General features: G+C 45.9%; 89 protein-coding genes, 1 rRNA gene, 1 pseudogene and 2 other annotated features (1 of these 93 running past the window's edge). Of the genes and pseudogenes, 54 read left to right on the top strand and 37 right to left on the bottom strand.

Annotation, left to right across the window (positions count from 1 at the left end; translation table 11 throughout):
• From secA to KI743_RS18985, 6 genes are all read left to right on the top strand, one after another.
• Window positions 1-2,677, top strand: the 3' portion of a protein-coding gene (secA, locus tag KI743_RS19010) for a preprotein translocase subunit SecA (RefSeq protein WP_032553124.1). Its footprint begins 50 nt before the window's first position; only the last 2,677 of its 2,727 coding nucleotides appear in the window; its start codon lies beyond the left edge, outside the window; the stop codon is at window positions 2,675-2,677.
• Between the two features lie 309 nt (window positions 2,678-2,986).
• Window positions 2,987-3,385: an 8-oxo-dGTP diphosphatase MutT gene (mutT, locus tag KI743_RS19005; protein ID WP_285467758.1), complete on the top strand. Its 399-nt coding sequence runs from the start codon at window positions 2,987-2,989 to the stop codon at window positions 3,383-3,385.
• A gap of 89 nt (window positions 3,386-3,474) precedes the next feature.
• Window positions 3,475-4,299, top strand: a complete 825-nt coding sequence (gene dapB, locus KI743_RS19000) for a 4-hydroxy-tetrahydrodipicolinate reductase (protein ID WP_285467757.1) — start codon at window positions 3,475-3,477, stop codon at window positions 4,297-4,299.
• Between the two features lie 482 nt (window positions 4,300-4,781).
• Window positions 4,782-5,921 carry a glutamine-hydrolyzing carbamoyl-phosphate synthase small subunit gene (gene carA / locus KI743_RS18995; RefSeq protein WP_032553126.1) on the top strand — a complete coding sequence of 380 codons (1,140 nt, stop codon included), beginning with the start codon at window positions 4,782-4,784 and terminating at the stop codon, window positions 5,919-5,921.
• A 16-nt stretch (window positions 5,922-5,937) separates the two neighbouring features.
• Window positions 5,938-9,168: a carbamoyl-phosphate synthase large subunit gene (gene carB, locus KI743_RS18990; RefSeq protein WP_285467756.1), complete on the top strand. Its 3,231-nt coding sequence runs from the start codon at window positions 5,938-5,940 to the stop codon at window positions 9,166-9,168.
• A 186-nt stretch (window positions 9,169-9,354) separates the two neighbouring features.
• Window positions 9,355-10,134 carry a TSUP family transporter gene (locus KI743_RS18985; protein ID WP_032553128.1) on the top strand — a complete coding sequence of 260 codons (780 nt, stop codon included), beginning with the start codon at window positions 9,355-9,357 and terminating at the stop codon, window positions 10,132-10,134.
• On the opposite strand, the gene KI743_RS18980 is transcribed toward KI743_RS18985, so the two are convergent.
• The 12 genes from KI743_RS18980 to gltB form a co-directional block, all read right to left on the bottom strand.
• Window positions 10,085-10,930, bottom strand: coding sequence for a LysR family transcriptional regulator (locus KI743_RS18980; protein ID WP_285467806.1), 846 nt, complete (start codon window positions 10,928-10,930; stop codon window positions 10,085-10,087). The genes KI743_RS18985 and KI743_RS18980 overlap by 50 nt on opposite strands.
• Window positions 10,931-10,990: 60 nt before the next feature.
• Window positions 10,991-11,563, bottom strand: coding sequence for a flavodoxin family protein (locus tag KI743_RS18975; RefSeq protein WP_285467755.1), 573 nt, complete (start codon window positions 11,561-11,563; stop codon window positions 10,991-10,993).
• A gap of 3 nt (window positions 11,564-11,566) precedes the next feature.
• Window positions 11,567-11,980, bottom strand: coding sequence for a VOC family protein (locus KI743_RS18970; protein ID WP_285467753.1), 414 nt, complete (start codon window positions 11,978-11,980; stop codon window positions 11,567-11,569).
• A gap of 217 nt (window positions 11,981-12,197) precedes the next feature.
• Window positions 12,198-12,818 carry a TRIC cation channel family protein gene (locus tag KI743_RS18965; protein ID WP_032553131.1) on the bottom strand — a complete coding sequence of 207 codons (621 nt, stop codon included), beginning with the start codon at window positions 12,816-12,818 and terminating at the stop codon, window positions 12,198-12,200.
• Between the two features lie 74 nt (window positions 12,819-12,892).
• Window positions 12,893-13,714 (bottom strand): vitamin B12 ABC transporter substrate-binding protein BtuF, encoded by an 822-nt coding sequence (gene btuF, locus KI743_RS18960; RefSeq protein ID WP_285467805.1) that lies wholly within the window; start codon window positions 13,712-13,714, stop codon window positions 12,893-12,895.
• Window positions 13,715-13,742: 28 nt separating this feature from the next.
• Complete coding sequence (locus tag KI743_RS18955; RefSeq protein ID WP_285467752.1) at window positions 13,743-14,696, bottom strand: cobalamin biosynthesis family protein; 954 nt, start codon at window positions 14,694-14,696, stop codon at window positions 13,743-13,745.
• 10 nt (window positions 14,697-14,706) lie between these two features.
• Window positions 14,707-15,402, bottom strand: coding sequence for a 5'-methylthioadenosine/S-adenosylhomocysteine nucleosidase (gene mtnN, locus KI743_RS18950; RefSeq protein ID WP_032553134.1), 696 nt, complete (start codon window positions 15,400-15,402; stop codon window positions 14,707-14,709).
• Between the two features lie 114 nt (window positions 15,403-15,516).
• Entirely contained in the window at window positions 15,517-15,945 is a 429-nt protein-coding gene (locus KI743_RS18945; protein ID WP_285467751.1) for a DUF1499 domain-containing protein, read from the bottom strand.
• A gap of 162 nt (window positions 15,946-16,107) precedes the next feature.
• Window positions 16,108-17,865 (bottom strand): sulfite reductase flavoprotein subunit alpha, encoded by a 1,758-nt coding sequence (locus KI743_RS18940; protein WP_285467750.1) that lies wholly within the window; start codon window positions 17,863-17,865, stop codon window positions 16,108-16,110.
• 137 nt (window positions 17,866-18,002) lie between these two features.
• Complete coding sequence (locus KI743_RS18935; protein ID WP_285467749.1) at window positions 18,003-23,453, bottom strand: glutamate synthase-related protein; 5,451 nt, start codon at window positions 23,451-23,453, stop codon at window positions 18,003-18,005.
• 511 nt (window positions 23,454-23,964) lie between these two features.
• Window positions 23,965-25,434, bottom strand: coding sequence for a glutamate synthase subunit beta (locus KI743_RS18930; protein WP_285467748.1), 1,470 nt, complete (start codon window positions 25,432-25,434; stop codon window positions 23,965-23,967).
• Window positions 25,434-29,981 (bottom strand): glutamate synthase large subunit, encoded by a 4,548-nt coding sequence (gene gltB, locus KI743_RS18925; RefSeq protein WP_285467747.1) that lies wholly within the window; start codon window positions 29,979-29,981, stop codon window positions 25,434-25,436. The genes KI743_RS18930 and gltB overlap by 1 nt, the downstream gene beginning before the upstream one ends.
• Window positions 29,982-30,512: 531 nt before the next feature.
• Here gltB and KI743_RS18920 point away from each other — a divergent pair.
• The 4 genes from KI743_RS18920 to KI743_RS18905 all read left to right on the top strand — a co-directional run bounded on the left by KI743_RS18920 (window position 30,513) and on the right by KI743_RS18905 (window position 36,246).
• Window positions 30,513-31,469 carry a TIGR01212 family radical SAM protein gene (locus tag KI743_RS18920; protein WP_150870935.1) on the top strand — a complete coding sequence of 319 codons (957 nt, stop codon included), beginning with the start codon at window positions 30,513-30,515 and terminating at the stop codon, window positions 31,467-31,469.
• An 81-nt stretch (window positions 31,470-31,550) separates the two neighbouring features.
• Window positions 31,551-33,323, top strand: coding sequence for a diguanylate cyclase (locus KI743_RS18915; RefSeq protein WP_032553141.1), 1,773 nt, complete (start codon window positions 31,551-31,553; stop codon window positions 33,321-33,323).
• A 126-nt stretch (window positions 33,324-33,449) separates the two neighbouring features.
• Complete coding sequence (gene arcB, locus KI743_RS18910) at window positions 33,450-35,795, top strand: aerobic respiration two-component sensor histidine kinase ArcB (protein ID WP_032553142.1); 2,346 nt, start codon at window positions 33,450-33,452, stop codon at window positions 35,793-35,795.
• Between the two features lie 7 nt (window positions 35,796-35,802).
• Window positions 35,803-36,246 (top strand): hypothetical protein, encoded by a 444-nt coding sequence (locus KI743_RS18905; RefSeq protein ID WP_285467743.1) that lies wholly within the window; start codon window positions 35,803-35,805, stop codon window positions 36,244-36,246.
• Window positions 36,247-36,370: 124 nt separating this feature from the next.
• Here the strand turns inward: KI743_RS18905 and arcA are convergent, their stop codons facing one another.
• Entirely contained in the window at window positions 36,371-37,087 is a 717-nt protein-coding gene (gene arcA / locus KI743_RS18900) for a two-component system response regulator ArcA (RefSeq protein WP_004741534.1), read from the bottom strand.
• Window positions 37,088-37,629: 542 nt separating this feature from the next.
• Here arcA and KI743_RS18895 point away from each other — a divergent pair.
• A complete protein-coding gene (locus KI743_RS18895; RefSeq protein WP_032553144.1) occupies window positions 37,630-38,115 on the top strand; it encodes a putative 4-hydroxy-4-methyl-2-oxoglutarate aldolase in 486 nt (161 codons plus the stop codon).
• Window positions 38,116-38,182: 67 nt separating this feature from the next.
• Here KI743_RS18895 and KI743_RS18890 read toward each other — a convergent pair whose 3' ends face one another.
• A complete protein-coding gene (locus KI743_RS18890) occupies window positions 38,183-38,650 on the bottom strand; it encodes a ribonuclease regulator (RefSeq protein ID WP_152468163.1) in 468 nt (155 codons plus the stop codon).
• A gap of 320 nt (window positions 38,651-38,970) precedes the next feature.
• Window positions 38,971-39,086, top strand: a sequence feature (Thr leader region).
• A gap of 31 nt (window positions 39,087-39,117) precedes the next feature.
• Here KI743_RS18890 and thrA point away from each other — a divergent pair.
• From thrA to KI743_RS18870, 4 genes are all read left to right on the top strand, one after another.
• Window positions 39,118-41,577: a bifunctional aspartate kinase/homoserine dehydrogenase I gene (thrA, locus tag KI743_RS18885; RefSeq protein ID WP_150870947.1), complete on the top strand. Its 2,460-nt coding sequence runs from the start codon at window positions 39,118-39,120 to the stop codon at window positions 41,575-41,577.
• Window positions 41,578-41,594: 17 nt separating this feature from the next.
• Window positions 41,595-42,551, top strand: a complete 957-nt coding sequence (gene thrB / locus KI743_RS18880) for a homoserine kinase (RefSeq protein WP_032553216.1) — start codon at window positions 41,595-41,597, stop codon at window positions 42,549-42,551.
• On the top strand, window positions 42,548-43,831 hold the full coding sequence (gene thrC / locus KI743_RS18875; protein WP_032553148.1) for a threonine synthase: 1,284 nt from the start codon (window positions 42,548-42,550) through the stop codon (window positions 43,829-43,831). Before thrB ends, thrC begins: the two co-directional genes overlap by 4 nt.
• A gap of 128 nt (window positions 43,832-43,959) precedes the next feature.
• Window positions 43,960-44,619: an NADPH-dependent FMN reductase gene (locus KI743_RS18870; protein WP_285467804.1), complete on the top strand. Its 660-nt coding sequence runs from the start codon at window positions 43,960-43,962 to the stop codon at window positions 44,617-44,619.
• Window positions 44,620-44,690: 71 nt separating this feature from the next.
• On the opposite strand, the gene grcA is transcribed toward KI743_RS18870, so the two are convergent.
• Window positions 44,691-45,068, bottom strand: a complete 378-nt coding sequence (gene grcA / locus KI743_RS18865) for an autonomous glycyl radical cofactor GrcA (RefSeq protein ID WP_150895821.1) — start codon at window positions 45,066-45,068, stop codon at window positions 44,691-44,693.
• 327 nt (window positions 45,069-45,395) lie between these two features.
• Between grcA and nfo the strand changes: the two genes are divergently transcribed.
• The 4 genes from nfo to KI743_RS18845 all read left to right on the top strand — a co-directional run bounded on the left by nfo (window position 45,396) and on the right by KI743_RS18845 (window position 48,066).
• Window positions 45,396-46,301: a deoxyribonuclease IV gene (gene nfo / locus KI743_RS18860; protein WP_150895820.1), complete on the top strand. Its 906-nt coding sequence runs from the start codon at window positions 45,396-45,398 to the stop codon at window positions 46,299-46,301.
• Between the two features lie 114 nt (window positions 46,302-46,415).
• Window positions 46,416-46,550 (top strand): hypothetical protein, encoded by a 135-nt coding sequence (locus KI743_RS18855; RefSeq protein WP_285467742.1) that lies wholly within the window; start codon window positions 46,416-46,418, stop codon window positions 46,548-46,550.
• A gap of 197 nt (window positions 46,551-46,747) precedes the next feature.
• Window positions 46,748-47,428: a uracil-DNA glycosylase gene (gene ung / locus KI743_RS18850; RefSeq protein ID WP_285467740.1), complete on the top strand. Its 681-nt coding sequence runs from the start codon at window positions 46,748-46,750 to the stop codon at window positions 47,426-47,428.
• Window positions 47,429-47,514: 86 nt separating this feature from the next.
• Complete coding sequence (locus tag KI743_RS18845) at window positions 47,515-48,066, top strand: hemerythrin domain-containing protein (protein ID WP_150870955.1); 552 nt, start codon at window positions 47,515-47,517, stop codon at window positions 48,064-48,066.
• Window positions 48,067-48,135: 69 nt separating this feature from the next.
• Here the strand turns inward: KI743_RS18845 and KI743_RS18840 are convergent, their stop codons facing one another.
• Window positions 48,136-48,324, bottom strand: a complete 189-nt coding sequence (locus KI743_RS18840) for a DUF3545 family protein (RefSeq protein ID WP_152468167.1) — start codon at window positions 48,322-48,324, stop codon at window positions 48,136-48,138.
• A gap of 709 nt (window positions 48,325-49,033) precedes the next feature.
• On the opposite strand from KI743_RS18840, the gene KI743_RS18835 reads away from it, so the two are divergent.
• Complete coding sequence (locus KI743_RS18835; RefSeq protein WP_285467737.1) at window positions 49,034-50,461, top strand: sodium:alanine symporter family protein; 1,428 nt, start codon at window positions 49,034-49,036, stop codon at window positions 50,459-50,461.
• Window positions 50,462-50,670: 209 nt separating this feature from the next.
• On the top strand, window positions 50,671-51,447 hold the full coding sequence (yaaA, locus tag KI743_RS18830; RefSeq protein ID WP_150870961.1) for a peroxide stress protein YaaA: 777 nt from the start codon (window positions 50,671-50,673) through the stop codon (window positions 51,445-51,447).
• 106 nt (window positions 51,448-51,553) lie between these two features.
• Here the strand turns inward: yaaA and srmB are convergent, their stop codons facing one another.
• The gene (gene srmB, locus KI743_RS18825; protein ID WP_032553156.1) at window positions 51,554-52,786 is read right to left on the bottom strand and encodes an ATP-dependent RNA helicase SrmB; all 1,233 of its coding nucleotides are present in this window, start codon (window positions 52,784-52,786) and stop codon (window positions 51,554-51,556) included.
• A gap of 108 nt (window positions 52,787-52,894) precedes the next feature.
• The gene (locus KI743_RS18820) at window positions 52,895-53,617 is read right to left on the bottom strand and encodes a tRNA1(Val) (adenine(37)-N6)-methyltransferase (protein ID WP_285467734.1); all 723 of its coding nucleotides are present in this window, start codon (window positions 53,615-53,617) and stop codon (window positions 52,895-52,897) included.
• A 312-nt stretch (window positions 53,618-53,929) separates the two neighbouring features.
• Here KI743_RS18820 and brnQ point away from each other — a divergent pair, with 312 nt between their 5' ends.
• Complete coding sequence (brnQ, locus tag KI743_RS18815) at window positions 53,930-55,243, top strand: branched-chain amino acid transport system II carrier protein (RefSeq protein WP_285467733.1); 1,314 nt, start codon at window positions 53,930-53,932, stop codon at window positions 55,241-55,243.
• 124 nt (window positions 55,244-55,367) lie between these two features.
• On the opposite strand, the gene fldB is transcribed toward brnQ, so the two are convergent.
• Window positions 55,368-55,889, bottom strand: a complete 522-nt coding sequence (gene fldB, locus KI743_RS18810) for a flavodoxin FldB (protein WP_150870967.1) — start codon at window positions 55,887-55,889, stop codon at window positions 55,368-55,370.
• A gap of 151 nt (window positions 55,890-56,040) precedes the next feature.
• Between fldB and xerD the strand changes: the two genes are divergently transcribed.
• The 9 genes from xerD to KI743_RS18765 all read left to right on the top strand — a co-directional run bounded on the left by xerD (window position 56,041) and on the right by KI743_RS18765 (window position 65,375).
• Window positions 56,041-56,955 (top strand): site-specific tyrosine recombinase XerD, encoded by a 915-nt coding sequence (xerD, locus tag KI743_RS18805; RefSeq protein ID WP_285467731.1) that lies wholly within the window; start codon window positions 56,041-56,043, stop codon window positions 56,953-56,955.
• Window positions 56,956-56,981: 26 nt separating this feature from the next.
• Window positions 56,982-57,761: a thioredoxin fold domain-containing protein gene (locus KI743_RS18800; RefSeq protein ID WP_032553161.1), complete on the top strand. Its 780-nt coding sequence runs from the start codon at window positions 56,982-56,984 to the stop codon at window positions 57,759-57,761.
• Window positions 57,762-57,835: 74 nt separating this feature from the next.
• On the top strand, window positions 57,836-59,572 hold the full coding sequence (recJ, locus tag KI743_RS18795) for a single-stranded-DNA-specific exonuclease RecJ (protein WP_150895813.1): 1,737 nt from the start codon (window positions 57,836-57,838) through the stop codon (window positions 59,570-59,572).
• 227 nt (window positions 59,573-59,799) lie between these two features.
• Window positions 59,800-60,898, top strand: a protein-coding gene (prfB, locus tag KI743_RS18790) for a peptide chain release factor 2 (RefSeq protein WP_150895812.1) whose coding sequence is annotated in 2 segments (ribosomal slippage) — window positions 59,800-59,874 and window positions 59,876-60,898 — 1,098 coding nt in all. Because the reading frame shifts where the segments join, the coding sequence is not laid out codon by codon here.
• A 50-nt stretch (window positions 60,899-60,948) separates the two neighbouring features.
• On the top strand, window positions 60,949-62,466 hold the full coding sequence (gene lysS / locus KI743_RS18785) for a lysine--tRNA ligase (RefSeq protein ID WP_152468170.1): 1,518 nt from the start codon (window positions 60,949-60,951) through the stop codon (window positions 62,464-62,466).
• 278 nt (window positions 62,467-62,744) lie between these two features.
• On the top strand, window positions 62,745-64,079 hold the full coding sequence (vpsR, locus tag KI743_RS18780; RefSeq protein ID WP_150895810.1) for a cyclic-di-GMP-binding transcriptional regulator VpsR: 1,335 nt from the start codon (window positions 62,745-62,747) through the stop codon (window positions 64,077-64,079).
• Between the two features lie 311 nt (window positions 64,080-64,390).
• Window positions 64,391-64,513 (top strand): hypothetical protein, encoded by a 123-nt coding sequence (locus KI743_RS18775; protein ID WP_263641666.1) that lies wholly within the window; start codon window positions 64,391-64,393, stop codon window positions 64,511-64,513.
• 107 nt (window positions 64,514-64,620) lie between these two features.
• Window positions 64,621-64,872: a hypothetical protein gene (locus tag KI743_RS18770; RefSeq protein WP_032553167.1), complete on the top strand. Its 252-nt coding sequence runs from the start codon at window positions 64,621-64,623 to the stop codon at window positions 64,870-64,872.
• 191 nt (window positions 64,873-65,063) lie between these two features.
• A complete protein-coding gene (locus tag KI743_RS18765) occupies window positions 65,064-65,375 on the top strand; it encodes a DUF6482 family protein (protein WP_032553168.1) in 312 nt (103 codons plus the stop codon).
• A 22-nt stretch (window positions 65,376-65,397) separates the two neighbouring features.
• On the opposite strand, the gene mutH is transcribed toward KI743_RS18765, so the two are convergent.
• Window positions 65,398-66,063, bottom strand: coding sequence for a DNA mismatch repair endonuclease MutH (gene mutH, locus KI743_RS18760; RefSeq protein WP_285467727.1), 666 nt, complete (start codon window positions 66,061-66,063; stop codon window positions 65,398-65,400).
• Window positions 66,064-66,677: 614 nt separating this feature from the next.
• On the opposite strand from mutH, the gene rppH reads away from it, so the two are divergent.
• Genes rppH through KI743_RS18735 form a run of 5 tightly spaced genes read left to right on the top strand, consistent with a single transcriptional unit; the run spans window position 66,678 to window position 71,984 of the window.
• Complete coding sequence (gene rppH / locus KI743_RS18755; RefSeq protein ID WP_032553170.1) at window positions 66,678-67,196, top strand: RNA pyrophosphohydrolase; 519 nt, start codon at window positions 66,678-66,680, stop codon at window positions 67,194-67,196.
• A gap of 2 nt (window positions 67,197-67,198) precedes the next feature.
• Window positions 67,199-69,448: a phosphoenolpyruvate--protein phosphotransferase gene (ptsP, locus tag KI743_RS18750; RefSeq protein WP_285467725.1), complete on the top strand. Its 2,250-nt coding sequence runs from the start codon at window positions 67,199-67,201 to the stop codon at window positions 69,446-69,448.
• An 8-nt stretch (window positions 69,449-69,456) separates the two neighbouring features.
• Entirely contained in the window at window positions 69,457-70,248 is a 792-nt protein-coding gene (locus KI743_RS18745; protein WP_285467723.1) for a sulfite exporter TauE/SafE family protein, read from the top strand.
• A gap of 53 nt (window positions 70,249-70,301) precedes the next feature.
• A complete protein-coding gene (gene lgt / locus KI743_RS18740; RefSeq protein ID WP_032553173.1) occupies window positions 70,302-71,123 on the top strand; it encodes a prolipoprotein diacylglyceryl transferase in 822 nt (273 codons plus the stop codon).
• Between the two features lie 9 nt (window positions 71,124-71,132).
• Window positions 71,133-71,984, top strand: coding sequence for a thymidylate synthase (locus tag KI743_RS18735; RefSeq protein WP_285467720.1), 852 nt, complete (start codon window positions 71,133-71,135; stop codon window positions 71,982-71,984).
• A 1,087-nt stretch (window positions 71,985-73,071) separates the two neighbouring features.
• Here KI743_RS18735 and KI743_RS18730 read toward each other — a convergent pair.
• Window positions 73,072-74,217, bottom strand: coding sequence for a Na/Pi symporter (locus tag KI743_RS18730; RefSeq protein WP_285467718.1), 1,146 nt, complete (start codon window positions 74,215-74,217; stop codon window positions 73,072-73,074).
• A gap of 388 nt (window positions 74,218-74,605) precedes the next feature.
• Between KI743_RS18730 and nhaR the strand changes: the two genes are divergently transcribed.
• Both nhaR and KI743_RS18720 read left to right on the top strand, forming a co-directional pair.
• Window positions 74,606-75,496: a transcriptional activator NhaR gene (gene nhaR, locus KI743_RS18725; RefSeq protein ID WP_032553176.1), complete on the top strand. Its 891-nt coding sequence runs from the start codon at window positions 74,606-74,608 to the stop codon at window positions 75,494-75,496.
• 104 nt (window positions 75,497-75,600) lie between these two features.
• A complete protein-coding gene (locus KI743_RS18720) occupies window positions 75,601-75,897 on the top strand; it encodes a metalloregulator ArsR/SmtB family transcription factor (protein ID WP_032553177.1) in 297 nt (98 codons plus the stop codon).
• A gap of 134 nt (window positions 75,898-76,031) precedes the next feature.
• Here KI743_RS18720 and rpsT read toward each other — a convergent pair whose 3' ends face one another.
• Window positions 76,032-76,292, bottom strand: coding sequence for a 30S ribosomal protein S20 (gene rpsT / locus KI743_RS18715; protein WP_032553178.1), 261 nt, complete (start codon window positions 76,290-76,292; stop codon window positions 76,032-76,034).
• Between the two features lie 251 nt (window positions 76,293-76,543).
• Here rpsT and murJ point away from each other — a divergent pair, with 251 nt between their 5' ends.
• From murJ to ispH, 6 genes are all read left to right on the top strand, one after another.
• Window positions 76,544-78,106 carry a murein biosynthesis integral membrane protein MurJ gene (murJ, locus tag KI743_RS18710; RefSeq protein ID WP_032553218.1) on the top strand — a complete coding sequence of 521 codons (1,563 nt, stop codon included), beginning with the start codon at window positions 76,544-76,546 and terminating at the stop codon, window positions 78,104-78,106.
• A gap of 70 nt (window positions 78,107-78,176) precedes the next feature.
• Window positions 78,177-79,112 carry a bifunctional riboflavin kinase/FAD synthetase gene (ribF, locus tag KI743_RS18705; protein WP_285467715.1) on the top strand — a complete coding sequence of 312 codons (936 nt, stop codon included), beginning with the start codon at window positions 78,177-78,179 and terminating at the stop codon, window positions 79,110-79,112.
• A 63-nt stretch (window positions 79,113-79,175) separates the two neighbouring features.
• On the top strand, window positions 79,176-82,013 hold the full coding sequence (ileS, locus tag KI743_RS18700) for an isoleucine--tRNA ligase (RefSeq protein ID WP_150871002.1): 2,838 nt from the start codon (window positions 79,176-79,178) through the stop codon (window positions 82,011-82,013).
• Between the two features lie 352 nt (window positions 82,014-82,365).
• Window positions 82,366-82,866 (top strand): signal peptidase II, encoded by a 501-nt coding sequence (gene lspA, locus KI743_RS18695; RefSeq protein ID WP_032553182.1) that lies wholly within the window; start codon window positions 82,366-82,368, stop codon window positions 82,864-82,866.
• A gap of 127 nt (window positions 82,867-82,993) precedes the next feature.
• Window positions 82,994-83,425 (top strand): FKBP-type peptidyl-prolyl cis-trans isomerase, encoded by a 432-nt coding sequence (gene fkpB / locus KI743_RS18690; RefSeq protein WP_150895804.1) that lies wholly within the window; start codon window positions 82,994-82,996, stop codon window positions 83,423-83,425.
• Between the two features lie 129 nt (window positions 83,426-83,554).
• Window positions 83,555-84,511: a 4-hydroxy-3-methylbut-2-enyl diphosphate reductase gene (gene ispH, locus KI743_RS18685; protein ID WP_084181922.1), complete on the top strand. Its 957-nt coding sequence runs from the start codon at window positions 83,555-83,557 to the stop codon at window positions 84,509-84,511.
• A gap of 99 nt (window positions 84,512-84,610) precedes the next feature.
• Here ispH and btsR read toward each other — a convergent pair.
• The 3 genes and pseudogenes from btsR to KI743_RS18670 all read right to left on the bottom strand — a co-directional run bounded on the left by btsR (window position 84,611) and on the right by KI743_RS18670 (window position 88,757).
• Window positions 84,611-85,342, bottom strand: a pseudogene (gene btsR, locus KI743_RS18680) (two-component system response regulator BtsR).
• 58 nt (window positions 85,343-85,400) lie between these two features.
• Window positions 85,401-87,071: a sensor histidine kinase gene (locus KI743_RS18675; protein WP_032553186.1), complete on the bottom strand. Its 1,671-nt coding sequence runs from the start codon at window positions 87,069-87,071 to the stop codon at window positions 85,401-85,403.
• Between the two features lie 198 nt (window positions 87,072-87,269).
• A complete protein-coding gene (locus tag KI743_RS18670; protein ID WP_285467708.1) occupies window positions 87,270-88,757 on the bottom strand; it encodes a carbon starvation protein A in 1,488 nt (495 codons plus the stop codon).
• Window positions 88,758-89,066: 309 nt separating this feature from the next.
• Between KI743_RS18670 and KI743_RS18665 the strand changes: the two genes are divergently transcribed.
• A complete protein-coding gene (locus KI743_RS18665; RefSeq protein WP_285467706.1) occupies window positions 89,067-89,417 on the top strand; it encodes a DUF2799 domain-containing protein in 351 nt (116 codons plus the stop codon).
• An 86-nt stretch (window positions 89,418-89,503) separates the two neighbouring features.
• On the opposite strand, the gene murQ is transcribed toward KI743_RS18665, so the two are convergent.
• Window positions 89,504-90,430, bottom strand: coding sequence for an N-acetylmuramic acid 6-phosphate etherase (gene murQ / locus KI743_RS18660; protein ID WP_150871016.1), 927 nt, complete (start codon window positions 90,428-90,430; stop codon window positions 89,504-89,506).
• Between the two features lie 31 nt (window positions 90,431-90,461).
• Window positions 90,462-91,577: an anhydro-N-acetylmuramic acid kinase gene (locus KI743_RS18655; RefSeq protein WP_285467704.1), complete on the bottom strand. Its 1,116-nt coding sequence runs from the start codon at window positions 91,575-91,577 to the stop codon at window positions 90,462-90,464.
• A gap of 99 nt (window positions 91,578-91,676) precedes the next feature.
• Here KI743_RS18655 and nagZ point away from each other — a divergent pair, with 99 nt between their 5' ends.
• The 3 genes from nagZ to tyrA all read left to right on the top strand — a co-directional run bounded on the left by nagZ (window position 91,677) and on the right by tyrA (window position 95,157).
• A complete protein-coding gene (nagZ, locus tag KI743_RS18650; RefSeq protein WP_285467702.1) occupies window positions 91,677-92,669 on the top strand; it encodes a beta-N-acetylhexosaminidase in 993 nt (330 codons plus the stop codon).
• 244 nt (window positions 92,670-92,913) lie between these two features.
• Window positions 92,914-93,987, top strand: coding sequence for a 3-deoxy-7-phosphoheptulonate synthase (locus tag KI743_RS18645; protein WP_150895798.1), 1,074 nt, complete (start codon window positions 92,914-92,916; stop codon window positions 93,985-93,987).
• A gap of 42 nt (window positions 93,988-94,029) precedes the next feature.
• Window positions 94,030-95,157: a bifunctional chorismate mutase/prephenate dehydrogenase gene (tyrA, locus tag KI743_RS18640; RefSeq protein ID WP_150871027.1), complete on the top strand. Its 1,128-nt coding sequence runs from the start codon at window positions 94,030-94,032 to the stop codon at window positions 95,155-95,157.
• A 157-nt stretch (window positions 95,158-95,314) separates the two neighbouring features.
• On the opposite strand, the gene KI743_RS18635 is transcribed toward tyrA, so the two are convergent.
• The 3 genes from KI743_RS18635 to ettA form a co-directional block, all read right to left on the bottom strand.
• Window positions 95,315-96,352 (bottom strand): M23 family metallopeptidase, encoded by a 1,038-nt coding sequence (locus KI743_RS18635; protein ID WP_285467699.1) that lies wholly within the window; start codon window positions 96,350-96,352, stop codon window positions 95,315-95,317.
• Window positions 96,353-96,390: 38 nt separating this feature from the next.
• Complete coding sequence (locus KI743_RS18630; RefSeq protein WP_285467697.1) at window positions 96,391-96,768, bottom strand: PilZ domain-containing protein; 378 nt, start codon at window positions 96,766-96,768, stop codon at window positions 96,391-96,393.
• Window positions 96,769-96,853: 85 nt separating this feature from the next.
• Entirely contained in the window at window positions 96,854-98,521 is a 1,668-nt protein-coding gene (gene ettA, locus KI743_RS18625) for an energy-dependent translational throttle protein EttA (protein ID WP_032553197.1), read from the bottom strand.
• 264 nt (window positions 98,522-98,785) lie between these two features.
• On the opposite strand from ettA, the gene sltY reads away from it, so the two are divergent.
• Together sltY and trpR are read left to right on the top strand one after the other, a co-directional pair.
• Window positions 98,786-100,735 carry a murein transglycosylase gene (sltY, locus tag KI743_RS18620; RefSeq protein ID WP_285467695.1) on the top strand — a complete coding sequence of 650 codons (1,950 nt, stop codon included), beginning with the start codon at window positions 98,786-98,788 and terminating at the stop codon, window positions 100,733-100,735.
• 141 nt (window positions 100,736-100,876) lie between these two features.
• On the top strand, window positions 100,877-101,170 hold the full coding sequence (trpR, locus tag KI743_RS18615; RefSeq protein WP_032553199.1) for a trp operon repressor: 294 nt from the start codon (window positions 100,877-100,879) through the stop codon (window positions 101,168-101,170).
• A gap of 103 nt (window positions 101,171-101,273) precedes the next feature.
• On the opposite strand, the gene yjjX is transcribed toward trpR, so the two are convergent.
• The 7 genes from yjjX to KI743_RS18580 all read right to left on the bottom strand — a co-directional run bounded on the left by yjjX (window position 101,274) and on the right by KI743_RS18580 (window position 110,027).
• Entirely contained in the window at window positions 101,274-101,798 is a 525-nt protein-coding gene (gene yjjX / locus KI743_RS18610) for an inosine/xanthosine triphosphatase (RefSeq protein WP_285467693.1), read from the bottom strand.
• Window positions 101,799-101,815: 17 nt separating this feature from the next.
• Window positions 101,816-104,164 carry an EAL domain-containing protein gene (locus KI743_RS18605; RefSeq protein WP_373417847.1) on the bottom strand — a complete coding sequence of 783 codons (2,349 nt, stop codon included), beginning with the start codon at window positions 104,162-104,164 and terminating at the stop codon, window positions 101,816-101,818.
• A gap of 188 nt (window positions 104,165-104,352) precedes the next feature.
• The gene (locus KI743_RS18600) at window positions 104,353-105,429 is read right to left on the bottom strand and encodes a PotD/PotF family extracellular solute-binding protein (RefSeq protein ID WP_285467691.1); all 1,077 of its coding nucleotides are present in this window, start codon (window positions 105,427-105,429) and stop codon (window positions 104,353-104,355) included.
• 125 nt (window positions 105,430-105,554) lie between these two features.
• The gene (pheA, locus tag KI743_RS18595; RefSeq protein ID WP_032553201.1) at window positions 105,555-106,730 is read right to left on the bottom strand and encodes a prephenate dehydratase; all 1,176 of its coding nucleotides are present in this window, start codon (window positions 106,728-106,730) and stop codon (window positions 105,555-105,557) included.
• A gap of 12 nt (window positions 106,731-106,742) precedes the next feature.
• Window positions 106,743-106,864 (bottom strand) — a sequence feature (Phe leader region).
• A 111-nt stretch (window positions 106,865-106,975) separates the two neighbouring features.
• Window positions 106,976-107,311 carry a ribosome hibernation-promoting factor, HPF/YfiA family gene (hpf, locus tag KI743_RS18590; protein WP_032553202.1) on the bottom strand — a complete coding sequence of 112 codons (336 nt, stop codon included), beginning with the start codon at window positions 107,309-107,311 and terminating at the stop codon, window positions 106,976-106,978.
• A gap of 424 nt (window positions 107,312-107,735) precedes the next feature.
• Window positions 107,736-109,157: a lytic transglycosylase F gene (locus tag KI743_RS18585; protein WP_285467690.1), complete on the bottom strand. Its 1,422-nt coding sequence runs from the start codon at window positions 109,155-109,157 to the stop codon at window positions 107,736-107,738.
• Window positions 109,158-109,298: 141 nt separating this feature from the next.
• The gene (locus KI743_RS18580) at window positions 109,299-110,027 is read right to left on the bottom strand and encodes an outer membrane protein assembly factor BamD (RefSeq protein ID WP_032553203.1); all 729 of its coding nucleotides are present in this window, start codon (window positions 110,025-110,027) and stop codon (window positions 109,299-109,301) included.
• 138 nt (window positions 110,028-110,165) lie between these two features.
• On the opposite strand from KI743_RS18580, the gene rluD reads away from it, so the two are divergent.
• The 4 genes from rluD to KI743_RS18560 form a co-directional block, all read left to right on the top strand.
• Window positions 110,166-111,140, top strand: a complete 975-nt coding sequence (rluD, locus tag KI743_RS18575) for a 23S rRNA pseudouridine(1911/1915/1917) synthase RluD (RefSeq protein ID WP_032553205.1) — start codon at window positions 110,166-110,168, stop codon at window positions 111,138-111,140.
• A gap of 2 nt (window positions 111,141-111,142) precedes the next feature.
• Entirely contained in the window at window positions 111,143-111,883 is a 741-nt protein-coding gene (gene pgeF, locus KI743_RS18570) for a peptidoglycan editing factor PgeF (RefSeq protein ID WP_285467682.1), read from the top strand.
• A gap of 116 nt (window positions 111,884-111,999) precedes the next feature.
• Complete coding sequence (gene clpB / locus KI743_RS18565) at window positions 112,000-114,573, top strand: ATP-dependent chaperone ClpB (protein ID WP_285467681.1); 2,574 nt, start codon at window positions 112,000-112,002, stop codon at window positions 114,571-114,573.
• 525 nt (window positions 114,574-115,098) lie between these two features.
• Window positions 115,099-115,343 (top strand): 16S ribosomal RNA (locus KI743_RS18560); the annotation flags it as partial.

The following is a 115,343-nucleotide window of genomic DNA, read 5'->3' as shown; positions in this document are numbered from 1 at the left end:
ACTGCGCCGCCTTAGAAAGATTGTAAAAGAAATTAATAACTACGAACCAACGTTTGAGGCTCTGTCTGATGAAGAGCTAAAAGCAAAAACTGTTGAGTTCCGTGAGCGCTTAGACAAAGGTGAAACACTAGACCAACTTCTACCAGAAGCATTCGCAACAGTACGTGAAGCATCTAAGCGTGTTTACGGCATGCGTCACTTCGACGTTCAGCTGATTGGTGGTATGGTTCTTAACGCTGGTCAAATCGCAGAGATGCGTACTGGTGAAGGTAAAACACTAACAGCGACTCTACCTGCTTACCTAAACGCACTTCCAAGTAAGGGGGTTCACGTTGTAACGGTGAACGACTACCTAGCGAAGCGTGATGCTGAGACAAACCGTCCTCTATTTGAATTCTTAGGCATGACCGTTGGTGTTAACGTACCAAACATGGCACCACCTGAGAAAAAAGCGGCTTACCAAGCGGATATCCTATACGGAACAAACAACGAATTCGGTTTTGACTACCTACGTGACAACATGGCTTTCCGCGCGGAAGATCGTGTACAACGTGAACGCTTCTTCGCAGTTGTCGATGAGGTGGACTCAATCCTAATCGATGAAGCTCGTACTCCTCTTATTATCTCTGGCCCAGCTGAAGATAGCTCAGATCTTTACACTCGAATCAACACACTGATTCCTCACCTGGAACTTCAAGATAAAGAAGATTCAGAAGAGTACCGTGGTGAAGGTCACTACACCATGGACGAGAAGTCTAAACAGGTTCACCTGACTGAAAACGGTCAAGAATTTGTTGAAGAGCTAATGGTGAAAAATGGTCTAATGGAAGAGGGCGACACGCTTTACTCTCCAACCAACATCAGCCTACTACACCACGTTAATGCAGCATTGCGTGCACACGTATTGTTCGAGAAGAACGTAGACTACATCGTTACTGAAGAGGGCGAAGTGGTTATCGTTGATGAACACACTGGCCGTACTATGCCTGGTCGTCGTTGGTCTGAAGGTCTGCACCAAGCGGTTGAAGCGAAAGAAGGCGTTAAGATTCAGAACGAAAACCAGACTCTGGCTTCGATCACTTTCCAGAACTTCTTCCGTCTATACGAAAAACTGTCAGGTATGACAGGTACGGCAGACACAGAAGCATTCGAATTCCAATCGATCTACGGCTTAGAAACAGTGGTTATCCCAACTAACAAGCCTATGGTTCGTAACGATATGCCTGACGTGGTTTATCGTACTGAAGCTGACAAGTTCAATGCCATCATTGAAGACATCAAAGAGCGTGTTGCTGCAGGTCAACCATCGCTGGTCGGTACGGTTTCTATCGAGAAATCTGAACTGCTATCGAACGCTTTGAAAAAGGCAAAAATTAAGCACAACGTACTGAACGCGAAGTTCCACGAAAAAGAAGCGGAAATCGTAGCGCAAGCAGGTACGCCAGGTGCAGTGACTATCGCAACTAACATGGCTGGTCGTGGTACCGACATCGTGTTAGGTGGTAGCTGGCAAGCAGAAGTTGAAAAACTACAAGATCCAACTCAAGAGCAGATCGACAAGATCAAAGCAGATTGGAAAGTGGTTCATGACAAAGTACTAGAGTCTGGTGGTCTACACATCATCGGTACTGAGCGTCACGAGTCTCGTCGTATCGATAACCAGCTACGTGGTCGTTCTGGTCGTCAAGGTGACGCAGGTTCTTCTCGTTTCTACCTATCAATGGAAGACTCGCTGCTGCGTATCTTTACATCTGACCGTATGGCTGGTCTTATCCAGAGCGGTATGGAAGAGGGTGAAGCTATTGAGTCTAAGATGCTATCTCGCTCTATCGAAAAAGCACAACGTAAAGTTGAAGGTCGCAACTTCGATATCCGTAAACAGCTTCTAGAATACGATGACGTAGCGAACGATCAGCGTAAAGTGGTTTACGAACTGCGTGATGAGCTAATGAGCTCTGAAGACATCAGCGAGATGATTGAACACAACCGTGAAGACGTGTTCACATCGGTTATTGATGAATACATCCCGCCGCAGTCACTAGAAGACATGTGGGATATCCCAGGTCTTCAAGACCGTCTGAAAAACGACTTCGACCTAGACTTTGATATTCAAGGTTGGTTGGACGAAGACGATAAGCTTTACGAGGAAGCGTTACGCGAACGCATCCTAGGCATGGCTGTTGATGTTTACAAACAGAAAGAAGAAGTGGTCGGTGAACAAGTTCTGCGCAACTTCGAGAAGTCTGTCATGCTACAAACTCTTGATGGTTTGTGGAAAGAGCACTTGGCGGCAATGGATCACCTTCGTCAAGGTATTCACCTACGTGGTTATGCACAGAAGAACCCGAAACAAGAGTACAAGCGCGAGTCGTTTGAGCTGTTTGAAGGTCTACTAGAAGTGCTTAAATCTGACGTGATTACTATCCTTTCGAAAGTTCGAGTTCAACAACAAGAAGAAGTAGAGAAGATGGAAGCACAGCGTCAAGCTCAAGCGGAAGAAGCAGCGCGCCGTGCACAAGCTCAACACGCTTCAGCTGAAAACCAACTATCTGATGGCGAAGAGTCAGCAGAAGGGCATCAACCAGTTGTACGTGATGAGCGCAAAGTTGGCCGCAATGAGCCATGTCCATGTGGCAGCGGCAAGAAGTACAAACAGTGTCACGGTAAAATCGCGTAAGTTTAATGAATCGTTGTTGTAGCGCATGATAGCTGCGTTGGTGGTACTCACTTACTATCGTAAGCTCCGTGCCACCGCCTCGCTCTCAGGCACTACAACTTAGCTTCATAAAACTGACAAATAGAATATAAAGAGTCGCTTAGGCGGCTCTTTTTGTATGTGAAAATAATAAGGTTTCGATAGCGTCATCCTCGAGAGTGAGGGACGAGCGAGTCGGGGATCTTTCGAACTAACAAAAGAGCAGATTCCCTATCTAATTCGTTCCTCATTGTAGGGAGTGACGGTAGAGACATAGAAGGAACACCATCAATGAAAAGAATCCATATTGTAGCGGGTATTATCTTCAATCAGGATAAATCGGAAATCTTTATTACTAAGCGTCCGAGTGATAAACACAAAGGCGGCTTTTGGGAGTTTCCAGGCGGCAAGGTTGAAGAGGGCGAAACCATTGAACAAGCCATGGTTCGTGAGCTAGATGAAGAGATCGGAATTACGGTGACAGAGCAGAGCTTGTTTGAACACCTAGAGTTTGATTATCCAGAAAAGTCTCTTAAATTTGATTTCATCTGTGTTACTGCTTTCGATCAGCAGCCTTATGGCAAAGAAGGACAGCAAGGGCAGTGGGTTGCTATTGAAGCATTGCCAAACTACGAATTCCCAGAAGCAAACGTGCCGATTTTACAGCGTGTAGTAAAAGAGTACTCGTAAGGGCTAGCCTGAGTCTGAGATTGTTGTTAGTTTAAAGAGATAGTGAACTTGAGTCGCTCTGCGAATATATGCAGGGGACAAACCAAACAATGGAGATAAATGCAGTGGTAAGAATTGCAATTGCAGGAGCAGCAGGTCGCATGGGCCGTAACTTGGTGAAAGCTACTCACCAAAACAAAAATGCGACGGTTGGTGCTGGTTCAGAGCGCCCAGAGTCATCGCTGGTCGGTGTCGATATCGGTGAGCTGTGTGGTGAAGGTCGTTTTGAGGTTGCCCTAGTTGATGATCTAGCAAAAGTGGTAGAAGAGTTTGACGTGATCGTCGACTTTACTGCGCCTGTCAGCACTCTAGCGAATATTGAACTGTGCAAGAAGCATGGCAAAAAGCTCGTGATTGGTACAACCGGCTTCTCTGAAGAAGAGAAACAAGTGATTGCCGCTGCGTCTAAAGAGATGCCAATTGTTATGGCTCCTAACTACAGTGTTGGTGTGAACCTAGTATTTAAGCTGCTTGAGAAAGCGGCAAAAGTAATGGGTGATTATTGTGATGTTGAAATTGTTGAAGCGCACCACCGTCATAAAGTCGATGCGCCATCAGGCACTGCGATTGGTATGGGCGAAGCGATCGCGGGCGCTATGGGTAATGATCTGAATGACGTTGCGGTTTGGGCTCGTGAAGGCATTACCGGTGAGCGCACTAAAGATGAGATCGGTTTTGCAACCATTCGTGCTGGCGACATCATTGGTGAGCACACAGCAATGTTTGCAGATATCGGTGAGCGTGTCGAAATTACCCACAAAGCAACGGATCGTATGACTTTTGCTAACGGTGCGATCAAGGCGGCGGTTTGGTTGGATAGCAAACCAGCAGGCTTTTATACCATGACAGATGTGCTTGGTTTGAACGAACTGTAAATAGATAATTATGCGCTGGCAATTGCCGGCGCTTTGTTTATTTAGCCAATTCTAATGATAATTAAACTTAACTAAGGTAGTGGAAATACGCTTAGTTTATTGTATTTTTTGTCTTGTTTTGGTTGTTTTTTGTTTGAGTTTGCCTTTATTTCTTGTTTTCGCTTGTTATTTAACGTTTGCGCTTTCTTATCAATATTTCTATCACTCTAACTTAGAGTGAAATGATACCGAGAGTTGAAAAAATCTCAATTTCCCCTCGTCACCCCTGTAAAACTAGTACTTTTGAAGCTTTAAAAGAGAAAGTTGGATAAGTGGCTACAAATGTTTAATTTCTTTTGCGTTAAATGTTGACACAAATCACGGGCATCACTAAAATACCGCCAATTTGTCTAATTTCCATAAACACGCAGTTTTGGGTGTTGCAGGAAGGTAGATTTGCAAATTAAATCAATTTTAATGCATTTTTATTTCTGGAGGTTGTCTTGAAAAAGTCAGCATTGCTAGTCCTAGAAGATGGGACAGTATTCCACGGTGAATCCATTGGCGCAGACGGTTCTGCTGTTGGTGAAGTCGTTTTTAATACCTCGATGACGGGGTACCAAGAAATCCTCACTGATCCTTCCTATTCTCAACAAATTGTAACTCTTACTTACCCTCACATTGGCAATACCGGAACCAATTCCGAAGACGAAGAATCCTCTTCAATCCACGCTCAAGGCCTTGTGATTCGCGATCTCCCTCTTATCGCTTCTAACTTCCGTAATGAACAATCCCTTTCTGATTACCTAAAGTCGCAAAACGTTGTTGGTATCGCTGATATCGATACTCGTAAGCTGACGCGTATTCTTCGCGAGAAGGGTGCTCAAAACGGTTGTATCGTAGCGGGTAACAACATCGACGAGGCTCTAGCGCTGGCTAAGGCTAAAGAATTCCCTGGCCTAAAAGGTATGGACCTTGCGAAAGAAGTTACAACAAAAGAAGCGTATCAATGGAAACAAGGTTCGTGGACGCTTACGGGTGGACTTCCTGAAGCGAAAGCAGACTCAGAATTGCCATATCACGTTGTTGCCTACGACTTCGGTGCAAAACGTAACATCTTGCGCATGCTTGTTGACCGCGGCTGCCGCCTAACAGTTGTTCCAGCTGAAACGTCAGCGGAAGAAGTTCTAGCACTGAACCCAGACGGTGTTTTCCTTTCAAATGGCCCTGGTGACCCAGAACCATGTACTTACGCGATTGAAGCGACAAAAGTATTCCTAGAGAAAGGTCTACCAATCTTCGGTATCTGTCTTGGCCACCAAATCCTAGCGCTAGCTTCTGGTGCTAAGACGGTGAAGATGAAGTTTGGTCACCACGGTGCAAACCACCCAGTTAAAGATTTAGATCGTGATGTTGTGATGATCACTTCACAAAACCACGGTTTTGCTGCAGATGAAGAGACGCTGCCTGAAAACCTACGTGCAACGCACAAGTCGCTATTTGATGGTTCTCTACAAGGTATCCACCGCACAGATAAGCCAGCATTCAGCTTCCAAGGTCACCCAGAAGCGAGCCCAGGTCCAGAAGACGCGGCACCGCTTTTCGACCACTTCATTGAACTAATTAAACAGCACACAGCGTAATTCGGAGTAGTAGACAATGCCAAAACGTACTGACATTAAAAGTATTCTAATTCTAGGTGCTGGCCCGATCGTTATCGGCCAAGCATGTGAGTTCGATTACTCTGGTGCTCAAGCTTGTAAAGCGCTTCGCGAAGAAGGTTACCGAGTTATTCTAGTAAACTCGAACCCAGCGACCATCATGACTGACCCTGATATGGCTGATGCAACTTACATCGAGCCAATCCAATGGGAAGTTGTTCGCAACATCATTGCGAAAGAGAAGCCAGACGCAGTTCTACCTACAATGGGTGGTCAAACGGCTCTTAACTGTGCACTAGATCTTGAGAAGCACGGCGTTCTTGAAGAGTTCGGTGTAGAGATGATTGGTGCAACGGCTGACGCTATCGATAAAGCAGAAGACCGTTCTCGTTTCGATAAGGCGATGAAGTCTATCGGCCTTGAGTGTCCACGTGCTGACACTGCGAAAACCATGGAAGAAGCTTACGCTGTTCTAGATATGGTTGGCTTCCCTTGTATCATCCGTCCATCATTCACTATGGGTGGTACTGGCGGTGGTATCGCATACAACAAAGAAGAGTTCGAAGAGATCTGTCGTCGTGGTTTAGACCTTTCTCCAACAAACGAACTTCTAATCGATGAATCTCTAATCGGTTGGAAAGAGTACGAGATGGAAGTGGTTCGTGACAAAGCGGACAACTGTATCATCGTATGTGCGATTGAAAACTTCGACCCAATGGGTGTCCACACGGGTGACTCAATCACAGTTGCACCAGCACAGACTCTAACAGACAAAGAATACCAACTGATGCGTAACGCATCTCTAGCGGTACTGCGTGAGATTGGTGTTGAAACAGGTGGTTCAAACGTACAGTTTGGTATCAACCCGAAAGATGGCCGCATGGTTATCATCGAGATGAACCCACGTGTATCTCGTTCTTCTGCTCTAGCTTCTAAAGCGACAGGTTTCCCAATCGCTAAGATTGCAGCGAAACTGGCTGTGGGTTACACATTAGATGAACTGCAAAATGACATCACGGGTGGCGCAACACCAGCATCATTCGAACCAACAATCGACTACGTAGTAACTAAGATTCCTCGTTTTAACTTCGAGAAATTTGCAGGTGCTAACGACCGTCTAACGACGCAAATGAAGTCTGTTGGTGAAGTTATGGCTATCGGCCGTAACCAACAAGAATCTCTACAAAAAGCACTTCGCGGCCTAGAAGTTGGCGCGACTGGCTTTGACGAAATGGTTGACCTAGATGCGCCAGACGCACTAACAACAATTCGTCACGAACTAAAAGAAGCGGGCGCAGAGCGAATTTGGTACATCGCGGATGCATTCCGTGCGGGTATGTCAGTAGATGGCGTATTCAACCTAACGCAAATCGATCGCTGGTTCCTAGTTCAAATCGAAGACATCGTGAAGCTTGAGCAAGAGCTAAAAGCAAAAGGCTTCGCTGGTCTAAACAAAGAAGAACTTAACAAGCTGAAGCGTAAAGGTTTTGCTGATGCGCGCCTATCTAAGATTCTAGGTGTAGCGGAAAGCGAAATCCGTCGTCTGCGTGACCAGTACGACATCCACCCAGTGTACAAGCGTGTTGATACGTGTGCGGCTGAGTTCTCTTCTGATACGGCTTACATGTACTCATCTTACGATGACGAATGTGAAGCGAATCCAACAGACAAAGACAAGATCATGATTCTTGGTGGCGGTCCAAACCGTATCGGCCAAGGTATTGAATTTGACTACTGTTGTGTACACGCGTCTCTAGCACTACGTGAAGATGGTTACGAGACTATCATGGTTAACTGTAACCCTGAGACAGTTTCAACAGACTACGATACGTCTGACCGTCTGTACTTCGAACCAGTAACTCTGGAAGATGTACTAGCAATCGCTCGCGTCGAGAAGCCAAAAGGCGTTATCGTTCAGTACGGTGGTCAAACACCTCTTAAACTGGCTCGCGCACTTGAAGCGGCTGGCGTGCCAATCATCGGTACTAGCCCAGATGCAATCGACCGTGCAGAAGACCGTGAGCGCTTCCAAGTTGCTGTTGACCGACTAGGTCTACTTCAGCCAGAGAACGCGACAGTAACAACAATGGAACAAGCGGTAGAGAAATCTCGCGAAATCGGCTTCCCATTGGTTGTACGTCCTTCCTACGTACTGGGTGGTCGTGCGATGGAAATCGTATACGACGAGCAAGACCTACGTCGCTACTTCAACGAAGCGGTAAGCGTATCGAACGAATCTCCAGTACTACTAGATAGCTTCCTAGACGACGCAGTTGAAGTCGATATCGATGCTATCTGTGACGGTGAGCGTGTGGTTATCGGCGGTATCATGGAGCACATCGAGCAAGCGGGTGTTCACTCAGGTGACTCAGCATGTTCTCTTCCTGCATACACGCTAAGCCAAGAAATCCAGGACGTAATGCGTGAGCAAGTTGAAAAGCTAGCATTCGAGCTAGGTGTTCGCGGTCTAATGAACACGCAGTTTGCTGTGAAGAACAACAAAGTATACCTAATCGAGGTGAACCCTCGTGCAGCGCGTACAGTACCGTTTGTATCTAAAGCAACAGGCGCTCCAATCGCTAAGATTGCAGCACGTGTTATGGCGGGTCAATCTTTAGAAGCTCAAGGCTTCACTAAAGAAATCATCCCACCATACTACTCTGTTAAAGAAGTAGTACTACCGTTCAACAAATTCCCTGGTGTTGACCCACTGTTAGGCCCAGAGATGCGCTCTACAGGTGAGGTTATGGGTGTTGGTGCAACGTTCGCAGAAGCATACGCAAAAGCAGAACTAGGCTGTGGCAATGTTTACCCTGAAGGTGGTCGTGCACTACTTTCTGTTCGCGCTGGTGATAAAGAGCGTGTTGTTGACCTAGCATCTAAGCTGTCTAAGCTAGGTTACCAACTAGATGCAACACACGGTACTGCGGTTATCCTAGGCGAAGCGGGCATTAACCCACGTCTAGTGAACAAGGTACACGAAGGTCGTCCTCACATTCTTGACCGTATCAAGAACAACGAGTACACCTACATCGTGAACACTGCAGCTGGCCGTCAAGCGATTGAAGACTCTAAAGTACTTCGTCGTGGTGCTCTAGCAGAGAAAGTGAACTACACCACAACGCTAAACGCAGCGTTTGCAACGTGTATGGCTCACACAGCTGACGCGAAAACAACGGTAACTTCAGTACAAGAGCTACACGCTCAGGTTAAAGCTTCTGAAGCATAATCGTTGTTAAACGGATATAAATGTCGCAAAGGCCGCTCAATTGAGCGGCCTTTTTTATGTGAGGTGTACGAACTAAGAGCGTGAAAGTAACGATGAAAAAATGGAATAGGTCACTGTCTTGTGTTTCGTTGTTTTCATTTTTATTTCAGTGGTAATTTGTGCTCTCAACGTTAAGGAGTGAGACACATGGACATTACCATTGAGATTCTAGCCATCTTGTTTTTTGTGGCGACAGCTGCAGGCTTTATTGATGCGATGGCTGGTGGTGGTGGACTGTTGACACTCCCAGCGCTTCTGGCCGCAGGCGTTCCGCCGACACAAGCTCTAGCAACTAATAAGCTTCAAAGCTCTTTCGGCAGCTTTTCCGCAAGCTGGTACTTCGTGCGTAACGGTATCGTGAGTATCAAGGAGATGCGTTTCGCCATCTTGTGTACCTTCATTGGCTCCGCGATTGGAGCCGAGTTAGTCCAATACATCGATGCAAGTTTGCTCACTAGCTTGATCCCACTGCTACTGATTGCGATCTCACTCTATTTCCTGTTAGCCCCACAAACTAAGACCAGCGAAGGGAAGCAACGTATCTCGGAGGCGATGTTTGCGCTGTGTGTTGGTGGTGGTGTGGGCTTTTATGATGGCTTCTTTGGACCGGGTACCGGTTCTATCTTCACGGTCTGCTTTGTCGCAATTGGTCACTTCTCTTTAGTTGACGCGACCGCGCGTACCAAAGTGTTGAACTTTACATCGAATATTGCCGCACTGATCTTCTTCATTATTGCTGGCCTACCAATTTGGGAACTCGGTTTAGTGATGGCTGTTGGTGGCTTTATTGGTGCACAATTAGGTGCCAAGGTAGTAGTGACTAAAGGACAAAAGTGGATTCGTCCTTTGGTGATTGTGATGTCAATGTTGATGGCTTCTAAACTGCTTTGGGAACAGCATCAACAATGGATTCTATCAGTGCTTTAACTCGCGGTGACTGGTAGCTATTTGGTCGCACACAGATGTGAATCGGGCGAATCAAATTTTTGAGCTCTTCAAAACTAAACAGATGCTGAGGGGTAATATTGAGGGTTTTGACGATTGATAGAGGAATCAGTGCAGGGCCTGTTCCACCAAGCGCCAGCTGTGCGGCTGCGGTATAAGCATCCATCTCCATTAGCGGCTTAACACCGAACTTCTCAAGCACCGATAATTGATAGCTATTGGCTGGGTTGGTCATGTCATTAGTGATGACACGCTCTGGTAGACATTCTAATTGTGTTGAACTCACAATGTAGAATGGCTCGTCGAAAAGATGAAAGGTCATCAACCCGTGATGAGGGGGAAGTACCCCGGCACACAACCCCAGAGTCGCTTTCCCTGATTGCACTCGTTCGATGATCCGTGGTGTGTGGTTGGTGGTGATGGTGATGTATTTATCATGTTGGATAAAGTCGCCCATCATCTTACCTAAGTAGCCGGCAATCAGTGATTTAGAGCTATCTAAGGTGATTAGCGTGGTGTCTTCTAGCTCTTGCTGTTCATAAATAAGTCCGCGTAATTCATTAAACGCAGGGCCGATACTCTCGATAAGAGCTACGCCATCAGGAGAGAGTTTAATCTGTCGCCCATTGGGTTCGATCAGCTTTTTACCTAACTTCTTTTCTAAATTAGCAATGCGTTTGCTGACTGCAGATTGACTGATGTACAACAAGCTACCAGTGCGGCTCATGGTTTTTGCTTTGCTGAGCACCAGCAGTGTTTCAATACCTTCAAGTAGCATAGGGTTATTGATGAAAGTTGGGAATAATACCCCCAACTTATCTCAATCAGACCTTGGGCTCTACTCTTTACTTGTCAGTTCTTGAACTAGCGTTGCGATTCTGCTGCCGTAATATCGAGCAGTGAGTAGGTCATTGCCATTAACGCTCTCCTCCCCATCATCGATACTCGACACCAAACCGATGTTAGAGCCTGTACGGTTGAGGCCTAAATCATCGGTATGCTTAGAGGCATCAAGTCCAATCCATAACATTCCATGCTGACACGCCAGTGTGAAGAAACTCAATAGTGTTTGTTGTTGCTCTCCATTGAGACTGCCGCCCGTGGTAAAGCCTGCGGCGAATTTATTGCGCCAAGCTTTAGCACAGTAGGGCTCACTGCTGGCGTCCATAAATGCCTTAAATTGCGCCGCTGGGCTACCCATGTAAGTTGGGGAGCCAAATACAATCGCATCGCACTCTCCAAGTTGCTCGAGCTTTTGTTCGTTGATGTAGCGACCCTCTACAATTTCACTGGGTAACACCTCAATCATGGTGATAGATTGAGATTGAGCCTCGACACCCTCGGCGAGGGCATGGGCGACAGCTTTCGTTGCACCACACTTAGAGAAGAAAACAATACCGATCTGATTCATTATTTAATCCTCGTAGCGATTTTTGTTTTCAGCATCCTGAGTAAGGTACTCAATGAACTCCCACTCAACACCGCTTGCATCGTAAAAATAGACGCGCTTGCGAAACGGGTTGTCCTCTCCGATATCGTTCTGTTCATAACCAGCAGCTAATAAGCGCTTCTGAACATGCTCAACGTCATCAACAACGATACCAATGTGATTGATGCCAACGTCTAGATAAGGGGAGCGATCGGTTTTCTCTCTTGCAACGACCTCTTGAAGTGCAATGTAGCTGTCGTCAGTACCGATATGGCACCAGCGATAATTTGTTTGTCCACGGTGGCGCTCTTTAAATTCAGGGATCGCGGTTTGGATAAATTGGACGGCGTCATCAATGTTACTGACGGTGATATTTGCGTGTTCAACATAAGCCTGCATGGGAACCTCCAGTGTTCTCTAATTAGTAAATAAATAACTTTATAAAGATATTTGTTTACTAATATAGTTCAAAAAATGACTAAGTAAATAAAAAACTTTATTTAATCTGCTTTTGTTTTGCTAAGAGCAAGTTTGAGTGACGGAAGAGGATCGACAGGCACAAAAAAGGCTCCGGAGAGCCTTTGATTTTTGTTATGAGGTTCAAGCGCTTAGAGCACTATTTGTTGAGGGCAAATGTTGGCAGAGATAGGTGCCATCGAATTGCTCCTAGACGAATCAATAGGGTAGAGAAGACACCGGCTAGGAAAGCTGTCTCGGAGTCTTGTCCCATGCTAAGAGCCGTTGTGTGGAATACACCACCGATGATACATGCTGTGGCGTACACTTCGCTTCGTAGGATCATTGGTACTTCTCGAGCCAGTACATCGCGGATAATACCGCCGCCACAGCCAGTAATCACACCCATGATTATCGCAACCAGTGCAGAGTCTTGATAGCTCAACGATTTATCTACACCAATGCCAACAAACACAGCCAAACCGATAGCATCACATACAGGCAGGATCCACCATGGGAGACGTTTCGGACGTCTTACGATGATCATTGTCAGCAGACAGGTAATAAGAATAACCCACAGATAGGTGGTATCGGTGATCCAGAATACGGGAGTAGCACCCAACGCCATATCGCGAATAGTACCACCACCAATAGCAGTCACACTGCCTAGAACGGCGACCCCAAATGGGTCCATTTTCAAGCGGCCAGCGACAAATACGCCAGAGATGGCAAAAATAGCCGTACCGAATAAGTCGATAAAGTAAAGCAGCATGGAGTCCATGATACTGATGCTCTTAAAGTTTAAATTGTAGGGACAGGTATACGGCGAATTGTACGAAAAATCGCATCAAATAGTTAGCGATTTTGACGTGCTTTATCAAAGTAATCGCACACCTGTTGGATAGCTTGTAGTGTTCGTGTTGTAGGGCGGTTTATCCAGTCAGAATTGAGTGACCAAATCTGCTCTTTTTCAACTGCTGGGATTTCATCACCCCAATCGCTCCACATGGTGCCGTTCTCAATGGCATGGCGAGAGGTGAAGATAACCTCAGGCTTTTTCAATACCACTTGTTCAATGCTCACTTGTGGGTAAGAGGTCGCAGCGTCTTCGAAAATGTTTTGGCCGCCACAGAAATCAAAGACTTCACTCGGCCAGTGACCTTGTGCGACAGTGATGATCGGTTTCTCACTCAACTGGTAGAAGTATTGAACTGGCTCGGCGTCTTGATACTTAGCCCTGAGCTGCTCAAGCTGTTCTCGATAAGCTTTGGCGTTGCTGAGTCCAACGTCAGGGTTGCTAGAATATTGACTGAGGTGCTCAATATTACTGGCGATGCTGTCTAGGCTCTTGGTTTGTGAGTAGTAGATCTCTAAGCCAAATTGTTTGAGCTTCGCAAGCTCTCTCGGTGGATTGCCTGCGGGCCAAGCCAGAATCAGATCGGGTTGAAGCGCGATGATCTTTTCGACCTTTATCCCTTGATAGTTGGCAACCTTGGGCAGCTTATCAGCTTCGGGCGGGTAGTCGCTTCTTTCGCTCACTGCAATCAAGTTGTCACCAAGTCCTGCACTGTAAGCCAACTCTGTGGCGTGCGGGGCAAGACTAACGACACGCTTTGCTTCGCTATGAGTTTCTGCCTGTGCATTGGATTGCCATAAACAGAGTGAAAGTGCAGAGATAGCTGCACAAGAGAAAGAAAACTTCACATTAAATCCCTTGGTGAATAATCAGTAATAGAGCACTTTGAATCAGTAGCCACGCCAATATCCGCCAAGCGAGCATTTTTTGCAGTTGGGCTAAGTGCAGCGCTGATGGTGCAATTCGACCACCCAATTTGGCTCTTACCGCTTTAACGTTGTCATAGATTGCTGGACCACCCAGGGATAGTTCGAGTTTATTGCCCGCTGAAGTGATAAGCCAAGCAGGGCCTGGCAGTGGCCAAGAACGACTCTGAGTCAGCATCATCGAGAAGGTATTACTTGCGTTGCGCCCAACCACAATCATCAAGGCAAACAGTCGTAATGGAATAAACTCTAGAACCGCGACAACTTTCACTACGCTGGAACCAAATGGAGCAAAGCGTTGTCGGCTTGGTGACCAAGCGCGCGCTAACTCTGCGGTCAAACGATACATGAGCGCCGCAATGCCTCCACCAATGGCGTACCAAAAGAGCACGCAGATGACGTTGCGACCGTAACCCATAATCAGAGTTTCGGCAGAGGCTTTTCCAAGTCCCAATGTAGACAGGGTATCGGTTTGGCGATTAACCACAGGCGCGAGCAGTTTGCGTGCTTGCGGCTTATTATCCCGACTGAGTGCGCGAATCAGTTGGCTTGCAAGCTTCTCGTTGTTGCGCCAATCGATGGCAAGCAACAGAAGGGCAAGTTCAAATAGTTGCGGCTGCCACATCAGAGGCTTGAGGGCGATAAGCAGAATGAGAGCAGGAAAACACATCAACAGCCAAGCTAAGGTTCCAGAGATTAAGCTCTGCGAGTAGTTGCGATTGTTGTTTACCTTGTCAGCGAGCAGTTCAGCGAACTTGTGCCAGAGAGTCACTGGGTGAGCGCTGTGAGGAATCGGTAAGATTAAATGAAAGAGCAGAGCCCCCCACATAACGAGGAGCACGCCATTTGCAAATACCTGATTAAACAGTGTTTGCATCTTGAGTGACTTATTTAAGTAGGTCTACCATCTTAATCACCATCTCAGAAGAACTCTTCGCTGCTAGCGGTAGGAACTCTTCAAAGCTCATTGGTGACTCTTTGTCTGCTACGTCAGAAATTGCGCGAACGACAACAAACGGTACTTCGAATTGGTGACAAGCTTGTGCGATTGCAGATGCTTCCATCTCAACCGCTACTACAGATGGGAAGTGCTTGCGGATGAACTCTTGGCGTTCAGCCGTGCAAACGAAAGCATCACCAGTACAGATTAGGCCGCGCACTGCGTGTGTGTCTTCCATTTGTGCTAGTGCTTTCTCAGCAACGTCCATTAGCTTTGCATCTGCTTGGAATGCCGCTGGTTGACCTGCCATTTGGCCGATCTCGTAACCAAACGCTGTCACGTCTGCATCGTGGTGACGAACTTCAGTAGAGATAACCACATCGCCTAGGTTAAGTGTTGAATCAAAACCGCCTGCAGAGCCAGTGTTTAAAACCACGTCTGGTTGATATTCGCTTAGTAGGATAGAAGTACCTACCGCAGCCGCTACCTTACCAATGCCAGATTGCAGTAACACAACATCAACACCATTTAACTGACCTGAGAAAAAGGTACAGCCGCCTTTTTTCACTTCTGTCATCTCTGTGATTGCTGATTTTAGGATCGCAACTTCTTGCTCCATTGCGCCAATGATGCCGATTTTCATGTGTAGTCTCTTAATAAGGTTGTTTTTACAATAGGGTGAAATTGTAGCATGGAAGAGAAGCATCAAGCGACAGCACTTGTGTACTTCTCTTCGGTATCACAACTGCTGGTATGATTACTCAATCAGCCCAGCTTTTGTCAGCTCTGCTCGTAAGGTATCCACGCGTTTGCGGTTCACGCCAAAATCCGAATGACCGGTACGAGACTCTGAACGAACCAAAAGGTTATTGCCTTCAACTTTGAGTTCTAAGTCATCGACAAAACGCATGATCTTGCTGGTAAATTCGACACGTAAGTAATCGTCATTCTTTACGGCTGTTTTGGTTCTAGGCTGTTGTAAGATGACCGCTTCAATCTGAGACAGGCTGACGCCATCAGCGAGAGTAAATGGAGCAATGCTGTGTTGCTCACGAGTGTCTTGAGTTGAGACACAGTTAGGCTTGTCGCCACATGGGTTTTTGGTTCTGTCTTCCATTGTTTGATTTCCTTGGCTACAGCCTGCGAGGCCGATAATAAGGGTGGAGAGCAAGACGACTTTTTTCATTGTTTTTTCCTTTGTCTTTAATGGGAGTATACGGCTTACCCCATTGATGATCGTCATAATACTAAGGGTTAATTATATGACTTAAAAAGGAAAAAGGATCCCTAATGAGATCCTTTTATTTTTAATATGTTAGCTAGAACTTAAAGACCTATGGCAAAAGACCTAGTAAACATCACGGACGTAGCGTTTCTGCTTTTTGAGCTGATTGACGTACGCTTTAGCGCCATCGTCATCGAGACCACCATGCTCAGCAACAATCTCATGCAGTGCTTTGTCGACGTCTTTTGCCATGTAGTAAGCATCGCCACAGACAAAGAAGTACCCGCCACGCTCTAGCCAAGCAAATAGCTCAGCGCCGCTGTCGCGCATCTTATCTTGTACATACACCTTCTGTTCTTGGTCACGTGAGAACGCGAGATCAAGTCGAGTCAGTACCTCTTTTTGCTGTAAAGCTTCGATCTCTTCTTGGTAGATATAATCGGTAGCGCTATTGCGGTCACCAAAGATCAACCAGTTGTCACCAGGAGACGCTTGCACCTCACGCTCTTCAAGGAAGGCGCGGAATGGCGCGATACCTGTCCCTGGACCTACCATAATCATTGGCGCTTTATCATCTTCAGGAACTGCAAAGTTTTTGTTTGGTGCAAAGTAGCAAGGGACTTTCTTACCCTCTTCAACGAGGTCTGCAAGCCATGTCGAACAAGTACCGTTGTAGTCTCGTTCACCATTGTTATAACGCACGCTGCCAATGGTGAGGTGAACTTCATCGTTATGTTTGTTTAAGCTTGATGAGATCGAGTAAGCGCGTGGTGCAATTGGTCTTAGCAAAGATAAAATCTCAGCCAGTGACAACGACAAGGTTGGATAAGCTTTTACAAGATCGAGGATATCTTTACCCCATAGGAAGTCGTTCAGTGCACTGGTATCGTCACTGCCTAGCATCTGGATTACTCGGTGATCGCTGGCTGCTTCTGCAAGAGCTTTGACTAGCTCTTTTGATGGCGTTCGGATATCTAGGTAACTGGTGAACAGCTCACGCAAGCTGTGGTTTTCGCCATTCCATGATGGTTTCTCATCACCGCTGAACTGGAAGTGATCGAGTAGCGCGCTCACTAGCTCAGGTTGGTTTTCTGGGATCACATTAAGAGCATCACCCGGTTTGTAGAACTCGCCTGAGCCCTCTAGTGAAAGCTCATAGTGTACGATCTCTTTACTTGAGCCTTGTTTGGTCAGCACACGCTTATGTTTAAGTGTTGCTTGCAGAGGGTTCTTACGACCGTACTTGGATTTCTGCTTTGCTGCCGGTGATGAGCCAGATACCGCTTCGCTATCCGCACCCTGTGCTGCGATAGCTGGTAGGGTAGCGATCATCCACTCTTCTGCAGGTTGTTCAAAGTCGATGTCACAGTCGACACGGTCAGTCACGCGAGTTGCCCCAAGCTCAACCAATCGCTCATCCCACTCTTTACCTGCCAAACAGAAATCGTCATAGCTGGTGTCACCCAGAGCCAGAACCGAGAAGTAGGTATTACTAAGTTGAGGTGCATTGTCACTGCTCATGGTTTCCCACAGTGTCTCTGCATTATCTGGGTGTTCACCCTCACCGTAGGTACTGGTGACAATCAGAATACGCGATGACTTAACAAAGACTTGCGCGTCAACGTCATCCATATCTTGAACAGTTGCAGTTAAGCCGTACTCTTTGGCTTTCTCTGCAGTGTCATAGGCAACGCTCTCTGCGTTACCTGTTTGTGAACCATAGAGGATGGTTAGTCCTTTTACTTGAGGCTTAGACTCCGCATGTACAACGGACTCTTCTTTAACCAAAAGGCGTGAATGAAGGCCTGAAAAGAAGCCCGCCAACCAAGTCTTTTGGTCTTCATTAAATGGTATATCTTGTGGCAAATGAGGTACTTTCATTTTTCTTCCTATTTAATACTTTGCCTGTCCTTAGGCGATAATACTCGTCATATTTGAATCTACAGCGTTGTTAACTGCTCACGTTCACCCTAATCACATAACAAAACTATGCTCATAGGGCTGAACGTGCTTGTTGCCTAACTGTAGACCCAATTATTTTGAGTATGGGCTTCTTGTTCTGCTTGTTCGATCTGCTCACGGATCACATCGGCAAAGGTATAGCAGTAAAGCGTTGCTAGGCGCTGATTGATTGGCTCAATCGCTTTCATCTCTTTGCTGATATCTTGTTCTCTTGCCATGATCCACACAGTTGTGCCGCGGCTGTGGGTATCCCACACATCGCGTCTCTCGAGTGAAGCCTTGTAGTCTTGAATGCGTTTATTCGCGAGCAGTACTGAAAGTTCATCGTCGCTGTAGTTCGAGACCGCTTCCTTAACATCTTTAAGCAGTTGGTCGTAGAGCTTTTTATCTTTCAGCTCAAACATTCGTTGGATCACTTGAGCATTACCGGCGCTGTTTTTAGCGAGTTGATGAGCTCGATGCAGCACGCCACTGTGGGTTAATAGATCACAGATGAGCGGTGTATCCATATCGCCATATTGTGGGCTCAATCCATTAGACAGAGCCTTTTGATCACGGTAGGCAAAGTGCACCGCTTCGATCAGGTTATTGGCTTGGCCTTGGATGAGCTCTTCCAGCATCTGCTTACGCGTGTGAGAGGTCAGAATACTCTCTGGATGTTGGCTGTGTAATAGAGCAAATGGAACTACAAGCGTGAACAAGGTGCGACTGGTCGGCCAATCTTTGAGGATACGCTGCGCCTTGAGTGAACCAGTAAAGCGAACGTGCTGTTCTAGGTGCCACTTAAGTGCTTCTTCGTATCCCGGGTTTTGTTCAATCAATGGCACTGTGAGTACTGAGTCGGCGCTGCAGCTATTTACGAATTGACCATCGATGTCGTACTGGTAAGCAATACCACCAGACATGCCGTTGCCGAAGCCTTTACCAAAGCCTCCAAGGTTGATCACTGAGCCGTTAGTCATGTATTCACAACAGAAGTCACCAACCCCCTCAACGACAGCAACAGCACCAGAGTTACGTACTGCAAAACGGTCGCCCGCTTCGCCTTGAACAAAGGCTTGGCCGCCAGTTGCGCCAAACAGTGCAAAGTTGCCGATAAGGACGTTGTTGCCTGCTTTCAGTTTACGTTGACTTGGCGAGCGAACCACAATATGACCGCCACTTGAGCCTTTACCGACACCGTCGTTACAGGTACCAGTGTGCTCCATGACCAGACCGCTGTTATTAAATGCAGCGTAACTTTGACCTGCACTGCCGTGGCTTTTGACAACGATAGACTCGGCATCAAAGAAACGACGACCATTAGCCGCTGTGAGTGTTGCTGGGTGTTGTTGCGCCTTGCTTTGGTAGTTCAGGGCACGCTCGATGTCGATTGAGAGTTGACCACCTGTTGATTTGTTGCGGTTATTGAGCTTACCCGCATCCAGAACAATATTGCGCTCTTCTTGTTCAAAGTAGTCAGCGAGTAACTGTTCAATAAGGTTGTCATCTGGCGTGAAGTCAGCTTCTAGATAAACGGGTTTCGCAACCTTAACAAGGTCGACTTCTCGCAGTAGGCCAGTGACATTGAGCTTACCAACAATGCTGTGGTGGTTAGCAAGGTGAAGCAGCTCACTCTTACCACGGATCTCTTGCAAGCTGCTGTAGCCGAGGCGAGCCAAGATCTCACGAACCTCGTGGGCAACGTTTAGGAAGTATTGAGCAAGGGCTCTTGGATCGCCTTGGTACAACTCTGGGTTGGTCGTCAGGCCGGCCGGACATTTAACATTACAGTTCTTAGCCATTACACACTTGAGCATCATCAGTGCTGTGGTACCGAACTCGAACGAGTCACCACCCATGATGGCAGACTTAATCACGTCGATACCGGTTTGGTGTGCGTTTGAACAACGCAGTGTGACCTTATCGCGCAGGCCATTTTCACTTAGAGCTTGATGCACCTCGGCGATACCGATTTCTGCAGCTCGGCCAGTATTCTTCAAACTGGTTACGGCAGCAGCACCTGTACCACCTGTGTTACCTGCTACGTTGATGATGTCTGCGCCAGCTTTGGCGACACCAACGGCGATGGTACCAATACCTTCAGACGATACGAGCTTAACGATCACGCGTACACGTGCGGCTTTAGCGTCATGGATCAGCTGACCTAAATCCTCTATCGAGTAGGTATCATGGTGGGGCGGTGGACTGACAAGTTCCACGCCCGGAGTACCACCACGCGCAGCGGCAATTTCTACCGTTACTTTTGGTGATGGCAGCTGACCACCTTCACCCGGTTTTGCCCCTTGCGCGATCTTGATTTCGATCTCTTCAAGCTGCGGGTCTGCAAGGTAGCCGACCCAAACACCGAAACGACCTGAAGCAAACTGTTTAATTTTGCTCGATTTGATGGAGTTAAAGCGAGAAGAGTGTTCACCGCCTTCGCCCGAGTTACTCATCGCGCCAGCGATGTTAGTGCCTTGCGCTACGGCTTGGTGAGCGTTGGCATTGAGGGCACCGTGACTCATTGCGCCAGAAGCAAAGGCTGGCGTAATAAGGTGAGCGGGTTCGACTTGCTCAAGGGCAATTGGCTGCTTTGTCGTCTTAACGCGAGATAAGAAGGATTCAAGAACGGGCTTAGCAGTGAGCTCGACGGTTTCATTGACGACTGCGACATGTTCAATCTTTTCTGACCAAGTGGTCTCAATCGCAATTCGTAGTGAGTTAACCAGCTCTCGGTTGTTGAGTGTCAGAACGAAGTGATTCGCGACGTCTGAAGAAGCTTGCACCTCTAGCCCTGACCACAAGTAATTGACGTTGCCTTCAAAATGGAAGCGGTCGAGGAGGTGAGAGAACTCATCGGCACTTTGCGCCAGATTGAAGTTCAGAGGCAGCAGCAAGATATCACGCAGTGTTGCAGGGCGAGTTTCACGTTCACGATACAAGTTATCAGCAAAGGCGCGATAAGCAGGTGTTACTTGGAACTTATCGATCTCTTCAGGGCTGAGTTTCTCATAACCTCTCTGCTTGTACGCAACGTCTTCGCTAGTGGCGACGGTGGATTCAAGCGCTTGTTCAGCAACTGGATCAACGTAGCGCACCTCTTCCTGCGTCATGTTGATGTATTCACGAACCGCGGTATTACCGAAGCTGTGGCCCGCGCCATCTTGACGTTCTTTAAACAGACCTAGTAACGGGATCTGATTTTCTTCGTTGATCGCTAGGGCTTTAAAGTGCCACTTTGCAGAGCTCCACGCGAGATCATCAAATTGTGCACCGCCAACTGGCGAGCTGATATTCGGGAAGAAACTGTTGAGTTGTTCTGAATCGGTATCCAGGAAGTTAGACTCGAAGAACTCACCACCGATATAACTCTCTACCGTACAAAGGCCAAATTTACCCATGGTCTTCATCAGCGATTTTTCGCAGGCTTTTTGGAAGTTCTTTAAGCCTTGCTCAATCGATTGGTTGTTACACAGCGTTTTGGCGCGGTGGTAGACAGAGATAGGGCAGACGGCTGAGATACCAAAACCTAATAGGCAGGCGATGTCATGGCTACTTGCTGCCTGACCCGTTTGGTAAATCACGCTGGCATCGAAACGCAGACCGCGTTTAATAAGTCTTTGGTTGACGGCAGTGGCGACAAGAATCGCTGGCAGTGCAGCTTTGCCATTGCCAATTTGTTTATCGCTCAGCACCACAATATTGGTGCCGTTCTCAACCGAAGCCTGAATCTGGTCACAGAGTTCAACAAGCGCTTCAGCAACGCGCGCGGAATTATCTTCCCTGCTATTTAATGTTGGATTGAAAAGAGCATCAAATGTTTCAACTTTGATTCGATCTTGCGAGAAAACTTGTTCAAGTTGTTGAGGTTGTAGAATTGGCGAGTTGAGAACCAGTTGTACGGTTTCGCTTGGGCTGAAATTAGGCTTCGCACCAAGAGCGACACGCAGCGTCATACCATCCGATTCGCGTAAAGAGTCGAGAGGCGGGTTGGTGACCTGTGCAAAACGTTGGCTGAAGTACTTGGACATGCCGCCTTCTTCATCGGTCAGCACGTTTGGTGCTAGGCCAAAGCCCATCGCCGTGATCTTCTCAGCACCGTACTCGATCATAGGATCGAGGAAGAATTTAAAGCTCTCTTGGTTTAGAGAGTAGGCCACATGACGACTGTAGGCGCTGAAGTTTTCGTTCTCAGTAACGCTATCTAAAGATGCCGTCTCAAGGTCGCTAAGGGTAATACGAGCTGACTCAAGTAGAGCGCTATAGTTACGCTCTTTAGCAAGAGTTTCGAGGATCTCGTTGGTCTCGTAGCTACGACCTGTAGCGTGATCGAAGTAGATCATGCCACCAGCTTGAATTCGTCCAAAGCGCACAATCTCTTCTGCAGGAAAGTCGATCTGACCGGCTTCACTCATCACTGCAAGGTAGCGGTCTGTTTCAACACTACGCAGTGGACGCAGGCCTAGTCGGTCTAATCGAGCTCCGACTTTTTGGCCATCGGAGAAAATGAGCGCTGCTGGACCATCGTTTTTCTCTTCAGAAAGACTGAAGTACTCAAGCATCGCTTTCACTTCAGGAGAGAGACGCTCATCGTTTTCCCATGCTGGTGGCATCATCGCCAATACAGCGGTAACAATGTCTAGCTCATCTTCAACCACGCGGCGCGCCAGTGTTTGGTCGAGTCGAGCTGAGTCTGATTGACCTTTTGGAAAGATTACTCGCTTCTGTTGTTGGCGTGCGATGGCATCTTCACTGAGTCGGTTTTTCTTGTCCGTGTTCAATTCACCGTTGTGCGCCATACGACGGAAAGGCTGAGCCATCATGGTAGCTGGCGCAGTGTTGGTTGAAAAACGTGTGTGGAAGAATAGGGTCGTGATGTGGTGCTCAGGGTGGCTAAGATCACTAAAATACGGTACGACTTCCCATGAGTTTAGACGTCCTTTGTAAACCTGAGTTTTTGAACTCATCGACAGTGGATAGAAACCAGATAGAGCATCATCGGTGAAGCCTACAGATTCAATTTCACCCAACGCTAGGTTGATCTGATGTTCGAAAAGATCTGCGTTGCGAGACAAGTCACCATTTAAAAATACCACTTGCTGGATCGATTGCTGAACTTGACGTGACGCATCGTTAACCGCAGATGGGTCGATAGGGACCTCTCGCCATAGCGCAATATCCAGTTGATACTTAGATAGATTTTCTTCTATGAGTTGTTTTGCTTGAGCATGGTGTTCACGATTGAAAGGAAAGAAGAAGTTCGCAACACCAAAGTCGCCAGACTCAAGGTTTGAGGACTTGAGTAGATGGCGATAAAAGTTAATCGACAGGTCAATGTTGACCCCAGCGCCATCACCAATACCTTCTGCATTCATACCTCCACGATGTGGAATAGTACACAGAGCTTGGTGGGCCAGAGACAGCAGTTGATGGGTTTGTTCACCAGTTTTATCGGTGATGAAGCCCACCCCACAGCTGGAGTGTTCATGCTCGCGGTCATAAAGCGAGCGATATTCCTGATTCATTCGATCATTTCCTTGATTGCTTGCAGTTGAGACTGCGGGTTCCTTTGGCATGTATCACTACAGTGCCGAAGCCTCAGCTTATATCCCAATCGTGAGTGAAGCCTTTCACAACATCGAATGGGGAAACCAACCAGACTGCTCCTGCAGAAAATGTTGGTTTTCTTATTTGAACGATTCTTGTTCTTTTAAAGCGATCTCCATACTTATCATGTTAAAAAATTGATAGCAAGTAGTTGGTTTTCTAGCTAGGGGGATTTTGAATAGTTAATTAATCTGTAAATGCGCGCTAAAAATGACCAAGTTGTGATTTTTTCTATTGTTTTGTCGTATTTTCTAGACTTATTAACCCAGTTGATAATGATTATTAATCATTGTTGTTACATGTCATTTTTTCGTCTTAATTCATAAAAAATGGATAAATAGATAAATAACAAGCGTACTGTATTGCAGAAACAAAAAAGGCCAACACAGAGTGTTGGCCAAAAGTTTGGAAGGAATTGTTATTAAAATTCTATGCAGAAAGCATCAAAGAGTCTGCTTTCGCTTCTAGGTTTGAGTTGCCCATTAGGAAGTCATCGATAGCAATAGCACATTCACGACCTTCGTTGATACAACGTACAACCAGAGATTGGCCCGTACGCATATCACCCGCTGCAAACACACCTTTTTGGTTGGTTGCGAAGCCGTCAGTTGCTACGTTGCCGCGATCATCCAGTTTGATGTCCAATTGAGCAAGTACACCTGTTGGTTCTGGGTGTAGGAAGCCCATTGCTAAGAATGCCATGTCACATGGAATAACACGCTCTGAGTTTGCTACTTCTTCAAACCCTGGGCGCTCATCAGGCTTAGCATCTTGCCAAACGATGTCTGCGATTCGTAGACCAGTGACTTCGCCTTTATCGTTACCGATAAACTCCTTAGTCAGAATGTTCCAGTGACGCTCACAACCTTCTTCGTGAGAAGTGGTTGTTTTCATGATCATTGGATACTGAGGCCAAGGCATGTTTGCAGGACGCTTCTCTGGTGGGATCGGCATGATCTCAACCTGAGTAACGCTTGCTGCTTTATGACGGTTAGACGTACCCACACAGTCGGAGCCGGTATCACCACCACCGATTACTACAACATGCTTGTCTTTCGCGTGAATCTCTTCACCCTTAAGATCCATGTCATTTGCACGGCGGTTGTTTTGGCCAAGGAATTCCATTGCGAAGTGAACGCCTTTTAGTTCACGACCTGGAACAGGAAGGTCACGTGGAACCGTTGAGCCACCTGTTAGCAGTACCACATCGAACTCTTGACGAAGCTGTTGTGCATTCACATCAACACCGATGTGCTGGTTTACTTTGAACTCAACACCCGCTTCAGCCATCAAGTTGATCTTACGATCAATCACGTCCATACCCAGTTTGAAGTCTGGGATACCGAAACGCAGTAGGCCGCCCACTTTCTCATCACGCTCAAATACTGTCACTGAGTGACCCGCACTGTTTAGTTGCTCAGCTGCTGCAAGACCTGCAGGGCCAGAACCGATGATCGCGATCGTTTTACCTGTGCGAGAGCGAGGTGTTTTTGGTTTTGCGTACCCTTCACGGTACGCAGTTTCTACAATCGTCTTCTCGATATTACAGATAGTGATTGGGTCTTGGTTGATACCAAGAACACAAGCGCTCTCACAAGGAGAAGGGCACACACGACCTGTGAATTCAGGGAAGTTGTTGGTAGAGCTTAGAATGTTCCAAGCCTCTTCCCAGCTGTCACGGTAAACCGCGTCGTTAAATTCTGGGATGATGTTACCAATCGGACAACCGCTGTGACAGAAAGGGACACCACAGTCCATACAACGAGAAGCTTGAGTATTGATCTTGTCGCCAAACTCTTCGTTAAGTACGAACTCTTTGTTGTCTTCGATACGAACTGATGGGTCGAGCTTCTTTGGAAGCTCACGACCATGCTCTAAAAATCCAGTAGGCTTACCCATTATACTGCCTCCACTTGTTCCGTTTGTGCTTGCTCTGCTTCAGCCTTACGCTTTTGAAGTACCGCTTTGTAGTCGCGCGGCATAACCTTAACCATTGAGGCTAGGCTTACTTCAAAGTTGTCTAGGAAAGACTGAGCAACTTCACTTCCTGTGAATTGAACCTGCTTAGTTAGCATCTCTTTCAGTAGTTCACGATCTTCTTCTTCGATTGGATCTAGGTCTACCAATTCAGGGTTTAGCTTAGTTTCGAAGTCACCAGACTTATCCCAAACGTAAGCCACACCGCCACTCATACCTGCCGCAAAGTTACGACCAGTTGAGCCAAGGATTACTGCGACACCACCAGTCATGTATTCACAACCGTGGTCACCAACACCCTCTACAACCACTTTCGCGCCTGAGTTACGTACACAGAAACGCTCACCTGCCATACCGCGGATGTATGATTCACCAGAGGTCGCGCCGTAGAAACATACGTTACCTACAACGATGTTATCCTCAGCAACGATGGTTGATTTCGCATCTGGGTAAAGTACTAGCGTACCGCCAGATAGGCCCTTACCCCAGTAATCGTTCGCATCACCTTCCACTTCGAACTTCACGCCCTTAGCAAGGAAAGCACCGAAAGATTGGCCCGCAGAACCATTGAACTTCACGTTCATTGGTTGAGGTAGACCTGCGTCTTTGTAAACCTTTGAGATTTCGTTCGAAAGCATGGTACCCGCAGAGCGGTCCGTGTTGATGATAGGGAATTCCGCGTCTACGGCTTCGCCTTTTTCAAGTGCTGGAATCGCAGCTTGGATCAACTTACGGTCTAGAACTTCTTCTAGGTTGTGGTTCTGCTGTGTTTGGTTGTAAACACCATCTTCATCACGAGCTTGCTCAATGTGAAGCACAGGAGACAGATCTAGGTTCTTGTATTTCCAGTGTTGGATGTCTTCACGCACTTTCAGTTTGTGCGATTGACCTACCATCTCATCGATAGTGCGGTAGCCAAGCTCAGCCATCACTTCACGTAGACCTTCAGCCATGTACTGGAAGAATGTCACTACGTCTTCTACGCGGCCGTCGAAGCGCTCACGTAGCGTTTTGTTTTGTGTTGCGATACCAACAGGACAGGTGTTCTTATGACACTTACGCATCATGATACAGCCTTCAACAACCAACGCTGCTGTTGCTACACCCCATTCCTCAGCACCCAGAAGTGTTGCTACTGCAAGGTCGCGAGGAGTTTTCATCTGACCATCAGATTGAACCACGATACGGTTACGTAGGCCGTTCTTCAGAAGCGTTTGGTGCGTTTCTGCTAGACCTAGCTCCCAAGGTAGACCTGTGTGACGGATTGACGACATCGGTGATGCACCTGTACCACCATCGAAACCAGCGATAAGTACAACGTCAGCTTTCGCTTTAGCAACACCTGATGCGATGGTACCAACGCCCGCTTCCGATACTAGCTTCACGTTGACGCGGCCCGCACGGTTTGCGTTCTTCAAGTCGTAGATCAGCTGAGCCAAATCTTCGATTGAGTAGATATCGTGGTGCGGTGGTGGCGAGATTAGACCTACGCCCGGAGTCGAGTGACGTGTTGCACCGATCCAGTCATCAACCTTATCACCTGGTAGTTGACCACCTTCACCCGGTTTCGCGCCTTGAGCCATCTTGATCTGTAGCTCATCTGCGTTCGTTAGGTAGTAAGACGTCACACCGAAGCGGCCTGAAGCAACCTGTTTGATTGCTGAGCGTTCCCAGTCACCGTTCTCTTTGCGCTCGAAACGCATTGGATCTTCACCGCCTTCACCAGAGTTCGATTTCGCGCCGATGCGGTTCATCGCTACTGCCAGTGTAGAGTGTGCTTCGTAAGAGATAGAACCGAATGACATTGCACCTGTCGCGAAGCGCTTAAGGATGTTTTCGATTGGCTCTACTTCTTCTAGCGGGATTGAACCTGCTGGGTTCTTAACAAAGTCTAGTTGGCTACGTAGCGTTGCTGCGTTATCGCCTTGGTCATCTACCGCTTTCGCGTATTTCTTGAACTGAGCGTAGTCTTTGTTGCGCGTTGATTCTTGTAGTAGTGAGATAGTCTCAGGGTTAAACAGGTGTTTTTCACCACGTTGTTTCCATTGGTAAACACCACCCACATCAAGCACTTGTACTGGGATTTCACGAGTCGGGAAGCCGATACGGTGACGTACTAGAACTTCCTTAGCGATATCATCGATCGTTAGACCTTGGATACGTGAAACCGTACCTGTGAAGTACTTATCAACCACAGACTTGCTGATACCCAATGCTTCGAAGATCTGTGCACCGTGGTAAGACTGCAGTGTTGAAATACCCATCTTCGAGAAGATCTTCAGAAGACCGCCATTGATTGACTTACGGTAGTTTTCGAACAGCTCGCGAATGTTTGTTTCCGGATCAAGCTTCTTCGTACGCTGCAGGTCAACCATAGTTTCGATAACTAGGTATGGGTTCACTGCGTTTGCGCCGTAACCGATCAGAGTTGCAAAGTGGTGCGTCTCACGAGCATCACCTGTCTCAACCACAATGTCACACTTCGCACGTAGACCCTTACGGATTAGGTGGTGGTGAACTGCGCCAACCGCCAGCATTGCTGGGATTGCAGCATGGTTCGAGTTAACCGCGCGGTCTGTTAGAAGGATGATTGAGTAACCATCGATAACGGCATCTTCTGCGTACTGACAGATACGCTTAAGTGCACGCTCTAGTTTGCCTTCGTCTTCGCTTGCTTGGAATACGATGTCTAGCGTCTTCGCTTGAAGGTGCTCGTTATCGATAGCACGTAGTTTCTCAAGTTCAGAGTTAGATAGAACTGGCGACTCAAGCTCTACTTTTTGACAGTGCTCTGGAGACTCAGCCAGTAGGTTCTGATCTTTACCTAGGTAAGTGTTCAGAGACATAACCATACGCTCACGAATCGGGTCGATTGGCGGGTTAGTTACCTGAGCAAACAGCTGCTTAAAGTAGTTTGATAGATGTTGTGACTGGTGCGAAAGAATCGCTAGTGGCCAGTCGGCACCCATTGCAGAAAGTGGCTCTTTACCATCTTTCGCCATCGGTACAATGATTTCGTTGACTTCTTCAGAGCTTACACCAAACGCTTGCTGCTTGTGCAGTAGCTTCTCTGGTGAAGGCTGGCTGAATTCGTTGCTCGCATCTGGCAGTTTTTTCAGGCTCAGTAGGTTCTCTTCAACCCACTTCTCGTATGGCTGTGCTGATGCAATGCCGTCTTTCACTTCTTCATCAGAGATGATGCGACCTTGCTCTAGGTCAGCGACGAAGATACGACCTGGTTGTAGACGACCACGGAACTCAACGTTCTCTGGTTCAATTTCAACAACACCAGACTCTGAAGCCATTACTAGGAAGTCATCTTTAGTGACTGTGTAGCGAGAAGGGCGCAGACCGTTACGGTCAAGGGTTGCACCTACTTGAACACCGTCTGTGAAACATACAGATGCTGGGCCATCCCATGGTTCCATTACGTTCGCGTGGTACTGGTAGAACGCGCGACGAGTTGGATCCATGTTTTTGTTTTCTTGCCATGCTTCAGGGATCATCATCATCAATGCATGTGGCAGGCTGCGACCAGACAGAACTAGGAGCTCAAGTGCCATATCGAAGTTAGATGAATCCGAGCTGCCTTCCTGACAGATAGGCAGTAGCATGTCGATCTCAGCCTGAGTGAACAGGTCAGATTCGATGATCGCTTCACGGGCTTTCATCCAGTTCAGGTTACCGCGAACTGTGTTGATTTCACCGTTGTGAGCGATGTAACGGAAAGGCTGTGCTAGACGCCAGCGAGGGAATGTATTGGTAGAGAAACGAGAGTGAACTAGCGCAAGAGCACTTACCATCGTTGGGTTTTGTAGGTCTAGGAAGTACTGAGGTACTTGTTCAGTGGTTAGTTGACCCTTGTACACAACCGTCTTGTAAGACATAGAGTTGATGTAGAAGTCATCACCAATGTTAGACACACTCTCAAGGCATACTCGAACCGTGTAGTTACGTAAAACGTACAGTTTACGCTCTAGCTCTTCAGGTGTGATACCTGGGCCACCAGAGATAAATACATGCTCGAATTGAGGCTCTGTGCTCAGTGGATCGGCGCCGATCATTGAGTTATCAGTTGGCAACACACGGTAACCGATCACTTCTAACTCTAGGCGTTGTGCATTGCGCTCCATAATGTCGCGACATTGTGCACGTTTGTGTTCGTCTTTAGGGAAAAGTACAACACCAACACCGTATTTTTCAAAAGATGGCAGCTTAATACCTAGCTTTACCGTCTCTTCAAGTAGAAACTCGTGTGGTTTTTGCAGCAAGATACCTGCGCCATCACCTGAACACGGATCGCAGCCTTGGCCACCACGGTGTTCCATTCGAGCTAGCATATCTAGTGCTTGGGTCACTACTTCATGAGACTTACGGTTTTTGAGGTGAGCTACAAAACCGATACCACAAGCGTCATGCTCCAATTCAGGAGTATACAGACCCTGTGAGTTCTGCTCTTGATCTACCATAGATACATCCTTCCAGTTAAATCTAGGCGTAACTAGTTTGCACTTCGTCAGCCTTGTCCTTTTATATTTATGAGTCTAAACCTGCCCTGTGTTGGCGGTTTGAGTCCTTTCTGTCTCTCGCAGGAAAAATTTTGCGAGAAAAACAATCCTTAGTGATATCCGTTTTTTTTTGACCACAAACTAGTGGTTTATATAGGTGGGATTTGGATAACACCGATTTATTAGCAAGTTTGAGCTGTAATAAAATACTCAAAAAATGCCAATATGTGTAAGTATCCTACAATTTTGTTAAGGATAATTGCAATGAAAGTTGAACGATGTAGACCATTTTTTTCGTTTTGAATTGAATTTTTTGCATAACATTTGTGCAACATTAGGCAAATAGAGCCGTTTTTTTGCATTTTTATTGATATTTGTTAGGTGTCTCGCAAACGCTTTTCAGTAAGCTGCCCGGCTTAATTTATGAAATCCTGTAATTAACTTTCATAGATGAAATTGATATTCATTCCTATTTAGCTTGGTGCACCTCTCATGCAATTACACGAACTGGTCAATACGATTGGTCAAGATCTCCAGCGTCGCTATGGCGAAAAGGTCCATAAACTGACTTTACATGGTGGTTTCAGTTGTCCTAACCGTGATGGAACCATTGGTCGAGGAGGCTGTACTTTTTGTAACGTTGCGTCGTTTGCAGACGAAGAGACTCAAGTCCAAAGTATTGCAGCTCAGCTCAACGATAGAGCGGGTGAAATTGCACGAGCTAAAAAGTATCTCGCTTATTTTCAGGCTTACACCAGTACTTATGCAGAAGTTCAGGTGTTGAAGAATATGTATGAAGAGGCGCTTAAAGCACCGGGTGCTGATATCGTTGGATTGTGTGTTGGAACGCGCCCTGATTGTGTCCCAGATTCCGTATTAGAGCTGCTGGCTGGTTATGTAAAACAAGGCTACGAGATCTGGTTAGAATTGGGACTACAGACCGCAAATGATCAAACGTTAAAGCGTATCAACCGTGGTCACGATTTCGCTATCTATGAGAGTATCACCAAGCGTGCTAGGGCATTAGGTATCAAGGTGTGTACCCATTTGATCGTTGGTTTACCTAAAGAGACTAAAGCTGACAACCTTGAAACATTAGATCGTGTTTTAAACGTTGGTACAGATGGAATCAAACTGCACGGCTTACATATTGTTGAGGGCAGCACTATGGCTAAGGCGTGGAAAGCCGGCAAGTTAGAGGCTCCATCTTTAGAAGAGTATGTCGATATTGCTACGGATATGATTCAGCGTACTCCGGCTGAGGTGATTTATCATCGAGTCTCTTCTGCAGCGCGTAGACCAACTTTGTTGTCGCCATTGTGGTGTGAGAATCGTTGGCTCGCCATGACCGAGATTGGTCGTTCACTAGATAAAAGTGGCGCTCAAGGCTGCAAGAATGGCGAGGCTTTTGTCTATACCTTGCCACAGCTCAACCCGACGCCGAATTAACCTGCAGCGGCTTGTAGAGATAAAAAGATCAATTAGTGATAAGATCCGCCCTTATTAAAGATGTATATAGACAGAGGGTAGATGGAACCATTGATGACTTGGTTGTGGGACAATGCGATTTGCTATGGATCGTTTATTGTTACCCTTCTGCTGTTTACCTTGTTCGGCTGGTATCTCTATTCCCGTTATCAAGCGCATATCGAACATCTGCTGCTCGCCACGCCTGCACCTTTGTGTATGGTCGATGTTAAGAGTGGCGAAATCGTGCATGCGAATCGTCAGGCTATGCAATTATTGGGTATCCGTCAGATGGGGACTCATTTCCGCTACCCAACCAATGACTGTCAAACTGCTTTCTCTGAAAATCTTTCTAATCATCAAAGTAGCCACTCTTTTGAACAATGCCTGATGTGGGCGTTATCTGAGTTCGAATCTCGCAAGGTCAACATGCTAGGGCGCAAGATGATCTTCCGCGGTAAACGTGTATGGATGCTCTACGCAACGCCGCATAAACACTCTAGTGAAGAGCAATCTCAAGAATTGCGAGAGCTTAATGTTGCTCGTACCGCTTTGGATTCGCTGTCTGAATTGATTTATGTAAAAGATCAAAAGGGCGATCTCGTGGCTAGTAACCGATCGTTTAAGAAGTTTTGGCATGGTCGTCTAGAAGAGGGCACGCTGAGTGTGTCGAGTGGCGCGCTAAAAGGGCGAGTCAGCCAACGCAGCTGGACGACCGATCAAGAAGGAAAGAGCTGCCTGCTTGAGACCTATCAAAGTGTGTTGATTGATGGAAATGGGGAGAGGATTGGTACTCTCTCCATCAGCCATGATGTGACCGATTGGCATGACATGCAGCAACAACTGCGCGATGAGATGGAAAAGCGTAAAGACACTGAGGTGGCGTTGGCTCAGAGAGACACCATTCTTCAAAACATCTTAGAGGCTAGCCCAGATTCGATCGGTATCTTCAATGAGAACATGGTTTATCAGGCGTGTAATAAGCCGTTTGTTGCCGCATTGGGGATCTCTGAGGTGAGTGACTTAGTCGGCAAGCGCCTACAAGACGTTGTGCCAAATAGCATGTACTTACGCCTTTCAGATTCTGATCATCAAGTGCTTCATCAAGGAAAATCACTGCGCTACATCGATAAGGTCGTCTCAAGTGATGGTGAACAGACTTGGTACGATGTGGTGAAATCTCCATTTAAAGATCCTGCATCAAGCACCAGCGGCGTGTTGATCATGGCGCGTGATATTTCAGAGCGTTACTTAGCAGAGCAGAAACTAGAAGAGGCGAACTTAGAGCTAGAGCGCTTGAGCTTCTTAGATAGCCTGACTCAAGTTTCTAACCGCCGCCGTTTTGATGAGCAGCTTTCTACCTTGTGGCATTTCCATGTACGAGAAAGGCAGCCGCTCACCATCATGCTATGTGATATCGACTACTTTAAAGGCTATAACGATTTCTATGGTCACCAACAAGGTGATGACGCTTTGATTCAAGTATCAAAAGCCTTTAAACGCGTGCTCAACCGATCGTCTGACTGTGTTGCGCGTTACGGTGGTGAAGAGTTTGCCTTCATATTGCCAAACACAGCAACTGAAGGTGCTCAGCTGGTGGCGCAACGTATCCATGATGAGATTCAAAGCCTTGGCATTGTTCACGAAAAGTCTCTGGTTTCTGAGTGGGTGACAGTGAGTATCGGGGTGGTTTCTTACATTCCAACGCTCGATGATGAGATGGAATCGGCGGTTGCCTTGGCTGACAGCGCCCTTTATCAAGCTAAAGCGGATGGACGTAATCAAACTAGTGTTCACCCCAGCTCAACAGGGCGTCTCCATACCTTGGGTTTATGAGCCATCAACAGACACCAAGATAAGCGTAATTAAATGCCCGCATGGCTGTTGCATGTGATGTGGCTAGCTTACCTCCCTTGTCTAAACAGGGTAGAATATTGCTAGTCTTATCGCATGGAGCGCTAAATGAAACCCATGAAAAATCTCGCCCAGTATTACGTTGATCTTCTCGTAAAGCTGGGAATTGTCCGATTCTCTATTCTCCTCGCATTAGCACTGGTCGCACTCGCGGTCGTGGTTCAAGTTGGTATCACTCTGGCTCTCAAAGGTAATGTCGATGATATCGATATTGTCCGCTCTGTCTTCTTTGGTTTGGTTATCACTCCTTGGGCCGTCTATTTTCTCTCCGTCGTTGTTGATCAGCTGGAAGAGTCTCGTCAGCGCCTGGCTAAATTGGTCTCTAAACTTGGGGACATGCGCGAGCGTGACCAAGAGCTAAACAACAAACTGCAGCTCAATATCGAGAAGCTTAACCAAGAGATCGAAGAGCGTGAAAAAGCTGAAGAGGCGCGTGCTGAAGCAATGCATGACCTAGAGAACGAAGTCTTTCAACGCGAACGCACTCAGCTTGAATTGGCGGAGAGAACCGCTCTTTTGCGTTCTTTCATTGATGCCTCTCCTGACCTTATCTATTACCGCAATGAAGATGGCGTATTCTCTGGATGTAACCGAGCCGTTGAAGAACTGACTGGTAAAACAGAGAAAGACCTAGTTGGCTTAACACCTTGGGATGTCTACAGCAAAGAGGTGGCTCAGCAAGTGGTTGAGACCGATGAAAAGGTCTTTGCTGACAATCAAGCCGTCACTTATGAGCAGTGGCTAGAGTACCCTGATGGGCGTAAGAACTACTTCGAATTGCGCAAAGTTCCTTTCTACAGCAAAGATGGTCGTCACCTTGGCTTGGTGGGCTTTGGGCGTGATATTACTGAGCGTAAAGAGCACGAAGAGTCGCTTGAGAAAGCCAGTCGCGATAAGACCACGTTCATTTCAACCATCAGCCATGAGCTGCGCACCCCGCTTAACGGTATTGTCGGCTTGAGTCGTATGCTACTCGATAGTCAATTGACGACTGAGCAGCGTAAACATATGCAGACTATTAAGGTCAGCGCCGTGACGCTTGGGAATATCTTTAACGATATTATCGACATGGATAAGTTCGACCGACGCAAGCTTGAGCTTTTCCCGACGCCAATTAATTTTGAAGACTTTGTTTCTGAGATGGAGAGCATCTCTGCATTGATGGCGGAGCAGAAAGGATTGAGGTTCGATCTCGAAAGACTATCTGATCTGCCAACAGCAGTAGAAGTTGATGGCACTCGCTTGCGCCAAGTGCTGTGGAATCTCGTTAGTAACGCGATGAAGTTCACCAAAGACGGCGGCGTGGTAATGACGGTGAGCGCGGATATCGAAGATGACTTCGCGCATATCACGATGGAAGTGGAAGACACCGGTATTGGTATTCCAGAGAGCGAAATCGACAAGATCTTTGCGATGTATTACCAAGTGAAATCCGGCTCTGATAACTTACATGCCGTTGGGACGGGAATTGGATTAGCCGTCTCGAAGCAGTTGATTAACATGATGGACGGCGACATTACCGTAAGCAGTGAAGAGGGCTTCGGCAGTACCTTCACAGTCTCGATTCGTGTACCTGTTAATCACGATACTCAAGCTCTAGTGAAGACGCCAAGAAAGCAGTCGCAATTGAATATCTTTATGGTGGAAGACATTGAACTCAATGTTACGGTTGCCCGTTCGCTGCTTGAGAGTTTAGGTCACAAAGTGACGGTGGTCATGACTGGTAAAGAGGCGCAGATTGCGTTCAACCCGCAAGAGTTTGATCTGGTCTTGCTAGATATTCAACTTCCAGACATGACCGGTTTTGATATCGCTAAGTACTATCGTGAGAAGTACTCAGAGTTACCACCGCTGGTGGCGTTGACGGCCAATGTGCTTAACAACAAGAAAGAGTACCTCAACAAAGGGATGGATGATGCCATCAGCAAGCCGCTATCTGTGAAAGCGATTCAAGATGTGATTGCTAAGCTGATAGAGAGCGAGCAACCGGATAAACCACAAGTGATTGAAGAGGCACAAGTGGTGGAGCCGAAAACTACGTCCATAGACACCAGCTTGCTTGATATTGAGATGCTAGAGTCTTATGTTGATATTGTTGGCCCTAAGCCTGTGCTTGATAGCATCGCGATGTTTGAAGATATGATGCCTGACTACATGGATATCCTAAACTCAAACATGGTGGCAAAAGACCAAGCCAATATCGTTTCAGAAGCACATAAGATCAAGGGGGCTGCAGGCTCGATTGGTTTGAAACGAATTCAACAAGTGGCGCAAAAAGCGCAATCACCGGATCTACCAGCATGGTGGGAGAACATCTCAGATTGGGTCGATGAAATTAACAACGAATATCAGAACGACATTGAAGTCTTAAAGAGTTGGTTAAATCAAAGGTAGAAGAATAATGAAAAAAATAGCATTCGCCGCCTGTGTTGTGGCATTAGCGGGTTGTTCTGCACCACAAGTAGAATGGCAACAAGACAACCAAGTCGAAGTTTCTACTACGACCATCACAATGAAAAGTAATCTTTGGCTAAATAAGATGCCAACCATTGGTGAAGCACAAGATAAGACACTGCATGGTGCCATTTACCTTGAATCAGATTCTCAATTACCAGCGACACTGGCTGTTGAGAGTGTCACTGTTAAACAGGGCGCGGACACGCTACTTATTACTGGCGATGACCTAGACCTAAGAACGCACAATGAAACGCAATGGGAAGTGGCGTTTGTGTGGCAGCTAGAGATCGACAGCGAACAACCTGTTGATGTTGCAGTGGAGCTGAAAGATGGTGAAGCGGTGAAGTGGCTAGTTGAGAAAGACGTCAAAGTGGATACGGTTTACTAAATAAGTGCTTCAGTAAATCAAGAATAGCGTGCTCCGGCATGCTATTCGTGCCGCGTGAAACGGGTATTAAAAAAGGGAGGATGCTGAGCATTCTCCCTTTTTCTATTCACTGTGATGGTGTGAATTAGTCTTCTAGATCACCACAGAAGCGGTAGCCTTCACCGTGAATCGTAGCAATGATTTCTGGCGTACCAGATACTGATTCAAAGTGCTTACGAATACGACGGATAGTTACGTCTACTGTACGGTCATGTGGCTTAAGCTCACGGCCAGTCATCTTCTTAAGAAGGTCTGCACGTGTTTGGATCTTGCCTGGGTTCTCACAGAAGTGCAGTAGTGCACGGAACTCAGAGCGAGGCAGCTTGTAGCCTTCGCCATCTGGGCTTACTAGAGAGCGGCTGTTGATATCCAAAACCCAACCGTTGAATTCGTACTTCTCAACGCTGCGCTTCTCTTCTTGAACAGAGCTTGTGCTCATTGAACGGTTCAGAAGGTTGCGTGCACGGATAGTCAGTTCACGAGGGTTGAAAGGCTTAGTGATGTAATCATCTGCACCAATTTCTAGACCAAGGATTTTGTCTACTTCATTATCACGACCAGTTAAGAACATTAGCGCAACATTTGCTTGCTCACGTAGTTCACGAGCAAGTAGAAGGCCGTTCTTACCAGGTAAGTTGATGTCCATGATAACAAGGTTCACTTGGTTGTCAGACAGCACTTGGTGCATCTCTTCACCGTCGCTAGCCTCAAAAACAGCATATCCCTCTGCTTCAAAAATACTCTTAAGAGTGTTACGAGTTACTTGCTCATCTTCTACGATAAGAATCTGCGGGGTTTGCATTTTGGCGGTACCTAAATTTGTGACGAAACTGTGCTAATAGAATAAATTCTAGGCAAAAACATAACATACAGGTAATGTAATTTTGATGATAACTCAAAGTTTTCAAAAATACACTTACTTCCAGCTGTCTGCCTTCCTTGAAGTATTGCCAATAACGTAAATCCAGTACGCCTTTTAATCATTCTGTTAGTGATTGCTGAGAATTCTATAATGTTAACAGCATGCTAACAACGCGATAATGTTAATTCCATTCACTTTGTTGATTTATATCAATTGCTGTCTGGTATCAAACTTGATTAGTATGAGCTACTGCTTAATCAACACTATAAATGATTAAATAGCCATAAATATGGAATGGCTATTCGAACTGGCTCGTATATTTTGCTTTCGTAGTCACACTTACCTACATCAAGAGTAGGCTGTGGAACCTAGGAAGCGATAAGCTGTCTTTTAATTATAGACGTATTGAAAACAAAGGATTTATTTTTACTTTAAGCATGGGACTCGCGGCATGGGCTGCCTGTCTCGCTCATGGAGGATATATGCACGATATAACACCGGACTTATGTGATGAGTTCGAAAGCAAAGTGACGCTACTCAATCTCCCTTTACAGAACTACGGCCAACGTGCTGCGTTCTGGGGCGAAATTGTAACAGTGCGTTGCTATCACGATAATTCTAAGGTTCGTGATGTGTTAGAAGGTGACGGAAAAGGTAAGGTACTGGTGGTCGATGGAAACGGCTCTTGCCAAAAAGCCTTACTCGGTGATCAACTTGCCATATTGGCGATTGAGAATGGCTGGGAAGGCGTGATCGTCAATGGTGCTATCCGTGATGTCGGTATGATGTCGCAGATGGATCTTGGTGTTCAAGCTCTAGGATCTTCACCGTTCAAAACTGAGAAACGTGGCAGTGGCCAAGTGAATGTGACGCTGACGATTCATAACCAACTGATTCAGCCTGGTGACTACATCTATGCTGATTGGAACGGAGTGCTCCTCTCTTCAGAGCTTCTGATCAACCCGTAGCTAGCGATTTTTAAGTGGAAACGGGAAACGGTTTGGAAGTTGAAGTGACCTAGAACCAGCAATCTGCTTAAAAACGAAAACCAATCCCAACTTCCACACCTTGCTGCCACTCTTCGTAATCGAGGGTGGCATGCAGGTCTAGGTTATCGGTCAGCTGCACTCGGCTGGTCACCTCGGCTGCAATCGACTTTTCTTTTCCTTGTTCAACATCCTCTTCATTACTGTAGGTATGCAGAGTACTGTTGAAAGAGATGCGATCACTCAGTTGATAGCTTACGCCACTAAGGAATCCATTTTCATGCCTTAGAGCATCGCTATTGATACGAGCACCTACGAACAGATCGACGTTCTTAAACACCGAGTATGAGTAGCCACTGTCGACTTTCCAAACATCGAATGATTCATTGGTTGAACTTTGGCTAGAGATAAAAAACTTGTGTGCAGAGGTGTCGAGTTGGCTCGGTAAGAGAGGCAACGAATTCGCGTTACAAATAACAGGCATAGCAAAGGCTAAAAGAAATAGTAATCTTTTCACTTCCCACTCCTGATGTCGTTATTATTTGTTATATACGCTTGTTGTCTAATTAAAGCACAGATCTTGGTGGTTAGCTGTACGAACCAGATACCTTTTTGCTCAGAATTAATAAGCAACAGGTTGCTTTTGCGATCTAGAGCAAACTCTGTTCATTTTTTATGCCTTGCATTTCATGGCTACTTTCTGCTCTAAATAACGTCTTACTATGAAAAATGTCGTGAATGCGAAAAAAAAGTAACTTTTCATTGACGAGATGTAGCAAAACTTGATACACGTAGAGATAAGCAAACGCAGAGAATTGAATATGCAGCACTCAAGCCACCTAGTAATGACCACAACCATTATTATTACCGACATTACAATTGTTGGGGCAGGCTGCTAACTAACGGATTTACAAATAAAGGCCTGTATCCCACAAGATACAGGCCTTTTTTTATACCATTTTTACGACTTATGGAGAGGAAGGGATGCGAGTTTTAAAGTTTGGAGGTTCATCATTAGCGGACGCCGATCGTTTTTTGAGAGCGGCGGATATCATCGCTAATAATGCCCAGCAAGAAGAGCTAGCGGTCGTGCTATCAGCACCAGGCAAAACAACGAACAAGTTGGTTGCGGTGATTGAGTCGGCACTTAAACATGGTGAAGCGGAATCTCAAATCAAAGAGATTGAGTCCTCTTTTGTAGCACTATTTTCTGACATTAAAGCACTGGTTCCGGGCGTGGATGGCACGGCTTTCCAAGAGCAAGTTGAGACATCACTGACTCAACTACGTCAGTTTGTAAACGGTATTGACCTATTAGGCATGTGTCCTAACCATGTTAATGCGCGCATCATCAGTAAAGGTGAGCGTATCTCTATCCAGCTGATGAAGGCTGTATTAGAAGCAAAAGGTCAGCCAGCGAATCTTATCGACCCGGTTCAGTACCTATACGCGAAAGGTGATCACCTAGAAGCGATGGTTGATGTTGATGTCTCTACGCAGAACTTCCGTCAAAATCCTCTTCCTCAAGGACACGTTAACATCATGCCTGGCTTTACTGCCGGTAATGAAAAAGGTGAGCTAGTTACACTAGGCCGAAATGGTTCTGACTACTCAGCAGCGGTATTGGCAGCGTGTCTGCGTGCTGATTGTTGTGAAATCTGGACGGATGTAGACGGCGTTTATAACTGTGACCCTCGCCTTGTTGATGATGCTCGTCTTCTTAAGTCATTGAGCTACCAAGAAGCGATGGAACTTTCATACTTTGGCGCTTCTGTTCTTCACCCGAAAACCATCGCACCGATTGCTCAGTTCCACATTCCTTGCTTGATCAAAAACAGCTTTAACCCTCAAGGTGCGGGCACACTGATTGGTCAAGATACCGGCGAAGACAATCTAGCGATCAAAGGCATCACTACCCTGAGTGACCTAACAATGGTTAACGTTTCAGGCCCAGGCATGAAGGGCATGGTGGGCATGGCGAGCCGCGTATTCGGTGCAATGTCTTCAGCTGGCGTTTCAATTGTTCTTATTACTCAATCTTCATCTGAGTACAGCATCAGCTTCTGTATCGAGTCTGCAGATAAGCAGAAAGCACAACAAGTATTGTCTGAAGCGTTTGAGCTTGAACTGAAAGATGGCCTACTTGAGCCAGTAGAGTTCATGGACGACGTAGCTATCGTTACACTGGTTGGTGACGGCATGCGTACTTCACGCGGTGTTGCTTCTCAATTCTTCTCTTCACTGGCAGAAGTGAACGTAAACATCGTCGCGATCGCACAAGGCTCTTCTGAGCGAGCAATCTCTGCAGTGATTCCTGAAGATAAAATCTCTGAAGCGATTAAAGCGTGTCACGAAAACCTATTTAACTCTAAACACTTCCTTGATGTCTTCGTTGTTGGTGTTGGCGGCGTTGGTGGCGAGCTGGTGGATCAGATCAAGCGTCAGCAAGGTAAATTGGCAGAGAAAGGCATTGTTATCCGCGTATGTGGTTTAGCAAACAGTAAAGGCCTACTGCTTGATAGTGAAGGTCTGCCTCTAGAGCACTGGCGTGACCGCATGAACAGTGCAACAGAAGAATTCAGCCTGCCGCGTCTTGCTGCTTTGGTGCAACGTAATCACATCATCAACCCAGTACTGGTTGATTGTACGTCAAGCGAAGCGATTGCAAACCAGTATGCTGATTTCCTAGCAGCGGGTTTCCACGTTGTTACACCGAATAAGAAAGCAAACACAGCAAGCATGGCGTACTACCATCAGCTTCGTGAAGTGGCACGAAACTCACGTCGTAAGCTGATGTACGAGACAACAGTAGGTGCTGGCCTTCCGGTTATCGAGAACTTGCAGAACCTTATCTCTGCGGGTGACGAACTTGAGAAATTTAACGGCATCCTATCGGGCTCTCTATCTTACATCTTCGGTAAGCTTGATGAGGGTATGACTCTGAGCCAAGCAACTAATATTGCGAAAGATAACGGCTTTACAGAACCTGACCCACGTGACGATCTCTCGGGCATGGATGTGGCGCGTAAGCTCCTTATCTTGGCGCGTGAAGCAGGTATGGCATTAGAGCTTGAAGACGTAGAAGTTGACCAAGCACTGCCACCAGGTTTTGATGATTCAGGTAGCGTAGAAGAGTTCATGGCGCGTCTACCAGAAGCGGATGCTTACTTCCAAGAGCAGTCAGCAAAAGCGGCTGAAGAAGGCAAAGTGCTGCGTTATGTGGGCGAAATTGCCGATGGTAAATGTAAGGTTCGCATCGCTGCAGTTGATGGCGATGACCCAATGTTCAAGATTAAAGATGGTGAGAACGCGCTAGCATTCTACAGCCGTTACTACCAACCAATCCCATTAGTACTGCGTGGTTACGGTGCGGGTACTGAGGTAACAGCAGCAGGTGTATTCTCTGATGTAATGCGTACCCTTGGCTGGAAATTAGGAGTATAAGAATGAGTTCAAGTGATATGGATGTTGTAGTTTACGCTCCAGCTTCAATCGGTAACGTCAGCGTTGGTTTTGATGTCCTTGGTGCAGCTGTGTCGCCTATCGATGGCACACTGCTTGGTGACCGAGTGATGGTTAAAGCAGGTGATGAACCATTCTCTCTAAAAACAGCCGGCAGCTTTGTTTCTAAGCTGCCAACAGAAGCAAAAGAGAACATTGTTTACGACTGTTGGACAGTGTTTGCTCGTGAAATCGATAAGAAGGGTGTTGCTCTTAAACCACTAGAGATGACACTTGAAAAGAACATGCCGATTGGCTCTGGTCTAGGGTCAAGTGCGTGCTCAATTGTTGCCGCACTGGATGCCTTGAACCGTTTCCATGGTCAGCCATTGGACGAGACTGAATTGCTTGCGCTAATGGGTGAGATGGAAGGCAAGATTTCAGGTGGCGTTCACTACGATAACGTGGCTCCATGTTACCTTGGTGGCGTGCAATTGATGTTGGAAGAGCTGGGTATCATCAGCCAAGAAGTCCCTTGCTTTGATGACTGGTACTGGGTAATGGCGTATCCAGGGATTAAGGTATCGACGGCTGAAGCGCGAGAGATCCTACCATCTCAATACCGTCGCCAAGATATCATTGCTCATGGTCGTCACCTTGCGGGCTTTATTCACGCTTGCCACTCTGGTCAGCCAGAGCTTGCTGCAAAAATGATCAAAGACGTGATCGCAGAACCATATCGTGAGAAACTGCTACCAGGTTTTGCTGACGCCCGTAAATACGCGTTGTCAGCGGGAGCGCTTGCTACGGGAATCTCCGGCAGCGGTCCGACCTTATTTAGCATTTGCAAAGAAAAAGATGTCGCTGAGCGTGTTGCACGCTGGTTAGAACAAAATTACGTACAAAATGAAGAAGGATTCGTCCATGTTTGTCGTCTAGATAAGCAAGGCTCGATCGTTACAGGAAGTGAGTTATGAAGCTGTACAACATCAAAGAAAATGATGAACAAGTCTCTTTTGGCCAAGCCGTTCGCCAAGGTCTAGGTCGTAACCAAGGTCTATTTTTCCCATCAGAGCTACCAAAGTTTGATGATATCGATGCACTACTTGCAGAGGACTTTGTCCCTCGTAGCGCAAAGATCCTATCGGCACTGATTGGTGATGAACTACCCAAAGAGCAGATCGATCAAATGGTAGATGCAGCATTCCAATTCCCTGCACCTATCAACCAAGTGAAAGATGGCGTTTACGCACTTGAGCTGTTCCACGGCCCAACGCTAGCATTTAAAGATTTTGGCGGCCGTTTTATGGCGCAATCTTTGGCAGCTGTTTCAGACGGCGGCAAGATTACCATCCTTACGGCGACATCAGGTGATACGGGCGCAGCCGTTGCGCACGCGTTCTACGGTATGGAAGACATCAACGTTGTGATTCTTTACCCGAAAGGCAAGATCAGCCCACTGCAAGAGAAGCTGTTCTGTACACTAGGTAAAAACATCCACACTGTTGCTATCGACGGTGACTTCGATGCGTGTCAGGCACTGGTTAAGCAAGCATTTGATGACGCAGCACTGCGTGAAGAGATCGGTCTTAACTCAGCGAACTCTATCAACATCAGTCGTCTAATGGCGCAGATCTGTTACTACTTTGAAGCGGCTTCTCAACTGACTAAAGAGCAGCGTGAAAACCTAGTGGTTTCAGTACCGAGCGGTAACTTCGGTAACCTAACTGCGGGCTTATTGGCGAAAGCGTTAGGCCTACCGGTGAAGCGCTTCATCGCTGCGACCAATGAAAATGACACAGTGCCACGTTACCTAGAAACGGGCGAGTGGGATCCAAAGCCGACTGTTGCAACCACATCAAACGCAATGGATGTGAGCCAACCGAACAACTGGCCTCGTATCGAAGAGCTTTGCCAACTGAAAGGTTGGGGCTTGGATACACTGGGTAAAGGTAAAGTATCTGATGAGCAGAGCGCAGAATCAGTACGTGACCTAAAAGCACAAGGCTACCTATGTGAACCACACGGTGCTATCGCTTATCGTCTACTAGACGAGCAGTTGCAAGACGGTGAAACAGGCCTGTTCTTATGTACGGCTCACCCGGCTAAATTCAAAGAAGTGGTTGATGACATTCTAGGTTCAGACATCGATCTGCCAGGTCCGCTAGCGAAACACGCTGCGATGGAGCTGCTGTCTGAAGACCTTGCGAACGACTTTGATGCTCTTAAAGAAGTACTGCGTCGAGTTCAGCCATAGGTCTGAATACGTCAATTCTGATAAGAGTATGACAATGACAAACCAATCACGGTTTTGTTAGATTAAACGAAAAGGTGAGTGCCATGGGTATTCACCTTTTTTATTGGCTATTGATACGAGGAGAAGGTATGCACTTTTTGGTGTTTCTAGGCTCAGTAAGAGAAAGCACGCCACCGAAACCTGCACGAGTGGGGGAGCGAGTCAGCCAGGCGTGTTTGAAGCTGCTGAATAAAACTTACCCTGAGCACACGGTGGAGATCATCGACCCTCTTGATTATGAGCTTGGGCCGATATTCAAGCCGGAGTTTTCTTACCGACGCTCTCAGGTGCCAGCTTCGTTAAGCGAGTTAGCGGAGAAGATAAAACAAGCTGATGGTTATGTGATGGTGACTCCTGAATACAATCACTCGATGAGCCCAGCACTAGCAAACATTCTGAATCATTTTGGGAGTTCGCTGTTTTCTTATAAACCGAGTGCGATAGTGACCTATTCTGCGGGGCAGTGGGGAGGCGCTCGCGCAGCGGTATCGATGAGAACCTTCTTATCAGAGTTAGGATGTTTACCCGTGTCGGCGATGATTCATCTACCTAGAGCGCAGCAAGTCTTCAATGAAGAGGGAAGTGTGGCGGATGTATCAGAGCAGGATCAATGGGATGAATACATGAATCGAACTCTGCACCAGTTGGTGTGGTGGGCAGAAGGGGCTGCTCAGCAGCGAGATAAACTCGACCCTACCACGTTAGCCAAAGCGTTTCGCAAAGATCCTTCCCAAAGGAATGCGCCGTAAATGATAGACATAAAAAAAGCTTGGTCAGTAATGACCAAGCTTTTTAAATTTGGTTACGCTTAAGCTCTAAATTATAGAGACTCAGTGAACGTACGTGCGATAACATCACGTTGCTGTTCAGTCGTTAGCGAGTTGAAACGTACAGCGTAGCCCGATACACGGATAGTCAGCTGAGGGTAGTTCTCTGGGTGAGCAACTGCGTCTTCTAGCGTTTCGCGCTTAAGAACGTTTACGTTTAGGTGTTGACCACCTTCGATGCGAGGTGCAGTTTCGATTGCAACTTCACGGCTCTCGTACTCACCTAGATCAGCAGCTGGGATAACTTGGTCAGCTTCGAAACCAGCAGTTGCTGCAACACAACGCGCTTCGTTCTTTTCGCTATCTAGTAGCCAGATTGAGTTAAGTAGTTCGTCGTTTGCTGCTTTAGTAATTTGAATACCTTGGATCATCACTATCTCCTAGTCCACTGAATGTGGTTTGATTTATGGTGTTAACTTTCGAATTTTGTTGAGCTGGCTTATATATACCTATTTTTAGCTAGTTTAATATTGATTTAAGTCAAAAAACAACCAAAAACCTTAATTTTTTAATGGTAATTATTTTGAGTTAAATCAATAAAAGCTTTGAAAACAATATAGTTACAAAATATTTTAAACTATAAAAAATATTTAACGGTTATTTTTGTTGTAAATTTACTACAAAAATAGAGCTTTTATTGAACTGATGCGGATATAAACAAGTATTTATCCGCCATTCTGTAAGTGTGAAGTGATTTAATGACAAACAGTAATTCTCTGGAAAAAAACGCCCCGAATTCCCGCCAAAAATTCATAGGTGCTCATGTTTCTGCGGCTGGCGGTGTCGATCAAGCTCCTATGCGTGCACGAGAAATTGGCGCCAACGCATTTGCGCTATTTACTAAGAATCAGAGGCAGTGGGCGGCAAAGCCATTGGAGCCAAAAACCATCAGTGCATTTAAAGCCAACTGCAAGATGCTCGGCTTTGGCGCGGAGCATATCCTTCCTCACGATTCTTATTTGATTAACCTAGGTGCCCCAGAAGAGGAGAAGCTCGAAAAGTCTCGCGCGGCGTTTATTGATGAGATGGAGCGTTGTAATCAACTCGGTCTGACACTACTTAATTTCCATCCTGGGAGTCATTTAAAGAAAATGTCTGAAAGTGACTGCTTGGCGAGGATCGCGGAGTCTATCAATATTGCTCATCGCGCGGTACCGGATGTGATCGCCGTGATTGAAAATACGTCTGGGCAAGGGACTAATTTAGGTTGGAAGTTTGAGCACTTAGCGGAAATCATCGATCAGGTTGAAGATAAAACTCGAGTGGGTGTTTGTTTAGATACTTGCCACACCTTTACAGCTGGTTACGACTTGAGAACCAAGGAAGCCTGTGAAGCGACCTTTGCTGAGTTCGATCGTATTGTTGGTATGCACTATCTGAGAGCAATGCACATCAATGATTCAAAAGCTGAGTTCGCAAGCCGTGTCGATCGACACCATTCGCTAGGGCAAGGGGAAATTGGTTGGGCGTGTTTCGAGTATATCGCGAGCGATTCGCGTTTTGATAATATCCCGCTGATCCTAGAAACGATCGATTCTTCGATTTGGAAAGAGGAAATTCAACAACTTAGAATGTATCATCACGCATCTTTGAACGCAGAGTGATCATTGAGTACAGTAAACCTTAAAAAAGTTGTGGCTAAATGAGATTGTTGGCACCTTTCTTTCATAGTGTTTAATGAATATGTATTTCACTATGTAATAGAGGAGGGTGCCATTATGTATTCGACCACTTACACACCTAAAGCTAATCTTCATGTCTCGACGGTTCATGCGACCCCACGCTTGCCGACTCCGAATCGTCATATTCACAGTCACGGTCATCATCGAACGCCTCAGAAAGGTCAATCGTGATTCCCTTCTTTTTATTCAGCGGTGAGTATCGATGAGTCTCTATCTGCGAATTTGGACAATGATGTCTATTAATAGCGGTATGAGGTATAACTAGGCTTTACAGTCACAGTTATCACTCATCCCGCTATTTTTATCTGAGCAACTCGCTTGTGTCATTTACTAGCGTTACTTGAGTGGCATCGTTTGGGAGCAATTCAATGAGTTCGTCGCAGACTTGGCAAGAGATTATTCGTCAGCAACAGAGCCAAGCTTACTTTCAGCACATCAACGACTTTGTAGAAAAGCAAAGACGAGATGGTAAGATCATCTATCCACCCCAAGATCAGGTATTCAGCGCCTTTGATATGACGCCCTTTGAGGATGTGCGTGTGGTGATTCTTGGGCAAGACCCATACCACGGTGCTCAGCAGGCGCATGGTTTGGCCTTTTCTGTACTGCCAGGGGTTAAGATCCCGCCTTCTCTGCGCAACATGTATAAAGAACTTGCCGATGACATTGAGGGTTTTGAGCCACCCACACACGGTTACCTTGAGTCATGGGCGAAGCAGGGCGTATTGATGCTTAATACTGTTCTTACAGTAGAAGAGGGTAAGGCACATTCGCATGCTAAATGTGGTTGGGAGACGTTTACCGATCATATCATCGCGCAACTTAACGAACGCAATGAACCGATTGTTTTCTTATTATGGGGTGCGCATGCTCAGAAGAAAGGGCAAGCTATTGATGAGAGTAAGCATTTTGTCTTGAGTGCCCCGCATCCATCTCCACTTTCTGCGCGACGCGGCTTTTTTGGCTGTAAGCACTTTTCTCAAACCAATCAGCTATTGAAGTCACAAAACTTGCCTGCAATTGATTGGTGTTTACCATTTGACGTCTAGTTTGATGGTTTTCTGAGCAGCATCAAACCCGATTATCCTATCTTCATATACACTTACAAAGAGTAGGTGTAATGGAGTGCAATACTATGATGATAGAAAGGATAAGAAGAGAGCATGGTTACATGGCTCGTCTGCTCATGATTTTAAAGACCAAACTTGAGCTTCTACAGAAAGAGCGAGCGATAAACTACAGCCTAGTGGCGGAAGTGGTGCACTATTTAATGAACCACTCAGATAAGGTGCATCATCCGAAAGAAGACATTATCTACCGTCACTATTTAAAACATTACGGTAAACAGCAGGCCATCGAAGATCTGGAACTTGAACATCAGCTGTTGGCGGAGAAGACCGCTGACTTCTTAGATGTGGTTGAGATGATTCTTCAAGATGCGGTAGTTCCTCAGCAGGTGTTTATTGATCAGCTTGCAGCATTTATAGAAGCGCAGCGAAAGCACATGGAATATGAAGAGAAAGTTATTCTACCGATTATTGTCGGAGCTTTTTCGGTGCAAGACTGGCGCAGTGTTGAAGAGCTTTGGCAACAGCCCGAGGATGATCCTGTGTTTGGTGACACGATTGCCGATCAGTACCGTCAGTTGGCAATTCGAGTTCGCCAAAGTGAAGAAGAGTGTGTTTAGCTCTCTATAATAGTTGTAGAAAGAGAAAAGGCACCCAGTTGGGTGCCTTTATTTTATTTATCGTGTCTATTAAAGCTTAATATCGTCGAGGTCGAAATCTAAGCCAAGATTCATGTCCATGAGTTCTTTTTGAAGGCGTCGACGATCGTTAATCTCCTCAATCTCACGCCATTTACGCTTTAGAGGCTTTGAACGCGCTTTCTGCGTTGCACGAGGTAGATCAAGTTCAGTCATTTCGTCGTATTGAAAGTTATCCATAAGCTATATCTCCTTCCGTGGGAATAGTCCTTTCGGACCCATTAAATACCATAATTAATGCCACCATAACTTTGATTTGTTTCTCATTTGTTTCATATTCATGAAGGTTTCGTGTGGTTTTTTGACTTACCATCACACATGCGGCTCATATTTGTGTTCAAAAATTAGGCAAACAAACTTAGGAAAACGATTAAATTCACTGTCTGAGAATGTTAATTCATTGTGCGAAGCTTATGCTCCTTTCGTTACAATGCAACCAAGCACTTATCAATGAGGTAGGTAGGAGTTTTACTTGATACTTCCAAAAACGGTGATTGTTCACTATACCTTGTAAAGCCTAGGCTGATGGCTGTTTTATAGGATGCTGTGCAGGTTAAAGAGAGATACTGTCCATTGTTGAGCTTATGTCCCGATAATGTGACTTTTATGAGGTGTTGTTGTTGCGGTTTGTGTTAACAAAAGGTGATTTTTTAGTGAAATGTCACTTTTATATGTGATTTTTTGCATATTGATTTTTGCTAAATCTCACTGCATTATCCGCCCGTCAAAAATACACTGATACGTAAAATGGATGCATGAAGCGACATTTACAGTCTCAATCGCCGCAAGAACATAACAACGAATGCCGACACAACATTGACAGAGGCATAGGCGATTAAGAGGAAGGCTAGGAAGCATGATCGGTGCTTAAACTCAATACGAGGTTCACGTGACAGATTTAATCAATTTAATGAACGATCTTCTTTGGGGATCAATCTTAGTTTACTTGCTCGTTGGTGTGGGTATCTACTTCACCGTACGACTAGGCTTCATTCAATTCCGCCACTTCGGCCACATGTTCTCAGTCCTGAAGAACAGCCGTAAAGCAGACAGCGCTGGTATCTCATCTTTCCAAGCTCTTTGTACTAGTCTTGCTGCTCGTGTTGGTACAGGTAACATGGCTGGTGTTGCTGTTGCTCTAACTGCTGGTGGCCCAGGTGCTATCTTCTGGATGTGGCTAATTGCGATGCTAGGTATGGCAACGTCGTTTGCAGAGAGCACACTGGCTCAGCTGTACAAAACGCGCGACAACGACGGTAACTACCGTGGTGGCCCTGCATACTACATGGAAAAAGGTCTAGGCATGCGTTGGATGGGGGTTCTATTCTCTATCTTCCTAATTATTGCATTCGGTCTTGTTTTCAACGCGGTACAAGCAAACGCAATTGCAAGCGCTATGAACACAGCGTTTGACTTTGAGCGCAGCTACACAGGTATTGCGATTGTTGTTATCTCTGCATTCGTTATCTTCGGTGGTATCCGTAAGATCGCACGTACTGCTGAAATCATCGTACCGATCATGGCGCTAGCTTACCTTGCTATTGCATTGTTCATCATGTTCGCAAACATCGAGAAAGTGCCAGAAGTATTGGCTCTTATCTTCAAGAGTGCATTCGGTCTGCAAGAAGCTGCAGCGGGTGGTTTAGGTTACGCAATCGCTCAAGCAATGATCAACGGTATCAAACGTGGTCTATTCTCGAACGAAGCAGGTATGGGTTCTGCGCCAAACGCAGCGGCATCAGCAACGCCTTACCCACCGCACCCTGCGTCTCAAGGTTACGTTCAGATGCTAGGTGTGTTCATGGACACTATCGTTATCTGTTCAGCAACAGTTGCGATCATCCTAATGTCGGGCGAATACGTTCCTCATGGTGAAGTAACAGGTATCGAACTGACTCAACGTGCACTAACAGCACAAGTAGGTTCATGGGGTGGTATCTTCGTAGCGGTAGCGATCTTCTTCTTCGCTTTCACTTCAATCATCGCGAACTACTCTTACGCTGAAACGAACCTAATCTTCCTTGAGCACAACAACAAGAAAGGCCTAGTGCTTTTCCGAGTTATCGTTCTAGGTATGGTTATGTTTGGTTCAATGGCAACATTGCCAACAGTATGGGCATTGGCTGACGTATCTATGGGTCTAATGGCGATCGTTAACTTGGTAGCGATTATCCTGCTATCAGGCATCGTGATTAAGCTTGCGAAAGACTACAACCGTCAACTAGACGCGGGTAAAGTTCCAACATTTGATGCGAACGATTTCCCAGAGCTTAAGTCTCAGCTAGAAGATGGTATTTGGGACGGCAACAAGAAGTAATCTTATGATGCGACGCTGAGCAATATAGAGCGTCCACCGTTTCTCAAATTGAAAGGCTAAGGTAGTGATACCTTAGCCTTTTTTATTGTGTGGACATTAGTGAAATAGGTGTTTATCTATCGAAGTAATAGGAAGAGTCATAAAGACAAATTGATGTTTTTTCTATACTCTATCAAGCATAAAGTCAGATAACCGATTAGGGTAAAGTTATGTTAGTTGTCGTATCACCAGCAAAGACATTAGATTATGAATCACCATTGGCTACCGAGCAGTTTACTCAACCAGAGTTTATTGAACACTCTGCCGAGCTGATTGAAGAGTGCCGTAAACTAACGCCTGCAGATGTTTCGGCGCTAATGAAGGTGAGCGATAAGATTGCCGGCCTTAACGTGGCGCGTTTTGAGCAGTGGAGCGAAACCTTCACTCAAGAGAATGCTCGCCAAGCTATTCTGGCATTTAAGGGCGATGTTTACACCGGCCTTGAAGCGGAAACTCTGACGGACGCGGATTTCGAATACGCACAAAAGCACCTACGCATGTTGTCAGGCCTGTATGGTTTGCTTAAGCCGTTGGACTTAATGCAACCTTACCGCTTAGAGATGGGTACACGTTTAGCGAATGCTCGTGGTACTAACCTTTACCAGTTCTGGGGCAACCTGATTACTGATAAGCTCAATGAGACGCTAAACGCTCAGGGCGATAATGTGCTTATCAACCTTGCATCGAATGAATACTTCAAAGCAGTGAAGCCAAAGAACCTAGATGGTCAGGTGATCACCCCTGTATTTAAAGACTGTAAGAATGGCCAATACAAGGTGATTAGCTTCTACGCGAAAAAGGCGCGTGGCATGATGGCACGTTACATCATTGAAAACCGTGTTGATTCGATTGAAAAGCTGACTCAGTTTGATACTGCGGGCTACTACTTTGTTGAAGAAGAGTCGAACGCAAAAGAGCTAGTGTTCAAGCGCGAAGAACAAAACTAATCTTCGTTTTATCTCAATGACTAAAAAGCCCCTGACAGCGTTGCTATCAGGGGCTTTTGTTATTCTGTAGAGTGGGTTAGGTCACCGAATGAGTGACCTAAAGCAACTACTTCTTCTTTTTCTTAGCTGCTTTTTTAGCTGCGCCTTTCTTATCGTCCTTCTTCACCTTTTTCTTCTTTTTGAAGACAGGTTTCTTGTGCGTAGGACGCATACCTTCGATGAAGCGCTCTTTGATGCTCTCTTTAGTATAACGCGCAACACGCTCAATCATTGGTTGGTCGTGTGCTTCGATTAATGAGATAGCATTACCTTTCTTACCAGCACGAGCTGTACGGCCAATACGGTGTAGGTAAACGTCAGCGGTACGTGGCATGTCGTAGTTAATTACGTGGCTCACGTCTGGTAGGTCGATACCACGAGCTGCTACGTCAGTTGCCAGTAGGACATTCACAGTGCCATCACGGAAGCGAGCAATCGCATTGTTACGGCGATCTTGTGGCATTTCACCTTGAATCCAAGCACATGGGATCTGTGCGCTCTCTAGTTGAGCTCGAAGGTCCGCTAGGCGCTCACGTGTTTTTAGGAACACGATAGTACGTTCTGCTTGTTCAGTGATGATGTGCTTAAGAAGATCCAGCTTGTGCTCAGCTGTGTCTGCGCGGTGGTACCACTGAGTGATCTTTTTACGCTCACGTAGAGAAGATTTAGCATCGATCTCTGCTGGGTTGTTTAGTAGATCTTCAGTGAAGCCTTCAACGCCTTTCCCCTCTAAAGTAGCTGAGAATAGTAGCGTCTGTTTACGCCAGCGACACTCTGCAGATAGACGATCAACAACTGGACCAAAGCCCATGTCTAGCATGCGGTCTGCTTCGTCTAGGATCAGCCATTCGATAGCACGGCAATCAAAGCGTTCTGCTTCGATGTACTCCATTAGACGACCTGGAGTTGCAACAACGATATCTTGAGTCGTGCCTAGGATATCTGCGTGCTCTTGATACATCACACCACCGGTAATGGTGAAGATGTTAAGGCTGGTGTATTTTGCAAGATCACGAGCTTGGTCTGCGATCTGCATTGCTAGCTCACGTGTCGGCGTTAGGATCAGCATACGTGCTGGGCCCGCTTTCTTACGTGGGAAGTCCAGTAGGTATTGAAGTGCTGGTAGAACAAATGATGCAGTCTTACCAGTACCTGTTGGTGCAGAAGCTAAAACGTCTCGTCCATCTAACGCTTGTGGGATTGCTTCAGCTTGTATCTGTGTTGGGCGTTCGTAACCCATCTCGTCGATTGCTTTAAGCAGCTCTTGTTCTAGATCGAGTTCTGCAAAGGTTCTGATCACTGTTGTTTCTCCACAAGCAATAAATGTGTCTGCACGTCGTTGGCAGACGATAAAAAAGAGTAGTCGGACATTATAGAAGCATTAGTGATTAGGATCACATGGTATTTGCTACATCTTGAGATAAAAATCTTGGGTTAGGGCGATAAACGCCTCGCTGTAACCATTTTGATCGTGAATTAATAGCTGCTGGTGGTCGAGTTGCACATCGGGATCTTTAGATAGCTCAAACAAAAGACGTGTAGGTTGCTTTCTGGCGGTGGTTCTCACATCCAGTCGGCGCGATAGATACCACCCACTCTGTTTGGTGAGCTCAATAAACTGTTCCCCTTCAACCATCGGCAGAATAAAGCTCGCAGTGGCCGATTCTGTCGTGAGTTCGTAGCTGCGTACAGCCAGCGCTTTGTGATCAAGGCTAGCGGTATGACGAGCCGTAGCGCGTTGGCTATGTGCCGCCTGCTCTCCGGAATTAAAATAGGGTGGATTACAGATGATGGCGTCGAATTGCTCTGGTAATTCAACCTCTAGCACACTACCAAAATAGAGCTGTAGACGATCGCTCCAAGGGGAGTGGTCGAAGTTAATCTTGGCGGCATGAATGGCGTCAGGGTCGATATCTATTGCTGCAAGGTTTACCGAAGGGTAACGCTGCGCCAGCATCAGTGTTAACAAGCCAGTACCGGTACCAATATCCAGAACGTTTTGTTGGCGGTTAAGTTGTGTCCATGCACCCAGTAGTACGCCATCGGTGCTGACAGGCATTCCACTCTGCCCACCATAAATAGAAAACTGTTTAAAATTAAAGCTTTTTGTCTCTAGCGTTTTTTCTTTCATAAATCTGCAGGTACCGGAATTTTTAACTATTTAGCTTTGTTGTTGATCTTTTGTACAGGCTTTTGTTCTGATTTGGTTTTAATTGTTGCAACTTATGAGTAGTTTATAATTGTGGCTATTTTTTCAAAACTAGTGAAATAAACTGCTTTTTGTATGAAATTGCAAATTAATATGGTGTTTTTCTGCGGTAGCTTGCAGCTGACTGAGTGTTTCGTCATTATGCGCGACTATTTTATAGATTGAATGGCAGTTTTTAGCTGTAACATTCACGCAAGCACAACATCATTTCAAAAATATAATTAAGGATTATCTGTGAAACAGAGTCTAAAACTAACAGATATTATGGCATTGGGCTTTATGCTTTTTGCGTTTTTCTTGGGTGCGGGTAACATCATTTTCCCACCTCTCGCCGGTCAATTAGCGGGCGAAAATGTCATTCCAGCGATGTCTGGTTTTCTTTTAACTGCGGTAGGTCTTCCTTTAATTACGATTGTTGCTATCGCGGTTGCTGGTGGTTCTTGGGGTCATCTAACTAAAGATCTTCCAAAACAAGCAGCGACGATCATGGCGGTGTTGATCTTCATCATCATCGGTCCTGCGTTCGCAGCGCCACGTACTGGCCTAGTGGCTTACGAGATGGCAGTGAAGCCGTTCTTCATCGATGCAGCTCAAGCACACCTAACGATCTTCTCGATTGCATTCTTTGCGATTGCGATGTTCTTTGCATGGTCACAGGGTAAATTGATCGATGTGATTGGTAAGGTACTGACGCCAGCACTATTCATTGGTCTAGTGATTCTAGCGATTGCAGTTTTTGTTAACCCACAAGGTGAGATCGTTGCAGCACACGGTGATTACCTAACTCAACCTCTAACCAAAGGCTTCCTTGAAGGTTACAACACCATGGATACTTTCGGTTCTCTGATGTTTGGTATGCTGATCGTGGATGCGATTCGCAGCAAAGGCATCACTGATCGTGCAGCGACAACTAAGTACCTGATCAGCGCAGGTTGTATTGCGGCTGCGGGTCTAGCGTTTGTTTACATCTCACTATTCTACCTTGGCGCGACAAGTGCTGCGGTAGCTTCTGGTGCAGATAATGGCGGTGTGGTTCTTAGCCAATACGTTCAATCTCTATTTGGTCCTTCAGGTCAGATCGTTCTGTCTGTGATTGTACTGCTAGCGTGTTTGACGACGGCTATCGGCCTTATCTCTGCATGTTCTGAGTACTTCAGTTCTCTAACACCGATGTCTTACAAAACTTGGGTAATCATCAACGGTGTAGCGTGTGCGACGGTTGCTAACGTTGGCCTAGCTCAGCTTATCTCGCTGTCAGTACCGGTTCTATTTGCACTATACCCAGTAGCGATTGCATTGGTAGCACTGACTTTCCTACGCAAGAAGCTGCCAAACCCTCAAATGGCATACCGTGTAGTTATCCTAGTGTCTCTATTGTTCGCTCTGATTGATGCAGCGAAAGTAGCGGGTGTAGATGTATCTGCACTGAAGATGCTACCAATGTTTGAAATTGGTATGGGTTGGTTACTACCAACAACAGCAGCTATCATCTGCATGTTCTTCGTAGGTAAATCGACAGCACCAGAAATGGCTGAAGAGACGGTTTAATCTCTGAGAGTTAATCTGTTTTCGAACTAAATAGAAAAGGCCCCGTGACTGATTAGTCGCGGGGCCTTTTTACATTCGCTGGTTTTAATGCTCATCACTCACGTGATAGCGAGTGGTTGATGAGTTAGATCTTTTCGCTGTATTCAACCAGAACTTGCTCAACCCAAGCTGCGATTCGCTCATCGCTCAGCTCGTATTGTGAGTCTTCATCAAGAGCAAGGCCTACAAACTGTGATTGGTCTTCTGTTAAGGCTTTTGATGCTTCAAACTCGTAACTGTCGTCGTTTGGCCAGTATCCGACAAACTCCGCACCTACGGTTTTTAGTTCGTCGTGTAATAGACCCATCGCATCAAGGAACCATTCGCCATAGCCTTCTTGGTCGCCCAGTCCGAACAGTGCCACGACTTTGCCTTTTACAGGTGTGGTTGCTAGGTCATCCCAGATTTCATTCCAATCTTCTTGGATTTCACCGAAGTCCCAAGTTGAGATACCCAGTAACAGTAGGTCGTAGTCGGCCATCAATGAAAGTGGCGTCTCTTTTACATTGTGAATGTCGACTAAGTCTTCGCCGATGATACCGCGAATCTTTTCTGCGGCCATTTCTGTGTAACAGGTGGTTGAGCCGTAAAACAGTCCAATTTTCATAGCATGTGTTCGATTTTTATTTTGAGATGGCGAATTCTAACCATAAATTGAATTCGATTGCAGCGATTATCCGCCCAAGTCGTAATTTTTATAGCTTTCATCAGGTCTGTAGCTTAATCTCAAAACAGTTTCCAATATGATGAGAATAGCTATGCAGTCGCCTCAAGGGCAGAACGCCGATCATGGTCTTGTTGAACAATTTTTAGATGCGATGTGGATGGAGAGAGGGCTTTCGGAAAATACGCTCACCTCCTATCGTACGGATCTTGCCAAGCTGCTTGATTGGATGGAAAAGAATAATTATCGCTTGGACTTCATTAGCTTATCCGGCTTGCAGGATTATCAGAGTTGGTTGGTCGATGCGAACTTTAAACAGACTTCGCGTGCCCGTATGTTGTCGGCGATTCGTCGTCTATTTCAATATTTGCATCGTGAAAAGGTAAGGGCTGACGACCCGAGCGCCTTGTTGGTGAGCCCAAAGCTGCCTCAGCGCTTACCCAAAGATCTCAGTGAAGAGCAGGTTGATGCCTTACTGGATGCTCCAGATCCGAATGACCCGATTGAGCTTAGAGATAAAGCGATGCTGGAGCTGTTGTACGCAACTGGCTTGCGTGTGACTGAGCTGGTCAGCCTAACGATGGAGAACATCAGTTTAAGACAAGGTGTGGTGCGGGTGATTGGTAAAGGTGGTAAAGAACGCTTGGTTCCAATGGGTGAGAATGCCATAGACTGGATCGAAACCTTTATTGAGCAAGGTCGCCCTCAGCTGCTTGGAGAGAATAGCTCGGATGTGGTTTTCCCGAGTAAACGTGCCAAGCAGATGACCCGACAAACCTTTTGGTATCGTATTAAGCACTATGCGGTGATCGCAGGTATAGATACGGAACTACTGTCTCCGCACGTTTTAAGACATGCGTTTGCAACACATTTACTGAACTATGGTGCCGATCTCAGAGTCGTACAGATGTTATTGGGACATAGTGACTTATCGACAACCCAAATTTATACTCACGTGGCAACGGAAAGACTGAAGCAAATTCATGCTCAGCACCACCCACGAGCTTAGATTCAAACAATTTTAAGGTGAACTTAATGAGCGTATTACGCCGTCTTCCTCTATTGGCACTGCCTTTTGTCATCACTGCTTGTAACGCATCTGAAGAGAATGTTGAGCAGGTTAAGACTGCAGTAGAGGCAGCACCCACTCAAGCTTACGATATTAAGGCTTTGACTCAGCGTTTTGAAAAGATTGGCGTCAAAGTGACGGATGTTGTGCCATCGGATATCGATGGTCTAGTCGAGGTTCAAACCAATAGCGGTATCATTTTCTCGTCTCCATCGGGTGATCACTTCATCGCAGGTACGCTTTACTCACTGGATGAGAACGGCAAATTCAGCGACGTATTAGCGGAGCGTCAGGCTCCTATCAATGCAGCTAAGATCGCAGAGATGGCAGACTCGACCATCGAATACAAAGCGGATGATGAAAAATACGCGATTACGGTCTTCACGGACATCACCTGTGGCTACTGTGTGCGTCTACACAGCCAAATGCAGGGCTATAATGATCTAGGTATTACGGTTCGTTACATGGCTTATCCGCGTCAAGGGGCAACGGGTCAAGTCGCTAACCAAATGGCGGCTATCTGGGGCTCAGATGATCCGAAAGCGGCAATGCACGATGCAAAAGTGAATCGTCAAATGCCAGACTCGGCGAAAGCAACGTCTGAAACCAAATCTGTGATTGCTAAGCAATACCAATTAGGTCGCGAGCTTGGTATCAGCGGCACGCCAGCTATCTTCTTACCAAGTGGTGAGCTTGTGAGTGGCTACCTGCCTCCAGCGCAACTTATCCAACGCTTAGAGCAGTAATTCGCTGCTCAGCAACACGCATTTCCAAATTTACACATAAGGAATGGCCCAACTTGGTTTGGGCCGAATAGGTCATGATTGAGATACAACGTCGCCCTGAAGTCGATACCTCCGTTCTTCCTGCAGATTTGCCAGAACTACTCAAACGTATCTACGTGAGTCGTGGAATCAATAGCCCAGCTCAGTTAGAGACGGCAGCCAAAGGCTTGCACTCGTACCAAAAGCTCGGCGGGATCGATGCGGCAGTTGAGTTGCTATTCAAAGCTATTCAGCAGCAGAAACGCATTATTGTCGTGGGCGACTTTGACGCGGATGGCGCGACCAGCTCTGCACTTTCTGTGTTGGCGCTGCGTATGCTTGGCAGTAATAACGTTGACTACTTGGTGCCAAATCGTTTTGAAGACGGCTATGGTCTGAGCCCGGAAGTGGTAGAGCAGGCGATTGAGATTGGCGCGGAAGTGATCATGACCGTGGACAATGGTGTCTCATCGATTGAAGGGGTACGTTTTGCCAAAGAGAAAGGCTTAGATGTTCTTGTTACCGACCACCACTTACCGGGGCATGAGCTGCCGATGGTGGATGCGATGGTCAACCCAAACCTAGAAAGCTGTGCGTTTCCTTCTAAGGCACTCGCGGGGGTTGGTGTTGCATTCTACCTGATGATGGCGCTATGCGTTCACATGCGAAAACTCGGTTGGTTTGCCCAGCAAGGTATGGCCGAACCGAAACTTATGGAATTGATTGACCTCGTAGCACTTGGCACGGTTGCCGACGTTGTCCCTCTTGATGAGAATAACCGTATCTTGGTACACCAAGGCTTACAGCGTATTCGTGCAGGCAAGGCGCGTCCGGGCATTCAGGCACTGATTGAAGTTGCGAAGCGCGATGCTCGTCGTTTGGTTGCGTCTGATTTCGGTTTTGCTCTTGGACCTCGTATCAATGCTGCTGGACGCCTTGACGACATGTCATTTGGTGTGGAACTGCTGATGAGCAATAACATCCACGCGGCGCGTCGTATGGCGAGTGAGTTGGATGGTCTTAACCAAACTCGTAAAGAGATTGAAGAGGGCATGAAGCAGGAAGCGATCGCTTTCTGTGAACGTCTGGAGTTTGGCGAAGCAGATCTACCCTGTGGTTTAGCACTGTTCCAACGTGATTGGCACCAAGGTGTGATTGGTATTCTTGCTTCTCGCATCAAAGATAAATATCACCGCCCAGTGATTGCGTTTGCTGATGGAGGAGAGGGCAGCATTAAAGGCTCTTGTCGCTCGATTCCTGGCTTACACATGCGTGATACGCTGGATCGGATTGATACGCAGAATCCAGGTCTGATTGTTAAGTTCGGTGGCCACGCAATGGCTGCGGGCTTAACAATCATGGAAAAAGATTTCGAACGCTTTAGCAAACTGTTTGATGAAGCGGTAAAACAAGATCTTGGTGAAACGGCACTCAAAGGCATTATCTTGTCGGATGGAGAGCTGCTTCCTGAAGAGTTTTCCATGCATACCGCTGAGTTTTTGCGTGCTGGTGGTCCTTGGGGACAAGCTTTCCCAGAACCAATCTTTGATGGCGAATTTAAAGTGCTTCATCAAAAGCTAGTCGGTGAGAAGCACCTGAAATTGATGCTGGAGCCACTTTACAAAGGTCACCCGACCAATGTGATGATTGATGGTATTGCTTTTAATGTCGATTTGCGTCGCTGGCCAGATGCGTCGGTTAAAACCGTGCACCTTGCCTATAAGCTGGATATCAACGAGTTCCGCGGTAATCAATCATTGCAGTTAATGATCGACAATATCGAAGCTAAGTAGCGACCAATTCGTTTACGCTAAAAGCAAAATTGAACGCGTGCCCCGGCTCCTTTGGGGCGCGTTATTGTTGTTTTTAACCTTATGTTAACCCCATTCTTATCTCGCTGATTTCCTTTTGCGCATTCATCAGCGATTGTTCGACTTTCTTATCTAAAAATTCCTGTATCTCCGTCACACTTTTGAGTACAATTCTTCGGTTAAATTCTACTCATAAATGATGAGCTAAAATGTTTGAAATCAATCCAATCAAAAACCGTCTGCAGGATGTGTCTGAGCGCACAAATATCCTGAGGGGGTACCTTTGACTATGACGCTAAACAAGAGCGTCTAGAAGAAGTAAACGCAGAACTAGAACAACCGGATGTATGGAACGAGCCTGAACGTGCGCAAGCACTGGGTAAAGAGCGTGCATCACTGGAAGCTGTGGTAGAGACCATCGACCAACTTGACCAAGGTGTTGAGGATGTGGAAGGCCTACTTGAGCTAGCGGTTGAAGAAGAAGATCAAGAGACATTTGACGAGATCGAACCTGAACTGGCTGAGCTAGAAGCTAAGCTAGAGAAGCTAGAGTTCCGTCGTATGTTCGCAGGCGATCACGACGCATCTGATTGCTACATCGACCTACAATCAGGTTCAGGTGGTACAGAAGCGCAAGACTGGACTTCAATGATGCTACGCATGTACTTGCGTTGGGCTGAAGCGAAAGGCTTCAAGACCGAAGTAATTGAAGTTTCTGAGGGTGAAGTTGCTGGCCTTAAAGGGGCTACGGTTCGCATCTCAGGTGAGTACGCTTATGGCTGGCTACGTACAGAAACGGGTGTACACCGCCTAGTTCGTAAGTCTCCATTTGACTCGAGCGGTCGTCGTCATACGTCGTTTGCTTCTGCGTTTATCTACCCAGAGATTGATGACAACATTGATATCGACATTAACCCTTCTGATCTACGTATTGACGTATACCGTGCATCTGGCGCGGGTGGTCAGCACGTAAACACCACGGAATCGGCGGTTCGTATTACTCACGTTCCAACCAACACTGTGGTTCAATGTCAGAATGACCGTTCTCAGCATAAGAACAAAGACCAAGCGATGAAGCAGCTTCGTGCAAAACTGTTTGAATTAGAGATTCAAAAGCAGAACGCAGAGAAGCAAGCGAATGAAGATGCTAAATCTGACATCGGTTGGGGTAGCCAAATCCGCTCTTACGTACTGGATGACTCGCGCATCAAAGATCTACGTACTGGCGTTGAAAACCGCAATACTCAAGCGGTTCTTGATGGCGACCTAGACAAATTTATCGAAGCTAGCCTGAAATCAGGTCTGTAAGCTTTTCACCGAAAAACAATTTTCATAAAGAAAGACAGGATACATCGAAAATGACTGATGCTGTTCAAAACGAAAACGCACAAGAAGAGAATAAGTTGATCGCCGAGCGTCGTAGCAAGCTGGATCATATCCGCAAGAGCTGCAAAGCAAACGGTCACCCAAATGATTTCCGTCGTGAGCACCTAGCTGGCGACCTTCAAGCGGAATTCGGTGAAAAGACTAAAGAAGAGCTAGAAGAGCTAAACCACGTTGTTGCAATCGCTGGCCGTGTAATGGCTAAGCGTGGTCCATTCCTAGCTATTCAAGAAACATCAGGCCGTATCCAAGCGTACGCTGCAAAAGATGTTCAAAAAGAGCTTAAAGAGAAATACCAAGGCCTAGATATCGGTGACATCATCGGTGTTAAAGGTGCACTTCACAAGTCAGGTAAAGGCGACCTTTACGTGAACATGGAGTCTTACGAGCTGCTAACTAAAGCACTTCGTCCACTTCCAGAGAAGTTCCACGGCCTGACTGACCAAGAGATGCGTTACCGTCAGCGTTACGTTGACCTAATCGTGAACGAAGACTCTCGCAACGCATTCATCGTGCGCTCTAAGCTTGTATCTTCAATCCGTAACTTCATGAGCTCAAAAGGCTACCTAGAAGTTGAAACGCCAATGATGCACGTGATCCCTGGTGGTGCGACTGCACGTCCATTCATCACTCACCACAACGCACTAGACATCGACATGTACCTACGTGTTGCACCTGAGCTTTACCTGAAGCGTCTAGTTGTAGGTGGCTTTGACCGTGTATTCGAGATCAACCGTAACTTCCGTAACGAAGGTCTATCTCCACGTCACAACCCAGAATTCACAATGATGGAATTCTACCAAGCGTACTCTGACTACAAAGATCTGATGGATCTAACAGAAGAGATGCTAAGCACAGCAGCGATGGACGTTCTTGGTTCGACTTCTATGCCTTACGGTGACGAAACTGTAGAGTTCGGTGGCAAGTACGCTCGCATGAGCATGTTTGATGCAATCAAGCACTACAACCCTGAGCACGCTGAGATTCAAGCGCTAACAGAAGCAGATCTACAAGACCGTGAGAAGATGGTAGCTATCGCAAAATCTGTACACGTTGAAGTAGAAACATTCTGGACATGTGGTCAACTTCTAGAAGAGATCTTTGGTGAAACGGCTGAGCCTCAGTTAATTCAACCAACGTTCATCACTGGCTACCCAGCGGACATCTCTCCTCTAGCACGTCGTAGCGATGACAACCCGTTCTTCACAGACCGTTTTGAGTTCTTTATCGGTGGTCGTGAAGTAGCAAACGGCTTCTCAGAGCTAAACGACGCACAAGACCAAGACGAGCGTTTCAAAGCGCAAGTTAACGCGAAAGATGCTGGCGATGACGAAGCAATGTACTACGATGCAGACTACATCACAGCACTTGAGCACGGCCTACCGCCAACAGCAGGCCAAGGTATCGGTATCGACCGTCTAGCAATGCTGTTCACTAACACGCACACAATCCGTGACGTGATCCTATTCCCAGCGATGCGTCCACAAGCGTAATCTTTCGCTTTCGCATTTAGCGTGAATTCTAAAAGCCACCTTCGGGTGGCTTTTTTATTTCTAGGCGTATCAAAACCTTACCTACTCCGCACTCTGAGTTCGAAAAATCATTATTTGTGACATAGTCTTACTATTGAGACGAAGAATCTTAGATAGTCTCACTACTAAACGTCTTTGGCGTGAATATGAACTTGCTTGCGCAGTGAATTTCCCATATATAGGGAAGAGCAATAGTTAGTACTCGGCCAAATAAATAGAAAATTGAATAAGGAAGAAGGATGGGAACTCAATTTAAGATGGATTCCTTACCAGGCTCTCTTATCGTCGTTGGTGGTGCGTACGAGCCTTGGTTATCTGTATTAGAACAAGTGGGTTGGCAATGCACTCAGTGTGCAGACCTACGAAAGGCAGATGCACTCTTTACGGAAACCGGTCCCTGTATTGGGATCGTTGATCTAAGCCATGATGAGTTTAGTCTTAATGGCGTCGCTAATTTAGTGAGTAATAACAAACAGGTAAGATGGTTAGCTCTGATTCGTGAATCACAATTAAGTTCAGACACTATCTGCCAGTTTATCGTGAATTTCTGTATCGACTTCTTCACGACTCCGATCCCGGATGCTCAGCTACTTAGCACGATAGGGCACCAGTTAGGCATGTTAAAGCTTGAGAAGAAGGTGTGGCCAAATTACGGTTTGAACAGTGATATGGGGCTTTTAGGGGACTCTGTAGCAGTCAAACGACTGAGAGACCAAGTTAAGCGAATTGGTCCGACAGACGTTAGTATCTTGATCTCAGGAGACAGTGGGGCAGGTAAAGAGACCGTTGCCCGTTCAATTCACAGACACTCTTCTCGTGCTAAGCACCCTTTCTTGACTGTGAACTGTCGTGCGCTTTCAGAGTCAAGAATCGAAAGTGAACTGTTTGGCTTGGCAGGTAAAACAGGTGATACCCCATGTATGCTCGAAGAGGCGGATGGTGGAACGATACTGTTTAACGATATCTTAGCCATGCCTAGAAATCAGCAGATGAACCTGCTTAAGTTTTTGCAAGACGGTAAGGTTGAGACCTCAAAAGGTCTGCGCTCAGTGGACGTGCGTATTCTGGCCTCAAACTCTTCAGATATAGAAAAGGCCTTGATTGAAGGGGACTTTAACGAGGAGCTTTATCATTACATTAATGTGTTGCGAATCCATGTCCCTAGCTTGAAAGAACGTGTCAGTGATATCCCTATCTTGGCAAACCACTTCTTGCATGATTACTCCAAAGAGTTCAACGCACAGGCTAAGAACTTTTCAGAGTCGGCAGCCACTGCATTGTCTCGTTATCATTGGCCAGGCAATGTGCGTGAGTTGATGAATCAAATTAAGCGTGTGGTATTGATGTCTGACTCGATCATCATTGATGAAGAGCATCTTGATTTACCAAAGCAGCAAGATGAGAAACGCAGCTTGAAGAGTATCCGAGAGCGCTCTGAGCGTGACGCCTTAATTGTCGTATTAGAGTCGCATGCGGGGCAGGTTTCATTGGCAGCCAAGGAGTTGGGTGTTTCGCGTGCTACCATGTATCGCTTGCTCAATAAGCACAGCTTGATATCTGAAGGACTAGTCTAAGCAATACTATTATTTGAAAGCCACGCACTGCGTGGCTTTTTTTGTTTTTGGTCGAAGCTTTCTATCTGACTGAAAAGTTTGAACAGAGATAAGCTCTACAGATTTATATAATCATAGTGAATATCTTATGCTTAATATTATATGCAACTGAGATTTTAGGTGAATGCTTTGTTTTCAGATTGTTAATAGATAAGTGGTTGAATAATGTTCTCGTTTGGATAGAATTTAACCGTGAAAGCAATGGTTTAATATCAAACCAAAAGCATTCGAATCACATCTTTTTGGATTAATTAATTAGCTTGGAGGCGCAAATGAAACATTTCGATTTTATTCAGCACATTTGCGCGTCGTTTGATCCTAGCACTGACATGGTGGCCGCTATGCCACGTCTATCAGTGATGGCCGATCGCAACACCCAAGATAAATCTAACTAATTAATCCGTATCCTTACTTGGCTGCGGAAAAATAGCAGCTAAGACATCTCTATCTCTTATTTCACGCTATTTTTCCCCAGTTTAATTCCACTACTGGAGAATACATTATGCGTCACTCAGTTTACCTAAAATTAGCCACAGTCCTTATTCGCGCCGATCTTCGTCATGAAGAGCGAGCCTGGAAACGGAAAGTTCGTCGTAGTGCTTACGATCTTCCATGGGAGAACGCACACTTACTTAAAGATATCGGTCTAGAAGCCGATGGACGACCAATCGGATTTTCAGAGCCTGAAGCTGTCACTATTGAACGTCGTGTTCGTCACCTTCGTCGTGTTCTAAGTGCGCGAATACTGACGTAATCAGAGGGAGTGATGGCACCTGTCACTCCCTAGGATAATGAAATAGGTGCTGGTTATGGCGTCGGAGGGAGATCTCTGAATCAGTACCGCTAAAAAGAGGAGCAATACGCTCCTCTTTGCATATTTTTTAAAGGGTTATTTAGCAAACAAAAGCAGTTCGACTAAGCTAAAGATATTGAGGGAGGTGAGGTATGCAAAAGCATCAACTAGATATGTGGTTGCATGGCGATCACAAAGACTCTTATCGAACACCTAAGGTTTATGTTATCGGGTGTTCCGATATCCCAGAGTATCTATTAGCAGTGGAATATAAGCATAAATTAGAGCCGGTGAAGCAAGGTGGAGAGCCAGTACACTTTGGATCACTTGATCAAGTCAAAGAGGAGCTCCTCAGACTTGGTTTCGATAAGGCCTATTTACGCCTCCACAACACGTATGACGAGTTTGGTAGTGAGCCAAGTCAACGCTATTGCGATATAGAGTTAGCGCTTAACCCACATTAAGTAGTTGCAAAGTAGCTCGTTATCAAGCGTAGTGTTTTGTCAGTAGCTGATGAGTAAACTGAGTTCTCAGATAGAAGCCGCGTGGCTTAGTCTTAATTGGCTTGCCACTCGCGCCGTACGCCTCGGTTAGCACTCGGCTGTGTGCCGCTTTTGGACGAAGATGCAATGCTTCACCATGACGTGCAGTGATCTGCTCGACGTTACCTAAAACGATCAACTCCATCAGTTCTTCCCAATCTCGTTTGAGAATCTCTTCTTCCTCTTCACTTGGTGTCCACAACAGTGGTGATCCTACGTGACGATCTGCCAACGGGATCTCACGCTCTCCCTCAACTGGGATCCACAAAACTTTGGATAACTTGTTGCGAACGTGACTGGTTTCCCAGGTCAGGCCTTGAACGCCCATCAGAGGTGCCACACACACAAAAGTGCTCTCTAATGGCTTGCCACTGTAACTGATCGGAATACTTTTAAGTTCAATACCTAGATGCGCGAAGTCCTGCTCTGGTTTACTCCCAGCGGGGGCGCCTAGGTGCCACTCCAATAGCTGCCCAACCCACCCTTTATCTCGCTTAAGATCTTTAGGCATGGTCATTTCAGCTTCCTCTGCCAGTTCTTGAAAGGTCATACCGGCAATGGCGTAGGCTCGGTCTAGCAGCTCAGCTTCAGTTTGTGGTTCAGGTTTCATAAGACTTCGAGTTGGTAAAACGCCGATTTTATCAGATTCAACTGAAAATGCAGTGTGGTTAATAAATGATCACAGTGGCGATTTAGGGATCAATCCTACGGTTATCCACAGGCTGAGAGGCTAAAATCCAATAAAAACAAACTAATGGATAAATAAACAGGGGTTTTAAGGGGATAAAATGCTTGCTAAATGGCGTACAAAATGAATCTTTTAGTGATGAGTGTGGATAAAGCTAAGGGTGGTTGATCTTTAACCATGTTGAGTTTTTAAAAGATCATTTGAAAAATGTAATTTTTGTTTAGCGTGAGATTTATTTTAAGTTCATGATTATTATGTTTTATTTTCTTGGTTGGGTTGCAGCTTGTTTTAGTTGTTGATGAAACTATGGATTAAAAAAAACGTTTGCGGTGAATTCTTCACATAGTTATTCACAGAAAAGGTGAATAAATGTGGTCTATGTCTCACTATTGTGTGGGTAACTATTTTATGAGCAAAAGTTATCCAGTTTTAAGAAATTATTCATAAATATCGCCCTAATCACGTCACGAAGTTTGCTCCGCTTGGGGATATGTGGAAAAATCAGTGTAATTAAAAATTTAAATAGAGGTTGGCCAGTGATAGATGGCGATGGTTACCGATTAAACGTTGGTATTGTAATCTGTAACAACCATGGTCAGGTCTTCTGGGCTAAACGATACGGGCAACATTCATGGCAGTTCCCTCAAGGGGGAATCGATGAAGGTGAAACTCCGGAACAGGCAATGTACCGTGAGTTATATGAAGAGGTTGGCCTTACCAAAAAGGATGTAAAGATCGTCGCGACAAGTCGTCATTGGTTACGCTATAAGCTACCCAAACGACTGGTTCGATGGGATTCAAAACCTGTCTGTATTGGACAAAAACAGAAGTGGTTTCTTCTGCGTTTAGACTGCGATGAATCGCGTATTAACATGCAGCGTGGAAGTACACCTGAGTTTGATGGTTGGCGTTGGGTAAGTTACTGGTACCCAGTTCGACAAGTTGTTTCTTTCAAGCGAGATGTTTACCGTCGTGCAATGAAAGAGTTCGCTTCTTTAGCTATGCCATTTAAAGAGCGAAAAATAAAAGGAAAACGCAAACAGCGTAGAGGTTAAGCATGCTCAGTCAACTAAGGGAAATAGTTGAACACGTATCTAGGGTTGAAGATGTCTCAACCGCATTGGATATTTTAGTTAAAGAGACGTGCAGCGCGATGCAGACTGAGTGCTGCACTGTGTACTTAGCCAACAATGATATGCAGCGCCTTGAGTTGATGGCAACTCAAGGCCTCATTTTTGAAGGGAACAGCATCCATATTGGGTTTAACGAGGGCTTAGTCGGCTTGGTTAAACGAAGTGCTGAGCCTATCAACCTAGCGCAAGCTTCTGCGCATCCTGCTTATAAGTTTTTCCCGGAACTGGGGGAAGACGTTTATCACTCATTTCTTGGTACTCCTATCATTCACCGCAAGCAAGTGCTTGGGGTTCTGGTTATTCAGCAAAAATCACCGCGCTTGTTCAGTGAAATGGAAGAGTCGTTTCTCGTTACTCTCTCTGCACAGCTGGCGGTTATTGTCGCTCATGCTCAAACGCAAGGTCTGTGGCTGCTGGAGCATCAAGACCAACCTTCGACTAAAGGTATCGCGGCTTCATCAGGTGTCGCCATTGGTGAGTTGTGGTGGGATAACACCCAGCCAGAGTTAACCGATGTTTATCCTGCTTCAACGCTTGATATCGAACGCGAACATGAGTTGCTCGCGGTCGCAGTTGAGAACGCACTGAATGACTTTAAGCGCATGCGTAAGCGCTTAGACAGTGATATTAACAAAGACGCTCTGGCGATTTTCGACCTGTTTACGCACCTTTTGAATGACCCGATGCTGCGAAATGATCTCAAGGCACAGGTTCAGAAAGGGGATAAAGCCGATTGGGCACTGAGACAAGTCGTGGAGAGCTACTCAAGTCGTTTTGCTCGTATGTCTGATCTCTATCTGCGTGAACGAGCGCAAGACATTAGAGAGCTTGGACAGCGTCTGCTCTATTTCTTACACAACTCAGAGCAAGAGCAGCGTTCTTTAGAGAAGCCTATCGTATTAGTGGTACGTGAACTTACTGCCTCTGTGTTGGCTTCGATCCCAAAAGAGAAGCTGCTTGCGGTGATCTCGCTAGAGGGTGCGGCTAACTCTCACGCTGCGATTTTGTCACGAGCATTAGGCATTCCATCGGTGATGGGGGTGACTCTTAATCTTGCTAATGTGAATGGCAAGCAGGTGATTGTTGATGGCTACAGTGGCGAGATATTTATTGAGCCTACCCAGAATCTACTGAAAGAGTATCGAGAGCTGATCCTTGAAGAGACTGAACTCTCTTCAATGGTGAACCGTGATATTCACCTACCCGCTAAAACACAAGACGATCATCAGGTCGAGATTCTCCTAAATGCAGGCTTGAGTGCCGATACCAACATCGCGCTCAATCAAGGGGTTGATGGTGTCGGTCTGTATCGCACCGAGATCTCTTTCCTTCTGCAACAGCGTTTTCCTTCCGAAGACGAACAAGTAAAGCAGTATCAATCGGTACTCGAGAGTTACCCGGATAAACAAGTGGTGATGCGTACTTTGGATATTGGTGGTGATAAAGCTCTGCCTTACTTCCCGATTGAAGAGGACAACCCATTCTTGGGCTGGCGCGGTATTCGATTCACCCTCGACCATCCAGATATCTTTATCATTCAGCTAAGAGCAATGCTGAGAGCTAGCTGTGGCAGTCAGAACCTCAGCATTCTTCTGCCGATGATTTCTGGTGCTCGCGAGCTTGATGATGCATTACAGCTTATCGAGCAGGCTTACGAAGAGGTGCATGAGCTTGATGACCGTGTTCGTATGCCACGTATCGGAATCATGCTTGAAGTCCCGTCAATGCTCTACTTGTTGCCATTGATTGCTGACCGTGTCGACTTCGTATCTGTCGGTACCAATGATTTAACCCAATATTTATTGGCGGTTGATCGGAACAATTCTCGTGTCTCTGATGTCTATGAATCCATGCACCCTGCAGTGATCATGGCGCTTAAGCAGATCCACGATACTTGTAAGCAGTATCAACTGCCGGTGTGTATCTGTGGTGAATTAGCGGGTGACCCGATGGGCGCACTGTTATTGATCGGTCTTGGTTATCAAACCTTGAGTATGAACACCTCGAACGTGGCAAGAACCAAATATTTGATACGTCAGTCCTCATTGAGTGATTTACAAGATTTAGCAAATAATGCACTTGTACAGCCGTACGGCAGTGACATCTATAGTATGATGCTGTCCTATTTCGAACAGCGTGAATTTACCGGCTTTATCAGAGCGGGCAAAAAATAGGATTAAACGTGTCATACGAACTCATTGGTTTGCTAGCGGGCCTTGGCGCCGTCGTTGGTGTATTGGCTGGCTTATTGGGCATTGGCGGTGGCTTATTGGTAGTCCCTGCATTGTTGTTCTTACTGCCTAAAGCGGGTATCGCTCAAGAGATTGCGATGCAAATGGCGTTGGCAACCTCCTTGTCGACCATTATTGTCACCTCTGGCTCCTCTGCGTTGAACCACCTTAAACTTGGTAACGTTGAGATGTTCGTGGTGAAGTGGTTGATGCCTGGCGTTGTGGTTGGCGGCTTTATGGGTTCTTTTATTGCCGATTCGATTCCGTCTCAATATCTGCCTAAAGTGTTTGGCATCATCGTGTTGCTACTGGCATTACAAATGCTGCTGTCGATACGTTCTCGTAGCCAAAAGACCATGCCTGCACCGGCAAAAACGGTCGCATGCGGTGGCGGCATTGGTGTGATCTCGAGCTTAGCTGGAATCGGCGGTGGTTCATTGTCTGTGCCTTTCCTCAATCACCATGGGGTTGAGATGCGCAAGGCGGTCGGCTCTTCGTCGGTCTGCGGTTGTGTGATTGCTATATCAGGTATGATTGGCTTTATTTGGCACGGTTCGTCGGTTGAATCTTTGCCTGCGTACAGCTTGGGTTATGTTTACGTGCCTGCGCTGGTGGCTATCTCTTGCACTTCGGTGCTCACCACTCGAATTGGTGCTAAGTTAGCAACGCAGCTACCAACGCCCGTATTAAAGAAAGTGTTCGCCGTCTTTTTAATGTTTATAGCCGCGACCATGCTGCTGTAGTGTATTCCTCTTAGCCGTTGGCTAATTCTTTTATATTAGATAGAGAGCTAAATATGTCTCAGGGTTTTATCGAATTCCCCAATATCGATCCTGTTCTGATTGAACTAGGGCCAATTTCTGTTCGTTGGTATGGCTTGATGTACCTTGTCGGTTTTGTCTTTGCGATGTGGTTGGCTAATCGTCGTGCAGACCAACCAAACAGCGGCTGGACTCGTGAGCAAGTATCAGATCTGTTGTTTGCTGGTTTCTTGGGTGTTGTCATTGGCGGCCGTGTTGGTTATGTGCTGTTTTACAACTTCGACCTTTTCTTAGCGGATCCTCTGTACCTCTTTAAAGTATGGACTGGCGGCATGTCATTCCACGGTGGTCTGCTAGGTGTTATTACCGCAATGTTCTGGTATGCGAAAAAGAACGGTCGAACCTTCTTTGGCGTAGCCGACATGATCGCGCCATTGGTGCCGTTTGGCTTGGGTATGGGACGCTTAGGTAACTTCATGAACAGCGAATTGTGGGGCCGAGTGACGGATGTGCCATGGGGGGTCGTATTCCCGAATGGTGGTCCGCTGCCACGCCACCCATCTCAACTGTACGAAATGGCGCTTGAAGGTATTGTCCTGTTCTTCATCTTGAACTGGTTTATTAAGAAGCCTCGCCCATTAGGTTCGGTTTCTGGCCTGTTCCTTGCGGGTTACGGAAGCTTCCGTTTCCTAGTAGAATACGTGCGCGAACCTGATGCACACCTAGGTCTGTTTGGCGGATTTATCTCGATGGGTCAAATCCTGTCTCTACCTATGGTCATTATCGGTGTTCTTATGGTGGTTTGGGCTTACAAGCGCGGTCACTACAAAGATGAAGTCCCACAACAAACGAAGTAAGGAATTGGTGTGAAGCAGTATTTAGAACTCTGTCAGCGAATCGTTGATGAAGGCACGTGGATTGAAAACGAGCGTACAGGCAAACGCTGCCTAACGGTGATCAATGCAGACCTGACTTACGATGTTGGCAACAACCAGTTCCCACTTGTGACGACGCGTAAGAGCTTTTGGAAAGCGGCAGTCGCTGAGCTGCTAGGCTACATCCGTGGTTATGATAACGCGGAAGACTTTCGTAAGCTGGGTACCAAAACATGGGACGCGAACGCAAACCTCAATGAGGCATGGCTGAACAACCCTCACCGTAAAGGTGAAGATGATATGGGTCGTGTTTACGGTGTTCAAGGTCGCGCATGGGCAAAGCCTGACGGCGGGCACATCGATCAGTTAAAGAAGATTGTCGATGACCTAACGCGTGGTGTTGATGACCGCGGTGAGATCCTAAACTTCTACAACCCTGGCGAATTCCACATGGGGTGTCTTCGTCCGTGCATGTACAGCCATCACTTCTCTCTACTCGGTGATACTCTGTACCTGAACAGCACGCAGCGCTCTTGTGATGTCCCGTTAGGCCTTAACTTCAATATGGTTCAGGTTTACGTATTCTTAGCGATTATGGCGCAAATCACTGGCAAGAAACCGGGTGTGGCTTATCACAAGCTAGTGAATGCTCACATCTACGAAGACCAACTTGCGCCAATGCGTGATATCCAGTTGAAGCGTGAACCTCTGACTCCAGCAACCTTCCACATTAACCCTGAGATTAAGTCTCTAGAAGATTTAGAAACATGGGTAACATTGGATGACTTCTGGGTAGAAGGCTACGAGTGTCACGAAGCGATTAAGTACCCATTTTCGGTATAACACGCTCATAAATTGATTTGAAAGGCTGCCATGGTGCAGCCTTTTTTGTATTTGAAGGGCAGTGACGAGTAAACGGGATTCGAGATGCGAAGAGCAAGAGTGTCCGTCATTCCCTAGACTGACGAAGGAAGGAGTAGGGAATCTCTTGCGTGAGACGTTCGATAGATTCCCTATCACGCTCGTTCCTCGCTGTAGGGAATGACGGTTCTTTAGATGTGAGGAAACGGGATGACGGATGTGAAAAGCTAAGAGCAGATACGAGTAATCGAGATACGGGATACGAAGAGCATGCTTATTTTGAGTGATACATTAGAGACTAAAAACGACAATCACAGTTCGTGCTGTTCGTTACCCGTACCACGAATCTGTTTTTTGCTCTTCGCTACTCGTTTACTCGCATCCCGTATCTGCTTTTTGACCCCGTCATTCCCTAGACTGACGGAGGAAGGAGTAGGGAATCTCTTTCGTTGCACGTCTGTGAGATTCCCAATCACGCTCGTCCCTCGCTGTGGGGAATGACGGTTCTTTTGGATACGAGTAAGCGGGATTCGAGATGCGAAGAGCGTGCTTAATCAGAGGGATACGCTGGAGACTAAAAACGATAATCACAGTTCGTGCTGTTCGTTACCCGTCCCCCGAATCTGCTTTTTTGCTTTTCGCTACTCGTTTACTCGCATCCCGTACCTGCTTTTTCCCCGTCATTCCCTAGACTGACGGAGGAAGGAGTAGGGAATCTCTTGCGTGAGACGTTCGATAGATTCCCTATCACGCTCGTTCCTCGCTGTAGGGAATGATGGTTCTTTAGATGTGAGGAAACGGGATGACGGATGTGAAAAGCTAAGAGCAGATACGAGTAAGCGAGATACGGGATACGAAGAGCGTGTTCATTTTGAGTTAGTGTCGGATCGACAATCACAGTTCGAGCCGTTCGCCACTCTCTTACCCGTATCCCTCACCTGCTTCTGGCTCTTCGGTCACTCGCTCACTCGAATCCCGTATCTGCTTTTTCGCATCTCTCATCTGCTCTTAAAAAAGAAAAAGCCCGCAACTCTTGTTGCGGGCTTTGATTATGCGATGGACTTTTTGCTTAAGCAGTTAGCGCTAGGATAGAACCTGGTAGCACTAGGAAAACAGCGATTAGGTAACCAGCTACGACTGCTTTGTTCTTCACAGCCATGTCTGAAATCATGTCTGCTGCTTTAACTGGTAGTTCACGTAGGAACGGAATACCAAAGATGAATACTGTTGCCATGATGTTGAACACTAGGTGTACTAGAGCAATCTGTAGTGCGAATACTGCGAACTCACCAGATACCGCTGTTGCTGCTAGTAGTGCTGTGATACACGTACCGATGTTTGCACCTAGAGTGAATGGGTAAACGTCACGTACTTTAAGAACACCTGAACCTACTAGCGGAACCATCAAGCTTGTTGTAGTCGAAGAAGACTGAACAAGAACAGTAACGATTGAGCCAGAAGCGATACCGTGAAGTGGACCACGACCGATAGCGTTCTTTAGGATTTCACGAGCGCGGCCTACCATTAGGCTCTTCATTAGTTTGCCCATCACTGTGATAGCAACGAAGATAGTTGCGATACCAAGAACGATAAGTAGTACGCCACCTATTGTGTCACCGAATGTAGATAGTGGCTCTTTGATTGCACTTACTACAGGCTTAGTGATTGGTTTGATGAAGTTCAGTCCTTTCATGCTCATGTCGCCAGTTGCAAGCATTGGCGATACCAACCAGTGAGATACTTTCTCAAGAATACCAAACATCATCTCTAGCGGTAGGAAGATCATTACAGCTAGTAGGTTGAAGAAGTCGTGAATCGTTGCACTTGCAAACGCACGCTTAAACTCGTCCTTACAACGAACGTGGCCAAGACTTACAAGCGTGTTAGTTACCGTTGTACCGATGTTTGCACCCATGATCATAGGGATAGCAACTTCAACAGGTAAACCACCCGCAACTAAGCCAACGATAATAGATGTCACGGTGCTTGATGATTGGATAAGTGCTGTTGCAACCAAGCCGATCATTAAGCCTGCAACTGGGTGTGAAGCAAATTCAAAAAGAACCTTTGCTTGCTCGCCTGTTGCCCATTTAAAGCCAGTACCTACCATTGATACAGAAAGAAGTAGTAGGTAAAGCATGAATGCCAAGTTAGCCCAGCGTAGCCAGCGAGTAGTGCTCGAGATTGGCGCTGCTGCAGTAGTAGCTTGGTTCATAATGTTTTCTCCATGGACCGTTAAAGTCTGTGTTTGGTCTGTTAGTTAATCTGAGCGTGATGTTAGAGGGGAAATATTTCAGTAATATTACATTTTTATTGGTGCGGCTTTTTTTTGTGATGATTTGCTGTTTAAATATTTTGACAGCTAATTATATTGATCTAAGCTTTTGTATTTTAAGGTTTTAATGACCTTTGGTTTATTGCGGGTTTGATCGAGAAAATTGAAAAAAAATCGATTTTCTATCATCGAATATGACAGTGTGAATCTTAATGTTTCGGTAAATGTATTGGTTTTTGTGTCTAACAGTTGTAAAAACCGAAGTTATTGAGGCGAGGTGTCATATTTGCTATAAAAGAGTGTCACATAACTCTATACGGCTTTAATCATGTCGCATCTTAATTACAACCACCTCTATTATTTCTGGATGGTGTGCAAGCAAGGTTCAATCACTAAAGCAGCTGAAGCGCTCTTCTTAACGCCTCAAACCGTCACAGGGCAAATTAAAGCTCTTGAAGAGCGGATGGATGGCAAGCTTACTAAACGTAATGGACGAAGTGTCGAGCCAACAGAACTTGGCCAACTGGTTTTTAAATACGCCGATCGTATGTTTGGTCTGAGCTATGAGATGCTGGATATCGTTAATTACAGCCAACACTCCAATATTCTGTTTGATGTCGGCGTTGCAGATGCGCTGTCAAAAAGGCTTGTCAGCAAGATCTTAATGTCGACTATTCCTGAAGATAACAGTATCCACTTACGCTGTTTTGAATCGACCCACGAAATGCTATTAGAACAGCTGTCTCAACATAAGCTCGATATGATCCTATCCGACTGCCCAGTTGACTCAAGCCAGAGCCCAGGGTTATTCAGTAAGAAACTGGGTGAGAGTGGTATGAGCTTTTTCTGTACAGGTAAGGTCGACAATGTCAGTTTCCCTGCAGTACTCGAACAGAGAAAGCTATTAATACCAGGTAGCCGCACTTCGATGGGGCGTAAGGTTTTGCAATGGTTTGATAGACAGGGTCTAAAACCGGATATTTTGGGCGAGTTTGACGATGCCGCATTAATGAAAGCCTTTGCGCGTTATCACCACGATGCCATTTTCTTAGCGCCGACACTCTACTTATCTGAAGTAGAAGAGGATACCTCGTTACAGATGTTGGGTGGCATTGACGAGCTGAAAGAAGAGTACTATGTCATTTTTGCTGAGAGGATGATCCAACATCCGGCAGTTAAAAATGTATGTGACGCAGATTTTAGTAATTTGTTCGAGTGAGTTAGTTTGTTAATGAATTGATATCGATTATCATAACTCTACAATATGCCGTAATTAGTACTGATAGCCCGTAGTTGGCGTTGAAGGTAGTAGGGAGCCAAACTATGAACTTGAAAGAAATGGAGAAAAACTCGGCACAAGCCGTTGTGTTGTTGAAAGCGATGGCTAACGAGCGCCGCCTACAGATTTTGTGTCTATTACATGATAGCGAGTTATCGGTAGGTGAGTTGTGCAATATGTTAGAGTTGAGCCAATCGGCTTTATCGCAACATTTAGCATGGCTAAGGCGAGATGGTTTAGTTGAAACACGTAAACAAGCTCAAACGGTTTACTACACATTGAGTAGTGAAGAGGTGAAGGCAATGATTACGTTACTGCATGGTATCTATTGTAAGAAATAGAGCGGTGTTGGATGTGAGTTTCAGAACACATGGATGTGTGTCATCACGGCCATTAAGAGAAAACGGCAAATCGCAGACATAAAAAAACCGGCCAAGGCCGGTTTTTTTCGTTTTGCTTTGAAATCAAGTATCTATTAAAGAGCTTTGATTGCAGCAGCGAAACGAGACTTATGACGAGCAGCTTTATTCTTGTGAATAAGGCCTTTAGTCGCCATGCGGTCTAGAAGTGGTGTAACTTCTACGAAAGCAGCAGTTGCAGCTTCTTTATCGCCAGCTGCGATAGCTGCGATAGTTTTTTTCATGTAAGTGCGCATCATAGAACGACGGCTAGCGTTGTGCTGGCGACGTTTCTCAGCTTGGATAGCGCGCTTCTTAGCAGATTTACTGTTTGCCAAGGGTCTAACTCCCAAAAACTTAGTTCGGTGACAATTTAAGGGCGAGGACTATCCCTCATTTGCGCTTAATTGTCAAATGATTTGTGCAAAAACCAATCGTAGCCAAACAAATTTTGGAATGGAAAGGTTATCGCGGTTAAGATGGCGGGGATTCTAACAGCATTTTTAGACCAATGCTAATAAATATGCTTCTAACGATCGGATAGTATTTATCCTCGCTTAGAACTAATCAATCAGTGTCAGAGGTTTTTGTGAGTAAACGACTATTAAAGTCAGGCATGATAGTAAGTGCGATGACTTTTGTTTCCCGTGTATTGGGACTTGTGCGCGACGTTGTCGTGGCCAATTTGATGGGGGCTGGGGCCAGTGCTGACGTCTTTTTCTTCGCCAATAAGATCCCTAATTTCCTACGTCGCCTGTTTGCTGAAGGCGCCTTCTCACAAGCCTTTGTTCCTGTTCTAACTGAGTACCATGCTGCGGGAGATAAAGATAAGACTCGCGAATTGATAGCTAGGGTGTCCGGTACGCTCGGAGTGCTAGTCTCAATTGTCACTCTAGTTGGTGTGATTGGTTCTGGTGCTATTACAGCGCTATTTGGTGCGGGTTGGTTTATCGACTGGCTTAATGGTGGCCCGTCGGCTCATAAATTTGAGTTAGCCAGTTTGATGCTCAAAATCACCTTTCCCTATTTATGGTTCATTACCTTCGTTGCTTTATCTGGGGCGATTCTTAATACCTTAGGTAAGTTTGCGGTATCTTCTTTTACGCCTGTGTTCTTGAACGTCATGATCATAGGCTCTGCGCTTTTCATTGCACCGAATCTAGAACAACCTGAAATTGGATTGGCGATTGGTGTCTTTTTAGGCGGTTTGGTTCAGTTTCTGTTCCAATTACCTTTTTTAATTAAAGAGGGTGTTTTAGTTAAGCCTAAGTGGGGTTGGCGCGATCCTGGCGTTGTTAAGATCCGTACTTTGATGATCCCTGCGCTGTTTGGTGTGTCAGTTAGCCAAATTAACTTGCTGTTTGATACCTTTATTGCCAGTTTCCTAGCTACAGGCTCTATCAGTTGGCTTTATTACTCTGACCGCCTTTTAGAGTTTCCATTAGGCTTGTTTGGTATTGCTATCGCAACCGTGATTCTGCCTGCGCTATCTCGTAAACATGTCGATGCACAAGGTGAGGGCTTTGCTCATACTATGGACTGGGGGGTGCGCATGGTTCTGTTGCTGGGTATTCCTGCTATGTTCGGCTTGATTGTGCTAGCGAAGCCTATGTTGATGGTGCTGTTCATGCGTGGTGAGTTTAGCCCTCATGACGTGGAGCAGGCTTCGATGTCTCTGGTCGCTTATGCGTCGGGTCTACTTAACTTCATGTTGATTAAGGTGCTAGCGCCGGGTTACTACTCACGCCAAGACACTAAAACCCCAGTTAAGTACGGTATTATCGCAATGGTAAGCAATATGGTGTTTAATGCCATCTTTGCTTATTTCTATGGTTACGTAGGTTTGGCGATTGCGACCGCGCTGTCGGCCTTTGTCAATATGGCACTGCTATATAGAGGCTTACATTTAGCTGGCGTTTACCACCTAACGAAAACAACCTTAGTCTTTAGCGGAAAGCTTTTACTTGCGGGTGGCGCAATGGTTGCTGTGATTTTATGGCAACTAGAGAGTATGCAACAATGGCTTGAGTGGAGCTTCAGTTACCGAGCGCTTATGCTGACTGGCTTGATTGCACTTGGCGGGTTTGCTTATATTGTCTCTGTGTTCGCTTTGGGTATCCGAGTAAAACATTTAAAAGCAGCGACAGAGTAATACTGATTAGTATATAATCCGTCGGTTTCACACAATGAATGATGCAAATAACAGATTTTAGCTGGTCGTAATGGAACTAATCCGAGGCATTCACAATATTAAAGCGCAGCATCACGGCTGTGTATTAACCATAGGCAACTTTGATGGTGTACATCTAGGACATCAGGAAGTACTGAGCCAGGTATCCAAGCAAGCTGCGGCATTGGGCTTTCCCTCTGTCGTGATGACGTTTGAGCCTCAGCCCATGGAACTGTTTGCTCGTGACAAAGCCCCTGCACGTTTAACTCGCTTACGAGATAAGTTCGTGCAGCTGAGTAAGCTGGATATTAGCCGTTTATTGTGTGTCAATTTTAACCACTACTTCGCGAACCTATCGGCGGATGCTTTTATTAAAGATCTGTTGGTGGACAAACTTGGTGTGAAGTTTTTGGTAGTGGGTGATGACTTCTGCTTCGGTAAAGGTCGCACCGGCAATTTCGCTATGCTTAAAGAAGCGGGTGAAAAGTATGGTTTTGAGGTGGTTAGTACCCAAAGCTTCTGCTTAAACCAGCTGCGTGTAAGTAGCACTGAAATACGCAATGCTCTGGCGGTTGACGATTTAACCTCTAGCGCTGCCATGTTAGGGCGTGATTACAGTATCAGTGGTCGTGTGTCTCATGGGCGTAAACTGGGAAGAACTATAGGTTTCCCAACGGCGAATATCCCACTTAAACGTTGTGTCTCTCCAGTCTCTGGGGTGTATGTTGTTGAAGCAGTCGACATCGATGGTTCACCTGTCGGTGGTGTTGCAAATATTGGACAACGACCAACCGTAAATGGAGTTCGTCAGCAACTAGAAGTGCATTTTTTTGACTTTAAAGCCAATTTATATGGTAAACAGTTAGAAGTACGTCTTTTGCACAAATTGCGCGACGAGAAAAAGTTTGAATCGTTCGACGCACTAAAGAATCAAATAGAATTGGATGCTGAAGCAGCAAGGGTGTGGCTGCGTCAGCTAAAGAATTAATCGGTTGATTCCACCGATTAACATAATGTCTAACTTCGCCCAATATAACGGAATTAAGAATCGATGAGTGATTATAAAGATACCCTGAACTTACCTGAAACAGGGTTTCCAATGCGCGGTAATCTGGCAAATCGTGAGCCAGAAATGCTTAAGCGTTGGTACAAAGAAGATCTTTACGGCGAAATCCGTAAAGCGAAGAAAGGTAAAAAATCTTTCGTACTGCATGATGGCCCTCCTTACGCGAACGGCGATATTCACATTGGTCACGCGCTAAACAAGATTCTTAAAGACATTATTATTAAATCTAAGACTCTGTCTGGTTTTGATGCTCCATACATCCCAGGTTGGGACTGTCACGGTCTTCCAATCGAGCTGATGGTTGAGAAGAAAAAAGGCAAACCAGGTCAGAAGATCTCTGCTTCTGAGTTCCGTGAAGAGTGTCGTAAGTACGCTGCGGGCCAAGTTGAAGGTCAAAAAGAGAGCTTTAAACGTCTAGGTATCATGGGCGAGTGGGACAAGCCATACCGCACTATGGACTTCGGCACTGAAGCAAACATCATCCGCGCTCTAGGTAAAATTGCAGACAACGGCCACCTACTGAAAGGTTTCAAACCTGTTCACTGGTGTACTGACTGTGGTTCTGCTCTAGCGGAAGCGGAAGTTGAGTACAAAGATAAAGTTTCTCCATCAATCGACGTGAAATTCACAGCGGCTGATGAAGCTGCGCTAGTTTCTAAATTCAAGCTAGCTGAAGGTCACGAAGGCCAGGGCGATATCTCTATCGTTATCTGGACTACAACACCATGGACACTACCTGCAAACCGCGCAGTATGTCTACGTGACGATCTTGAGTACGTTCTAATCCAAGTAGAAGCAAATGGCGATCAAGCTGCACAGCGTATCATCGTTGCTTCTGAGCTAGCTAAAGACGTAATGGATCGTGCGGGTATCGAGCACTTCCATAACCTAGGTTTTGCAAGCGGTGCTGATCTTGAGCTAACTCAGTTCAACCACCCATTCTACGACTTCACTGTTCCTGCGATCCTTGGCGATCACGTAACAACGGATTCAGGTACTGGTGTAGTTCACACAGCACCGGGCCATGGTCAAGAAGACTTCGCGGTTGGTAACAAGTACGGTCTAGAAGTAGCAAACCCAGTAGGTTCAAACGGTGTCTACCTACCTGACACTGAGCTATTTGCTGGTCAACACGTATTTAAAGCGAACGACTCTGTACTTGAAGTACTGAAAGAGAAAGGCGCTCTACTACATCACCACGCTTACGAGCACAGCTACCCACACTGCTGGAGACACAAAACGCCAATCATCTTCCGTGCGACACCACAATGGTTCGTATCGATGGATCAAGCTGGCCTACGTGCTAAAGCTCTTGAGTCAATCAAGGGTGTTGAGTGGATGCCTGAGTGGGGTCAAAGCCGTATCGAAGGTATGATCGAAGGTCGCCCTGAGTGGTGTATCTCTCGTCAACGTACTTGGGGTGTGCCAATCGCTCTGTTCGTTCATAAAGAGACAGCAGAACTGCACCCGAACACGCTTGAGCTTATCGAGCAAGTTGCTCAACTTGTTGAGCAGAAAGGTATTCAAGCTTGGTGGGATCTAGAAATCTCTGACCTACTAGGCGAAGAAGCGGACAAATACGAGAAAGTACTAGATACACTAGACGTATGGTTCGATTCAGGTGTAACACACTACTCAGTTGTTGACGCTCGTGAAGAGTACAACGGCAACAAAGCTGACCTATACCTAGAAGGTTCAGACCAACACCGTGGTTGGTTCCAATCTTCTCTAATTTCATCTATCGCGATGAAAGACGAAGCGCCATACAAGCAAGTGCTAACGCACGGCTTCGTAGTAGATGGTAACGGCCGTAAGATGTCTAAATCTATCGGTAACGTTGTTGCACCTAAAGATGTAACCAACAAGCTAGGTGCAGATATCCTGCGTCTATGGGTTGCTTCTACAGACTACACAGGTGAAGTAGCAGTATCTGATGAGATCCTGAAGCGTTCAGCAGATGCTTACCGTCGTATTCGTAACACAGCGCGTTTCTTCCTAGCGAACTTGAACGGTTTCAACCCAGAAACTGACCTAGTTCCAGCTGAAGAGATGGTGGCACTAGACCGTTGGGCTGTAGGCCGTGCACAAGCTGCACAAGAAGAGATCGTGAAAGCATACGGTGAGTACAACACTCACGGTGTAACTCAACGTCTAATGCAGTTCTGTTCTATCGAGATGGGTTCTTTCTACCTAGATGTAATCAAAGACCGTCAGTACACAGCGAAGAAGGGCGGCCACGCTCAACGCAGCTGTCAAACTGCGCTTTACTACATCGTAGAAGCTCTGGTTCGTTGGATGGCTCCTATCATGTCGTTCACAGCAGACGAAATCTGGAACGAGATGCCAGGTCAACGTGACAAGTTCGTATTCACAGGTGAGTGGTTCGAAGGTCTATTTGGTCTAGCGGAAGGCGAAGAGCTAAGCAACGAATTCTGGACTGAAATCCAATCTGTTCGTGGCGCAGTGAACAAGCTTCTTGAAGACGCTCGTAAAGAGAAAACTATCGGTGGCGCACTGCAAGCTGAAGTGACTCTATACGCAGACGATGCACTAGCGGCGAAAATCAACAAGCTAGAAGACGAACTACGTTTTGTTCTTCTAACTTCAGCTGCGGTTGTTAAGCCTCTAAGTGAGAAGAGCGATGCAGCACAAGCGACAGATCTTGAAGGTCTATTCGTTGAAGTTGCAGCGACAGAGAACGAGAAGTGTGACCGTTGTTGGCACCACACGCCAGACGTTGGCACAATCGAAGGTCACGAGAAAGTGTGTGGTCGTTGTGTGACTAACGTTGCTGGTGAAGGTGAAGTGCGTAAGTTCGCATAATTGCTCGTCATTCTTGGCATTGTAACTGTGTTGACAGCATTTACTCCGAATTGTCGGACCATCTCCATCACATAGGACAACTATGCTCAGGAGCTTCGTAAATTTGTCGCCTTGTTACAACACCAATAATTTAGAGCAGTGATCAATTAATTGAACTTTGCTTAGTTTTTATAGCCCCAGTATCTACTGGGGTTATTTTTAGCTGGGATAAAATGCCGAGTGATACGGCTGGTCATTTTTATGCAGTGGCGCGCAACATCAAAGCGGATGGAGGTTCAGCCATCATATTGGTCTTTCATGTGTGCATCTCGCTGTATAGAATAGAGAAGTTCATAGATTTATAGGAATAAGCATGAGTGATTTTTCACTAAAGCAGTCGGGCGTACGTTGGTTATGGCTGGCTTTATTGGTCTTTCTTGCGGACATTGGCATCAAGCTGTTTGTGATGGACAATATGGGTTACGGCTGGGCAAACCGTATTGAGGTATTGCCATTCTTTAACTTCTTGTATGTTCATAACTACGGTGCTGCTTTCAGCTTTTTGAGTGATCAAGGTGGCTGGCAACGTTGGCTGTTCACAGGTATTGCGTTTGTAGTCACGGGTATGCTGACCTACTGGATGAGTAAACTGCCGGCGACAGAGAAGTGGAATAACATCGCTTATGCAATCATCATTGGTGGTGCGGTAGGTAATGTATTTGACCGAGTTGTTCACGGCTTTGTTGTGGATTACTTAGACTTCTACTGGGGTACATACCACTGGCCTGCATTTAACCTTGCTGATATGGGTATCTGTATCGGTGCTGCGATGATCATCTTAGATGGATTCCGCAAAAAGGATGAGAGCAAATAAGCTCTACAAGTCACTTAATGACTCACAGAATATAATAGCCCTAAGCGCTGTCGGTTGATTCCGGCGGCGCTTTTTGTTTATCCTCTGTGAGGAAAAATAATAATTGATACAACCCAAGGAAAGTAACGTGACAGCAATTAAGAATGACTCAGCAGTAACACTTCATTTTACCATTAAGATGAAAGACGGTTCCGTTGCTGACAGTACTGAAAACATGGGCAAGCCAGCTAAATTTGTAATGGGTGATGGTAGCTTGAGTGAGAACTTTGAGCAGTGCCTATTAGGACTTGAAGCGGGTACGCAAAAGTCGATTGATTTAAAAGCAGAAGATGCGTTCGGTTTGCCTAACCCAGATAATGTTCATCACATGGATCGCGCACGTTTTGCTGGCGACACTGAGATTGAAGTCGGCACTATCATGGCTTTCTCTGGTCGTGATGGTATGGAAATTCCAGGCATCATTACGGACATTGCTGGCGACTCTGTCACTGTGGACTTTAACCATCCACTGGCAGGCCAAGACGTGACGTTTGACGTTAACATCTTAGCGGTAGAATAGACGGCGATTCATCTTTGCCAACAATTCGAAGCTTCACTGTCTTTGCGCTTCCCTGTAGAATGCCCGCTTCGCTAAACGCGAACTGTAGAATGATCTTGGTCGCGCTGTAAGCGATTCGCAATAAAAGAACTGAGCAATAAAATGAAAATAATGTTAGCTAACCCGCGTGGATTTTGTGCCGGTGTTGATCGAGCGATCAGTATCGTGGAACGCGCACTGGAATTGTATCAACCACCGATTTATGTTCGTCATGAAGTGGTGCATAACCGTTTTGTAGTCGAAGGTTTGAAACAACGCGGTGCGATTTTCGTGGAAGAGCTTCATGAAGTGCCAGACGATAACATTGTTATCTTTTCTGCTCACGGCGTGTCTCAAGCGGTTCGTAAAGAAGCCAAAGAGCGCGACCTAACGGTTTTTGATGCGACTTGTCCTCTGGTAACCAAAGTACATATGGAAGTGGCTCGTGCGAGCCGTAAAAATATGGAAGTGGTTCTGATTGGTCATGCAGGTCACCCTGAAGTTGAAGGCACTATGGGTCAATACGCGAGTGATACTGGTGGTATGTACTTGGTTGAAAAACCAGAAGATGTGTCAAAGCTGGTGGTTAAAGATCCAAGCAACCTTCACTACGTAAGCCAAACGACACTGTCTGTTGATGAGACGGCGGATGTGATCGAAGAGCTGCGTCGCGTGTTCCCTGAGATCCAAGGCCCACGTAAAGACGATATCTGCTACGCAACACAAAACCGTCAAGATGCGGTTCGTGATATGGCGAACGATGTTGATGTGGTGATTGTTGTTGGTTCTAAGAACTCATCAAACTCAACACGCTTGAAAGAGCTGGCTGAGAAACTGGGTACTCCAGGCTACTTAACGGATTGCCCAGAAGACATTCAACCAGAGTGGGTTGAAGGCAAGAAGAAAGTCGGTGTGACGGCAGGTGCTTCTGCGCCAGAAGAACTGGTTAATCAAATTCTAGATCGTATCCGCGAGCTAGGTGCTGAAGGCATCGAAGAGATCCAAGGTCGCGAAGAGAATATGTTCTTCGAAGTACCAAAAGAGCTTCAGATTAAACAAGTTGATTAGTCATCGCGTTTGACGAAAGTTTTGAACTAAAAAGCCAACCTTTGCGGTTGGCTTTTTTGATCTTGTTTTCAGTGAGTTGAAGTTCATTGAACGAAAAGGTTAGTGGATACCAAGCTGCTCTTTGAGAGTTTTCAGGTAGCGACGACTAACAGGTACCTCAAAGCCAGTTAGAGTGATGATCTCCGCAAGACCGTTTTCCAGAAGCTTGATCTCTTGGATCGCTTTTATATTTATCAAATATTGGCGATGACAACGGATCAGATCGGTCTTCTCTTCTAGGACTTTTAGAGTCAGTTGAGAAGAGGCGGTTTGTGACGCGCTGCGAACGTGAACACCACTCAGGTCAGAATAGGCGCATTCGACCGTTTGGCTTGCCATGATTACAATGCGGTTGTGACCGATACACGGAATCTGCTCTAAGTGCGATGGCGCAATAGCATTGATGTCTTGTTCAGGCGGTTGTTGGCTCTGCTTAATCACTTTACATAAACGTGAAACGCTTTTGTTGAGTCGACACGGTTCAACTGGCTTGAGGAGTTAATCGAAGGCGTTGTCTTCAAAGGCTTGAATAGCATATTGGTCGTAAGCGGTAACGAACACTACGTAAGGCATGTTCTCAGGGTCGAGCATACTCAGTAGCTCGATACCGGTGATCTGCGGCATTTGAATGTCTAAATAAACGACGTCTGGCTTGAGGTGGTTGATCTGCTTTAGCCCTTCGATGGCATTACTCGCTTGACCTATCACATCCACTTTTTCTGTTTCAGTGAGCAGCTCAATCAACTCTTCGCGAGCGAACAGCTCATCATCTATGACTAATGCCTTTAACATCCAAATACCTTAATTCCAATCTACTGTGTCAGTATACGCTGTTATGTTGAATCGCGCGTTACAGCGCCTTTGGAATGATAAAGCTCATACGCGTAAATTGCTGTGGCTGAGATTCTATTTTTAGAGCTGAGTCTTGTCCAAAGAAATTGGTTAGACGTTTGTCCACGATCTCCATACCTAAGCCTACATGATCGCTACTTGGCTTTTCGTAGCTGCCTGCGTTGTCTTCTACGGTGATTCGGTAGCTGCCTTGATGGAGTTCGCTATAGATTTTCACTGTTCCCCCCTCAAGAAGATTAGATATCCCGTGCTTGATGGCGTTCTCAACCAGGGGCTGAAGGGTAAAGCTTGGTAGTTCGACCTCATAAAGCTGAGGGTCAATATCCCATTCAATTTCTAAGCGATCGGTAAAACGCGCTTTCTCGATCGTGAGGTAGGCATTAACGTGCGCTAACTCATCTTTCAGTTTGACGGTGTTGATGTTCTGTTTGAGGTTACTTCTAAAGAAGTGTGATAAATGCTGAATCAGCTCTCGCGCTTTATCTGGTTCACGCCTTGTGACTGCACTGATGGTATTCAGAGCATTGAATAAGAAGTGTGGATTGACTTGCGCATGCAGTAGTTTAATTTCAGCCTGCGTCAGCAAGGTTTGCTGTTGTTGATAGTTGCTAAACAGAATCTGGCTCGATAGCAGCTGAGCGATACCTTCACCCATCGACATATTGATGGTCGAAAAGAGTTTAAGCTTCGGTTCGTAGAGCTTGATGGTTCCGACAACCTCGTTCCCCGCACGCAGTGGGATAATCAGAGCTGAGCCTAGCTTACAATCTGCTGAGAGGGAACACTGATATGGGTTCTCTTTACCATCTAAGTAGATGATGTCGTTCTTCTCCATCGCCGTCAGTGTGCTCTGAGAGGAGATTGGAGTATTGGGGATATGGTGCTCATCACCAATACCGACAAACGCGAGAATCTTCTCTCTATCGGTAATTGCCACTGCGCCAACGTTGGTCTCTTCATAAATAATACGGACAATCTTTTGTGCGTTGTCTGAGTTAAAGCCGCCATGAAGAATACCAACCGAGCGCTCGGCAATGGTCAGCGCGCGGCGCGAAAAGGTCGCAGAGTATTTTTCAAAGATGGTTTTTCTGTCTTGGATGATGCTCATGAACAACGCAGCGCCGACTGAGTTTGCAATGATCATTGGCGCTGCAATGTCGGACACCAGTGCGTAGGCTTGGGCGAATGGTTTAGCGACCGCCAACAGAATCAGCATTTGAATGATTTCAGCAAACAGGGTCACGGAAAACACCACCATCGGATTGAACAGCTGACTCGCTTTGTTCTTACGCACCAGATAGACGTGCAATAAGCCACCGATTAGGCCTTCCGCTGTGGTCGATATGGCACATGCAAGGTCTGTGAATCCGCCTAAGGTGTAGCGATGGATACCGCCAGTTAAACCGACGGCAAAGCCAACTACAGGCCCACCAAACAGACCGCCCATTACCGCCCCCATTGCGCGCGTGTTAGCGATGGCATCGTTGATCTGCAAGCCAAAGTAAGTGCCCATAATACAGAACAGTGAGAACAGGATATAACAACTGACTTTATGACTGAGTCGTGAAGAGATACTCAGCAGTGGCAGGATCAGCGGTGTTTTGCTGATCATATAAGCCAGTACTAAATAGACACAGGTTTGTTGAAGTAGCGAGAGAATCAGTTCCATATATCCACTAATAAAAAGTTCTGCATGGGTTAAGGCGAAGCGACATAAGCTTTAAGCACTAGGTAATACCGCATTAGTTATAGGTATAGTTTAAGGGCCATCTACCCAGTAACGCAAAGCCCATCACTAGGATGGGCTTTGTAGAGTTTCCAACCTTAATTTAAGGTGGAGCAAGCGAAGGGGGTTGCACCCGATAAGCTAGGCTGTTTTAGTCACGCCTTTTGCTTCTTTTTCTTCATCAGCAAGGTCAGTTTCGCCTTTGCCTTTTGAAATCTTAATCACGTAAGCTGCAACACCTAGTGCACTAATCACACCAACGATAGTTGAGATTTGCATTGGTAGACCGAAGCCCAGTTGGCTGTTGTTCAGGATGAATGTGATACACACAGACGTCATGAAGATAGCTGGAACCGTCGTTACCCAGTGCAGTTTGTTGTGACGTAGTAGGTAAGCTGACGCTGTCCACAGCATCATTACTGCTGTTGATTGGTTAGCAAAACCGAAGTAGCGCCAGATGATACCGAAATCAACTTGAGTCAGGATACCACCGATAACGAACAGCGGTAGCGCCATCAGTAGGCGGTTACGCAGTGTCTTCTGTTCCATGTTGAAGTATTCAGCAAGGATAAGACGGCTTGAACGGAATGCAGTGTCACCAGAAGTGATTGGTAGGATAACCACACCAAGGAAAGCAAGGATACCGCCAAATACACCCAGTAGGCCAAATGAAGCGCTGTATACAACGTTACCTGGACCACCATTTGCTACTGCTTCAGATAGTGACTCAACTGAACCGAAGAACGATAGTGCAAGTGCACACCAGATAAGAGCGATGATGCCTTCACCAATCATTGCACCGTAGAATACGAAGCGACCGTTCTTCTCATTTTCCATGCAACGTGCCATCAGTGGAGACTGAGTTGCGTGGAAGCCAGAGATAGCACCACAAGCGATAGTGATGAATAGGGCAGGCCAAAGTGGTAGGTCGTTCGGGTTCATGTTAGTGAACATGTCGCTGATTTCAAAACCACCCATGATTTGGTGTTCATCGGAGAAGCCAATTGCTGTGATTAGGCCAACAGACATAAAGATAAGCAGTGCGCCGAACAGTGGGTAGAAGCGACCAATGATTTTATCAACAGGGACAATTGTTGCGATGATGTAGTAAGCGAAGATAACCACAACCATCGTTGTTGAAGACATCGCGAAATCAGTTTGGTCGTTTACTAGGTTCGTGATCATGCCTGCTGGAGCTGATACGAATACCACGCCCACAAGAAGAAGCAGAACAATGGCAAAGATATTCATAAAGTGTTTTGCGCCATTGCCTAGGTAACGTCCTGTGATGGTTGGAACCGAAGCACCGCCATTACGGATAGATAACATACCTGAGAAGTAGTCGTGTACGGCACCTGCGAAGATACAACCGAGCACAATCCAAAGCATTGCTGCTGGGCCGTATAAGGCACCCATGATAGGGCCGAAGATTGGACCAACACCTGCAATGTTAAGCAGTTGTACAAGGTAAACCTTTGGTGTCGACATTGGAACGTAATCCACACCATCTTGTTTTGTATGAGCCGGAGTTTGGCGTTTTTCGTTTATGCCGAACACCTTCTCAATGAAAGTGCCATAAAGAAAGTAACCGCCGATGAGTGCCGCAACACAGGTTAGAAACCACATCATAATCTGTTATCCCTGAATGTATTAATTAAGTCAGGGTGGATAATAAGCGAGCAGTTGGCGAGAAGCTTGTGCTTAAGACGTTAGTGGTCGTATAGCGATTTAAGTGGCGCTGTGGTTGATTGAGTGGTTTTCAGATTTGTTAAGCGGTTGGGTGCCGGTTAAGCGGTTGGGTGTCAGGTTAAGTGGTTTTGTCTCGAACTAAGCGGCGACTTAGGGGAAGCAGTGGACATTTTAGCGGGTTAAGCGGAGAATCGAGATACGTCGGCTAGTGATAGCACCTAATGAATAATAAGAAGATAAGGGATTCAAATGAAGAAAGTAACCGTAGCCTTGCTATTGGCTCTAGGTATGGCAGGGTGCGCGACAAACGTGCAAGACTTAGCAGCTGAGGGAAATTGGCAAGAGATTGGCTACCGTGATGGCGTAAGAGGTAACACTCAGCGTTCCTATTCTGAGATGACTAAGCTAGGCGCAGTCGATCAAGCGGCATACAGCGAAGGTTACTACCAAGGTGTCAGTGAATACTGTAACCCTAACCATGCTTATCAGATCGGTCTTTCTGGTCAGGTTTATGAAGGTGTCTGTTCTGGTACTGAAGATGCGCAGCGCTTTCGTATGGAGTGGCAACGAGGCTGGGATGAATTCTCAAACGAGCACTAAGCTGACACACATCACCAAAAAAGCACCGATTCGTCGGTGCTTTTTGTATTCAGCATTGCAAGCTCGCTGCGACTTTGGCTGTGTTACTAGTTAGACTGGTTATGTTCAACCGCTTTACGAAGGAATCCATCTTGTTTCTTAAGTTGTTGCTTCGCGACTTCTAGGTCTAGTCCGGTGAGTATCATTAAGATTGCCAGTTTCACGTCGTAGCTGGTCTTCTCTAGCGTTTCTCTTGCTACCTCTTTGTCGCAATCCGTAGCTTGCATAACAATACGGGCAGCGCGCGCCACTAGTTTCTCATTGGTGGCTTTAACATCCACCATTAGGTTTTGATAGCTTTTGCCAATGCGGATCATACTGGCAGTGGTCAGCATGTTGAGCACCAGTTTTTGAGCGGTGCCTGATTTGAGACGGGTCGAGCCAGTGAGCGCTTCAGGGCCCACCACTGGGCTGATAGGAATTTTAGCCAACTGAGCGATAGGTGAGTCAGGGTTACAAGAGAGTGACACTGTGGTCGCGCCAATCTCATTGGCGTATTTGAGCGCACCAATCACATACGGAGTGCGACCGCTCGCTGCAATGCCAACGACGACATCTTTGGCATTAAAGTGAATGGCTTTAAGATCCTCAACACCGAGAGTGAGTGAGTCTTCTGCTCCCTCTTTCGCTTTTAATATCGCTTCTGGGCCTCCTGCAATTAGTCCGATAACGAGCTGGTCGGAAACGCCAAATGTCGGTGGGCACTCTGAAGCGTCGAGTACGCCGAGTCGGCCACTGGTGCCAGCGCCCATATAGATAAGGCGACCGCCATTACGAAAGGCGTCGGCGATATGGTCAACTGCGTTGGCTATCTGTGGTAGCTCACTTTCGATGGCGAGTGGTACCTGTTTGTCTTGTTGGTTGATTTTCTCTACTACTTCCAGAGAGGAGAGCAGATCAATGTCCATGGTTTCAGGGTTTCTACCCTCAGAGACTAAGTGTGATAGTGCTGAAATAAGAGCGTCGTTACTCATAAATATCCTTAAATCTAATCTCTATTGATGGTCAGTTTGCGCGGTACAGCACGCCAAGAGAAGCGCTTTGTGAAGCTCCTGTCACCTCGGGAAGGTTGCTTGGTAGCTTATGTACGTAACGTTGAGCCAGCCATGCAAATGCCATGGCTTCCATGTAATCGGCATCGACTCCTTTAGCGGAAGTCGAACTCACTTGCCAGTCAGGAAGCAGCTTCGCAAGGCGCTCCATCAAAAGTGGGTTTCTGACACCTCCACCACATACATATAAAGCAGGGGATGAGCCAGATTGATGCTTCACGACTTCATTAGCTATGGTGATGGCGCTGTACTCACAAAGGGTGCGCTGTACATCGGGTTCCGATATTTCTGGTAATGCCTTTAATTTATTTTCCATCCACGGCAGATTGAACAGCTCTCGCCCTGTGCTTTTTGGTGGTAGCTCGGCAAGGTAGGCTTCTTCAAGCAGTAAATTCAGTAGCGCCGAATTTACTTGGCCACTGCGAGCAAACTCGCCATCTTGGTCGTACTTTTTACCGCAGTGTTTGTTTATCCAAGCATCCATCAACATGTTGCCCGGGCCTGTGTCATAACCTAGCGTTGGTTTGTCTGGTTGAAGTACTGAAATATTCGATATGCCACCAATGTTCAGTACCACTACGCTGCTCTCTTTGGCCTCAAATATGGTTCGATGAAATGCAGGTACCAAAGGGGCTCCTTGCCCACCCAACGCCATGTCTTTGCGACGAAAATCAGCTACAACATCAATATTGGTTTTCGTCGCAATGATATTGGCATCACCTAACTGCATAGTAAATGGGTGATTCCCACTAGGCTGGTGAAATACGGTTTGGCCATGGTTGCCAATTGCGGTGATTTGAGAGGCGCAGATATCATGCTTTGATAGCAGCTGTAGAACCGCATCTGCAAATAAATGACCAAGCTGGTGGTCAAGCTCGCCTATCGCGATCAGGTTGGTCTGCTGGCCGATACAGACATCGAGTAGTTGTTTTTTTGTCTCTTCGGGCATAGGGAATTCGTCGTGGGCAATCAACCTAATTTGCTGGTCGTTGATACTGACTAAAGCGGTGTCGATACCGTCCATACTGGTCCCAGACATAACCCCGATGTATAGCTCTTTATGATCCATTCCTAAACTCTTCTGACCGTGAATTAAAAACATTGTAATGCAAATTCAAACGGAATAACCTCGTGAAGATTATCAATTTTGGCTTAGTAAGGGATAAATATGGGACCGTTGTGGGTAGATGTTGAAGGCTACGAGCTCACTGCTGAAGATAGAGAAATTCTTGAGCATCCAGCCGTAGGTGGGTTGATCTTTTTTGCTCGTAACTATCATGACAGCAAGCAGCTAGCGGCACTAACCAAAGAGATCCGAAAAGCGGCTAAACGACCTATTCTCATTGGTGTCGATCAAGAGGGCGGCCGAGTACAACGCTTTCGCGATGGTTTCTCCATTATTCCTGCAGCGCAAGAGTTCGCGAAACACAGCAACGGTGAACAATTGGCTGAGCAAGCTGGTTGGTTGATGGCAGCAGAATTAGTGGCTCATGATATCGATTTGAGCTTCGCGCCAGTATTGGACAAAGGTCATCAATGCAAAGCAATTGGCAATCGTGCCTTCGGTGAGGACATCGATACTATTGTCCGTCACAGTAGCGCCTTTATCCGTGGGATGAAAAGCGTCGGAATGGCTACGACGGGCAAACACTTTCCAGGTCATGGCGGTGTGATTGCAGACTCTCACCTAGAGACACCTTATGATCCAAGAGAAGATATCTTTGAAACTGACATGGCGATCTTTAAGGCTCAAATTGAGGCTGGCATTTTGGATGCGATGATGCCTGCACATGTGGTTTTTTCTCACTATGATGATAAACCAGCCAGCGGTTCACACTATTGGTTACAAGAGGTGTTGAGAAAACAACTTGGATTTAAAGGGTCAGTTTTCTCTGATGATTTGACGATGGAAGGTGCGGCGATCATGGGTGGTCCGGCACAAAGAGCACAAGCCGCGTTGGATGCTGGATGCAACATGGTGTTGATGTGTAATAAGCGAGATGCACAAATAGAGGCTTTAGATAACCTAGAGATACAAAGTGTTCCCCTTGCGCACTCTTTATTGAAAAAACACACCTTCGACCTTTCAACGCTACAGTCAGATGTTCGATGGAAAGAGGCTTCTGAGCAGATGAAGCGTGTTTTAGATAACGGGCAATAAATAGACACTTTTTAAGTTTTGCTAAGGCGATATGAGAAATATCGCCTTTTTTGTATCTATAAAGACTGATTTCTAACTCTTTTCTTGTTTTCTTTCCATAAATCTAGGGTGTAAATTTATTTTTACATTGAATGTTTTTTATTATTTACACTTGCAATCGTTTCTATAGCTGTTATTTTAGTTTTCAAAGATTGTTAGCCCATATTGGTTGCTTGGGTGTAAAGAAAAGAATACAGGTTGAGTTATGCAGAAAAGTGAATTAAGCAATGTCAATATCATCGACGAACAGGTACTGATTACTCCAGACGAGTTAAAAGCAAAATTACCTCTGAGTGATAATGCTCGTCGTTTTATTCAAGAGTCTCGTCAAACTATCGCCAACATCATCCACAAGAAAGATCACCGCATGCTAGTGGTGTGTGGTCCTTGTTCGATTCATGATGTTGAAGCTGCTAAAGAGTACGCAAAACGCCTGAAAGCACTTTCTGAAGAACTAAGTGATCAACTGTACATCGTAATGCGCGTGTACTTCGAAAAACCGCGTACAACCGTTGGTTGGAAAGGTCTAATCAATGACCCACATCTAGACGGCACATTTGATATCGAGCATGGTCTTCACGTAGGTCGTGAACTGCTGGTTGAACTGGCAGAGATGGAAATCCCACTAGCGACTGAAGCTCTTGACCCAATCAGCCCACAATACCTAGCAGACACATTTAGCTGGGCGGCGATCGGTGCTCGTACTACTGAATCTCAAACTCACCGTGAGATGGCAAGTGGTCTATCTATGCCAATCGGCTTCAAAAACGGTACTGATGGCAACCTAGGTACTGCGATTAACGCGATGCAAGCAGCCTCTTCAAGCCACCGTTTCATGGGTATCAGCCGTGAAGGTCAAGTTGCGCTACTTACAACTCAAGGTAACCCAAATGGCCATGTGATTCTTCGTGGTGGTAAGCAAACTAACTACGATTCTGTTTCGGTGCATGAGTGTGAAGAAGAGCTATCAAAAGCAGGTCTAGGTGCTGCACTTATGGTTGATTGTAGCCATGCTAACTCTCGCAAAGACTTCCGTCGTCAACCGCTAGTTGCTGAAGACGTAATCCACCAAATTCGTGAAGGCAACAAATCAATTATCGGTTTGATGATTGAAAGTCACCTTAACGAGGGCAACCAATCTTCTGACATTCCTCTCGATCAGATGAAATACGGCGTTTCAATTACCGACGCGTGTATCAATTGGGATTCAACTGAGGCACTATTGAAGCGTGCACACACGGAACTAGTCCCATTCTTGGAAAATCGACTAAAAGGCTAGTGCCCGCACAAATCGAGGCTTAAGGATTAGAAAGGAAGAAGAATGGCCGTTGAACTGAACGAATTACGCGACCAAATTGACGTTGTCGATAAACAGATGTTAGAGCTTCTTGCTCAGCGCTTGGCGCTGGTTGAGAAAGTAGGTGAGGTGAAAAGCGAGCACGGTTTACCGATTTATGTGCCTGAGCGTGAGGCGGCGATGCTTGCATCTCGCCGTGCAGAGGCTGAAAAATTAGGTGTGCCGCCACAGCTTATTGAAGACATTCTGCGTCGTACTATGCGTGAGTCGTACGCAAGTGAAAAGGATTCTGGCTTTAAGTGCTTGAACCCTGAGCTGCGTTCAGTTGTTGTTATCGGCGGTAACGGCCAGCTGGGCGGTCTATTTGGCCGTATGTTCAAGCTATCTGGTTACGATGTAAAAGTGCTAGGAAGCAAAGACTGGGACAAGGCTGATGAGTTGCTGAAAGATGCTGGTCTTGTTGTGGTTACTGTTCCAATCCATCTGACAGAAGGCGTGATTGATAAGCTGGGCAACTTGCCTAGTGACTGTATTCTTTGTGACTTAACATCGATCAAGTCTAAGCCATTACAACGCATGTTAGCGGTTCACCAAGGCCCTGTAGTGGGTCTACACCCAATGTTCGGCCCGGATGTACCAAGCCTTGCGAAGCAGGTGATTGTTTACAGTGATGGCCGCGGTCAAGAAAGCTACCAATGGTTGTTAGAGCAATTCGCTATCTGGGGTGCAAGCCTATGCAGCATGGATGCTCAAGAACACGATCACGGTATGACGTTAATCCAAGCGCTGCGCCACTTCACTTCATTTGCTTACGGCCTACACCTTAGCAAAGAGAATCCAAATATTGATCGTCTGCTGCAGCTAAGCTCGCCGATCTACCGTCTTGAGATTGCGATGGTTGGTCGTCTATTTGCCCAAGACCCGAACCTGTATGGGGATATTATTCTCTCTTCAGACGAGAACATTGCGATGATTCGCCGCTTCCACCACTGCTTTGGTGAAGCCCTGAAGATTCTGGAAGGCAAAGACAAGGCTCAATTCGTGGAAAGCTTCAATGAAGTGAGCGAGTGGTTTGGTGATTACTCTCAGCAGTTCTTGCAAGAGAGCCAAAGCCTTCTTAAGCAAGCACATGACTCGATTCATCGCGGCTAGCCTGCGCTAGAGTTAGCTCAAATAACACTGAGTAAAGCATAAATAGAAAAAGAGCTACCTAACATGGGTGGCTCTTTTTTATTTAACTATCATTGATTTAAAAGTAATTGGCCTATTGTAGGTAAAAAGATCATCATAGGCTAAAAGCTCTTAAGCGTTAGTTGGTTGCGAGTGTTGCCTTTGCCTTGGTCTCATCACTCGATACGGTTTCCATCGACGAGTTGGTGTAAGGCACGTTAGTCAGGTTGATTTGCAGACGTACAACATTATCGATCAACTGAACCAGTGGCCCCCACTTCACCTTCTTCTCTTTCTCAAACACGTAGTTAAAGTTCTCTGGCGTCCAGTCCATCAAGTATTGTGGATTCAAAGAGCGCCCCAAGAATCGTACTTCGTAATGCAGGTGTGGGCCTGTTGAATTTCCTGAGTTACCACAGCTCGCAATCACATCCCCCTTACTCACAAACTGACCGCTGCGAACCTTAAACTTCTGCAGGTGAGCGTAAGAGCTCATGAAGCCAAAAGAGTGGCGCATGGTCAGGAAATTACCAAAGCCTTTCTTACTCGGGCGCACGGTTTCAATTACGCCGTCAGCAGGTGCAAGAATATCTTCACCGCGTTTACAGGTGAGATCGATACCGGTGTGGGTATGACGCTTGCCTGTAATAGGGTTAATACGACTCCCGTATGATGATGAGATGCGCTGATAAGCCATTGGGCTATCGTTAGGGATTAAGCGGAACATGGTTGCACGTACCGCTGAGTCAATGGCCGCGGCGTCGATTCGCTCTTCAAGAGAGGTATCATCGTTAACCAGTTCTTCATCGGCAAGGCCAAGTACTGACTCAACGTCGAATACTCGCTTGCCGAGCAGTTGAATAGTGCCTTCTTTTTCCGTTAGAGCTTGTGCTAATGAGTGATTGGTTTCAATCTGCTCATCGTACATAAACTCCATATTGTCTTTCTCAACAATCAAAGTCTCGATCAGCTTCTGTGCATCATGGGCCTGATCAGAGGCGTGTTGTTCAGATGCAGATAGCTTCTGCTGACCGTCGTAATGTAGATAGATTGCACCGATAATTAAAAGGGGAACGGAAAGGATTGCAGAGGTGCAAAAGAGCACGGCTTTACGGCCGAAGTAAAATGTCTGCTCCCCTTGGCTAGAAGGAACAGTAATCGAAATTTTCTGAGACATGATGACGTATTAAATAAAAATAATTCGAAGAGCGTGCTTTATTCTGCTGACTCTTCGCCTAAATCTGTTAGATGTTCTATTTCTCGATAAAGTAACTCATCATCACCAACGTTCAGCTCCACAAGGCGCTTAAGGTGGCTGATACTATCAATATCTAAATGCTCTATGCGTAAGCGCACTGAGGTATTGATGGTAGAGACAATAGAGGCTTCTAGTTGAATGTCGATATCACTGTCTGTTAATTGAAAACTAAGTTGAACAGGCAAGTGATGGTCTAATTGATGATGGTTTTCACAATCTATCAGTAAGCCTTGTAGTGACAAGTCTTGTATCGTGCCATCAACCACTAAGGTATCTTGGATTAATTTGGTAGCGACTTGATAAACAATCCTTGAGAATCGACGCCTTTCTATCATAGATACTTCCTCATCTATAGGTTTGGAATGTCGTATCATATAAGGCCGCTAATTTAGCGGCCTTAGAATAAATTACAAGCGAAACTTACTTAGTTACACGCTTGTATTTGATACGGTGTGGTTCAGCTGCTTCAGGACCAAGAGTCTTCTTCAGCCATTCCATGTATTCATTGTAGTTACCTTCGTAGAAGTTAACTTGACCTTCATCACGATAGTCAATGATATGCGTAGCGATACGGTCTAGGAACCAACGGTCGTGCGAGATAACCATTGCACAGCCAGGGAACTCTAGTAGTGCTTCTTCTAGCGCACGTAGTGTCTCAACATCAAGGTCGTTGGTTGGCTCATCGAGTAGCAGTACGTTACCGCCAGTCTTAAGTAGCTTAGCCAGGTGAACACGGTTACGTTCACCACCAGAAAGTTCACCGATGATCTTTTGTTGGTCTGAACCTTTGAAGTTGAAGCGAGAACAGTAAGCACGAGCTGGGATTTCGAAGTTGTTGATCTTAATGATATCAGCACCTTCAGAGATCTCTTGGAATACCGTCTTCGTGTCATCCATGCTGTCACGGAATTGGTCAACCGATGCCAGTTTCACTGTTTCACCTAGCTCAACAGTACCTGAGTCTGGTTGTTCTGTACCGCTTAGCATCTTGAATAGCGTTGATTTACCCGCGCCGTTAGCACCAATGATACCAACGATAGCACCCTTAGGCATGCTGAACGATAGGTCATCGATAAGAACACGGCCGTCAAAAGACTTAGTCAGGTTCTTCACGTCGATAACTTTGTCACCTAGACGCTCACCTGGCGGGATGAATAGCTCGTTAGTTTCGTTACGCTTCTGACGATCGCCGCTTTGTAGTTCTTCAAAACGAGCCATACGCGCTTTAGATTTAGACTGACGACCTTTCGGGTTTTGACGAACCCACTCAAGTTCTTTCTCGATGGTCTTCTGGCGAGCTTTCTCTTGAGACGCTTCTTGTTGTAGACGTGCATCTTTTTGCTCTAGCCAAGAAGTGTAGTTACCTTCCCATGGAATACCCTCACCACGGTCAAGTTCTAGGATCCAGCCAGCTGCGTTATCTAGGAAGTAACGGTCGTGGGTGATTGCCACAACAGTGCCGTTGTAATCCACTAGGAAGCGCTCAAGCCACGCTACAGATTCTGCATCCAGGTGGTTAGTTGGTTCGTCTAGTAGAAGCATGTCTGGCTTCTCTAGAAGTAGACGACAGATAGCAACACGACGACGCTCACCACCCGATAGGTGTTCGATCTTAGCATCCCACTCAGGAAGACGAAGTGCATCTGCTGCACGCTCTAGAGCGTTCTCTAGGTTGTGACCGTCTTTTGCTTGGATAAGAGATTCAAGTTCACCTTGCTCTTTTGCTAGCGCATCGAAGTCAGCGTCTGGTTCTGCGTAAGCTGCGTATACTTCGTCTAGGCGCTTCATTGCGCCAGCAACGTCTGAAACAGCTTCTTCAACGATTTCACGAACTGTTTTAGATTCATCAAGAACAGGCTCTTGAGGTAGGTAACCTACATTTAGACCTGGCTGTGGACGAGCTTCACCATCGATGTCTGTATCAATACCGGCCATGATACGTAGCAGTGTTGATTTACCTGCACCATTCAGACCTAAAACACCAATTTTGGCACCAGGGAAAAAGCTTAGAGAGATGTCTTTCAGAATTTGACGCTTTGGTGGCACAATTTTGCTCACTCGCGACATGGTATATACGTATTCAGCCATTGCCGATCGTTCCTACTTATTGTTCAAAATAAACGATTATTTTATACCAATCTGTCCAAAGATGTTACTCCCCGAGATGAAAAGGCTTTTCAGGGATAAATCTTGGCTTTTTATTGTCAAAAATCTCACTAAAAGCAGATTTCAAACGCTTTTGAGGTGAAGTGTTAAACTTTAATAATATTTACACTCAAACTCTTTACATTTGATGTGATGTAGGGCGTAAATAGCCGTCACGTATTCAAACACGCACTAAGGAAAGAGCGAATGTTTTTCCGACTTCTCAATAGAAAAATTGCTGTTGCTGCATCAGTAGTTTTGCCTTCTATTCTATTGGCTCCAGAGGCTATGGCGAGCCGTGCTTCTGAGCTAGAAATGCAGCGTGATACATACGACCAAGCACAAGACGTATTGGATAAGCGTGACCTTAAGGCATATGCCAAGTTGCGTTCTAAAATTCAAACATACCCTTTGACGCCATATACGGATTACCGAGCCTTCTTGATTGACCTGGGTAAGCGAACTCCGCAAGAGGTTGAAACATTTATCGAGAGCAACCGAGGTCTTCCATTCTCTAATCGTATTCGAGCACCATATTTGGCGTCGTTAGAGTCTCAGAAAAAGTGGTCGACGATTCTCGAATTTCAACCTCAAGAACCGACTGGTGAAAAGTATCAGTGTATCTATTACCGAGCACATTATGAGCAAGGTAATCATGAACTTGCTTATAAGGGGGCGAAACAGCTTTGGCTGAGTGGTAATGGTATCGATGATAGCTGTGATCCCCTGTTTTCGGCCTGGGATAAAGCAGGGCTGCGTAGCGATGAGTTGATTCTTGATAGGTTGCTACTGGCTTTTGAACAGCGTAACGGCAAGCTGATGAATTATCTGCTTAAGCAGTTTGATAGCGACAAGGCTGTTAAACAAGGCAAAGAGATGAAAGTCCTGTTCAGCAAGCCAGAGAGCGTGGCGAGCTTTGCTAAAAAGCATAAGGTGAACGAGTTCTATCAAAAGCAGACCGAGCTAGGGTTCCAGAAGCTGGCACGCAAAGATGCCAAAGCGGCACAAAAGGCATTTGATAAAGTGATCGAAGGCCAGAAGTTTTCTAAAGAGAAGACTCAGCAACTAGCTGATTACTTGGCGTTTCGTCTGATCAATACCGACTCTGAGGAGATGATGGCTTGGCGAGATCAAGCAATAGAGACCTCTTCTAAGCAAGTATTGATAGAGCGTCGTGCTCGCCTTGCGATTCAACATGCTGATTGGGCAGGTTTGCAGCACTGGATTAGCAAGCTAGATGATAAACACCAAAGTTCGATTCGTTGGCAGTACTGGCGTGGCCGAGCTGAGCTAGCATCGGGGCAAGAAACTGAGGGTAATAAACGACTCACTGATATTCTTGGTCAGCGTAATTTCTACAGCGTTGCTGCGGCAAAACAGCTTGATAAACCAGTGCGCTATGAAACGTCTTCATTGACGTATAATTCGCAAGTTGTAAAGCCATTTGATACTGCGTTGGTGCGTATTGATGAGCTGATTACACGCGATAAAATTGCTGCGGCTAAGAGTGAGTGGCGTTGGTTACTGGCAAACTCAAGTAAAGAGCAGAAATCCATGTTGGCTGCGTACGCCTCTCGTCAAGGTTGGAACCATCTAACGGTTACCGCGAGCATTTCTGCCAAAATGTGGGACAACCTGGAATTACGCTTCCCTGTTGCGCATAAGTGGTGGTTCAACTTCTACGCTGAGAAGCATGACATTGATCCAGTGACCTTGATGTCGCTAGCGCGCCAAGAGAGTGCACTGGACAGCGAGGCTCAATCTCCGGTTGGTGCACGCGGGATCATGCAAATTATGCCTGCGACAGCCAAATACACGGCTAAAAAATACAAGCTGAAGTATCAAGGACGTGAGGATCTGTATAACGTAGGCAAGAATATTGAGATTGGCAGTCATTATCTTGATGGTTTGCTGAATCAATACGACAACAACCGTATTTTCGCTTTAGCGGCTTACAATGCGGGTCCACATCGAGTAAAACAGTGGCGCTCTCGTAGTGAGGGTAAGTTGGATGCGTTTGCTTTTATCGAGATGATTCCGTTTAAAGAGACGCGTGGTTACGTACAAAATATCTTGATGTTCGAAACTTACTATCGAGATATTTTGGGTGAGCAGGGGCAATTCTTAGCAGCCCATGAGCGTGACGCAAAATACTAACCGTCAAACCTAAACCAGTGATTACTGATGGAATTCTTTTTTAAATTGGATTCACTATAGGGTTTCGGTATACATTAAAAGGCAGTCGCAGCGCGTCTGCCTTTGTTTAATAGAATGACAACAAGAGATAAGTGTAGGGATATGGCACCACAACCAGAGTACAGTAATTGGCAAGAGTTGATGGATTTAGTAAAGAGTGCCGCTGAAAATGATCAGCATGAGCTACTACTGACCATGATGATGACCCCTGATGAGCGTGAAGCTTTAGTCGCTCGCGTAAATATTCTGTGTGAACTGATGAAGGGCGATCTTTCTCAGCGACAAATCAGCCAAATGCTGGGAGTCGGTGTTGCAACCATCACTCGCGGTTCGAATGAGCTAAAAGCCAAATCGGAACAAGAAAAGCAAGAGATTGCCCAGTTGTTGCTGAAGTAAGTGGGTCTACCCGTAAGTACAATCTAAAAAACGCTAGCCTCGGCTAGCGTTTTTGCTTTCTATCATATGGTTATCAGAGTCACCAATTTCGCTTTATTACAGGTTAGTGACTTGGGAAGTGTTCTGGGTTTACAAATGGGATCAGAGCCAAGATCAGCGCTTGATGATAAACGGAGCTTCGCGTGAGTTGGTTATGGGTAAGCAGTCCAATAGCGCCTCCCTTCTGTTTGATGTTGTCGGTACCAAATACCTCGTCCATAACATCACCTAGCTCGTTAGCGTGTGCAAGTTTCTCAATAACTTGCGGCGGTAGCATCAGGCTAGCGGATCGGGATTCGCCGCGTTGACCGTTAGATTCAATCACCATCCAAGCAAAGGTTACATTGCCTTCAATTCCCGCTTCTAAGCCGACATAAAAATCGCCCTCTGAGATAGCTTGAGTTGCATTGCAAACACGATTGATGGCACCTTGATAGGTCTCTTCATTGCTCATCGGCTGATCAGCAACACCACTCGCAACGCTGACGCCTTTGAAGTCAAATTCTTGCTGTGGGAAAGCCGCTTCAAAAGCACTTTTTACTGCGTTAATTTTAGCTGGGTTGAGTGACGCGATAATGACTGTTTTCATGATTCTCTTTCTTATCGTTATTTTGCTAGCGCTTTTTCTGTTGATGCACCCCATCGGGCTTGATGGCTTTTATACCACACACCGAGCTCTTCTAGTGGCATCGGTTTGCCAAAATAGTAGCCTTGTAAAAGGTCGCACTCAGCTTCAACTAACCACTGGTGCATGGCTTGTGTCTCAATGCCTTCGGCCGTTACTTGTTTGCCTTGTGCGTGGCATAGCTCAATAACAGGTTTTACTATGTTCTGGTTGTCAGTTGCAATCAAAGTCTCTAGGAAACCTTTATCCAGTTTTATTTTTTGAGTCGGGTACTGAACTAGCTGAGTTATAGAGGTGAAACCTGAGCCAAAATCATCTATCGCTAACATATAGCCCATTCGAGACAGTTCATTAAGCAGAGGAAAGCCTTGCGAGCCTGACTCAAACGTCTCTGTGATTTCAAAATCAATTAAGTAGGGAGGAATATTGTTCACGTCTGCGTGGTGATCAATAAACTCGGCTAAGTGAGTCGATTCGATACCGGCAGAAGAGAGGTTAATTGACAGCTGAACGGGATACTCAAATTGAGATTGCAGTTGGTCAAAAGCGCCAAAGGCATGCTCAATCACCCATCTATCTATTTGTTCGAATAGTCCAGTTTGCTCAGCAATAGGGATAAACTCATCGGGAGCGACAAACCCCAACTGTTTTGAGTGCCAGCGAAGCAGTACTTCGAAGCCGACAACAGTATCTCCATGCGCATTCATATAAGGCATGTATACGAGGCTGAACTCTTCATCATAGTTTTGATCGCGCAGCGCTCGCTCGATATTAGCTTGACGCTGAATGACCTTGTCTAAGTCGCGAGAATAGTAGGCTGACTGATTTTTTCCTGCACGCTTTGCCTGATACATCGCAGTATCGGCACTCGACAGTAGTTTCTCTATCTCGACGCCATCGTCTGGGTAAGTCGCAACGCCAATGCTAACCGTGATAGGAAAATTGCCAGCACGAGTTACAAACCCTTGCTGCAATGGCTCTAGTAGTTGCTCTGAGAAGGAGCGCTCAATGTTACCTGACGCCGCAGGAGCGTTGATGAAAACCACAAATTCATCGCCGGACAGGCGAGCAGGCATACAGTGAGCAAAATGGCGAGTCTGATATTCGCTACATAATGTCGTGATTCGCTCTGAAAATGCGATCAAGATAGAGTCACCAACTTGGTGCCCATACTTATCATTAACGAACTTAAAGTTATCGAGATCCAAGTAAAGGATCCACGTATTGCTGGTGGGGTTAGTCTCTGGCAAAGCTCGCTGGACGAACGATTGAAATTGGTGGCGATTGGCAATTTTGGTCAGAGGGTCGTTCTCCGCCAATATCTTAGTTTGCTGGTACGTATTATCAAGCTCTTGATACATATCGTAAAACCGCTCAGAAAGACGACCAATTTCATCGTTGCTACTCTGGCGCTCAATGTTTGTTCTTTGGCGCTTTTCCACTTGTCTAAGCTGGCGTTCTAGCCTTGCGATTGGGTTAATCACGCTGCGAGAAAGTAACATCAACAACAGAATAACCGTTACTAAAGCGGCTAGCCCAAAAGAGAAGCTAATCTCATTCCATATTGAGCGCAGCTTGTTATCGAGCAAGAACTTGGCTGGATCCACGGTGACATAGAGACCCGGAGCCAATTTCACCGATTGGGTTAATTCAGTTTCTGGAGAGACGGGAGCCGAAGTAAAAAACAGGCTGGTTTGATACTCAAACTCTATCTGTTTGCGTAGTGCGTTGAATTTATCTAGAGAAACAGAAACCACCACGAAGAAAACATCGTCCAGTTGATAGCTCAGTGGTGTCGAGATAGTACGCTTGTCGAGAAGTTCATAGCGAACCAACATACCTTCGCCTTGCGAGTTTTGTGTATAGCTGATGTTAGACGTTGCTGACGTCTCTAAGTACTTGTCATTGATGTATTTAAGAATCTTTGGATCCATTTCCGCAAATGGATCGCTGCTGTTCTCTGCGTAATAACTCAGGTTTCGATTGCCGTCCAACAATGCCAGGCCAGTAAAACTCTCGTTGCCATCTTGAAGCAGTTGAATGGTTTGCTGCAAGTTATCGATGAGTTCTAATTCTCTATAAGGGTTGTCACCACCTAAGAAATAGCGCTTAACGATGTCACTTTTAGTGAGTGTGTAAGAATAACTGTTGAGAAATGAGCGGGATTGGCGAAAGTGTCCGGCTAGCTTTTCCATACTGAGCTGGAGGGCATTGTCTTCGCGTTTGATAAAGCTACTTTTCTGCGTTGTGTAGATGATGTAACTAGAAGCGGCAGCGCTACAAAGAATTACGGGAGCTATGAGAAGTAGTATTTTAGTGCTTAGCTTCATAACTTTTCACAACATTATTAATCATTTTAGTTCTCAAGTTTATGTTATTAACGGTGAGTCTTCTATTAATTGCAATTTTGTTAATAATTTCCTGTGAAGTGAACAGTGTGCTGTCCAAGGTATAGAGCTCCAAAAGAAGGGCTGTGCGAAAACAGAAACTAAAGTCGAAACAATTCAGAGAATGCGGCCTAATCATCGTCGTTGAGCTGCCGATGCTGAAGAATGACGGCATGGCTGATTCTGGTTCGAAGAGTCATTGATGTGTTAATCAATGTTGAATAGAACTGCGCCTTATCGAGTAGGTCCTGATCTGGGTAGAGTGCCAAGTTCTGCTTCTCATAGGGCGGTACGTGTTGATGCGCTTGGCTATTAGTTGTGGTCATCGCCAAATCGAGAGCGTTAAGTGCTGCGATATCTGGGCGATGAAGAAAGTTCAAAAATCGCGCGGCCAAATCAGGATTCGGAGCAGTTTTCAGTACAGCAAGGCAGTCAACCCATAAAATGGTGCCTTCGTCAGGGACATGGAAGCCCCATTCATAGTCAGGCGTAAAAGTCTGTAACGTCACTGCATCGCCGCTGTAGCCCATCGCAAGGTGGATGTCTTTGGCTCGCGATGGGTTTTGTTCTACATAGGTCAACAAGTATTCATAGGTTTTGACATACGGTATCTGTGCCACAAGCTCTTGATAAACTTCCTTTAATACCTCTTTGTTGGTGGTGTGAGCAGATACGCCACGTACAAACAGGGAGGGAAGTAACAGGTCACTGTAGTCGCTTTGCATAACCAGGTGTCCTTGATGCTCAGGCTTTGGTGTCAGGATGTCGTTCCAGCTAGTCGGTGGTTTGGGGAAAATGTCCTTGCGGTAGATAAGACCGATCGTGCCCCAAAAATAAGGAACAGCATGTTCACCGCATTGATTGCGCCAAAGCTCAGGAATATGGGATTGGTTAGTAATCAGTGGATTATCACTGAGCTTATTGAGTCTGTTTTGACGAGAGAAGTTGCGCGCCGAAACCTCGTCAATAATCGCGATATCAATATCATTGCGGGTCAATTGATTGATGGTGCGATCACGTTTAGTGTCGCTATCGAAGTACACTTGTTTGATGGTAACGCCGGTCTCTTTTTCCCACAGAGCGATGACGTGATCAGAAAGGTAGTGTTGCCAATTGAAGATTGTGAGGATCGGGGCGCTCTTTGCCTGTGCAAGGTATGGAATAGACAGAATAAGTAAGCCACTCACGAATAAAGATAGAAAACGCATACAACACCTCTTAATAGGGTGATTGTACGGTTTCTATACTAATAAGTCAGCAGTTACTTATTCTATTTTTTAACTAAATGAGCATTTCATTAACAAGCTTCTGTTAACAAACTTTTATTCATTAGCTATGGAAGCTTAACTTGAGTCGCCTTAATGTTCTCGCTCGGGTAGCAGCCTAAGACTTTCAAATGACGCGTAATTGTTGTTAGTTCGGTAATTGCTTGCTGCATGTTGTCAGAATCTAGGTGCGCTTCTAGATCGACATAGAACATCTCTTCCCAAGGGTTCCCCATGATAGGACGAGATTCTAGCTTAGTCATGTTGATACCGTAGCGTTGAAGAATCAGTAGTGTTTCCACTAGAGAGCCTGCTTCTTGCGAAGTTGACATGATTAAAGTCGTTTTCGCAGGGATTTGGGTTGATACTTCAACGGGCTTACGCGCAACTACAATAAAGCGAGTGTGATTTTCGGTTTGGTTGGCAATGTTGCCTTGAATTGGCTGAAGGCCGTACAGCTTACCGCTTGAAGAGTTACCGATCGCAGCCACAGTGTCGTCATCAAGGTCTTTGACCTTCTTCATTGCGTCAGCAGTGCTCGCGCAAGACTCTAGAGTCACACCTTTTAGACGACTCAAGAACTCACTGCACTGTTGGTGTGGCTGTGGGTGAGAGTAGAGGGTCGTAATGTCTTCTAGGCGAATATCTTTTTTCGCAACTAAGCAGTGCTCAATCGGTTGTGATAGTTCACCCACAATGTACAGCGTTGTGTGTTGAAGTAGGTCGTATACCTCATTGATAGAACCTGAACTGGTATTTTCAATTGGAAGCACACCGTAGTCAGCATGACCAGACTCAACCGTAGATGTGACTTCTTTGAAGTGATTGCAGTTTAGCTCGATTAGCTCGGTGTTACGGCGACTGAAGTATTCACGGCTTGCAAGGTGTGAGTATGACCCTTTTGACCCCAGAAACGCGACACGAGCCAAAGGCTTACGGCTTTGTGGATTCGCCAGATTCTGCAAGTAAGACTGTTGAAGAAGTACCGAATCTTCAATGATGGTGTGAAACAGTTTAGTGATGTACTGAGCATCAAGGTCGTACTTCTCTTTTCCATTACCGATCAGCTTCACTAATAGCTGTTGTTCACGAACGGCATCTCGAACTGGCTTTGATGTTTCTACTTTGCTTTTAGCCACCTCAATACTGAGTTTACGGCGTTCGGAAAGTAAGCTTAGAAGCTGATCATCAAGATCATTTAAGCGAAGGCGAATTTCATCAAGCGAAATGGGTTGGTCAGTCATAAATGGGTCCTTATAAAAAAGCCTCCCTTGAGTGGGAGGCTTTCTGTTCGTTTTTGACTTGTTTTTCTAAAACGACTTAGCCTCCGATTTACGGAAGGAAAAAGAAGTCAAAAATAAACAGAGTTTGAGTGTGCATAAAAATGGTTTGTTTTTTGAATGTTTAAACACAATAAGCAAGCGAGCTACAAGCGTCAAGCAAAAAAATAGCGCCGTATTGGCGCTATCTTCGAATCCTTTTATTTCTATTATTCTACTTCAGCTTCTAGCTCTTCAATTTGAGGCTTTTCAGCGCGGCGAGCTTCAGGTTTGTGTCTTAGCTTATTCAGTTGTCGTTCTAACTTTTGTTCAACCTCATTAACGGCAACGTATAGGTCATCGTGGATTGATGAAGCAACAAGCTTGCCTTTTGGTACGGTAATTACCGCTTCAAATTTCTTCTTCTTGTTAGGCTCTTCACTAAAGCTTGCTTGGCAGCCGATGATGTCTACTTGCCATTTTTCTAGCTTCTTAAATTTACTTTCTATGTGCTCACGGATTGCAGAGGTGATGTCGATATTCTTACCAGTGATGTTCATTTTCATAGAAGTTTTCCTCTGTTGTATCCCTCATGGGTTAACTCCAGATTACGTTTTTGGATGGGAAAGAATGTGATCTAGATCTTGTTTTGGTGGTGGTTTTTTAGGATTGAAATCAAATGTGATCTCACGCAAAAATTGTCACGTTTTTCGAGAAAAATGCTTGTTATCAATAATAAAAAGGATAAATTGAAACCAAGGGTTCGCTAAAAATTACTTCAGTTTTTAGGGAAATCGTACAGCCTTTAAAAGGTGTGAGGTGAATAATTGAACAGTGTTGTTTTGTGATTTATGTCACGCCAAGATATTCCCCGAAAATCTGTCAAATTTAAAAAGCCGCTTGAGTGCTATCTCAAGCGGCTTTTTGGTGTTTATGGACAAATTAATGGAGCCGTGAACTTGTCCTCAGTTTTACTAACATCGCCATTGTCTATTTAGGTTTATTGGCGGCGGTAGGGCCAATACCACGTATTGCGCCAATTGCCTCTAGCTGTTTATAGATTACAAAGTAACGATTGATGTTGGTGACATAGGTGACTGGTTCGCGACTCACGTATTTTCTCGTCATGATCTCAACATTCTTAAACCAGACATTAGGGTCGTAGCCATGCTTTTTTGCAAGGTAGCGCATTTTACGAATTTTAGCGGGGCCAGCGTTATAGGCAGCGAGAGTGAAATAGAGTTGATTATCTGGTGATATTTCTGGATCACTGAAGTAGCGGTCCTTGATAAAGCGCATGTATTTCACGCCAGCATGGATATTGTTGTCGACCTTATGAATATTCCTAATGTTGACGTTTTTGTCTTTCGCAGTACTTGGTAGTACCTGCATGACTCCAATAGCGCCCTTGTGAGAAACACGACTTTGATCCAGCCCTGATTCTTGAAACCCTTGTGCAGACATCATTAATGGGTCGAATTCATAACGAGTCGAGTATTTTTCAAAGACGCCAGAGAGCTTAGCAACACGGTCAACCTTGTTTGGGTTTAGTGCTCGGCTCAGCCAACGTGTATCATCGATGTACTTTTGATAAATGACGTTCCCGAGCAAAGTTCCACTGCGAGCTTGGCGAACGTATTTGTTGAGTTCTTGTTTAAGCTGAGGGCTTTCCTTGCGCAGTGCCCAAGCTATCTGGCTGTTTTCACGCAACGGCAGTTCATGGTGAACTTGTATATTGTCCATCACGTTGGTCCATAACTTGGCTTTGTGGCTATCGAGTATCGTTGCTTGAATGTAGCCTTGATTGACCAGTTCGATAAGCTCGTAGTCTTGCAGTGTCTCTTCAATGAAATGGACGTACAGAGGCGGAAGGTTCATCTCGTCTAGCTCTTTATTAACGCGTTGAACGCTTTCAAAGTAACTTGAACTTGCCCTAATCCATACTTCTTTGCCACTTAATTGAGATAGATCTTCAAGGGGTGCTTCGTCTTTACCCGTAATGATTAGCTCTTTAGCGTCTTTGATCATTGGCGCTGAAAAGTCGACTACCTGCAGTCGTTTTTCAGTGATAGTGAGGTTAGCAACCGCAACATCCCCGTGACCAGATTGTAGTGAGGGAAGTAGATCATCACGCTGCACGGGAATGATCTGCACATTGATATACGGGTGCTTCTTTCTCAGGCTCTTCTCAAAGTGATACAGCATCTCTGCGATGATGCCCTTTGGCTTACCATCTTCTATGAAGTAGAAACCTAAATCGGCGGAAACCAGCACTCGAACCATCCCTTTCTTGCTGAGTGTATCTAGATCGCCTTGATACGGCTCATTACTCAAGGGGGATAGCTCTAAGGCATTTGAGATGGGGACATAAACCACCATCAAGATCAGTAATAACAACCTGCTCACATCCACGCTCCATGTTGATGTTTTGTTAATGGTTATTCATTAAAGATACCTTTTGATTGTTAATTCATCAATATTTACCACATGCAGTTCAAAAAAAAGCACACCATGTGAGGTGTGCTTTTCTATCAATTAGATACAGAACGTTGGTTACGGAAGAGGGTTTAACTCAATCAACTGTTCCGTTCTTGCTACAGCATCTTCAAGACCTAGTTGCTTGTAAGCCTCTAACTGGATCGCTAGAGATTTTCGTGCAGCAATGGTATCTGGATAAGTTTTCTGCAGCTCTTGTGTGCGGTTGATTGCAGCAATCCACGCCTCACGACGAAGATAGAAATCAGCCGTTGCTAAGTCATATTCAGCTAAGCGGTTTTTCAGCGCGAACATACGTTTTTGTGCATCTTCCGCGTAAGGGCTTGCAGGGAAACGTTCCAGTAGCTTCTTAAAGTCCGCAAAAGCAAGTTTTACAGGCTCTGGATCACGGTCACTACGATCGATGTTGAACAGGTCGTGCATGAAGTTACGGTCTTGCGCCATGTGCGTTAAGCCGCGCATGTATAGAACCCAGTCTTGTTTTTCGTGCGTTGGGTTTAAACGTAAGAATCGTGAAATAGTCGCCAATCCCAGCGCTAGGTCATCGTTCTTGTAGTAAGCGTAGATAAGGTCTAGCTGTACTTGTTCTGAGTACGCACCGAATGGGTAACGAGAGTCTAGCGCTTCTAATTTTTCAATCGCAGATAACCAGCTACCACTTTGTAGAGATTCTTGTGCATCAGAATATAGAACCGATGGCGGTACATCTGGGACGATCTCTTCACTGCTACTACAACCAACTAACAGTGATACAGCTAATAGACCCGATAAAGTGAGGTGTTTCATGTCAGGCGTCGATTCCTTGAATTTAAATATTTTGTTCGCTTCCGTTACTTTCTAACCAGTAACAGATACAATGATGCAATTAATCTATTTTATCCATACTAATGGGTATTAGTCTCACGGTTTTTAAAAAAGTTCGATATGGCTCAGCAGATCACATTAACAGACACAGTAAAAAGCAGCCAGTTAGGTCAACGTTTAGACCAAGCTGTTGCTGAACTCTTTACCGATTTCTCTCGCTCTCGCATTAAAGAGTGGCTTCTTGACGGCAAAATCCAAGTGGATGGCGAAGTTGTTACTAAACCTCGTATCAAGGTTATGGGCGGTGAAGAGATCATCTTACAAGCTGAACTTGAAGATGAAGAGCGCTGGGAAGCACAAGATATTCCTTTGGATATCGTTTACGAAGATGACGATTTATTGGTGATCAACAAACCTCGCGATTTTGTTGTTCACCCAGGTGCAGGTACGCCGGATGGAACCGTGCTAAACGCGCTCCTACACCACTACCCACAAATCGCAGAAGTACCGCGTGCAGGTATTGTTCATCGTCTTGATAAAGACACCACTGGCCTAATGGTGGTTGCGAAAACAGTACCAGCACAAACGCGTCTAGTTCGAGCGCTATCAAAACGCCGTATTACTCGTGAATACGAGGCGATTGCGATCGGTAAAATGACAGCGGGTGGCATGGTTGAAAAACCGATTGGTCGCCACTCTACAAAACGTACGCTAATGGCAGTGAATGAGTTGGGTAAACCTGCGATTACTCACTACCGTGTTGCTGAACACTTCCGTGAGCACACGCGTATTCGTCTTCGCCTAGAAACGGGTCGTACTCACCAAATCCGTGTACACATGTCTTACCTACAGCATCCGCTTTTAGGTGACTTGGCATACGGTGGTCGTGCGCGAATTCCTAAAGGTGCTTCTGAAGAACTAACGCAAATGATCCGTTCATTTGATCGTCAGGCGCTTCACGCGGTAATGCTTCGTTTTGAACACCCAATCTCTGGTGAAGAGATGGAATTCCATGCTCCTGTTCCACAAGATATGATTGTGATGGCAGAAGCGTTGCGCGTTGACGCACGAGACAATAAAGAAGACGACATCTAACCATGACGATGATTATCCCGAACTGGAACGCTCCAAGTAATGTAAAAGCTTTTGCCTCAACTCGAGTCGATGGTTTTTCGCAGGCTCAGTATCAAGGTCTGAATTTGGGTAGTCACGTCGGGGATGATATTAATCTGGTGCAGAAGAATCGAGACTGGTTACAGCAACAATCTCAGATGCCGAGTGCACCTGTTTGGCTTAACCAGACTCATTCAACAGATGTTGTTTCAGTCTTTGAACCAACTTCCAAGATTCTCGATGCAGATGGCAGTTTCACTACTCAACAAGGCGTTGTGTTATCTGCGATGACTGCAGACTGTCTGCCAGTGCTATTAACGGACAGTAAGGGCACACAAGTTGCTGCGGTTCATGCTGGTTGGCGCGGCTTAGCGGGTGGGATTGTCGAAAACGCTGTGGCTAAGTTCACTAATATTGATGACAGTAATCCTTTATTGGCTTGGTTAGGGCCTGCTATTGGTCAAGACGCTTTTGAAGTCGGTCAAGATGTCTTGGATGCTTTTGTTGGTTTTGATGCAAAGGCCGAACAGGCGTTTCGTGTTAAGCCAGATACTCAGAAGTGGCTAGCCAATATGTCTCAATTAGCGACTCAACGCCTTGCTAATATTGGTGTGACTCAAGTGTATGATTGTAATCTGTGTACCTACGCAGACCCTGATAATTTTTACTCTTATCGCCGCGATGGAGTAACAGGTCGTCAAGCCACCTTTATCTGGCTAGATTAATCGCAAAAACAGTGAACTTTCTGCGTGATAGTTCGCTCCCTTCCCCTTGAAAATGACCGATACCGTATCCATCTTCTATTCATAAGATAAACATATCTATGAGTAGGAAGGTTGGAATGCGTCTCGATCGATTCACCAGTAAATTTCAAATTGCGATATCTGATGCTCAGTCTCTCGCATTAGGTCGTGATCACCAATATATTGAACCTGTGCACCTGATGGTGTCACTGTTAAATCAAGATGGTAGTGCGATTCGTCCGTTGCTGACCATGTTGAATATTGATGTTGTTCAGATGCGCTCTAAATTGAGCGAGATCCTTGATCGCGTACCAAAAGTGAGCGGCATCGGTGGTGATGTACAGTTATCAAGTGCGATGGGCACCTTGTTTAACATGTGCGACAAGGTGGCTCAAAAGCGTCAAGACACTTATATCTCTTCAGAAATCTTCCTACTTGCAGCAATTGAAGACCGTGGTCCGTTAGGTAATTTGCTTAAAGAGCTTGGCTTAACCGAGCAAAAGCTATCTCAAGCTATAGAGCAGATTCGCGGTGGTCAGAAAGTGGATGATCCAAACGCAGAAGATAAACGCCAAGCTTTGGAGAAGTTTACGGTAGACCTTACCGAGCGTGCAGAGCAGGGCAAGCTCGATCCTGTAATCGGCCGCGATGATGAGATTCGCCGTACCATTCAAGTATTGCAACGCCGCACCAAGAACAACCCAGTGATTATTGGTGAGCCTGGCGTAGGTAAAACGGCCATTGTTGAAGGGCTTGCTCAGCGCATCATTAATAATGAAGTGCCAGAAGGTCTGCGTGGTCGTCGAGTGTTGTCTCTTGATATGGGCTCATTGGTCGCTGGCGCTAAGTATCGTGGTGAGTTTGAAGAGCGCTTGAAAGCAGTTCTCAATGAACTATCGAAAGAAGAGGGTAACGTCATCCTCTTTATCGATGAGATTCATACCATGGTTGGTGCTGGTAAAGGCGAAGGCTCTATGGATGCGGGCAACATGCTGAAACCGGCTTTGGCTCGCGGCGAACTTCACTGTGTTGGTGCGACTACGTTGGATGAGTACCGCCAATATATAGAGAAAGACCCTGCATTAGAGCGTCGCTTCCAAAAAGTGCTGGTGGATGAACCAACGGTTGAAGACACCGTGGCAATCCTGCGTGGTCTAAAAGAGCGTTACGAACTGCACCATCATGTTGAGATCACTGACCCTGCGATTGTTGCGGCGGCGAGTCTTTCGCATCGTTACGTCTCAGATCGTCAACTACCGGATAAAGCCATCGACCTCATTGATGAAGCAGCATCAAGTATTCGTATGCAGATCGACTCCAAGCCAGAATCTCTGGATAAGCTAGAGCGTAAAATCATTCAACTTAAAATTGAGCAGCAAGCGCTGACCAATGAGAATGATGATGCCAGTGAAAAGCGTCTTAAAACTCTGGAAAACGAGCTGCTTGAGAAAGAGCGTGAATTTGCTGAGTTAGAAGAAGTGTGGAATGCAGAAAAAGCGGCACTATCTGGCACCCAACATATTAAGTCAGAGCTAGAACAGGCTCGTATGGATATGGACTTTGCACGTCGTGCCGGTGATCTAAACCGAATGTCTGAACTACAGTACGGGCGTATCCCTGAGTTAGAAAAGCAGTTAGACCTTGCCACTCAAGCGGAAATGCAAGAAATGACGCTTCTGAGAAACAAGGTTACGGATACTGAAATTGCCGAAGTGTTGTCAAAGCAAACCGGTATTCCTGTTTCTAAGATGCTTGAAGCTGAAAAAGAGAAGTTGTTGCAAATGGAGTCTGTACTTCATAAGCGCGTTATAGGTCAGGCTGAAGCAGTAGAAGTAGTTGCCAATGCAATTCGCCGAAGCAGGGCAGGCCTGTCTGATCCAAACAAACCAATTGGCTCATTCCTATTCCTAGGTCCGACAGGTGTTGGTAAAACAGAGCTATGTAAAACCCTAGCGAACTTTATGTTCGACAGTGATGACGCCATGGTTCGGATTGATATGTCGGAGTTCATGGAGAAACACTCGGTTGCTCGTTTAGTTGGTGCTCCTCCTGGTTATGTTGGCTATGAAGAAGGTGGCTATTTAACTGAAGCGGTAAGACGTAAGCCTTATTCGGTGATCCTATTGGATGAAGTGGAAAAGGCGCACCCTGATGTTTTCAATATCCTACTTCAAGTGCTTGATGACGGTCGCCTGACTGATGGACAAGGTCGAACTGTCGATTTTAGAAATACAGTTGTCATTATGACGTCGAATCTTGGGTCTTCGCGAATTCAAGAAAACTTCTCAGCTTTGGATTACCAAGGAATCAAGAATGAGGTAATGGAAGTAGTTAGTAAGCACTTCAGGCCAGAGTTCTTGAACCGTGTTGATGAAAGCGTTGTGTTCCATCCATTGGGACAAGAACACATTAAGTCGATTGCTTCTATACAGCTAAAACATTTAAGTAAGCGAATGGAAGACAATGGCTATGAGTTGGAAGTGTCCGAGAAGGCGCTTGATCTGATTGCTCAAGTTGGCTTTGACCCAGTTTATGGTGCAAGACCATTAAAACGAGCGATTCAACAGAGTGTAGAGAACCCGCTAGCGAAAGCGATATTGGCAGGTAAGGTTAATCCGGACAAAAAAGTTCAGCTGTTAGTCCATAACGATCGAATCGTTGCTCATCAATAAAAACTAGAACGATTACAAGAGCGAACTAAGCAAAATGGCTTGGTTCGCTTTTATTTTGCACGTTTTGTCTGCTTTGTGTTCGAACGGTTTGTAAAAACGATTTTATTTCGAATTTGCTCTTGTGCAGATCGGATTTGTCTCTATAATGCGCCTCCGTTGTCAGGGATAACCAAGCGGTTTGAACGAAGCAATTAAGACGGTATTAAGCATTTAAGATGCTTTGAAAAATTAGCGATAAAAAGTGTTTGACACTGAAAGCTAATTCGCTAGAATGGCCGTCCACTTCGAGAGGCTCCAAGCGGAACTTCAGAAGTAAGCTCTTTAACAATTTAAACCTATCAATCTGTGTGGGCACTCGTTGATGAATATCACTAAGTTTGTTTTCGCTTTTAAAAGCAAAGACAAACAGATACTTCGGTATCAAAATGATATCAATGAACTGAGTGACCAATTAAGACTTCGGTCTTAGCACAGTCAATTCACTATCGTTAGATAGAATCAGTATTCATTGAGTCACAAAATCTTAAATTGAAGAGTTTGATCATGGCTCAGATTGAACGCTGGCGGCAGGCCTAACACATGCAAGTCGAGCGGAAACGAGTTATCTGAACCTTCGGGGAACGATAACGGCGTCGAGCGGCGGACGGGTGAGTAATGCCTAGGAAATTGCCTTGATGTGGGGGATAACCATTGGAAACGATGGCTAATACCGCATAATGCCTACGGGCCAAAGAGGGGGACCTTCGGGCCTCTCGCGTCAAGATATGCCT

The organism is Vibrio sp. D420a (genome assembly GCF_030248625.1).
GTDB lineage: Bacteria > Pseudomonadota > Gammaproteobacteria > Enterobacterales > Vibrionaceae > Vibrio > Vibrio fortis_A.
This window is presented reverse-complemented; position numbering and strand designations above follow the sequence as displayed.

Coding starts and splice junctions, on each gene's coding strand:
- lspA (WP_032553182.1), top strand. CDS start 82,366: ATGAGTGATTTTTCACTAAAGCAGTCGGGCGTACGTTGGTTATGGCTG.
- grcA (WP_150895821.1), bottom strand. CDS start 45,068: ATGATCCAAGGTATTCAAATTACTAAAGCAGCAAACGACGAACTACTT.
- KI743_RS18800 (WP_032553161.1), top strand. CDS start 56,982: ATGAGCGTATTACGCCGTCTTCCTCTATTGGCACTGCCTTTTGTCATC.
- KI743_RS18940 (WP_285467750.1), bottom strand. CDS start 17,865: ATGAAAGTACCTCATTTGCCACAAGATATACCATTTAATGAAGACCAA.
- KI743_RS18605 (WP_373417847.1), bottom strand. CDS start 104,164: ATGAAGCTAAGCACTAAAATACTACTTCTCATAGCTCCCGTAATTCTT.
- KI743_RS18970 (WP_285467753.1), bottom strand. CDS start 11,980: ATGCAGGCTTATGTTGAACACGCAAATATCACCGTCAGTAACATTGAT.
- KI743_RS18965 (WP_032553131.1), bottom strand. CDS start 12,818: ATGGACTCCATGCTGCTTTACTTTATCGACTTATTCGGTACGGCTATT.
- thrB (WP_032553216.1), top strand. CDS start 41,595: ATGGATGTTGTAGTTTACGCTCCAGCTTCAATCGGTAACGTCAGCGTT.
- trpR (WP_032553199.1), top strand. CDS start 100,877: ATGGCACCACAACCAGAGTACAGTAATTGGCAAGAGTTGATGGATTTA.
- KI743_RS18985 (WP_032553128.1), top strand. CDS start 9,355: ATGGACATTACCATTGAGATTCTAGCCATCTTGTTTTTTGTGGCGACA.
- KI743_RS18905 (WP_285467743.1), top strand. CDS start 35,803: ATGAAAAAAATAGCATTCGCCGCCTGTGTTGTGGCATTAGCGGGTTGT.
- KI743_RS18975 (WP_285467755.1), bottom strand. CDS start 11,563: ATGAATCAGATCGGTATTGTTTTCTTCTCTAAGTGTGGTGCAACGAAA.
- KI743_RS18955 (WP_285467752.1), bottom strand. CDS start 14,696: ATGCAAACACTGTTTAATCAGGTATTTGCAAATGGCGTGCTCCTCGTT.
- KI743_RS18665 (WP_285467706.1), top strand. CDS start 89,067: ATGAAGAAAGTAACCGTAGCCTTGCTATTGGCTCTAGGTATGGCAGGG.
- KI743_RS18930 (WP_285467748.1), bottom strand. CDS start 25,434: ATGGGTAAGCCTACTGGATTTTTAGAGCATGGTCGTGAGCTTCCAAAG.
- KI743_RS18915 (WP_032553141.1), top strand. CDS start 31,551: ATGGAACCATTGATGACTTGGTTGTGGGACAATGCGATTTGCTATGGA.
- gltB (WP_285467747.1), bottom strand. CDS start 29,981: ATGGTAGATCAAGAGCAGAACTCACAGGGTCTGTATACTCCTGAATTG.
- KI743_RS18855 (WP_285467742.1), top strand. CDS start 46,416: ATGTATTCGACCACTTACACACCTAAAGCTAATCTTCATGTCTCGACG.
- KI743_RS18655 (WP_285467704.1), bottom strand. CDS start 91,577: ATGGATCATAAAGAGCTATACATCGGGGTTATGTCTGGGACCAGTATG.
- KI743_RS18770 (WP_032553167.1), top strand. CDS start 64,621: ATGCGTCACTCAGTTTACCTAAAATTAGCCACAGTCCTTATTCGCGCC.
- murQ (WP_150871016.1), bottom strand. CDS start 90,430: ATGAGTAACGACGCTCTTATTTCAGCACTATCACACTTAGTCTCTGAG.
- KI743_RS18935 (WP_285467749.1), bottom strand. CDS start 23,453: ATGAATCAGGAATATCGCTCGCTTTATGACCGCGAGCATGAACACTCC.
- arcB (WP_032553142.1), top strand. CDS start 33,450: ATGAAACCCATGAAAAATCTCGCCCAGTATTACGTTGATCTTCTCGTA.
- nagZ (WP_285467702.1), top strand. CDS start 91,677: ATGGGACCGTTGTGGGTAGATGTTGAAGGCTACGAGCTCACTGCTGAA.
- KI743_RS18675 (WP_032553186.1), bottom strand. CDS start 87,071: ATGGAACTGATTCTCTCGCTACTTCAACAAACCTGTGTCTATTTAGTA.
- ileS (WP_150871002.1), top strand. CDS start 79,176: ATGAGTGATTATAAAGATACCCTGAACTTACCTGAAACAGGGTTTCCA.
- KI743_RS18820 (WP_285467734.1), bottom strand. CDS start 53,617: ATGAAAGAAAAAACGCTAGAGACAAAAAGCTTTAATTTTAAACAGTTT.
- KI743_RS18845 (WP_150870955.1), top strand. CDS start 47,515: ATGATGATAGAAAGGATAAGAAGAGAGCATGGTTACATGGCTCGTCTG.
- fldB (WP_150870967.1), bottom strand. CDS start 55,889: ATGAAAATTGGACTGTTTTACGGCTCAACCACCTGTTACACAGAAATG.
- vpsR (WP_150895810.1), top strand. CDS start 62,745: ATGGGAACTCAATTTAAGATGGATTCCTTACCAGGCTCTCTTATCGTC.
- yjjX (WP_285467693.1), bottom strand. CDS start 101,798: ATGAAAACAGTCATTATCGCGTCACTCAACCCAGCTAAAATTAACGCA.
- KI743_RS18635 (WP_285467699.1), bottom strand. CDS start 96,352: ATGTCTCAGAAAATTTCGATTACTGTTCCTTCTAGCCAAGGGGAGCAG.
- sltY (WP_285467695.1), top strand. CDS start 98,786: ATGTTTTTCCGACTTCTCAATAGAAAAATTGCTGTTGCTGCATCAGTA.
- ribF (WP_285467715.1), top strand. CDS start 78,177: ATGGAACTAATCCGAGGCATTCACAATATTAAAGCGCAGCATCACGGC.
- KI743_RS18980 (WP_285467806.1), bottom strand. CDS start 10,930: ATGCTACTTGAAGGTATTGAAACACTGCTGGTGCTCAGCAAAGCAAAA.
- hpf (WP_032553202.1), bottom strand. CDS start 107,311: ATGAAAATGAACATCACTGGTAAGAATATCGACATCACCTCTGCAATC.
- xerD (WP_285467731.1), top strand. CDS start 56,041: ATGCAGTCGCCTCAAGGGCAGAACGCCGATCATGGTCTTGTTGAACAA.
- yaaA (WP_150870961.1), top strand. CDS start 50,671: ATGTTAGTTGTCGTATCACCAGCAAAGACATTAGATTATGAATCACCA.
- mutT (WP_285467758.1), top strand. CDS start 2,987: ATGAAAAGAATCCATATTGTAGCGGGTATTATCTTCAATCAGGATAAA.
- ung (WP_285467740.1), top strand. CDS start 46,748: ATGAGTTCGTCGCAGACTTGGCAAGAGATTATTCGTCAGCAACAGAGC.
- KI743_RS18600 (WP_285467691.1), bottom strand. CDS start 105,429: ATGCGTTTTCTATCTTTATTCGTGAGTGGCTTACTTATTCTGTCTATT.
- clpB (WP_285467681.1), top strand. CDS start 112,000: ATGCGTCTCGATCGATTCACCAGTAAATTTCAAATTGCGATATCTGAT.
- rluD (WP_032553205.1), top strand. CDS start 110,166: ATGGCTCAGCAGATCACATTAACAGACACAGTAAAAAGCAGCCAGTTA.
- recJ (WP_150895813.1), top strand. CDS start 57,836: ATGATTGAGATACAACGTCGCCCTGAAGTCGATACCTCCGTTCTTCCT.
- ettA (WP_032553197.1), bottom strand. CDS start 98,521: ATGGCTGAATACGTATATACCATGTCGCGAGTGAGCAAAATTGTGCCA.
- mutH (WP_285467727.1), bottom strand. CDS start 66,063: ATGAAACCTGAACCACAAACTGAAGCTGAGCTGCTAGACCGAGCCTAC.
- lysS (WP_152468170.1), top strand. CDS start 60,949: ATGACTGATGCTGTTCAAAACGAAAACGCACAAGAAGAGAATAAGTTG.
- KI743_RS18840 (WP_152468167.1), bottom strand. CDS start 48,324: ATGGATAACTTTCAATACGACGAAATGACTGAACTTGATCTACCTCGT.
- nhaR (WP_032553176.1), top strand. CDS start 74,606: ATGTCGCATCTTAATTACAACCACCTCTATTATTTCTGGATGGTGTGC.
- ptsP (WP_285467725.1), top strand. CDS start 67,199: ATGCTCAGTCAACTAAGGGAAATAGTTGAACACGTATCTAGGGTTGAA.
- pgeF (WP_285467682.1), top strand. CDS start 111,143: ATGACGATGATTATCCCGAACTGGAACGCTCCAAGTAATGTAAAAGCT.
- KI743_RS18775 (WP_263641666.1), top strand. CDS start 64,391: ATGAAACATTTCGATTTTATTCAGCACATTTGCGCGTCGTTTGATCCT.
- KI743_RS18720 (WP_032553177.1), top strand. CDS start 75,601: ATGAACTTGAAAGAAATGGAGAAAAACTCGGCACAAGCCGTTGTGTTG.
- mtnN (WP_032553134.1), bottom strand. CDS start 15,402: ATGAAAATCGGCATCATTGGCGCAATGGAGCAAGAAGTTGCGATCCTA.
- nfo (WP_150895820.1), top strand. CDS start 45,396: ATGACAAACAGTAATTCTCTGGAAAAAAACGCCCCGAATTCCCGCCAA.
- lgt (WP_032553173.1), top strand. CDS start 70,302: ATGTCTCAGGGTTTTATCGAATTCCCCAATATCGATCCTGTTCTGATT.
- KI743_RS18920 (WP_150870935.1), top strand. CDS start 30,513: ATGCAATTACACGAACTGGTCAATACGATTGGTCAAGATCTCCAGCGT.
- KI743_RS18670 (WP_285467708.1), bottom strand. CDS start 88,757: ATGATGTGGTTTCTAACCTGTGTTGCGGCACTCATCGGCGGTTACTTT.
- KI743_RS18870 (WP_285467804.1), top strand. CDS start 43,960: ATGCACTTTTTGGTGTTTCTAGGCTCAGTAAGAGAAAGCACGCCACCG.
- tyrA (WP_150871027.1), top strand. CDS start 94,030: ATGGCCGTTGAACTGAACGAATTACGCGACCAAATTGACGTTGTCGAT.
- KI743_RS18945 (WP_285467751.1), bottom strand. CDS start 15,945: ATGAAAAAAGTCGTCTTGCTCTCCACCCTTATTATCGGCCTCGCAGGC.
- arcA (WP_004741534.1), bottom strand. CDS start 37,087: ATGCAAACCCCGCAGATTCTTATCGTAGAAGATGAGCAAGTAACTCGT.
- thrC (WP_032553148.1), top strand. CDS start 42,548: ATGAAGCTGTACAACATCAAAGAAAATGATGAACAAGTCTCTTTTGGC.
- KI743_RS18630 (WP_285467697.1), bottom strand. CDS start 96,768: ATGATAGAAAGGCGTCGATTCTCAAGGATTGTTTATCAAGTCGCTACC.
- KI743_RS18765 (WP_032553168.1), top strand. CDS start 65,064: ATGCAAAAGCATCAACTAGATATGTGGTTGCATGGCGATCACAAAGAC.
- carB (WP_285467756.1), top strand. CDS start 5,938: ATGCCAAAACGTACTGACATTAAAAGTATTCTAATTCTAGGTGCTGGC.
- thrA (WP_150870947.1), top strand. CDS start 39,118: ATGCGAGTTTTAAAGTTTGGAGGTTCATCATTAGCGGACGCCGATCGT.
- dapB (WP_285467757.1), top strand. CDS start 3,475: ATGGAGATAAATGCAGTGGTAAGAATTGCAATTGCAGGAGCAGCAGGT.
- KI743_RS18730 (WP_285467718.1), bottom strand. CDS start 74,217: ATGAACCAAGCTACTACTGCAGCAGCGCCAATCTCGAGCACTACTCGC.
- KI743_RS18645 (WP_150895798.1), top strand. CDS start 92,914: ATGCAGAAAAGTGAATTAAGCAATGTCAATATCATCGACGAACAGGTA.
- KI743_RS18895 (WP_032553144.1), top strand. CDS start 37,630: ATGCACGATATAACACCGGACTTATGTGATGAGTTCGAAAGCAAAGTG.
- pheA (WP_032553201.1), bottom strand. CDS start 106,730: ATGACTGACCAACCCATTTCGCTTGATGAAATTCGCCTTCGCTTAAAT.
- KI743_RS18580 (WP_032553203.1), bottom strand. CDS start 110,027: ATGAAACACCTCACTTTATCGGGTCTATTAGCTGTATCACTGTTAGTT.